Below are 115,343 nucleotides of genomic sequence, written 5' to 3'. Positions count from 1 at the left end.
TGCCGAACAGGCGCTGAAATGGGACCCCTATTGGTCGCAGGTCTTTTTCGACCGGCTGATCCGGCTTTCGACCGGCCCGACAGCGGATGACCGCGCGCCCGACGCGGTGATCTGGCCCGAAACCGCCGTCAACTTCCTGCTTGAACGCGCCGAAACCGCCCCGCAAGAGATCACCCGCATCGCCGGTGCCCCGGTCCTTCTGGGCATCCAGCGCAGCGAAGGCAGCCGCTATTTCAACAGCTTCGCCGAATTCACCGCCGATGGCCGGATCGGCCGGACCTATGACAAATTCCACCTTGTGCCCTTTGGCGAATATACACCCTGGGGCGATCAGCTGGCGCGCTTCGGCATCTCGTCCTTTGCGGCGCAACATGGCGCGGGCTATTCCTCGGGGACCGGGGCGCAGGTGCTGCGCGGTCTTGCCGACCAACTGCCCCCGGTTCAGGTCCTGATCTGTTACGAGGCGATCTTTTCGCGCCACCTGATCACCGGTCCCGACCGCCCCGAATGGATCCTGCAGATCACCAATGACGCATGGTTCGGCACGCTGGCCGGACCGTGGCAGCATCTGGCGCAGGCCCGGCTGCGCGCCAGAGCAAGCGGCCTGCCCGTGATCCGCGTCGCCAATACCGGGGTGACAGCGGTCATCGACGCACGCGGCGCCGTCCGCCAAAGCCTTGGCCTGAATGTCGAGGGTCGTATCGACGCCCGCCTGCCCGGCGCCCTGCCCCCGACGATCTGGAGCCGGACCAGAGACTGGCCGGTTGTCATCGCCACCCTGCTTGCCCTGATCGTGATCGCCACCCGCCGCCGCAAAAGCGTCAGCAGTGTTGACGAAACGCGGCCAGTGGCATAACGCTCGGATTTGACCGCCACAACGGCTTCCTGACGTGGCGGCTACATTTCACCGGAGCAACCCCATGGCCAGACAGAATTACGTGTTCACCTCGGAATCCGTTTCCGAAGGACACCCTGACAAGTTGTGCGACCAGATTTCAGATGCCGTTCTGGATGCGCTGCTGACCGAAGACCCGCGCGCCCGCGTCGCCTGCGAAGCCTTCGCCACCACCGGCATGGTGGTCATCGGCGGAGAAATCGGCTTGGCCGATCAGGACCGGCTCAGCCATTACATGGGCTCGATCGGCCAGATCGCCCGCGATGTCATCCGCGACATCGGCTATGAGCAGGAAAAATTCCACTGGAACACCTGCAAGGTGCTGAACCTGCTGCACGAACAATCGGCCCATATCTGGCAGGGCGTGAAAAACGACGCCGCCGGCGATCAGGGCATCATGTTCGGCTATGCGGTCGATGAAACGCCCGAACTCATGCCCGCGCCCATCCAATACGCGCATGCCATCCTGCGCCGTCTGGCCGAGGCCCGCAAATCCGGCGCCGAACCCGCGCTTGGCCCGGATGCGAAATCGCAACTGACGCTGCGCTATGAAAACGGCAAGCCGGTCGAGGTCACCAGCATCGTCGTTTCGCATCAGCACAAGGACGAAAGCCAGACATCGGACGATATCCGCGCCATTGTCGAACCCTATGTCCGCGAGGTCCTGCCGCAGGGCTGGCTGACCGAAAACACCGAATGGTGGGTGAACCCGACCGGCACCTTCGTGATCGGCGGGCCGGATGGCGACGCGGGCCTGACCGGGCGCAAGATCATCGTCGACACCTATGGCGGCGCAGCCCTCCACGGCGGCGGTGCGTTTTCCGGCAAGGATCCGACCAAGGTCGACCGCTCTGCCGCCTATGCCGCGCGCTATCTGGCGAAAAACGTCGTCGCGGCGGGCCTGGCCCAACGCTGCGTGATCCAGCTCAGCTATGCGATCGGCGTCGCCAAACCGCTGTCGATCTATGCCAATACCTTCGAAACCAATACCGTCCCCGAGGCGGAAATCGAAAAGGCGCTGGCCAGGGTCATGGACCTCACGCCCAAAGGCATCAGCGATCACCTGAACCTGTGCCGCCCGATCTACCGCCGCACGGCCGCCTATGGCCATTTCGGCCGCGCCCCCGAGGACGATGGCGGCTTTTCATGGGAACGCACCGACCTGATCGAGGCGCTGCAAAAAGCGATCTGACCCAAGCCCGCCACAAACGAAAGCCCGGCGGATCGACCTGCCGGGCTTTCTTCATCACCGAAATACCCTCGGGGGAAGCGCCGCAGGCGCGGGGGGCAAAGCCCCCTTCACCTCAATCCTTGAAGCTGCGGCTTTCCTTGATCTGATCCCAGGCCCAGACCACCTCCTGCAACCGATCCTCGTCCGAACGGTCGCCGCCGTTCATGTCGGGGTGCAGATCCTTGACCAGGGATTTGTATTGCTTGCGGATTTCCGCGCGCGTCCAGCTGTCCTTGGCCTCCAGAATATCCAGCGCCTTGCGCTCGGTCGGGGGCAGTTTGCGGGCGGCGCGGACGCGGACCTCGGGGTTGGTGCCGTTGGCGCCCAGGATTTCCAGCGGATCATCGACACCGTGACGCGCCCATTTGCTTTCCTGCGTGGCCCGGCGAAAGGGCTTGGTCGGACGTTCCCACACGGTCGCATTGTCCAGGAATTCCTGGAATTCCGCCTCGGACTGGCCCTGGAAATAATTCCAGTTCAGGTTGTATTCGCGGACGTGATCCTTGCAGAACCAGTAATAATCATCCAGCGCGCGGGGCGATTTCGGCGCGCGATACTGCCCCGGCTGATCGCATCCCGCCTTGTCGCATCTGCGTGTCGAAGTCTCGAACGCCCCCGACATGCCACGCCGTCCCTTGGCCCTGCGCTTCTTGTCCGAAGCCGCTGACATGTCGAAACCGAACGGATCGCTACTACTCATCATACTTGCCCTGTTCTCGGCCCTGTTCTCGTCGGAGGCAGTAGTTTAGGCTATTTCACGTAACAGAAAAGGTAAAAACCGATGATCGTCGATGAGATGCGCGACCGCCTTGCCGCCCTTTCCCCCGAACAGCTTGAAGTACTGGACGAAAGCGAGGGGCACCGGGGCCATTCGGGCTGGCGCGACGGCGGCCAGACGCATTTCCGCATCCGCATGACCAGCGCGCGCTTCAACGATCTGAACCGGCTGGCCCGCCACCGTCTGGTCCATGACACGCTTGGCGATATCGTGCCGCGCATCCATGCGCTGGCGCTGGAACTGTCGGGCACAGACAAGGGCTGAAGCGGCAAAACCGCCGATGCGCGAAACGACCGCCGCCGTTAGCGCCCCCACCCTTGCCCGATTCGGGGCAGGCGCGTAGAAGCGGCCCGAACATGTCATCAAGGATCTGACGATGAACGCCAAAACCGATTTCAACGACCGCATGCTTTCGCTCGGCCTTGCCCGCGTCAGCGAAGCCGCAGCCCATGCCTCGGCCCGGCTGATCGGCCGCGGCGACGAAAAGGCGGCCGATCAGGCGGCGGTCAATGCGATGCGCGAACAGCTGAACATGCTGGACATCAAGGGCGTCGTGGTCATCGGCGAAGGCGAACGCGACGAAGCCCCGATGCTGTATATCGGCGAAGAAGTCGGCTCGGGCAAAGGCCCCGAGGTCGATATCGCGCTCGACCCGCTGGAAGGTACGACCCTGACCGCCAAGGACATGCCGAACGCGCTGACCGTCATCGCCATGGCCCCGCGCGGCACGCTGCTGCATGCCCCCGACGTCTATATGGAAAAGCTGGCCATCGGGCCGGGCTATGCCAAGGATATCGTCAGCCTGGACATGTCGCCCGCCGAACGCGTCACCACGCTGGCCCGCGCGCGCGGCGTCCAGCCCGGCGATATCACCGTCTGCATCCTTGAACGTCCCCGCCACGAAGACCTGATCGCCGAGGTTCGCTCGACCGGGGCCGCGATCCGCCTGATCACCGATGGCGACGTTGCGGGCGTCATCCACTGCGCCGAAGCCGAACTGACCGGAATCGACATGTATATGGGTTCCGGCGGCGCGCCCGAGGGCGTTCTGGCGGCATCGGCCCTGAAATGCATGGGCGGCCAGATGTGGGGCAAGCTCCTGTTCCGCAACGACGACGAAAAGGGCCGTGCGAAAAAGGCCGGGATCACCGACCTGAACCGCATCTATGCGCGCGACGAGCTGGTCACCGCCGATGTGATCTTTGCCGCGACCGGCGTCACCAACGGCTCGATCGTCGCGGGCGTCAAGCGCGAACCGCATTACCTGCAGACCGAAACCATCCTGATGCGCTCGAAAACCGGCTCGGTGCGGCGCATGATCTATCGCAACCCGATCCGCTGATCGCGGTTTTGACCGGATGAAAGGGGGCGGGCCGCAGGACCCGCCCCCGCTGTCGTCTTGCAACCCTGACCGCCCTGCCCCAGAACCATGTCATGACCGCTTTCCTGAATGTGCAGAACTCCCTGACCGGACGGCGCTGGACGGCGCCCGATCCCGCCCTTGAACGCGGGGCCGAGGCCCTCGCGCTGGACAGCGGCCTGCCGCTGGCCGTGGCCCGCATCCTGTCGGCGCGCGGCGTGACCGCCCCCGAGGTGCCGGGCTATCTGGACCCCAAGCTGCGCGACCTGCTGCCCGATCCTCTGACCCTGCGCGACATGGACAAGGCCGCCGCCCGTCTGGTCGCGGCACTGCAGGGGCGCGAAAAGATCGCGATCTTTGCCGATTACGACGTCGATGGCGGCAGTTCCGCCGCGCTGCTGCTGGACTGGCTGCGCCAGCAGGGCCGCGACGCGACGCTGTATATTCCCGACCGCATCGACGAAGGCTATGGTCCGAACGTCCCCGCCATGACCCGGCTTGCCGCCGACCATGACCTGATCGTCTGCGTCGATTGCGGCACCCTCAGCCATGAGGCGCTGGCCGCCGCCGCTGCCGCCGATGTCATCGTGCTGGACCACCATCAGGGCGGCGAAACCCTGCCCCCCGCCGTGGCCGTGGTGAACCCCAACCGCATGGACGAAGACGGCAGTCCAGGCCATCTTTGCGCGGCGGGCGTGGTCTTTCTGACGCTGGTTCAGGCGAATCGTCTGCTGCGGCAGGACGGCCAGCCGCAGCCCGACCTGATCCCGCTGCTGGATCTGGTCGCACTGGCGACGGTGGCCGATGTCGCGCCGCTGGTCGGGGTCAACCGCGCCTTTGTCCGGCAGGGTCTGGCGATCATGGCACGCCGCGAAAGGCCCGGTCTGGTCGCGCTGGCCGATGTCGCGAAACTCGATTCGCGCCCCACGGCCTTTCATCTGGGCTTTCTGATCGGACCCCGCATCAATGCCGGCGGCCGCGTCGGCCGCGCCGATCTGGGCGCGCTGTGCCTGTCCACGACCGATCCGCGTCAGGCCGCAAAGCTGGCGCAGGATCTGGACGACCTGAACCGCGACCGCCGCACCATCGAAGCCGCCGTCCGCACCGAGGCCCTGGCGCAGGCCGCCGCCCATATGGACAGCGAAAGCGCCCAGAATCTGGCCTGGGCCGCGGGGGAAGGCTGGCATCCCGGCGTCGTCGGCATCGTCGCCGCCCGCATGAAAGAGGCGATGAACCTGCCCTCTGTCGTGATCGGGGTCGAGCATGGCATCGGCAAGGGCTCGGCCCGCTCGGTCCCCGGCGTTGATCTGGGCCGCGCCATCCAGCGCCTCGCGGCCGAGGGATTGCTGCTGAAAGGCGGCGGTCACGCCATGGCCGCGGGCCTCACGGTCGCCGAAGATGCCATCCCCGCCGCCATGTCCTGCCTGCAGGCCCTGCTGGCGCGCGAAATGGCCGAACGCAGCGGCGCGGGCGAGCTGCGCATCTCGGGCCTGCTGGACCCACAGGGCGCCACGGTCGAACTGATGCAACTGCTGGAACGCGCCGGCCCCTTTGGTCAGGCCGCCCCCGCCCTCCGCTTTGCCTTTGCCGACCAGCTGATCGACAGCGCCGCGACCATGGGCGACAGCCACCTGCGGCTGCGCTTTCGCAGCGCCGGATCGGCGCCGCTGGACGCGGTCGCATGGGGCGCCATGTCCGGCCCCTCGGCCCCGCCCTGCTCGGCGCCAAGGGCCGCCGGTTCCATCTGGCGGGCAAGCTGGAACTGTCGCACTGGGGCGGAAACGAACGCGTCCGCCTGCGTCTGGACGATGCTGCGGCAACAGGCTGAAGGGGTTTTGGGGCGTGCGAATGAATTTCACCTCGAAAGTGATTTTTCCTCTTGCACCCCCCCGAGTGCTGGCCTAAACACCGCTCCACGCCGCGCAGCCAAGGCCTCGAGCGGAACAAGAATGTGGCCCGTTCGTCTATCGGTTAGGACGTCAGGTTTTCAACCTGAAAAGAGGGGTTCGACTCTCCTACGGGCTGCCACTTCTGTTTTTATCCAAACAAAATCAGAAACATATCAGACGGTTTTGTCCTGCCGTGTCTAACGGGGGCAAAAATGGGACACTTTCGTTCGACCTCTGGGCCCGGTCATCATTGCCAGCACGGTTTCCGTGTGCTGGACAAATGCGGCATCCTGGTTTCGGGGATGCAGGTCACCGATTGGCCCGGGCCATCCCTGAACGACACGACGATCGGCTGCCAATCCCCGCGCCACCAGATAGCGCTGCCCGGCACAGGCCGGACATGTCAGCCGCGCCGCGGCACCGATTAGCGAAACTGATGGCTGGCGGCACAAGGCCCCGTTTCGATCAGAAACAATACACGGATTGAAACGGGTGTGAGAGCAGCGTCACCACAAAATCTCTTAACGCCACTAACTCATTATCCTCGGGGTGGCGATTTGCCCTCACATTGTCAAAGAACCATAAGACGGATTTAAGGGAAAGCCATTTCTGTCCATCCGGTAAAAGGGTCTGTTTTTTAGACCGCAGCCTAGGATTGAATAATCACGACCAGTTTACGCGGAAAAACGATGTGCAAAAACAACTGTTCAATTCTATTGCACTGAAATCATATCATATTTAACAGAACATTCGTTTCAATCCGCCCGACGATCCGAGAAGATCGAATGACCACCAACTCAACCAACAGCAGAAACCCCGCTGCGGAACACACAATAAATCTGTCGGGAGCGCAACAGGAAACCCGTTAAAATTCACAGTGTTAATTATTTTCACATCACCCACTTACGGGGAATGACGCGCCGGAACATTGATGATACCTGAACCGACCGCTCCTTGAGCGCAACGGTCGGCGCGGAATATAAAAGTTAGCGCCCACATTTATCCATATGCCGCAATTTCCGACATCTCAGATCGAAAAACGACAGCATGGCGCCAAAGATCGGATGCCCGATTGATTCGCGACGGGAATTCGCGCCCGGAAAATCCCGCTTAAAGGGTGCGATCAACAGGATGATCCTGCCAAGGCGGACCATCGGCAAAGGCCCGGACCAGATGGTCGACAAAGGCGCGCAGCTTCAGCGGCATGGGGGTGACGGGCGGCCAGACCGCGCAAATCGGAACGGTCTTGCTTGCGATTTCGGGCAGGACACGCACCAGCCGCCCCGAGGCAAGCTCTTTTGCGACGATGAAACCGGGCACGATCGCCAGCCCCAGACCTGCGACGGCGAAATCGCGGATCGCCTCGCCGTTGTTCAGGGAAATTCGGCTGCGCACCGGGGTCAGGACCGGGCGTGTCTCCTGCCCGAATTCCCACAGCCGCGCATTGGCAAGGTGGCTGTAGGCGATGACCTGATGGTTGTGCAGATCGTCCAGATCGCGCGGCGTGCCATGCCGGGCGATGTAATCGGGGCTGGCGCAGGGGACGCTGCGATCCTCGCAGATCTTGCGGGCGATCAGCGCGGAATCGCGGATCGCGCCGATGCGGATCGACACGTCGATCCCGTCCTGCACCAGATCGCGGGCGCGGTCGTCATAGTCGATGCGCAGTTCCAGTTCGGGGTTGGCCGCGGCAAAGCTGGCAAGGATCGGGCCCAGATACATGACGCCAAAGCTCATCGGGGCGGCGATCGACAGGCGGCCGCGCAGCGAGGTTTCGGCGCTGCCCTCCAGCGCGGCCGTTTCGGTCGCGGCGCGCAGTTCGGTCAGCGCCGGGCGCAGGCGTTCGGTCAGGCGCAGCGCCGCCTCGGTCGGGGCGATCCGGCCCGCGTTGCGCCGGAACAGCGCCGTGCCAAGCGTGCATTCCAGATCGCTGATCCGCTTGCTGATCACGGATTTCGACATGTTCAACCGGCTGGCGGCGGCGGTCACCGTGCCCAGTTCCATCACGGTCAGAAAGGCGTCAAGCTCATCCAGCGTATAGCGCATGACCAGACCATAGCATCGCCGCCGCCGTTCGCAATTCCAGAACACCGGTTCCGGCAGGGCCGCTCTGGCGACGGAACGCCGGGGCACCGATATCCATCCCGACACCACAGACAGGAGGATATGATGGACCTCACAGGCATCCACCATTTGACCGCAATCACCGCCGATGCGCCGGGAAACAAGCGGTTCTACACCGATACGCTTGGGCTGCGGCTGGTCAAGAAGACCGTGAACTCAGTGACGACACCAGCGCCTATCACCTGTTCTATGCCGACGGACAGGCGACACCGGGCACCGATATCACCTTTTTCGACTGGCCGGTGGCGCGGGAACGTCGCGGGACGCATTCGATCAGCCGCACGGGCTTGCGCGTGGCCGGGGACAGCCTGGATTTCTGGGCGGCGCGGCTGGCCGATCAGGGGCTGACGCGCGGGCGCATCACCACGCTGGACGGTCGCGCCACGCTGGATTTCGAAGATCCCGAAGGCCAGCGCCTGCGCCTGACCGCCGATCAGCCGGGCGAGGTGCATCCCTGGGACCGCAGCCCGGTCCCGGCGGCGCATCAGATCCGGGGGCTTGGGCCGATCACCATCTCGGTCCCCGATCTGGCCCCGACCGAAGCCGTGCTGTCCCGCGTGCTGAACATGCGCAGGACCCGCGACTATGCCAGCCCCGATGGCGAGGGTCAGGTCCACGTCTTTGAAATGGGCGACGGCGGCCCGGCGGCCGAGCTGCATGTCGCGGTCCAGCCCGGCCTGCCGGTCGCGCGACAAGGCGCGGGCGCGGTCCATCACGTCGCCTTCCGCACCCCGGATGTGCCCGCGATCCATCAATGGGCGCAGCGGCTGGCCGAGTTTCGCATCCCGTCCTCGGGCGAGGTCGAGCGTTACTATTTCCGCTCGCTCTATTTCCGCGAACCGGGCGGCAACCTGTTCGAGATCGCGACCGACGGTCCCGGTTTCGCCGTCGATGAGCCGCTGGAATCCCTGGGCGAACGGCTGTCCCTGCCGCCCTTTCTGGAATCGCGCCGCCAGCAGATCGAGGCGGGCTTGAAACCGCTAGATTAAAGATCAGCCCCCCGAAGACCGTTCTTCGGGGGGCTTTTTCATGCGAGTTTCGGCATTTCATGCGCCAGCCAGTCGCGGGCCAGCGCCTCGTCCTGCGGGGTCGGGCCGTGACCTGCGGTCAATTCATGCGGTTCGACCTGCGCGCCGCTGGCGACCAGCCAGTCCCGCAGACGCGGCGTGCCCTTGGTATAGGGGTCGGTGGCGCCGGTCAGCAGCAACACATCCGTCCCGGACAGATCCACCGCGGGCAGATCATCCAGCGCGGCCAATGCGCGCAGCAGGATCGCGCGGCGGATCAGGCCGGGATGCAGCGCCATCAGCGCGGCGGCGAAATTCGCGCCGTTGGAATAGCCCAGCACCCCCAGCCGGTCTGCGTCCAGCCCATAGGCGCGGATCGCATCTTGCAGGAAATCGGCAAAGGCCGCTGCCTCGGACCGGATATCGGCCTGATCGAATTCCATGTCGGAATAGCGGCGGAACCAGCGCGGATGGCCTTCTTCGGTGGAACGCCCCCGCACCCCCAGCAGGGTCGCGCGGGGCGCGATGTGATGGGCCATCGGCATCATGTCGGCCTCGTTCCGGCCGCTGCCGTGCAGCAGCACGATCACGCTGCCGTCCGGGTCGGCGGGCGTGTGAAAGCGATGGGTGAAATGCAGGTCGCGCTGCGGCATCCGTTCCGCGCCGGGTCGCGAAAACTGGGGCAGCATGACGCGCAGGTCCTGCGCCCTTGCGCTGTTACCGGGCGGGATGAACAGGGTTTCGCCCAGATGGTCCGCGTCTTCGTCCACGGTAAAGCCCGGCCCGTCGGTCGCATATTCGATCAGCGTATTGCCGGGGTCGCGGACGTAAAGCGACAGGAAATATTTGCGGTCATGAACATTGGTGATATCGACCGCGCCCTTCAGCGCGATGCGCATCCGGCGCACCGCCTCGACATCGGGTGCCCGAAACGCCACATGGTCGAAAACGCCCGTGCCGGGGATCGAGGGCACAAACCCCGCGCCATTGCGGACATCGACGATATCAGTGTCCGAGCGCATCCGGCGCGTGTTCCCCTGCACCTCATCGCCCGCATAGCCGAATGTCGCGATGAAATCGGCGGTGCGTTCCGGGGTTTCGGTCAGGATGGTGACGCCCCGGATGCGCGTCGGCGCAATCGGATCGGGCAGCGGCGCGGGGCCGGGCAGATCGACGCCGACCAGCTTGACGATCACCCCGTCCGGATCGCGCAGGCGCAGCACGGTTTCGCCGAATTCATGGGTCGGTCCTTCGACCTTGATGCGGGCGGTCATCGCGCGGGTCAGCCACTCGCCGATGCTGTCCGGGGGCACGGCAAAGGCGACTTCGCTGACCTGACCGTGACCCGTGCGGCCGGGCGCCCCATCCTCCCACACCAGAAAGCTGATGAGCGATCCGGGGCTGCCAAGCCTGTCGCCGTAAAACAGGTGCAACTGTTCGGCGTCCTCATAACCGCCGGTCTGCTTGATCAGGCGCAGGCCCAGAAAGCCCATATAGAAATCGACATTGGCCTGCACCTTGCGGGTAATCAGGGTGACGTGATGGATGCCGGTGGTCATCAGGCGCCTTTCAGGTGCTCTCGCCCATGCGGCTCATGCCAGTCGATCAGGGGGTTGATCGGGATGATGCCACAGGGATTGATGTTGCGGTGGCTGCCGTAATAATGCGTCACGATATGGTCGAAATGCACCGTATCCGCCACGCCCGGCCATTGGAAAAGCTCGCGCGTAAAGGCCCAAAGCGCCGGATATTCGCGCAGCCAGCGGCGGTTGCATTTGAAATGCGTGTGGTAAACCGGGTCAAAGCGCAAAAGCGTGGTGAACAGGCGCCAATCGGCCTCGGTCACGCGCGCGCCGGTCAGGTAGCGCTGGTTTGTCAGCAGGTCGTCCAGCCAGTCCAGACTGTCGAACAGCGGCCCCACAGCCTCGTCATAAGCCGCTTGGGTCGTCGCGAAACCGGCCTTGTAGACTCCGTTGTTGATCGTGTCATAGATGCGGGTGTTCAGCGCCTCGATCTGATCGCGCAGATCCACAGGCCGGTAATCAGCACGGTTGCCGGTCAGCCCGTCAAAGGCCGAATTGAACATGCGGATGATTTCCGCGCTTTCGTTGGACACGATGGTATCGGTCTGCCTGTCCCACAAGACCGGCACCGTCACCCGGCCCGTCGCGTGGGGATCGGCGCGCAGATAGATGTCGCGCAGAAACGGCGCGTCGAACAGCGCATCCCCGGTCGCGCCGGGAAAATCGCGCGCGAAGGTCCAGCCATCCGCCAGCATCAGCGGATGGACGGCGGATACCGTGATCAGATCCTGCAAGCCCTTGATCGCGCGAAAGATCAGCGTGCGATGCGCCCAGGGGCAGGCATGGCTGACATAAAGGTGATAGCGCCCGGCCTCTGCCTTGAAGCCGCCCTGCCCGCTTGGGCCTGCGCTGCCGTCGGGCGTGATCCAGTTGCGCCATGACGACTGGCTGCGTTGAAAACGCCCGCCGGTGCTGTCGGTGTCATACCACTGGTCGCGCCATTGCCCGTCGATCAAAAGTCCCATGACCTGCCTTTCCTTGTCATGCCCCAATGTGGCCGGTCCGGCGCGGGGGTGCAAAGGGCAATGGCGCGGATGCGGTGTTCGCGTTCATGGAACGGGAGCGCACCCGCCCCCGCGCCTTTCAGCTGTCGGATTTCAGCCCAAGCGCCCGCCCGATGCGCGAGGCAAAGAATTCCCCACGATGCCCCGGCGAAACACCAGCACGCAGACCATGAAGACGACGCCCATGATGATCGTCACCGGAAAATCCGAGGTGGCAAGGTTGTTTTGCAGCGCGATGAACACGCCGGAACCCACCACCGGCCCCGCCTGCGTGCCGATGCCGCCGATCAGGGTCATCAGCACGACCTCGCCCGACATCTGCCATGCGACATCGGTCAGCGTCGCCAGTTGAAAGACCAGCGCCTTCAACCCGCCTGCCAGTCCCGACAGCGCCGCCGACATGACGAAGGCGCCCAGCTTGTAGGCCTGCACCGAATAGCCAAGCGAAATCGCCCGCTGTTCGTTGTCCCGGATCGAACGCAGGATCATGCCGAAGGGCGAATTCACGAAACGCCAGATCACGAACATCCCGATCAGCACGACCGCCAGCACGAAGTAATAGAGATTCATCGCCTGGCCCAGGTCGATGACGCCGAACAGATGGCCACGCGGGCCAAGCTGCAGGCCGTCCTCGCCATGCGTGAACGGCGCCTGCAGGCAGAAGAAATAGAACATCTGCGCCAAGGCCAGCGTGATCATGGTGAAATAGATCCCGCTGCGCCGCAAGGCGATGGCGCCGATGACCAGCCCCAGAGCCGCCGCGCCAAGCGTGCCGACGATCAGGCCCAGTTCGGGCGTCAGCCCCCAGATCTTGACGACATGGGCGGTGAAATAGGCCCCGCCCCCGAAAAACGCCGCATGGCCGAAGGACAGCAGACCCGTATAGCCGAGCAGCAGGTTGAAGGCCGCCGCGAACAGCGCAAAGCACAGGAATTTCATCACGAAGATCGGATAGAACCAGAAGGGCGCGATCAGCGCCGCCGCCAGCGCGACCAGCGGGATCGCCATGCGGATCGTGCCGGCGCTGCGGATTTCGCGGATCTGCGGCCCCGCCGCGGGGCCGGATGTGGGATGCGCCATCTCAGGCCTCCTTTCCGAAAAGGCCCGCGGGCCGCAGGATCAGGACAATCGCCATGATGACGAAAATCACGATATTCGAGGCCTCGGGGTAGAACACCTTGGTCAGCCCCTCGGCCAGACCAAGCGCATAGCCGGTGACGATGGCCCCCATGATCGAGCCCATGCCGCCGACGACCACCACCGCGAACACCACGATGATCAGGTTCGACCCCATCAAGGGCGAGACCTGATAGACCGGCGCGGCCAGCACCCCGGCCAGCGCGGCCAGCGCCACGCCGAAACCATAGGTCAGCGTCAGCAGCAGCGGCACGTTCACGCCAAAGGCCTGAACCAGCGTCGGATTTTCGGTCGCCGCACGCAGATAGGCGCCCAGTTTCGTTTTTTCGATCAGCACCCATGTCGCCAGACAGACGATCAGCGATGCCACGATCACCCATGCCCGATAGCGCGGCAGCACCATGAAGCCCAGATTGACCGGCGGCGATTGCAGCGCGGCGGGCGCCGAATAGGGCAGGCCCGAACTGCCGAAGAAATAGCGGAACGTGCCCTCGATCGTCAGGGCAAGGCCAAAGGTGAACAGCAGCCCATACAGGTGGTCCAGCTTGTAAAGCCGCGACAGCATGGTGCGTTCGATGATGACGCCGAACAGCCCGACCAGCAGCGGCACCAGCACCAGCGCGAACCAATAGCCGATGCCCAGATGTTTCGCCAGCAGCAGCGCGGTGAACGCGCCCAGCATGAACTGCGCGCCATGGGCAAAGTTGATGACCCGCAAAAGGCCAAAGATCACCGCCAGCCCAAGGCTGAGCAGCGCATAGAAAGACCCGTTGATCAGCCCCAGCATGAGCTGACCCAGCAGCGCCTGCAACGGGACGCCAAAGATCATGGTCATGTCCTAGACCCCCAGTTGTTCATTGAGCATCGCCATATTCGCCGCCAGTTCGCCCACCGGGAATTCCGCGACCATCTGGCCGTGATCCATCAGGTAGAACCGGTCCGCGACCTTCGAGGCAAAGCGGAAATTCTGTTCGACCAGCACCACGGTCATGCCGCGTTTCTTCAGTTCGGCCAGAACCTCGCCGATGCGCTGGATGATGACCGGGGCCAGCCCTTCGGTCGGTTCGTCCAGCAGCAGGCAACGCGCGCCGGTGCGCAGGATGCGGGCCATCGCCAGCATCTGCTGTTCGCCCCCCGACAGCTTGGTGCCCGCACTGCTGCGGCGCTCCCTGAGGTTGGGGAACAGGTCATAGATTTCATCAAGGCTCATCCCGCCATCGGCGACCTTGGGCGGCAGCAGCAGGTTTTCCTCGACCGACAGCGTCGCGAAAATCCCGCGTTCTTCAGGCACGAAGCCCAGGCCCGCGCGGGCCGTCGCATGCAGCGACATGCGCATCAGGTCGCGCCCGTCAAAGCCGATCCGGCCCTTGCGCTTGCGCAGGATGCCCATGATCGTGCGCAGGGTCGTCGTCTTGCCCATGCCGTTGCGGCCAAGGATGCAGATCGTTTCGCCCTGTTGAACATGCATGTTCACGCCATGCAGGATATGGCTTTCGCCATACCAGGCGTGCAGATCGGATACGTCCAGTAATGCCGCCATCAGTCTTCGGTCCCCATATAGGCCGTGCGCACGCGCGGATCGGCGGCGACCGTGTCGTAATCGCCCTGCGCCAGAATCTCGCCGCGCTGCAGGACGGTGACATGGTCGCAGATATCGGCCACGACGCTGAGATTGTGTTCCACCATCAGAACCGCCCTTTCGCGGGCAACATCGCGGATGATCGCGGCGACCATCTGGACGTCTTCCTGCCCCATCCCGGCCATCGGTTCGTCCAGCAGCAGCACCTTGGGGTCCAGCGCCAGAGTCGTTGCGATTTCCAGCACCCGCTTGCGGCCATAGGACAGATCGCCCGCCCGCGTGTCGCGATATTCCGCCAGCCCCAGCCTGTCGATAAAGCTGTCGGCGTGGTCGTTCAACCGGTCCAGCACCCCCATCGGCAGCCAGAACTGCGTCGCCAGATTGTCGGGGCGCTGCAAGGCCACGCGGACGTTTTCCAGCACCGTCAGATTGGGAAACACGGCCGAGATCTGAAAGCTGCGCACCAGCCCCATCCGCGCCACCGCCTCGGGCTTCATCCGGGTGATATCGGTGCCCAGCAGTTCGATCTGTCCGCGCGTCGGTTGCAGGAACTTGGTCAGCAGGTTGAACACCGTCGTCTTGCCCGCGCCATTCGGCCCGATCAGCGCATGGATCTGCGCGTGGCGCACATCCAGATCGACATTGCTGACGGCGGTAAATCCGTGAAAGTCGCGCCCCAGACCGCGCGCCGTCAGAACGACGGGGGCACCCGCCTGATCAGAGGGCGCGGGCTGTGCCATGACGGGTGACGCGCTCATCCCGTCACCCCCGCGACACATGCGGCGATGCGCCCCTTCGCATGGACAAAGTGGATTGTCATATTATTGACCTGACCTGTTGTTTTCGTTTCTTTTTACCGGCGGAAAGCTGCGCCCTCCGCCGGGTTTTCCAGCGCGTCTGTCGGCGCTTATTGGACCAGCGGGCAACCGCTTTGGGCTGGGTCGGCATAGGCCTGATCGCCCGGAATCGTCGCCAGCAGCTTGTAATAGTCGAACTCGCCCGTGCTTTCGTCCGGGGATTTGACCTCGAACAGATAGACATCCGAAATCAGGCGGCCGTTCGGCCCGACCTTGCCGGTCTGGGTAAAGGCATCGCTGACCGGCAGTTCATGCAGCTTGGCCGCGACGGCTTCGGTCTCATCGGTGCCTGCGGCTTCGATGGCTTTCAGGTAGGACATGACCGCCGAATAGGTGCCCGCATGGTTCATGTTCGGCATCATGCCCGTCCGCTCCTTGAAGCGGGTGGCGAATTCGCGCGATTCGTCGTTGCGATCCCAGTAAAAGCTTTCGGTCAGGGTCAGCCCCTGCGCGACATCAAGACCCAGACCATGCACCTCGGCCAGGGTGAACAGCAGCGCCGCCAGACGCTGGCCGCTTGTCACGATCCCGAATTCCGCCGCCTGCTTGATCGAGTTCTGCGTATCCAGCCCGGCATTCGCCAGACCGATCACCTTCGCCCCCGAGCTTTGCGCCTGCAGCAGAAAGGACGAAAAATCCGTCGTCGCCAGCGGGTGCCGGACCGAGCCCGCGACCGTGCCGCCCTTGGCCGTCACGACTTCCGAGGTCGAACCTTCCAGCGCATAGCCAAAGGCATAGTCCGCAGTCAGGAAAAACCAGCTGTCGCCGCCCTGATCGACGATCGCGCCGCCCGTGCCCACGGCCAGCGCATGGGTGTCATAGGCCCAGTGAAAGCCAAAGGGCGTGCAGGCCGGGCCGGTCAGCTCGGTCGTCGCCGCGCCGGTGTTGATGGTGATCTTCTTCTTTTCCAGGCTCAGCGCCTGCACGGCCAGACCGACCGACGAGGTGGTCAGTTCCATGATCGCATCGACCTGTTCGGTGTCATACCACTGGCGCGCGATATTCGATGCCACGTCGGGCTTGTTCTGGTGGTCTGCGTTGATGACCTGAACCGGCGCATCCAGCACCTTGCCGCCGAAATCCTCGACCGCCATCTCCGCCGCGGCGACCGAATATTTCCCACCGAAATCCGCATAGACCCCTGACTGGTCGTTCAGGATGCCGATCTTGACCACACCATCGGAAACCTCGGCCATAGCCGGGACCGACAGCGCGCCCAGACAGGTCGCGGACATCAGAATCTTGCGCATGATTTTCTCCCTGATCATATCATTCACCGACATGTGGGAGCGGGCTTTCCAGCCCGTCGCTTTCCTGCTCCCAAATGCCGCGCCGGCTCTCCCACCCGGCTGACAGGGGGAATTGGTCCATGGAAAACACCCTATGGCAAGACCCAATACCAAAGGCCGATACAGGTTTCCCAAGGGTGAACGGCCTTTCCGGGCCATTCACACCACGCAAAATCAACCAATTAGACGAATAATGCCGAAAACTTCGGCACGGATGCCGCGCCTTTCCGGGCAAGCGACCCTGCCGGGGCTGGCTGCGACGGCAAATGACGTTGCGTCGCAGCATCCGTCCGGCATCAGGCCGACAGCTTCATCATCACGATCCCCGAAACGATCAGCGCCGCCGCCGCAATGCGCATCGGCCCGACAGGCTCCCCCAGAACGGCAATCCCGATCACAAAGGCGCCAACCGCACCGATTCCCGTCCAGATCGTATAGGCCGTGCCCAGCGGCAGGCTGCGCATCGCGACGGCCAGCAAACCAAAACTGGCCGCCATCGCGACCAATGTGACAACCGTCGGCCCAGGCAGGCTGAAGCCCTGCGATTTCTTCATCGAAAACGCCCAGAGGATTTCCAGCAGACCGGCAATGAACAGATAGACCCAGGCCATGATGTGCTCCGCACAAATGCCGGGCCGTCCCGGACCTTGAACCATGATGGAAAGGTCGTCCTTTACGCGAACCTAACCAGCCACGGCCCGCAGAGCAAGGTCGCGGTCAGATGCGACGCACGGGTGGTTGCCCGCCCGCCACAGCTATTCGGCGGGCGCAACATCCGTGACAGGCACATCCACAGCCGGGCCGTCCTGAACAGGCGTATCCCTTGCCGCCTCACCCTCTGCCATCGGCGGCAGGGTCGACGACCAGACGACATCATCCTGCCCCGCCCCCGAAGGCAGCATCGTCCCCTCTGGGAAATCCTCGGCACGCGGGACATAGGGCTCCGGCGCGGGCAAGGGCTCGTCCGCGATGGAATTGGCCTCTGGCCCCTCGGCGCAATACCACAGCGCCCCCCCGGTCGCCGCCGCACCGACCAGCACCGCCCCAACCCCGACCGGAGAACTGGCAAGACCGCTGACAACAGCCCCCGCCCCCTCGATCTTGCCCGCCATATCGCCGGTTGCGACGCTCAGCAGCGCCGCACCGGGACGCTGCTGCACCGCCTCGAATCCGGCGGCCGTCGCGGCCTTGCCACCCTGCAGGGCGGCGGCCTTGGTGGTATTCACCCGCTCGCAAAAACTCGCGCCGCAAACCGCATTGGCCCGGCGATGGCCGACCTGCGCGCCGACATAGGTGTCGCCCTGCCGATCCCACAACACGCAGTAGCTGCCATCATCCTCCATCCCGTTGCGCCGCAGGATCTCGCGCAGCGTGACATAGCCCGGACAGGACACCTTGCCGAAACGCGAGAAACGATGCTCGATCCGCCCGACATTGGCGAAATAGGCCGCATCCTGAACATAGTTGATCTCGGTGCGCACCCCCTGCAAGGATGTCTCGCAACTGTGCAGCCGCTCATCCTCCGGCCCCTCGGCCAGCGCCGCGCCCGCGCCCCCGCAGACCAGCAATGCCAGAAAACCAACCATCCCGAACCGCGCCCGCATCGCAACCTCCGTGCCTCGCCTGTCTCCGAATGTCCGGATCTGCCCCGGAATTTCAATCCTTGGCCCCGGCTTTCCGCAAATCGTGACCGGCTGCGATTTCTTCATCACCCAAATACCCATGCGGCCGCGCCACCGGCGATACGGGCGATACGGGCGATACGAACGAAAAAGGCCGCACCCGAAGGCGCGGCCCAATTCCGGCAGTCGCGAAGAAAAGGATCAGTTCTTCGCGTAATATTCGACGACCAGGTTCGGCTCCATCACGACGGCATAAGGCACGTCGCCCAGGGCCGGAGTGCGCACGAAGGTCGCGGTCATCTTGTTGTGGTCGGCTTCCAGATAATCCGGAACGTCACGCTCGGCCAGGGCCACGGCTTCCAGCACGATCGCCAGTTGACGCGAACGCTCGCGGACCGAAATCACATCGCCTTCCTTGACGCGATAGGATGCGATGTTGACGCGCTGGCCGTTCACCTCGACATGGCCGTGGTTCACAAACTGGCGTGCGGCAAAGATGGTCGGGACGAATTTCGCACGGTAGACGACGGCGTCCAGACGACGCTCCAGCAGGCCGATCAGGTTTTCACCGGTGTCGCCCTTGACGCGCTCTGCCTCGGCATAGATGCGGCGGAATTGCTTTTCGGTCAGGTCGCCGTAATAGCCCTTCAGCTTCTGCTTGGCGCGCAGCTGCGTGCCGAAGTCGGACAGTTTGCCCTTGCGGCGCTGGCCGTGCTGGCCGGGGCCGTATTCGCGGCGGTTGACCGGGGATTTGGCGCGGCCCCAGATGTTTTCGCCCATGCGGCGGTCGATTTTATACTTGGCAGCGGTGCGTTTGGTCACGGCTGATCTCCTTCGATATGATGACCTTGACGGCAGTTCCGGGAAGGGTAGCGTCACCCCGGACCGTCAAGGCGGCAGAAGGGCGTTGTCCTCTGGCATATAGCCCGACAGGAATCCCCTTGCGGGGGCCACCAACACCAATGAAGCCGCGCTTATAGTGCCTGTCACGCCACTGTCAAGCATGCCCGGCACCCCTGCATGCCCGACGCCCCTGCCACCCATTGACGCCATGCGGGCCTTGCGCAACCTTCGCGCGACCCAGCAGCAGGAACCGGCGATGACACCCCAGATGCCCAGCCACGACCCGACCCCGCGCATCGCCATCGTCACATCCTATGCGCCCGAATGGCAGGCGCTGCGCGCCGAACTGGCCCGGCAGGCCATTCCCGTCGCGATCCGGACCATCAACGGCATCGACTTTGCCACGGCGGATATCGCGGGCCGCGCGGTGGTGATCTATCTGTCGGGCATGTCGATGGTCAATGCGGCGATGAGCGCGCAGCTTGCGCTGGATCGCTTCAACATCTCTGCGATCATCCTGTCGGGGATCGCGGGCAGCGCCGATCCTGCGCTGAATGTCGGCGATGTCATCCTGCCCGCGCGTTGGGGGCAGTATCTGGAATCGGTCATGGCCCGCGAAACCCAAGCGGGCTTTGCCCCGCCCCCTTTTCTGGACGGCTTTCGCGTCGATGCCCCGAATTTCGGCATGATGCACCCCCTTTCAGTGGAAATCGCGCAGGACGGCCAGACCGACCGCCCCCGCCGCTTCTGGTTCAACGCCGCGCCCCGCCTGCTGGAGGCGGCCCGCGCCGCAGCCGGCATCGCGCTGGAAACCGGCACGGATGCGGGGCACCAGTTGTCGCATATCCCGCGCGTCATCATCGGCGGCAATGGCCTGTCGGGACCCGCATTCGTCGATAATGCCGCGCTGCGGATCTGGGCGCATGAGACGTTCGACGCGCAGGTGCTGGATATGGAAAGCGCCGCCGTCGCCCATGTCGCCCGCGCCAATGGCAGGGATTTCATCGCCGTGCGCTCTGTTTCCGACCTTGCGGGCGGCGGGGCGAGCGCCAATGAAATGGCGACCTTCATGGGGCTGGCCGCGACCAATTCGGTGCGGGTGGTGATGGCGCTGATCGCCGCCATCGACCCAACCCCAAGGGGGGCTTGAGCCGCGACCCGCCAGCCCCTATCTTTGGGATTGCAGGAAAAAGGCGCGCAACATGTTCTCGATCCCCGGAAAATCCCCGGTCACCATCACCCCCGCCGCGGAACGGCATATTGCAAGGCTGATGGCCGGGAAATCGGCCCACGGGCTGCGCATCGGCCTGAAAAAGGGCGGCTGCGCGGGCATGGAATATACCATGGAACTGGCCGAGGCGCCGCATGCCAGCGATGAGGTCGTCGAACAGGGCGAGGCCCGCGTGCTGATCGCGCCCACCGCGCAGATGTTCCTGTTCGGCACCGAAATCGACTATGAAACCGGCCTGCTGGAATCCGGCTTCAAGTTCCGCAACCCGAATGTCACCGAAAGCTGCGGCTGCGGCGAATCGGTGCGCTTCGAACCCATCGCAGGCGCCCATCCCCCGGCCTGAGGCGCCGCCCCGGCGGCTATTCGCCCCCCTGCGCTTTTCACAACGGTTAGCGCAAGCACCCCGCGCCCGCGCCGCGCGGCTCTTGATCGTGCGGGCTGCCCGGCCTAAGCCCCTGAACGAAGATCCAACAGGGAGAGGCTCATGGCCCCGCGCAAACTTGCCGCCGGCAACTGGAAAATGAACGGAACCCTGGCCGCGCTGGCCGAAATCGACCAGCTTCTGGCCGATCATCCGCAACCGGATTGCGATGTGCTGATCTGCCCGCCTGCCACGCTGATCCATCCGATGGTCGGGCGCGCGGCAGGTTCGGTGCTGAATGTCGGCGGGCAGGATTGCCATGCCGGGGCGCCCGGCGCGCATACCGGCGATATCGCGGCCGAACAACTGCATGACGCGGGCGCGAGCCATGTCATTCTGGGCCATTCCGAACGGCGCAGCGATCACGGCGATACCGATGCCGATGTCCATGCCAAATCCGTCGCCGCCCATCAGGCGGGTCTGGTCGCGGTGATCTGCGTCGGCGAAACCGAAGGCCAGCGCGACGGCGGCCAGACGCTGGACGTGATCGCCAGCCAGCTTGCCGGTTCGGTCCCCGATTGCGCGACCGCCGCGAATACCGTCATCGCCTATGAGCCGGTCTGGGCCATCGGCACCGGCCGCACCCCCAGCAACGACCAGATCGCCGAGGTCCACGCCCTGATGCGCGACAGGCTGGCCGCCCGTTTCCCCGATGGCGGCGATTTCGCGCTGCTTTACGGCGGCTCGGTCAAGCCGGGCAATGCGGCTGAAATCTTTGCCATCGCCCATGTCGACGGTGCGCTGGTCGGTGGCGCCAGCCTGAAGGCCGCCGATTTCGGCCCGATCATCGCCGCGCTGGCAGCATCCTGACCGAAGCGGCGAAGAATAATCTTCCAAAATTCATGAGATCTCCGTGATAAGGAACGCCGTTCCTGCTTTTCACCCAAAGCAGGAACGGCGTTTTCAGTTGCGTCACGTCGCAGCACTTGCCAAGCACCCGCACCCGCGCATAGCTCTGCGCTGATGAACAGGACGACAGCATGACCGAGGCGGCAATCTCATTTCAGGGCGTCACACGCCTTTTCCCGCAAAAAGGCGGCAGGGATGTCGTGGCGCTGGACGATATCTGGCTGGACGTGCCGCAGGGCGCGATCACCGGGATCATCGGCCGCTCTGGCGCGGGCAAATCGACGCTGCTGCGGCTGGTGAACGGGCTGGAACGCCCCTCATCGGGTCAGGTCATCGTCGCCGACCGCGATGTGACGCAGGCCGAGGGCGCCGACCTGCGCGCGATGCGCCGCGAAGTCGGGATGATCTTTCAGCATTTCAACCTGCTGGCCTCGCGCACGGTCGCGGGCAATATCGCCCTGCCGCTGGAAATCGCGGGCGTGCCGCAGAGCGAAATCGCCCCGCGCGTGGCCCAACTGATCGAACTGGTCGGGCTTGGCGCGCAGGCCGACCGCTACCCCGCCGAACTGTCGGGCGGCCAGAAACAGCGCGTCGGCATCGCCCGCGCGCTGGCCACCCGCCCCCGCGTCCTGCTGTCGGACGAGGCGACCTCGGCCCTTGATCCCGACACCACGCGGCAGGTGCTGGAACTGCTGCAGGACATCAACCGCGAACTGGGCCTGACCATCCTGCTGATCACCCATGAAATGGCCGTGGTGCGCGATATCTGCACCCATGTCGCCGTGATCGAGGGCGGCCGCATCGTCGAGGCGGGCGAAACCTATGCCGTCTTTTCGCGCCCCGAACATCCGACCACCCGCAGTTTTCTGACCGGCGTGACCGGCGTCGCCGTGCCGGGCTTTGTCGCGGGCCAGATGCGCGATGCGCCGCAATCGGATGCGGCGCAGGCGGTCTTGCAGATCACCTTTGTCGGCGATCACGCCACCGACCCGATGCTGTCGCGGCTGGCCGTCGAATGCGGGATCGAGACCAATATCCTGGCCGGCGCCATCGAGGAAATCGGCCCGAACCCCTTCGGCAGCCTGATCGTCAGCCTGCCCGCCCGCCGCCCGGCCGAGGCCCGCGCCTTCCTGGGCGAACATGGAATGATGACAGAGGTGCTTGGCTATGTCGGCTAACCTGATCGCGCTGTTGTGGGATTCGACGCTGCAGACCCTGTATATGGTGGCCATGTCGTCGCTGTTCGGCACGCTGATCGGCGGCCCGCTTGGCGTCTTTCTGGCCACCTCGCGCCGGGGAGAGCTGTTTTCCGCCCCCGCGCTGAACGCCGCGCTTGGGCTGGTGGCCAATGCCGCGCGCTCGACCCCCTTCATCATTCTGGTCGTGGCGATCATCCCGTTCACGCGCTGGATCGCGGGCACATCCATCGGCACGACCGCCGCCATCGTCCCCCTGACCATCGCCGCCGCCCCCTTTATCGCCCGGCTGGTCGAAGCCTCGATCCGCGAGGTCGACGGCGGCCTGATCGAGGCCGCCCGCGCCATGGGCGCCACACCCGGCCAGATCGTGCGCAAGGTTCTGGTCCCCGAGGCGATGCCGGGGATCGTGCTGGGCCTGACGCTCGCCGTGGTCAGCCTGATCGGCTATTCGGCGATGGTCGGCGCGGTCGGCGGCAAGGGTCTGGGCGATCTGGGCATCCGTTACGGCTATCAGCGTTTCATGCCCGAGGTGATGGCCGCCGTCGTCATCATCCTGATCGTCTTGGTCCAGATCGTGCAATCGCTTGGCGAATGGATCGCCGCCCGATTCGACAAACGCGCGCCGCGCAATCGCGGCCGCTGAGCTTTCATCACAGGAGATAAGCAGATGAAAAAGCTTCGCTTTGCAACCCTGACCGCCGCCATCGCTCTGGCTGCCGGCATGGCCTCGGCCGAGGATATCAAGGTCGGCGTCTCGGTTGGTGAACATGCCGAGATCATGGAAAAGGTCGCCCCCATCGCCGCCGAAAAGGGCCTGAACATCGAGGTGATCGAATTCACCGATTACGTCGTGCCCAATCAGGCGCTGAACGACGGCGACCTGAATGCCAACAGCTTCCAGCACCAGCCCTATCTGGACCAGCAGATCGCCGATCGCGGCTTTGAGCTGGTCACGGTGGCGAAAACCATCACCACGCCGATGGGCATCTATGCCGAAACGCTGAAATCGCTGGACGAACTGCCCGATGGCGCCAAGGTCGCGATCCCGAACGACCCGACCAACGGCGGCCGCGCCCTGCTGCTGCTGCAGGCCAAGGGGCTGATCACGCTGAAGGACGGCACCGGTCTGATCCCGACCCCGCTGGATATCACCGAAAACGCCAAAAAGCTGGAATTCCTTGAACTCGAGGCCGCGCAACTGCCGCGTTCGCTGCCCGATGCCGATATCGCGATCATCAACACCAACTACGCGCTGGACGCCGGTCTGAACCCGCAAGAGGACGCCATCGCCATCGAGGATGCCGACAGCCCCTATGCCAACGTCATCGTCGTGCGCAAGGCCGATGAAAACGCCCCCTGGGTCGCCCAACTGGTCGAGGCCTATCATTCCCCCGAGGTGAAATCCTTCATCGAGGAGGAGTACAAAGGCGCCGTCATTCCCGCCTGGTAAGCCCCCGATAACCAACAGCCCCGGCGAAATGACGCGCCGGGGCGACGCGGCCGGATATGCCGTCACATCCGCCCACACCGCGCAGACCCCGATATCCGCATCGCGGTCATGGAAAATGCGCCGGGCCTTGCCCGGTTTGCCCCCTTGGCGCAGGTTGGATATTTGCCTCGCCCCACAATAGCCCGGCAATCCAGCCGATTTCTGCGATACTGGCCGAAGTCGGAGCCGCTTTCGTCCCCAACGCCCTGCCCCTTGGCGTGTTTCCGCGACCAGGGACCCGGAACGGGGGCCTTGATGGCCAAGACGCCACCGGAATCTCGACGCCACCGCAACCTCATTGCGCTGCGCACCGGTCCCATGACATTCGACAGTTCCGAACCCTGTGCCATTTGCCGCACGAACCCGGCCGAAACCCCACGGATCGAACGACAAGGAACTTCGCCCATGAGATAACCCGGCCCCGGCCCGGATGAGGACGTTCAAGGGTTGCGGCGCGCTGGCAAAGGTCGCATCTTCCGGCGGGTCGGATTGAAAGGACTTTGCGATGATACCGGTCTTCGACGGCCACAACGATTTCCTGCAACGCATGGTGGCAGCGGGCAAGGCGCGGGACGCGCTGTGGCTGAGCGGCGACGGGACCGGTCACATGGACCTTCCGCGCCTGAAGGCGGGCGGGATGATGGGCGGTTTTTTCGCCATCTGGACCCCGTCCCCCGAAGGGCCGAACGACGCGGCAGCCGTCGCGCTGATGGAAAATCCGCCCTTTGCCATGGACCTGCCGGACCCGGTCGGCAGCGCCGAATCCCTGCCCCACGCGCTGGCGCAGGCCGCCAATCTGATGGCGATGGAGCGGACCGGAACCCTGAAACTCTGCCATACGGCCGCAGATATCCGCGCGGCAAAGGATGCCGGGCTGATCGCGGCCGTCATGCATATCGAAGGGGCCGAGCCGATTGCCGATCTGGATGCCCTGCATCTGTGGCATGCGATGGGTCTGCGTTCGCTTGGGCCGGTCTGGTCGCGTCCGACGCGCTACGGCCATGGCGTCCCCTTTGCCTTTCCCTCCTCGCCCGATACCGGGCCGGGGCTGACCGATGCCGGCAAGGATCTGGTCCGCGAATGCAACGGGCTGCGGATCATGCTGGACCTGTCCCACCTGAACGAATCCGGGTTCGACGACATCGCCCGGCTTTCCGATGCTCCGCTGGTCGCCAGCCATTCCTGCGCGCATGCCGTTTCGGCCAGTTCGCGCAACCTGACCGACCGGCAGCTTGGGGTCATCGCGGAATCGCACGGGCTGGTGGGGCTGAACTATGCCTCGGGGTTTCTGCGCCCCGATGGCAAGCGTCTGGCCTTTGCAGGCTTTGATATCATGCTGCGTCACCTTGATCATATGCTTGCCATTCTGGGTGAGGACGGTGTGGCCTTGGGGTCGGATTTCGATGGCGCGCTGATGCCGCGCGATCTGGCGGATGCGGCCAGCCTGCAAAACCTGGTCGATGCGATGCTGGCCCATGGCTATGGCACGGAACTTGTCGAAAAGATCGCCTGGCGGAACTGGCTGAATGTGTTGGAGCGGACCTGGGGCGGGTAATCATCGGATCACATCCGGTTTCGCGCCGGTGCAAGGACAGTCCCGAAACAGGACCACGCACCCGCGACCGGCGTTTTTCGCCGCATAAAGCGCCCTATCCGCGTCAAGCAACATCTGCGCCGCATCCGCCCTAGCATAATGGGTGGATTCGGTGATCCCCATACTGACCGAAATCCGGATTTCCCGCCCCATCACCATCATGGGCCGTTCGATGCGCGCGATGATGCGCTCGCCGAATTTGCGCAGCTGTTCCGAACCGCGCGGCGCGGCCAGAATCAGCGTGAACTCATCGCCGCCGATCCGCGACACCGTGTCGGTCGCCCGGGTTTCCTCGCGCAGGATCGCGGCGACGCGCTGCAACACCTCATCGCCCGCGGCGTGTCCCAGCCTGTCATTGACCTCTTTGAAATGATCGAGATCCAGATGCGCTATCGAAAATTTCATCTGTTCCGCCTGCCGCACGGCAATTTCCAAGGCCATCTCGAACCCCCGGCGGTTGTTCACCCCGGTCAGCGAATCAGTATAGGCCTGCATCTCGGCGACGCGGCGGGCGTTTTCCGTGTGCTGGTTGAAATTCGCGAGTTCTTTTTGCACGGCCGTGTTCGCCTCATGCAGAAACAACAGCTCCATCGCGAGATCGGCGGGCGTAAAATCGGTATCGGTCAGCGAAAACTGCCGCACGGCATCGGGCAGCCCCACGCCAAAGCCGAGGTTCAGCACAATCCCCCCGTCCTGCAGGCGGATGCCATGTCCGCGCAGCACCGTGCCGGGATGATCGCGCAGGCGCAGGAAAAACCGGCTGATATCGGGCAGATCCTGCGCCAGCCCGGCGAAACCATCGGTCACGTCGCGCGGCCTGTCGATCATGAAGGCGTGGTTGAAATGGCTTCGCCCCGGGATCAGACGGCGCATCGTCGCCCCCGCGTGATGGATCGCGCCCTCTGGTCCCAGGTGCAGCGCCATCGGCAGCAGGCGCGCGACGCAGTCGAAGCTGATGGAAACCATCCCGCTCATCCCTGCCCCGATATCGTCGCGGGCGCGAAAGCAAAGGGGCGGCCCTGGGTATATTCCTGCATCAGGACGCGCATTTCGACGCCGGCGCCGCCCGCTTCGATCAGGGCAAGCACCCCGTAATCATCGGCCATGCCACGCAGCGCCCCGGAAACGATCCAGAGCAGCCCGCCCCAACCCTCCCCGTAGATACGGTAAACGTCGGGTTCGATCTGGGCGACCATCAGGGGCGGGATTTCAAGGTCGGGCAGCACCAGACGCGCACGCGCCGGCAATTCTTCCAGCGCAAGGACGAATTCAGAGAATTTGCCGCCGCTGAAACGCAGCAGGCGGCGCATCGCCTCGATCTGCACAAGCCAGGCGCCGGTATCTTCCAGAATGTCGCAAGCCGTTTTCCCCAGGGTTGCGCTGGCCGCCTGCAGCATGGCCTGGGTGATGTCATCCGGATATTGACGCATCCCGTTGAAGCCAGCGGCATCAATCCCGCCCGCCTGCGCGATTTCATGCCAGATGGCGTCGCCATAGGTCGCGCGCAGGAAATGCTCGATCGAGCGATTGACCATACCATGCATGAAACTGCCGTTCTTGCTGACCCTTTCGAAAGGAAAGGGATAATCCATTTCCCTTTTATTTCATCAATTTCCTGAAGATGCGGTTAACGCCGCCATCATTCCCGCCGCCAAAGCCCGTCCTGCACCCGGTTGACCGGGTGACCAGTCGCGGCTTCCGCCGCGTTGGGCCGTCGTGGCAACGACCGGGCGCCCCCGGTCGAACCAGATCGCGATCGCGCCGCTTTGCTGCAGGATGGACAGGTCCAGCAGCAGGCATGCGGCATCGCCGGATTGCCCGGCGCGGTCATCCACAATCACGACGGTCGCGGGGCCGCAGGCTGCAGTCGCGGCATCCGGCGCGGATTTCCCTGTGGCGTGGACAAAGCGCAACGCCTGCCCGCCAGCATCGACCATCGCGCTGCGCCGGTTGCGCGGTCCCTGCCATAACGGGTCCGGCCCCGGTCGTGCGGCGGAACGCGCCTGGCTGGCGGCATCCCCGTCATCGGCCAGCCAGTTTTCGGCGTGAAAGGCACCGCCGCTTTCCTTGGACATGGCTCGCCCCGCCGGGGTCATGATGCCCACCGCATCACCCTGCGCCGAGATCAGGACATCGGGACGGCGGGCGCCGATCCAGATCATGAAACCCGCGGCAAGCATCAGAATTCCAACCGAAAACACCGGTGCGGGCAGCCGGCATCCGCGCCAGCGCCACATCCTGCGCGCTGTCAATGTCGTCAGCATCAGGCCGGTGCCGATCAGCGGCAGGACCGGGCCGGGCGGCAGGGGCACCAGCAGGTCCGCGCCATTCCAGCCCGCGATCCATTCGGCGACCCACAGCATCCATGTCGTGCCCAGCCCCATGACCCACAGCGAGATTCCCTCCAGCCCGAAAGGCGCCAGAAACAGGGCGATCACGCCCATGTTCATCACGAAAGCCCCCATCACCGGCACGACCAGCGCATTGGCTAGGAGCCCATAGGGTGCGATCCGCCCGAATTGCGCCGCAGCCAGCGGACCGGTCGCCAGCCCCGCAAAGACAGAGGTCAGGAACAGCAGCAGGATCGCATGGCTCCATCGCGGCAGATGGGCCGAAACCGCGCGCCAGGGATGGGACATCAGGACCAGCACCACGGTCGCGGCAAAGCTCATCTGGAAACCGGGCGTCGTCAGGGCCTCGGGGCCCAGAACAAGGACGATCACGGCGGCGATGGCGACGGTGCGCAGGGAAATCGCCCGCATGTCGACCAGAATCGCGAACAGCATGACCGCAACCATGATGAAGGCGCGTTCCGTCGCGACCCCGCCCCCCGACAGCCACAGATACCCCGCCGAGGCCAGAATCGCGCCCCCCGCCGCGATCTTGTGCAAGGGTGGCGCCATCGGGCCGCCGCGCAGATGCGCCATCACCGCGACCACGCACACCCCAAAAAAACGCAGCGTGCCATAGACGAAAGCCGCGAGCATCGTCATATGCAGCCCGGAAATCGAGATGATGTGGTAGAGGCTGGAAATCCGCATGACCTCATTCGTAGCCTCGGCAATGCCCGAGCGGTCGCCGGTCATCAGCGCCGCAGCCACCGCCCCCGCCTGCCCCCCGATGCGGTCCTGCATGGCCTGCGACAGCTGCATACGCAGCCGGTGCAGCGCCATCGTGCCGCCCCGTTGCGCCGGGCCTGCGCGCAGGATCGGCGTGCGGGTATAGCTCCACCGCCCCAAGGCTTTCGGAACCAGGCATTGCGCCGAAAATCGAAACCGCCCGGTTCGGACGGCCGGGCGGCGGCCCCAGATGCGCGGTCAGCATGACATGCTCGCCCGGTTCCGGCACATCCGGCGCGGGCGCATTCGCTGTTCCCATCAGGGAAATCCGCACCTTTTCCGGCGTGCGCGACGGGGCGGTATGGCGCAAAACCACATGGTCCAGCGTGATTCTCGACCTGGTCGCGGGCCGAGCGGTCGATCATCACCACCCGCCCCTCGACCGGGCCATAATAGCGGTAGGTCATCACCGGGGCGGCAACCATATGCGACCGCAGCCCGGCCAGCAGCGCGCCGCCCGTGACCAGGCAGACCACGAAACAGCCCAGGATGATCTGATCTGAACCCGCCCGGTCGTCAGGCAAAAACCGCACGAAACGGGGCAGAACAGCCCCGGCCAGCGCCAGAAGAAACACCAGCGACACGGCGGCGTAAAAGGCCGGCCCCGGTTCCTGCTGCAGCGAAAACCACAGCCCGATCCCGACCGCCAGCCAGAACGGCACCCAGACCACAAAGCCCGCCCTTGTGATCTGCGACACCCGAGGCACCACCCGCGCAGGCGCCTGCGCCCTGCCACTTTTGGCAGCCGGGATGTGCCCCGTTAACGGTTCGGCAACCGATGTCACGCCTTATCCTTGTCCTTCGCCCACGATATGCGTATTTTTGCGCCGAGTTTGACAGGCAGGAGTTACCAGATGGTTAACGCCCTCTGCGAGATCCCCGCCGCTACCCCACAAGGCCCAAATGACTGCAGACAAGCCCGTCGTCACCCGGTTCGCCCCTTCCCCTACCGGCTATCTTCATATCGGCGGCGCACGCACCGCACTGTTCAACTGGCTTTTCGCACGCGGCCGGGGCGGGAAATTCCTGCTGCGGATCGAGGATACCGACCGCGCCCGTTCCACCCCCGAAGCAACCGAGGCGATTTTGAAGGGTCTGGAATGGCTGGGTCTTGACTGGAACGGCACCCCCGTCAGCCAGTTCGAAGGCCGCGACCGCCATGCCGAAGTCGCGCTGGAGATGCTGGCCAACGGCAGCGCCTATCGCTGCTATTCGACGCCCGAGGAAATCACCTCGTTTCGCGAATCCGCCAAGGCCGAGGGGCGCAGCACCCTGTTCCTGTCGCCCTGGCGCGACGCGGATCCCGCGACCTGGCCCGATGCGCCCCATGTCATCCGGCTGAAGGCGCCGCGCGCAGGCCAGACCATCGTGCGCGATGCGGTGCAGGGCGATGTGACCTTTGCCAATGACCAGCTGGACGACATGGTGCTGCTGCGTTCGGACGGGACACCGACCTATATGCATGCGGTAGTCGTGGACGATCACGACATGGGCGTGACGCATATCATCCGGGGCGACGACCACCTGACCAATGCCGCGCGCCAGATCCAGATCTATCAGGCGATGGGCTGGGATATCCCGGTTTTCGCCCATATTCCCCTGATCCACGGCACCGACGGCAAGAAGCCGTCGAAACGCCACGGCGCGGTCGGGCTGCATGAATATGCGGCGCTTGGCTATCCGGCGGCGGCGATGCGCAACTATCTGGCCCGCCTTGGCTGGAGCCATGGCGATGACGAGCTGTTCACCGACGCGCAGGCCCGCGACTGGTTCGATCTGGACGGAATCGGCAAGGCCCCGGCGCGGCTGGACTTCAAGAAGCTGGAACATGTCAGCGGCTGGCATATCGCGCAGATGGATGACGCCGCGCTGATCGCGGAACTGGGCGCGCTTCTTGCGGAAACCGGCCAGCCCGCGCTGAACGGCACGCAATTGTCACGTTTGCGCCTCGATTCTGCCCCTGCTGAAGGAAAAGGCGAAAACCCTGCCCGCATTGCTGGACCAAGCCCATTTCGCGATGATCGAGCGTCCCGTCGCAATCGAGGAAAAAGCGCTGGCCGCGCTGGATTCGGTATCCCGTGGTATGCTGAAAGAATTGACTGCCGCGCTGCAGAATGCTAACTGGCAGCGGGACGAACTGGAAGCGAATGCCAAGGCGGTGACCGACGCGCAGGGCCTGGGCCTGGGCAAGATCGCCGCACCGCTACGCTCTGCTTTGGCCGGTCGCACATCGACCCCCAGTGTATTCGACATGATGACCGCGCTTGGCCGGGAAGAAACCTTGGCCAGGCTACAGGATCAGTTGGGCTGACCGCCCCATCCACCCACCGGCTTCGGCCGGTTTCAGGCGAAAGGGAACCCCGAATGGCAGATGCTAAATCGGCAAAGGTCAATATCAACGGCCAGGATTACGACCTGCCCGTGCTGTCGCCGACTGTCGGCCCCGATGCGATCGACATCCGCAAACTGGATGGCGAGGCCGATGTCTTCACCTTCGACCCCGGCTTTACCTCGACCGCGTCCTGCGAATCCTCGATCACCTATATCGACGGCGACAAGGGCGAGCTGTGGTATCGCGGCTATCCGATCGAACAGCTGGCCGCGAATTCCAACCATCTGGAAACCAGCTTCCTGCTGCTTTACGGCGAATTGCCGAATGCGGAACAGATGGCCGATTTCGACCGTCGCGTGACCCGTCACACGATGGTGCATGAACAGATGCACAACTTCTTTCGCGGCTTCCGCCGCGATGCGCATCCGATGGCGACCATGGTCGGCGTCGTCGGCGCGATGTCGGCATTCTACCACGATCTGACCGATATTAACGACCCCTGGCAGCGCGAGGTCGCGGCGATCCGCCTGATCGCGAAACTGCCGACCATCGCCGCCATGGCCTACAAGTATCTCCCGGGTCAGCCGATGGTCTATCCGCGCAACGACCTTGATTATGCGTCGAATTTCCTGCGCATGTGCTTTGCCGTCCCGACCGAGGAATATGTCGTCTCGCCGATTCTGGCCAAGGCGATGGACCGCATCATGATGCTGCATGCGGATCATGAACAGAACGCCTCGACCCTCGACCGTGCGTCTGGCGGGCTCGTCGGGCGCCAACCCCTTTGCCTGTATCGCGGCGGGCATCGCCTGCCTGTGGGGCCCGGCACATGGCGGCGCCAACCAGGCCTGTCTGGAAATGCTGCGCCAGATCGGCACCGTCGACCGCATCCCCGAATATATCGCCAAGGCCAAGGACAAGGACGATCCCTTCCGCCTGATGGGTTTCGGCCACCGCGTCTACAAGAACTTCGACCCGCGCGCCAAGGTGATGAAACAGTCCGCGGATGAGGTTCTGGACCTGCTGGGCATCCATGACAACGAAACCCTGAAGGTCGCCAGGGAACTGGAACGGATCGCGCTGGAGGACGAATATTTCGTTTCCAAAAAGCTGTATCCGAACGTCGATTTCTATTCCGGCATCATTCTGGAGGCGATGGGTTTCCCGACCTCGATGTTCACGCCGATCTTTGCGATCTCGCGGACGGTGGGCTGGGTCGCCCAGTGGAAGGAAATGCTGAACGATCCGCAGAACAAGATCGGCCGCCCGCGCCAGTTGTATATGGGTGCTGCGCGTCGCGACTATACCCCCGTGAACCAGCGCTGATCGCCGACTGACAAGATGACAAGGCCCCCATGGCAGCCGCCACGGGGGCCTTTTTGCCATGGGCGCCCTGCCCTGCGCCATGCTGCGACCCTGCGGGGGCTTGCTTGTCCGGGGGAGCGGTGCCAAAGGGCAGATCATGACAGATACGAATCCCGCATCCGAAAAAATCGCGCTGATCACCGGCGCATCGCGCGGTCTTGGCGCCGCGCTGGCCGAGGCGCTGGCGGCGCGCGGCTGGCATATCCTGGCCGTCGCCCGCACCACCGGCGCGCTCGAAGAACTGGACGACCGCATCCGCGCGGCGGGCGGTTCGGCCACGCTGGCGCCGATGGATGTCACCAACCCCGAGGCGATGATCCAGATGGTCAAGGCCGTTATGACCCGTTGGGGGGGCGTCGATTTCTGGGCGCATACCGCGATTCATGCCGCCCCCCTCAGCCCCGCCGCCCATATCGACCCCGGGGATTTCCAGAAATCCGTCGATCTGAACGTCAGCGCGACTCAGGGGCTGATCGCCCTGATCGAGCCGCTGCTGCGCGGGCGTCAGGGACAGGCGCTGTTTCTGGACGACCCGCATGTCGCCACGCGCTTTTTCGGCAGCTATGGCGCGACCAAGGCGGCGCAGATCGCGCTGGCCCGCAGCTGGCAGGCGGAAAACGAAAAGCTTGGCCCCCGCATCCACGTCGAGACGCCCGCCCCGATGCCGACCGCGATCCGTGCCCGCTTTTTCCCCGGCGAGGATCGCGACGCCCTGACCCCCTGCCGGACCGAGGCCATGCGCATCCTCGACCGCATCCTTGACGGCCAATCGCGTCACTGACGCCATGAAACAGGCCTGCGGCGCCGATCACGGATCACGCCGCCTTGCCAAGCCCGCATTGCGCGACTAGATAGACCCGTCGCTGAAAGAAAGGCCCGCCCCCGTGGAAAACATCGTTCTGACCGTGCATCTGCTGTTGGCCGTGGCGCTGATCGCGCTGGTTCTGCTGCAACGGTCCGAAGGTGGCGGCCTTGGCATGGGTGGTGGCGGCGGCGGTGTCATGACCGGCCGTCAGGCCGCGAACGCCCTGACCCGCGGTGACCTGGATCCTCGCCATCGCCTTTCTGGCGACCTCGCTGACGCTGACCGTGATGGCGGCGCGCAATGTTTCGACCGGGTCGGTGATCGACCAGCTGAACATCGGCGGATCGGCACCGGCGACGGATCCGACCATGCCCGCGCTGCCCGGCTATACGCCGCCGCCGCCGGCCGGCTCGCCCATCGTTCCCGGCGCCCCCGCTCCGACGACCTCTGCGCCCGCAGCCGTCGAAACTGCGCCCGCAGAGACACCGGCAGCAGCACCGGCCACACCGGCACCCGCCGATCCCGCACCCGCCGAAACGCCCGCAGCGGACAGCACCCCCGCCGCACCTGCGACCCAGAACTGAACCGACGAAGATAAGGGGCGCTTGCCGCCTCTTTCCAATACCTTGCGGTCCGTTGCGGCCTCGGGAAGAATCGGATATAGCTATTCTCCCGTGATGCCGGTCCAGATGGACCGCTTTCGACTTGATGAATAATCACGGGAGCCCCAATGGCGCGTTATATCTTTATCACCGGCGGCGTGGTTTCCTCACTGGGCAAGGGGCTGGCCTCGGCCGCGCTTGGGGCGCTGTTGCAGGCGCGGGGCTATACCGTCAGGCTGCGCAAGCTGGACCCCTATCTGAACGTCGATCCGGGCACGATGTCGCCCTTTGAACATGGCGAGGTTTTCGTCACCGACGACGGCGCCGAAACCGATCTGGATTTGGGCCATTACGAACGCTTTACCGGCGTGTCGGCGCGCCGCACCGATTCCATTTCATCGGGCCGCATCTATTCCAACGTGCTGGAAAAGGAACGCCGCGGCGCCTATCTGGGCAAGACCATTCAGGTCATCCCCCACGTCACCAATGAAATCAAGGACTTCCTGTCCATCGGCGATGATGAGGTCGATTTCATGCTCTGCGAAATCGGCGGCACCGTCGGCGATATCGAGGGCCTGCCCTTTTTCGAGGCGATCCGCCAGTTCACCCACGAACGCCCGCGTGGCGAATGTATCCTGATGCATCTGACGCTGCTGCCCTATCTGGCCGCCAGCGGAGAGTTGAAGACCAAGCCGACCCAGCACAGCGTCAAGGAATTGCAGTCCATCGGCCTTGCCCCCGACGTGCTGGTCTGCCGGTCCGAACATCCGATCCCGGAAAAGGAACGCGCGAAAATCGCGCTGTTCTGCAACGTTCGCCCCGATGCGGTGATCCCGGCCTATGACCTGAAATCCATCTACGAGGCCCCGATGGCCTATCACCGCGCCGGTCTGGACCGCGCCGTGCTGGACGCCTTTCAGATCAGCCCCGCGCCGCGCCCCGACATGTCGCGTTGGGAAGATGTCATGGACCGGCTGGACAATGCCGAGGGCGAGGTCCGCGTCGCCGTCATCGGCAAATATACCCAGCTGGAGGACGCCTATAAATCCATCGCCGAGGCCCTGACCCATGGCGGCATGGCCAACCGCGTCCGCGTCCGCGCCGAATGGATCGACAGCGAGATCTTCGAGAAGGAAGACCCCGCCCCCTATCTGGAAAACTTCCAGGCGATTCTGGTCCCCGGCGGTTTCGGCGAACGCGGCACCGAAGGCATGATCGCCGCCGCGAAATATGCCCGCGAAAAGCATGTGCCCTATATGGGGATCTGCCTTGGCATGCAGATGGCGGTGATCGAGGCCGCGCGTGATCTGGCCGGGATGCCGGATGCCGGATCCGAGGAATTCGACCACGAATCCGGCAAGACCCGCTTTACCCCGGTCGTCTACCACCTCAAGGAATGGGTGCAGGGCAATCACAAGGTCGAACGCAAGGTCACCGATGACAAGGGCGGCACCATGCGACTTGGCGCCTATACCGCGATCCTCGCGCCGGATTCCAACGTCGCCCGCGTCTATGGCGCGACCGAGATCGAGGAACGCCACCGCCACCGCTACGAGGTCGATGCCAGCTACCGCGAAGAACTGGAAAAGGCCGGGCTGCGCTTTTCCGGCATGTCCCCCGATGGCCGCCTGCCCGAGATCGTCGAGGTCGAAGGCCACCCCTGGTTCATCGGCGTCCAGTTCCACCCGGAACTGAAATCCAAACCCTTCGCGCCCTCGCCGCTGTTTGCCGATTTCATTCGCGCGGCCAAGGATGGCGATCGGCTGGTCTAGGCCGAAGCGGCAGGATCCGCCCTGCGGATCTTGCCTTTCCGGGCGGCTTGGGGCGATCATCGGCCATGCCCCTCCTGCGACCGGATGCTTTCATGCGCAGCCTTTTCCCGTTCCTGCTCTGCCTGACCGGCGCCCCGGCCGCCCCGGCGCTGGCCGATGCGCCGATCTTTGTCATCGACCAGACGCGGCTCGCCTTTGACCTTGGCCCCGGCGCGCCGGCGAATTCCCCCGCGCGACAGGCGAATTCACCGAATGCGGCGGCAAATTCGGCGGCGAGCGCGGCGAATTCATCGGCCTCTTACGCCAATTCGCCGGACAATCCGGCAAACGGGCGGCGCGTGATCTTTACCGGCGATGGCGAGGTCGTGGGCTATTACGTCGAAAACGGCGCGGGCACGCTGAACCTGTTCGACCGCGCGGGCAGGCGGATTGCCTATCGCCCGCGCGGCACCAAAAGCCTGTTTTCGGCATCCGGCCAATGGTGCGGCACGCTGGCCCAGTCACAGGGCCAGGGCTTTGCCTTTGGCGTCACCCGATCCTGCGGTGCGCGGTTTTTCGACTGACCTCGCCCCGGGCGCACCGAACTGTCACAATTCCCGGGATATACAGGCGCGACTCTGGCTCAGGACAAGACAATCATGGACAACCCGCTGCAACCAACCCCGAACCTCTGGCTTGAAAACGAGCTTCAGGACACGCTGGACGAAGATATCGAGATCGAGCTGGAAGATGCCGCCCTGTCCGAAGAAATCTCGCGCATCTATCGCGCCGCCCATCCCGACGCGCTGGACCGCAAGGTCTATTTCCACGAATTGCTGCGCCTGCAGGCCGAACTGATCCGCCTGCAGGACTGGGTCAGCCATTACAAGGAAAAGGTCGTGGTGATCTTTGAAGGCCGCGACAGCGCGGGCAAGGGCGGCGCGATCAAGCGGATCACGCAGCGCCTGAACCCGCGCGTCGCCCGCGTCGTGGCCCTGCCCGCCCCTTCGGACCGCGAAAAAACCCAGTGGTATTTCCAGCGTTACGTTCCCCACCTGCCCGCGGGCGGCGAAATCGTGCTGTTCGACCGCAGCTGGTATAACCGCGCCGGTGTCGAACGCGTCATGGGCTTTGCCAGCGAAGATCAGGTCCAGCAGTTCTTTGACGACGTTCCGGAATTCGAACGGATGCTGGTGCGCTCGGGCATCCGGCTGGTGAAATACTGGTTCTCGGTCACGGATGAAGAACAGCAGATGCGATTCCTGATGCGCATCCACGACCCGCTGAAACAGTGGAAACTGTCGCCGATGGACCTTCAGTCCCGCGTCCGTTGGGAAGATTACACCAAGGCAAAAGAGGAAATGTTCGAACGCACGAACATCCCCGAGGCGCCTTGGTATATCGTCCCCGGCAATGACAAGAAACGCGCCCGGCTGAACTGCATGGCGCATCTGCTCAGCATGATGCCCTATACGGATGTCCCGCACGAGGAAATCCACCTGCCCGACCGCGTCTTCAACCCCGATTACGAACGCGAAGTGCTGCCGCGCGAACTGTATGTGCCGCAAAACTACTGACGCCCGCTGACGGCCGGTTGCCGCGCCGCGATATGTCATCGTGGCGCGGTTTCCAGCGGGGACGGCAGGTGGCGAAAGCCGGTTGGACCCTTGATGTCACCAGCGTCGCAGCCCATGACCGGCGCGCTGCCCGATCCGACAGCTTGCCGCTGCCAGCCATTGCCGTAAACTGCGCCGATGTTTCGAAATATCCTTGGCCGCATGTTCGGCGATGACCCGCAATCCGACCCGCTTGATTCCTCTGATGCAGAGGTGGCGATCGCTGCCCTGATGGTGCGGCTGGCCCGCGCCGATGACCATTACGGCGAGGTCGAAAGAAACCGCATCGACCAGATCATCGCCCGCAGGCACGGCCTGACCACCGCCGAGGCCGCCGAACGCCGCGCGGCCGCCGAGCTGATCGAGGCCGAGGCCCCCGACACCGTCCGCTTTACCCGCCAGATCAAGGATCGCGTCGCGCTGGAGGACCGGCTTGGCATCGTCACCGCGCTGTGGGAAACCGCCTATGCCGATGGCAACCGCGCCGCCGCCGAGGAAACGCTGGTCCGGCTGGTCGCGGGGCTGCTTGGGGTCAGCGACCGCGATTCAGGGCTGGCCCGCAAACAGGTGCTGATCGATCTGGGGATCCGGGATGGCTGACCGGCACGGGGGCGCCCGCCCAAATGACCCTGCGGCAGGCCGCATGAATCCGTTGCAATCGCCCCGCAAATATCGCCTGATCGCAGCATGACACATGATCAGGCCCTTGCCGCATCTTCCCCAGCAGAGCACCCGGTCGCGCCGGACACCGCCGCGCGTCCGGTCATCGAAATCCGCGATCTGTATAAATCCTATGGCAATCACGAAGTCCTGAAAGGCGTCGACCTGATCGCGCCGCGTGGCCATGTCATCGGGCTGATCGGATCGTCGGGTTCGGGGAAATCGACGCTGCTGCGCTGCTGCAACCTTCTGGAAGACAGCCAGAAAGGCGATGTGATCTTTGACGGCGAGCCGGTGAAATGGACCAGCGCCGGGCCGGGGCGCCTGCCCGCCGACCGCGCCCAGGTCCGTCGCCTGCGCACGAATCTGTCGATGGTGTTCCAGCAGTTCAACCTGTGGTCCCATCTGACCATCCTGCAAAACGTGATGGAGGCGCCTGTCACCGTCCTTGGCCGACCCGCAGCCGAGGTCGAGGCACAGGCCCGCGCGCTGCTGGACAAGGTCGGCATCGGCGACAAGGCCGCGTCATGGCCTGCCCAGCTTTCGGGCGGCCAGCAACAGCGTGCCGCCATCGCCCGCGCCCTGTGCATGGGTCCCAGGCGTTGTTGCTGGACGAACCGACCAGCGCGCTGGACCCCGAATTGCAGCAAGAGGTCGTGCGCGTCATCAAGGATCTGGCCGCCGAACATCGCACCATGATCATCGTGACCCATGACATGCGCCTTGCCGCCGATGTCTGCGATCACGTCATCTTTCTGCATCAGGGCCGGATCGAGGAACAAGGTCCGCCCGCGCAGATCTTCGGCGCACCGCAAACCGCGCGGCTGCGTCAATTCCTCAGCGCCACATCGGATTGCTGAGTTCGACCAACAGGAGAGAAAAAGTGAAAAAACTGCTGCTTGCCGCTGCCCTGACCGCCCTGACCGCTGGCCTGACCGCCGGGGCTGGCATGTCCCAGACCGTCCGCATGGGGACCGAGGGCGCCTATCCTCCGTATAACTTCATCGACGACAACGGCCAGGTCGCCGGCTTTGAACGCGAATTGGGCGACGAACTGTGCAAGCGCGCGGCGCTGGAATGCACTCGGGCCAAGAATGACTGGGATTCGATCATTCCGAACCTCGTGTCAGGCAACTACGACACGATCATGGCCGCGATGAGCATCACCGAAGAACGCAAAAAGGCGATCTCGTTCACCCAGAACTACCTGCCGCCCGCCGCCTCGTCCTTTGTCGCGCTGGAGGACGGCGTCGATCTGGAAGGCGGCATCATCGCGGTGCAGACCGGGACGGTTCAGGCCTCCTATATCGCCGAAACCCCGGCCACGATGCTGGAATTCCCGAATATCGACCAGGTTTTCGCGGCCATCCGCAACGGCGAGGCCGATGCCGGCTTTGGCGATCACGAGGTCGTCCGCCCCTATGTCGAAGACAGCGACGATCTGACCTTTGTCGGCGAAGAGGTGTTTCTGGACGAAGGGATCGGCGTCGGCCTGCGTCAGTCCGACAATGAACTGCGCGAGAAACTGGATGCCGCCATCACCGACATGAAAGGCGATGGCAGCCTGAATGCGCTGATCACGAAGCATTTCGGCGACGCTGCCGCGATCCACGAATGATGATCCCGAAATGAACCCGGCGCCGTCGCGGGACATGCCCCGTGACGGCCCGACAGGGCTGACCGATGTTTTCCTACCGTAGCGATCCATCCGCGCTGGAAGGGCTTGTCTGGTTGTCGTGCTATCTGACGACCGGCACCCACATGATGTTCTACACCAGCTTCGGCACGGTCCTGCTGGTCCTTGCCATCACCGCCCCCATCGCGCTGCTGTTCGGCTTTGGCGGCGCCCTGGCGCTGCGTTCGGCCTTTGCGCCCCTGCGATGGTTCGGCAGGATCTATACCTCGATGGTGCGCGGCGTGCCCGACATCATCTTTTTCCTGTTCGTGCCCATCGCGCTGGATCAGGGCTTGGAATATCTGCGCAGCCGGGTCTATTGCGATCCTTCGGTGCCGGTCCGGCAGGGCAATGACTTCGTCGTCTGCGCGGCGGCGAAACTGCCCATGTCCAGCAGCCCGGGCTGGGTGCATGACATCTATGGCATCTTTCTGGCGATCACCGCCTTTGCCATCGTCTTCGGCGCCTTTTCCGCCAATGTCCTTTACGGCGCCATGCAGGCCGTGCCCCGCGCCCAGATGGAAACCGCCGAGGCCTACGGCATGACGCCCCGACAGGCGACACGGCGCATCCTGCTGCCGCAGATGTGGACCTATGCCCTGCCCGGCCTGGCCAATCTGTGGATGGTGCTGATCAAGGCCACGCCCTTGCTGTTCATCCTCGGGGTCGAGGATATCGTCTATTGGGCGCGCGAACTGGGCGGGGCCAAGACATCTTCCTTTGCCTATCCGCACCCCGACTGGCGGCTTTATTATTTCCTTGGCCTGCTGGCGTTCTACCTGCTGATGACATGGGTTTCGGAAAAGCTGCTGGACCGGCTGCGCCGGCGCCTCCGTCGCGGGCGGTCAGGCGACGATGGCGGGCGAAGCCGTGCGCAAGGTGGCGGCATGAGCAGCTGTTTCCAGATCATTCAGGATTACGTGCTGCGCTCGCTTGGCATTGGCCAGCGGGTGCCGCCGCGTTCCGATTTCACCCTCTGCCACGAATTGACGCCGATCGCCTCGGGGCTGATCTGGAACGTCTATTTCGCCTTTTCGCGCTGCCGATCGAAGCTTTTTCATCGCCAATGCCAGCGGCGCTGCGCGCGCCAGCGCCAACCCCCTGCCGCGCAAGCCCGCGGAATGGTTCATCTTTCTGTTCCGGGGCAGCCCCTTGTTCATCCAGTTCTTTCTGGCCTATGAACTCTTGGTGCAACTGCCCCGCGCGGGCATCGACATCCTTGGCCTGACCGTCCAGACAAGCTGGCTGACCAAGCCGCATGGGGCGGGCGCGTGCTGATCGTCCTGACGCTCAACACCGCCGCCTATTCCCGCCGAAATCTTTTACGGCGCGCTGCGCAACGTCCCAAAGGCCGATCTGGAAGCCGCCGATGCCTATGGCTTTTCCGGCTGGAAACGCTATCGCCGGATCGTTCTGGCCGATCACCATGCGCTTTGCATGGCCCGCCTATACGAATGAGGCGATCTTTCTGCTCCATGCCACGACGCTGGTCTATTTCTCGGCCTTTCCGGCGTTCCAGCAGCGCGGCGACAGCCTGTATTACGCCAGCTATCTTGCGGAAAAGACCTTCAACCCCTTTGTCGCCTATCCGATCGTGGCGCTTTTATTTCATCGCGTTGACCCTGGTGCCTGATCCGGCAGCTCGGGGTCGCAAACCGGCGGCTGAACCGCCACCTACCCGGAGCGGTGCCGCGCGCGCGTTACCGCCCCAACCTTTTCAGGTGATCCATGGACTGGCTACTCGACCACCCCGACGTCAAGACGATCCGCGTTGCCGCGGCGGATCTGGTCCGCATGGCGCGGGGCAAACGCATTCCGGCGCGCTTTTCGCACAAGATCCTCAGCGAGGGCACGAAATTCCCCTATTCCGTCCTGAACATGGACATCTGGGGCGAGGATGTCGAAGACAGCCCGCTGGTTTTCCAACCGGGCGACCCAGACGGGCTGCCGTTGCCGACGGAACGCGGCTTCATGCCCATGCCCTGGCTGGACGCGCCGACCGGCCTGTTGCCGCTGTGGATGTTCCACACCGACGGCACGCCCTATGACGGCGATCCGCGGCAGGCGCTGGCCCGCGTCGTCGAACGCTACAAGGCCGCCGGGCTGACGCCGGTCGTCGCGACGGAACTGGAATTTTTCCTGATCGACGATTCCTGGCGGGCAAGTTGCGCGTGCCCCAGCCCGCGCTCGGGCAAGCGCCGCACCGGGGCCGAAACCCTGTCGCTGCGGGCGCTGGATGCCTTCGACCGGTTCTTTACCTCGCTTTACGACGCCTGCGAGGCGATGGATATTCCCGCCGATACTGCGATTTCCGAAGCGGTGCCGGGGCAGTTCGAAATCAACATGATGCATCAGGACGACCCCTTGAAGGCCGCCGACGACGCTTGGCTGTTCAAGATGTTAGTCAAAGGGCTGGCGCGGCAATATGGCTTCGCCGGGTCCTTCATGGCCAAACCCTACGAAGAATGGAACGGTTCGGGGATGCATATGCATTTTTCCGTGCTGGACCGCGACGGCAACAACATTTTCGACAATGGCGGCGAGGAAGGTTCCGACATGCTGCGCCATGCGGTCGCGGGCTGTCTGGCGGCGATGCCCGGCTCGACGCTGGTCTTTGCGCCGCATGAAAACAGCTATGACCGGCTGGTGCCGAATGCCCATGCGCCGACGGGGATTGGCTGGGCCTATGAAAACCGCACCTCGGCCATCCGCATCCCGTCATCGGGGCCAAAGGCGCGGCGGATCGAACATCGCGTGGCGGGGGGCGATGCGAACCCCTATCTGTCGGTCGCCGCCGTTCTGGGCGCGGCCCTGATCGGGATCGAGGACAAGATGCAGGCGCCCGAACCGATCAAGGGCAACGCCTATGATCAGGGGCTGGCGCAACCGCCCGCGACTTGGGGCGCGGCCATCGACGCATTCGCGACCTGCCCGCATATCGCCCGCATTTTCCCCGCCCATCTGATCGAGAATTTCGTCATGACCAAGCGGCAGGAACTGCATTACATGGCGGAACTGTCCGACGACGAAACCGTCGAACTGTATTCTGGACACCGTCCTAGAAAACGCCCCCGCTGCCGTGACGCGCGGGGGCGTTTCGTTACAGAACCTTGTCGACGGCCTCTTGCAGGCGCGCGACGGCGGCATCGACATCCTTGAGCTTGTCCAGACCGAACAACCCGATGCGGAAGGTGCGGAAATCCGCGCCCTCGCCCACCTGCAACGGCACGCCCGCCGCGATCTGCAAGCCCTGCGCCAGAAACTTCGAGCCGTTCTGCACATCCGCATCACCGGTATAGGCGACGACCACGCCCGGCGCGCCGAAACCATCGGCGGCCAGCAGGCGGATGCCCTTGTCGCGCAGCAGCGCGCGCACGGCATTGCCCAGCTTCCATTGCGCATCGCGGGCGGCGTCGAAACCCCATTCGCGGGTTTCGTTCATCGCATCGCGCAGCCCGATCAGCGCATCGGTCGGCATGGTCGCATGATAGGCATGACCGCCGTTTTCATAGGCCGCCATGATCGCGCGCCATTTCTTCAGATCCAGGAAAAAGCTGTCGCCGGTGGTTTCCTCCAGCCGCGCGGCAGCCTTGGCCGACAGCATCACCATCCCGGCCGAGGGCGAGGCCGACCAGCCCTTTTGCGGGGCAGAGATCAGCACATCGACGCCGGTCGCCGCCATATCGACCCAGATCGCGCCGGATGCGATGCAGTCCAGCACCATCAGCGCGCCGACCTCGTGTGCGGCATCCGACAGCGCGCGGATATAATCGTCAGGCAGGATCATCCCGGCGGCGGTTTCGACATGGGGGGCGAAAACCGCATCGGGTTTCACCTCGCGGATTTTCGCCACGACCTCCTCGATCGGCGGGGGCGAAAAGCTGGCCTGCGGTTCGTTTCCGGTGGCGCGGGCCATGACCACGGTGGTTTCGCGGGTGAAGTTGCCGGCGTCGAAGATCTGGCTCCAGCGGAAGCTGAAAAAGCCGTTGCGCACGACCAGCGCATGGCCGCCCCTGGCAAACTGACGCGCCACCGATCCCATCGCGGCAGAGCCGCCGCCGGGCACCAGCGCCACCGCCTCGGCGCCATAAACCTCGCGCAGGGTCGCGGAAATATCGCGCATCGCCTGCTGGAAACGCTTGGACATATGGTTCAGCGAACGGTCGGTAAAGACGACGGAATATTCAAGCAATCCATCGGGATCGACGTCGGGGCGCAAACCGGGCATGGCATTCTCCTGTAACAGTCGGGGTGACGCTAGCACGAAGCCACAGGGCCGTCAGTCAGGACTTTCGGTTCAGGACCGCGCAGGGCTGCGACATTCTGCGGCAGCGCGCGAACATGTCGGGTTTGACGCAAAGGCCCCGCTGCCCGCCCTTGCCGCTGTCACCGCGCGGGATTACCTTGTGGTCAAAGCAACATAGGCCAATTCATGCGTATCGGCATCCTGAAATCCGGTCAGTCGCCCGAAGTCATTCGCGGAGATGTCGGCGACTATGACACCATGTTCGAAAAACTGCTGGCGGGGCGCGGTTTCGATTTCCGCAGCTATCACGTCGAAGCGATGGAGTTTCCGGCCAGCGTCCATGATGCCGATGGCTGGCTGCTGACCGGATCGCGCCACGGCGTTTACGAAACCCATGCCTTCATCCCCCCGCTGGAAGACTTCATCCGCCGCGCCTACGACGCCCATGTGCCGCTGGTCGGCATCTGCTTTGGCCATCAGGCCATCGCGCAGGCGCTTGGCGGCAAGGTCGTCAAAAGCCCCAAGGGCTGGGCTGTCGGCGCGCAGGATTACGATTTCGACGGTCAGAACGTCACGCTGAACGCCTGGCATCAGGATCAGGTCGTCGAACTGCCTGAAGGGGCGCGGATCGTGGGTCGCAACGATTTTTGCGAAAATGCCGCGCTGGTCTATGACGACCGCGCCTATTCGGTGCAGGCCCATCCCGAATTCGGCGATACGATGGTGCAAGGGCTGATCGACCACCGCGCCCGGGGTATCGTGCCCGACGACCTGCTGGCCCGCGCCGAAACCCGCATGGGTCAGGCCGATTCCGCCAGCATCGCCGACCGGATCGAGACATTCTTCAAGGCGCCCCGCGCCAGAGACACCGCCCAGAACAGGGGTGCCGCATGAGACCCGACTGGCTGGACCACACCCTGCAGGCCGCGCAGGATTACGTCGCCGGGCGCCGCATGGATGAGGTGGAATGCATCGTCGCCGATATCGCGGGGGTCGCGCGCGGCAAGGCCATGCCCGCGTCGAAGTTCGCCAAGCAGGAACGGTTCTACCTGCCGAATTCGATCTTTCTTCAGACGATTACCGGCGAATGGGCCGATAACCCCTCGGGCGCGTTCACCGAACCCGACATGATCCTGACGCCGGATTTTTCGACCACAGCCGCCGCGCCCTCGACGGCGGATATGACGCTGATGGTCATCCATGACGTCAGCGACCAGCAGGGCAATCCCGTCCCCGTCGCCCCGCGCAACCTGCTGAAACGCATCGTCGGCCTGTATGAAGCCAAGGGCTGGAGCCCGATCGTCGCGCCGGAAATGGAATTCTTTCTGGTCGCGCGCAACATCGACCCGAACCAGCCGATCATCCCGCCGATGGGCCGCACCGGCCGCCGCGCCGCCGCGAAACAGGCCTATTCCATGTCGGCGGTCGATGAATATGGCAAGGTCATCGACGATATCTATGACTTTGCCGAGGCACAGGGCTTTGAAATCGACGGCATCCTGCAGGAAGGCGGCGCCGGCCAGATCGAAATCAACCTGAACCACGGCGATCCGGTCCATCTGGCCGACCAGATCTTTTACTTCAAGCGCCTGATCCGCGAGGCCGCGCTGCGTCACGATTGCTTTGCCACCTTCATGGCCAAGCCGATCGAGGATGAGCCGGGCAGCGCCATGCACATCCACCATTCGGTCGTCAGCGCGAAAACCGGCAAGAACATCTTTTCCGACAAGCAGGGCCGCGAAACGCCGGAATTCCTGCATTTCATCGCGGGCATGCAGAACCACCTGCCCGCAGCGATTGCCCTGCTGGCGCCTTACGTCAACAGCTATCGCCGCTATGTTCCCGATTTCGCGGCGCCCATCAATCTTGAATGGGGCCGCGACAACCGCACCACCGGCCTGCGCGTCCCGGTTTCCGGCCCCGAGGCGCGGCGGCTGGAAAACCGTCTGGCGGGGATGGATTGCAACCCCTATCTGGGCCTCGCGGCCAGTCTGGCCTGCGGCTATCTGGGGCTGACGGAACAGAAACTGCCCCGCGCCGAATGTCTGGGCGATGCCTATATGTCGGCGGATGAACTGCCCTATAATCTGGGCGATGCGCTGGACCTGATGGACGAAAGCCAGGCCATGCGCGACGTGCTGGGCGCGGAATTCGTCGATGTCTACCAATCGGTGAAAAGAAACGAATTCAAGGAGTTCCTGCAGGTCATCAGCCCATGGGAACGCGAACACCTGCTGCTGAACGTCTGACCGGGACGGCGGCGCGCGGATCGGGCGCTCCTTGCGGCGCCCTTGATGCGGTCGCCGGAATTTTCAGGATGGCGAATGCAGCATTCGCCCACTTGTCGATGTCATGATGGCCGGGTCCTTGCCCACCCCTTGCGCGCCGGGCGATCCGGGCGCGATCCGGCTTTGACGGCGGCCCCGCAGGGCGCCTAGAATGGCCCAAGGCAAGCAAGCCAGGGGAGGCAAGCCATGACCAGGATCGACACCAGTTTTTCCGGCCAGACCGTCATCTGCACCTTCGAGGTGACGCCGGGCAGCGCCCATGACGTGCTGGACGCGCTGCAGGACGCCTATCGCGATGTCATCTCGAAATCGCCGGGCTATGTCTCGGGCGCGGTCCATCTGAACGACGCCCAGACCCGGATCGCGACCTATTCGCAATGGGATGCGCGCGGCGATTATCAGGCCATGCTGCGTTCCCCCGAAATGCGCGACAGAAACCGCGCCATCCATGCCATGTGCCGCAGCTTTGAACCGGTGATGTATGAGGTCGTCTCGACCTGGTGAGAATTTCGTGCTGCAGCCGCGAAAAAGACGTGCATCGACCGGGCGCACCACATAATCTGGTGTGAACAACCGCAAGGAGCGCAGGATGGCGGGACGCATCATCACCGTGGCGCAGCAAAAGGGCGGATCGGGCAAGACCACCGTGGCGGTCAATCTGGCCATCCGGCTGCGCGCCCTGGGCCATTCCGTCGCCCTGATCGACACCGACCCGCAGGGCAGTCTGGGCCGGTGGTTTCTGGAACGGCTGGACCGCGTCGGCGAAGATGACGATCTGGAATTCTCGACCTCTTCGGCATGGGGGGCCAGCTACGAATCCGAAAAGCTGAAAAAGCGTTTCGATTTCGTCATCATCGACACCCCGCCCAAGATCGACAGCGACCTGCGCCCGGCCTTGCGCGTGGCCGATCTGGTCATCGTGCCGGTCGCGGCCAGCCATGTCGATCTGTGGGCGACCGAGGGCGTTCTGGACCTTGCCCGCCGCGAAAAGGCCGAGGCGATGATCGTCCTGAACCGCACCCGCCCCAACACCCGGCTTGGCGCCGAAATCGCCGAAAAGGCGGGCGAGTTGGGCGCCATCGTCGCCACCGCGCAGCTTGCCAACCGGGTGGCCTATGCCGAAACGCTTGGTCAGGGCATGGGTGCCAGCGAAACGGCGCGCAACGGCGCCGCGCGCGACGAAATTCACAATCTGACACAGGAGATCTTGGCATTCTGGCCCTGATCCATACCGCCGCGCTGATGCTGGTCCTGACCGGCGGTGCCGAAGACCCCGCACAGAAAGACCCTGCCTGCGGGCTGGACCGTTTGGGCGATCTTGTCGGCCAGCAGGTCGACCAGATTGAAATCCCCGGCGATATCATGCACCGCATCTTGCGCCCCGGCATGCCGATGACGCGGGACTTTCGCCCGATGCGGCTGAATATTCTGGTCGATGATCAGGGTCTGGTGACCGAAGCCTATTGCGGCTGAGCCCTAGCCCGAACGCTTGCGCGACCGCTTGGTCCCGCCGCGCTGCCCCGCGCGCCCTGCCGTCGACCGCCCCGAGGATTTGACGGCGGCCTCTGCCGCTTCCTCGACGGCGGCTTGCCGGGCAAGCGGGTCGTCGGCAATGGCCAGTTCCACCGCCTCCAGCCGCTTGACCTCGTCGCGCAGGCGGGCGGCTTCCTCGAATTCCAGGTTTTCGGCGGCCTTGCGCATCTGGGCGCGCAAGGCATCCAGATGGGCGGCAAGGTTGGACCCGACCAGCGGCTTGTCGACCTTGGCCGTGATCCGCGATCTGTCGGTATCGCCCTGCCAGAGCCCCGCCAGCACATCGTCGACATTCTTGCGCACGGTCTGGGGGGTGATGCCATGTTCCAGATTATAGGCCATCTGCTTTTGCCGCCGCCTTTCGGTTTCGGCCATGGCGCGTTCCATGCTGCCCGTGATGCGGTCGGCATACATGATCACCCGGCCATCGACATTGCGCGCGGCGCGGCCAATCGTCTGAATCAACGAGGTTTCCGACCGCAGGAACCCTTCCTTATCCGCATCCAGAATGGCGACCAGCCCGCATTCTGGAATATCCAGCCCCTCGCGCAGCAGGTTGATGCCGACCAGCACATCGAAGGCGCCGAGACGCAGATCGCGCAGGATCTCGATCCGTTCGATCGTGTCGATATCGCTGTGCATATAGCGGATGCGGATGCCCTGTTCGTGGAAATATTCGGTCAGATCCTCGGCCATGCGCTTGGTCAGGGTGGTGACCAGCGTGCGCATGCCCGCAGCCGCGACCTTGCGGATTTCGTCCAGCAGGTCATCGACCTGCATCTCGACCGGGCGAATTTCGATCTGCGGGTCCAAGAGGCCGGTGGGGCGGATGACCTGTTCGGTGAACACGCCGCCGGTCTGGTCCAACTCCCATGTGCGCGGGGTGGCGCTGACAAAGACCGATTGCGGGCGCATCGCGTCCCATTCCTCGAACTGCAGGGGGCGGTTGTCCATGCAGCTTGGCAGGCGGAAACCATGTTCCGCCAGCGTCATCTTGCGCCGGAAGTCGCCGCGATACATGCCGCCGATCTGCGGCACGGAAGCATGGGATTCATCCGCAAAAACAATGGCATTGTCGGGGATGAACTCGAACAGCGTGGGCGGCGGCTCGCCCGGTGCGCGGCCGGTCAGGTAACGCGAATAGTTTTCGATGCCGTTGCACATGCCGGTCGCCTCCAGCATCTCCAGGTCGAAATTGGTGCGCTGTTCCAGCCGCTGCGCTTCCAGCAGCTTGCCTTCGTCCTGCAACTGTTTCAGGCGCACGGCCAATTCCGCCCTGATGCTCTTGGTCGCCTGCTGCAACGTCGGGCGCGGCGTGACATAGTGGCTGTTGGCATAGATGCGGATCTGCTTGAAACTGTCGGTCTTGGCCCCGGTCAGCGGGTCGAATTCGGTGATCGTCTCCAGCTCATTGCCAAAGAAATCGAACCGCCATGCCCGGTCTTCGAGGTGGGCGGGCCAGACCTCGACGACATCGCCCCTGACTCGGAAACCGCCGCGCTGGAAGGCCGCGTCAAGGCGGCGATATTGCTGCGCGACAAGCTGGCCCAGAAATTCGCGCTGGTCATAGCTTTCGCCGGTGATCATGTCCTGCGTCATCGCCGAATAGGTCTCGACCGAACCGATACCGTAGATGCAACTGACCGAGGCGACGATGATCACGTCATCGCGTTCCAACAGCGCCCGCGTGGCCGAATGGCGCATGCGGTCGATGGCCTCGTTGATCTGGGATTCCTTTTCGATATAGGTATCGGTGCGCGGGACATAGGCCTCGGGCTGGTAGTAATCGTAATAGCTGACGAAATATTCGACCGCGTTATCGGGAAAGAAGCCTTTGAATTCGCCGTATAATTGCGCGGCAAGCGTCTTGTTCGGGGCAAGGATGATGGCCGGGCGCTGCGTCGCCTCGATCACCTTGGCCATGGTATAGGTCTTGCCGGTGCCGGTGGCGCCCAGCAAGACCCGGATCGCGTTCCCCCTGACCTATGCCCTGCGACAGTTCGGCAATCGCCGTCGGCTGGTCGCCCGCAGGCTGGAATTCGCTTTGCATCACCAGACGCCGCCCGCCTTCCAGCTTGGGGCGAGTCACCTCGGCAAAGCGGGCGACGGGAGCGTTGGTGTTGTTGTGACCCATGGTTTCACCTTTGTTCTCGCCTCTCAATCTGGCGTTTTCGGGCGAGGATGCAAGGTCTGGTCGCTTTATTCCCCGGCAAAGACCCCGCAGGCGATGCGCGCGCCGGAATTGCCGGTGGGGGGCGTGGTATAGTCATCCGGGTCGGCGTGGATGACAATCGCAGACCCGTCGCCGTCCATCAGCAGATCGGCGGTGACGGCAGGCGCGAAATATTCGACCTTGAGCGCGCCGTTTTCCGGCACATGCAGGTTCGGCAGGTCGCCCGGATGCGCGCCGCCCTGCCCCATCACGCCATGTTCGTGCCCACCCGCGATATGCGCCCCGGCCGAGGTGAATTCCGGCCCCTCGCAACTGCCGGTTTCATGCAGATGGACGCCATGCGTGCCGGGCGGCAGACCGGTCAGGTCCAGAACGATCAGCGAACCGCCGGTCAGCAGGGGCGAAACCGTGACCGTGCCACGCGGTTCCGACGCGGCATCCATCACCTGGGCGGTCAGGTCCTGCGCATAGGCCGCCGTGCCCGCCAGGGCAAAGCCCGCAAGCAGCGCAGCAACCCGGCACGACGCCGCCACGCGGTCAAAGGATTTCGTCATCTGTAATACCTTTCAGTCAATGATTGCATTGACCAAACGTCAACCTTTCCCGCCGGTTCCGGCTTGAATGGCAAGCTGCGTTGCGCGATAAGATCTCCGCAGGATTTTCAGAGAGTCACGCCATGCGAGTTCGCATTTACCAGCCGGCGCGCAACGCCATGCAATCGGGAACCGCCAAGACCAAGGATTGGCTGCTGGTCTTTCCGCAGGCCGACGCCCGCGAAATCGACCCGCTGATGGGCTGGACCAGCAGTAACGACACCCAAGCCAGGTCCGTTTGCGTTTCTCCAGCCGCAAGCAGGCCGAGGATTACGCCCGCGAAAACGGTCTGGACTATGAGGTGATCGAAACGCACAAGCGCGCCCCGAACATCCGCCCGCGCGGCTATGGCGAAAACTTTGCCACCGACCGCCGCAGCCCGTGGACGCATTGATTTGGTAAATCGGGCGAAAGTTAGTGCCGGCTCTGGGTAGTTTCCGCCGAGTTTGGGGCATAGTTTTGTCAACCTGTTGATTTTTTGGGGCCGGATTTCCGGCCCTGCCTTATGATTTGCCGGATCGGCCGGACCGGACGATCCGACCGCACCAAGGAATGCCGACCATGACCCCCGCCTATCTCGTCACCCATTCCGGCGGCTTTCATGCGGATGAGGTCTTTTCGACTGTCATGCTGACGCGGCTTTTTCCGCAGGCGGAACTGGTCCGCAGCCGGGGCGCCGAATGGATCACCCCCGGTCCCGACCGCATCATCTATGACGTGGGCGGCGCCTATGATGCCGGTGCGGGGATCTTCGACCACCACCAGCGCGGCGCGCCCCTGCGCGAGGATGGCCAGCCCTTCAGTTCCTTCGGCCTGATCTGGCGCCACTTCGGCCGTGACTATCTGGCTGCCTCTGGCATCCCAGCCGATTATATCGAAACGGTTCACGCATCCTTTGATGCAAGGTTCGTCCTGCCGGTCGACCTGCTGGACAATGGCGCGCTCAACCCGGCCAGCGCCGGGTCGCTGCTCACAGGCATGCTCTTGCCCGAGTTGATCGAGAGCCTGAAGCCGGTCTTCGACGACAGCGCGCCGGGTGCCGAGGACAGCGCCTTTCAGACCGCCCTGACCATCGCCCGCGCCTTCGCCGAGGCCCGCATCGCACGCAGCGCCGCCAAGCTACGCGCTGAAGCCATCGTCCTTGATGCCATCGCCAAGGCAGGCACCAGCCGCATCCTCGAACTGCCCATGGGCATGCCCTTCCGCCCTGCCGTGGTCAGGGCCGGCGCGGATCACCTGTGGTTCGTCATCAACCCGCGCGGCGATGATTGGGTGATCGGCGGCATCCGCAAATCCGAGGATGGTTTCGAACAACGCGCCGACCTGCCCGCCTCATGGGCCGGACTGAGTGGCGCGGCACTGGAGGAAGCCTCCGGCGTGCCGGGGGCGATCTTTTGCCACAATGGCCGCTTCATCGCCGCCGCCGCAACCCGAGACGCCGCAATCGCCATGGCAGAGATCGCCGTGCGGGAAGCCGAGACGGCAGCCTGATACCGGGACAGCCCCGGCAGTGAACAGAGCGGCCTTGGGCGACGGGTGAAATGGGCCAACCGCCTTCGCCGCGCGCAGGGCGGATCAGGTCGCTCCCGCCCGCTCTCTCCTCCAGCGCCATACACTCGGAAAGCTGGTGAAAGCGCGGAAAGACCATGCACGGCAATTCCCGTGCCACCCCGCCGCGCCCTGCCCCCCCGGCATCCCGCCGCCGGTCATCGCCGCGCGCGAATGACCGCCAGCGCGCGTTCTATCGTCGTCGCGTAATGCACCAGCGGCCGTTTCAGGCCATGGGTCACAAAGACCCTGCGGATATCGCGGCTGGCACCGGTCAGCCACAGCGCCACACCGCGGTCATGTGCCTTGTGCGCCAGCCCCTCGATCATATTGGCGCCGGTCAGATCGAGGAAAGGCACGGCCGCGAAATCGACGATCAACGCCTTGTGGCTGTCCTGGATACGGTCCAGCACCGACCCGATCGAGGCCGTCGCACCGAAAAACAGCGCGCCCGTGATGCGATAGACCACGACCTCGGGATCCGCCGCCGCATCCTCGGTATAGGTTCCGCGCGGGTGGGCGCTGTCCGCCTCGTCCCGTCCGACGAAAGGGGTTTGGGTGTCGACGGCGGTGGCCCTGCTCATCCGCTGGATGAAAAGCACCGAACCGAGGGCGAAGCCGACCACGATGGCCTCGGTCAGGTCGCGGAAGATGGTCAGAAAGAAGGTGGCGCCCAGCACCGTCGCCTCGCCCCAACCGGACCGAAGCAGGATGGCGATGGCGGGCTTCTCGATCATGTTCCAGGCGACGACGGCAAGAACACCGGCAAGCGCGGCCAGCGGAATATAGGCGGCCAGCGGCGCGGCAACCAGCATGAACAGCAGCAGAAAGACCGCATGCAACATACCCGCCACGGGGCCGTGCGCGCCCGAACGCACATTGGTCGCCGTCCGCGCGATGGTCCCGGTGACGCAGAAACCGCCAAAGAGGGCCGAGCCGATATTGGCCGCGCCCTGGGCCACCAGTTCGCAGTTCGACCGGTGCCGCCGCCCGGTCATGCCATCGGCGACGACCGCCGAAAGAAGCGATTCGATTGCCCCCAGCAAGGTAAAGGAAACCGCCGCCGGCAGCACCGCCATGATCCTGTCCGGCGACAGGTCTGGCAATCCGGGCGTCAGCAGGGTCGAGGGGATGCCGCCGAACTTCGTGCCGATGGTCTGCACCGGCAGGGCCAGCGCCGCTGTCGCAACCGCCGCCACGGCGACCGCGATCAGCATGCCGGGCCAATGTGGCCGCCACCGGCGCAGGCCAAGGATGATGCCGATGGTGACCGCGGAAACCAGCAGCGCGGCGGGCGTCAGACTGTCCCGCACCGCCCAGAGCGCCGGTATTTTTTCAAAAAGCTCGCCCGGCTCATGTTCCAATGTCAGGCCAAAGAGCTCCTTGATCTGGCTGGCAAAGATGATGACCGCAATCCCGGCGGTGAAGCCGACCGTCACCGGAAAGGGAATGAACTTGATGAAGGTGCCAAGCCGCAGAAAGCCGACCGCTGCCAGCATCAGGCCCGACAGGAAGGTGGCTAGGATCAGCCCCTCCATCCCGTGCTGGGCGACGGTGGCCGCGACCAGCACGATAAAGGCCCCGGCCGGGCCGCCGACCTGAAACCGGGAACCGCCCAGAAGCGAGACGAGGAAACCGCCGACGATGGCCGTATAAAGCCCCTGTGCCGGAGTCGCGCCAGAGGCAATGGCGATGGCCATGGACAAAGGCAGCGCGACGATGGCGACGGTCAGCCCGGCGATGGCATCGGCGCGCAACTGCGTCAGGCCATAGCCCTCGCGCAGGACGGTGACCAGTTTCGGGGTATAAAGCGCGGCAAAGCCGGGTGCCGCGCCATGTCTGCGGGTCTTGTCTTTCATCGGGGCCGCGCCTTGTCTGGCTGTGCGGCGGGATCGTCGGCTTGTCGTCGGCGGTCGCCGTCGCGGAATCTGTCCTCAGGGTTTCGGGGGTGGCGATATCAGGCGGACGCCACGCCCGCCTGCCGTGCTGGTTGTGCCCTCTCCGATCAGTTCGACCCCGGCGCGTTCCAGCGCGGCGACGACCTTGGTCAGGCTGTCGACGACACCGCGAACGACGCCCGTGCTGGCTTCCATGCGCTGGATCGTCGGAACGGACAGGCCGGAAAGCTCGGCCAGGGTTTTCTGGTCGATGCCAAGAAGGGCGCGTGCGGCGCGCATCTGGGGGCCTGTGATCATGGGCTTATCCTAAGGGGCAATACCGATATCAACCCTGCATAGTGATATGTCAAATATCATTATGGCGATGCTGGACATGCAGGCGGGAATCATGCACCTGCCGGATATCCGCCCTGCACGGTTCAGGCGCCGCAACCCTGATCCACAGATACCGCACCTGATCGAACGCCTGCCCGCGCTGCCGTGCCCACGCAACGGGTTGGCGACCAACCTGTTTCTGCGGTCGCGGAGTCCGTCCTTCTGGCGGGCATCATGATCTGGCACGCACCATGGCCCGGGCGCCTTCTACCCGCCAATGCCGCATCATGCGAAGGATTGCGTGTTCCGTCACGGAAATCTGGTGGAGCCGAGGGGAATCGAACCCCTGGCCTCGTCATTGCGAACGACGCGCTCTACCAACTGAGCTACGGCCCCACTGTGGCGGTGTTTTGTAACGGACCGGGCGGCTTGTCAAGAGAAGCTGACACGGGCACGCAAGCATTGTCCGCTGTCCGGGCCGTGTTTCCGATGCTCCCCGCCCGGCCGGGCCTGCCCTGCCCTTGGGAACAGGCGGCGGGCTAGTTCGAACCGGCCTTTCGGACAGCGGCTGAACGGCGCGACCGGCAGGAAACCCGCCGCTCCGCATGGTGGTCGGCGCGCTTATGTATTCGTGCCCTGCACGAAACGCGCGGCTTCTTCGGCGGCGCGGCGCAGAGCGCGGCTTTTGTTTTCGGTTTCCTCGAATTCTGCAACCGGGTCGCTGTCATAGACGACACCGCCGCCGGCCTGGATATACAGCTTGCTGTCCTTGACCACGGCGGTGCGCAGGGCGATGCACATGTCCATTTCACCATTCGCGGCGAAATAGCCCACCCCGCCCGCATAGACCCCGCGCTTTTCGGGTTCCAGCTCGTCGATGATTTCCATCGCGCGGACCTTGGGCGCGCCCGAGACGGTGCCTGCGGGCATCCCGGCCAGCAGGGCCGACAGCGCATCCTCGCCCTCTCGCAATTCGCCGACCACGTTCGAGACGATGTGCATGACGTGGCTATAGCGTTCGATGGTGAATTTCTCGGTCGGGCGGACAGTGCCGATCTGGGCCACGCGACCGACATCGTTGCGGCCCAAATCAAGCAGCATCAGATGTTCGGCCAGTTCCTTTTGATCGGCCAGCAGATCGGCTTCCAGCGCGCGATCCTCGGCCGCGTCGGCGCCGCGTTTGCGGGTGCCGGCGATGGGGCGGACGGTGACCTCGCCGTCGCGCAGACGGACCAGGATTTCGGGGCTGGCACCGACGATCTGAAACCCGCCCATGTTCAGGAAGAACATGAAGGGCGACGGGTTGGTGCGGCGCAGGCTGCGATAGAGCGCAAAGGGCGGCAGCGGGAAATCCATCGACCAGCGTTGGCTGGGCACGACCTGAAAGATATCGCCCGCGCGGATGTATTCCTTGGCCTTTTCGACCGCTGCCAGATAACCCTCGCGGGTGAAATTCGACTGCGGCTGACCGACCTGCATGTCCTGCCCCAGGGTGCGGGGTTCATAGGGCTGGCGATCCAGCGAGCGCAGCGCCTCCATCACGCGCTCGGCGGCCTGGGCATAGGCGGCGCGCGCATTCAGCCCCGAGGATTGCCATGCGGGCGCGCAGAGCGTCACCTCGCCCTTGACGCCGTCCAGAACGGCGACGACGGTCGGGCGCAGCAGCATGGCATCGGGCAGGTTCAGGGGATCGGGGTTCACATCGGGCAGATGTTCGACCAGCCGGATCATGTCATAGCCCAGATAGCCGAACAGACCCGCCGCCGCGGGCGGCACGCCGTCGGGCATCGGGTCGATGCGGCTTTCGGCGATCAGCGCGCGCAGCGCCTCCAGCGGGGTCTGGTCGTCGGGGGTGAATTCCGCGCTGAACCGCGCCTGACGGTTGGTGCGCGAACGGTCGCCGCGACATTCCCAGATCAGGTCCGGTTTCATCCCGACCATCGAATAGCGCCCGCGCAATTCCCCGCCCGTGACGCTTTCCAGCATGAAGCTGAGCGGTTCGGCCTCGGCCAGTTTCAGCATCAGGCTGACCGGCGTATCCAGATCGGCGGCCAGACGCAGCGTCACCAACTGGTTGCGACCCGCAGCCCAGCCTTTTTCAAATTCCGAAAATTCGGGCGCCAGATCCATCGTCACATCCGCGAATTCACCGCCTCGATGGCGGTCTGGTTGACGGTCACGCCGATGCGGGATTGCAGCGCGCGCGTGTAATAGTCGAACAGGTCCTGTTTCAGCGCATCGCCAAGCCGCGAGGACACCGCCTGACGCACCTGCTGCGCCTGATCCGAATCCATGTCCACGGCGTCGATATTGTCCAGCGACACCAGAAAGACGCGGTCGCGGGTATCCACCACCTCGGTTTCGCCAACGGCACCCAGTTCAAAGGCCGTGGCGACCAGTTCCTGCGGCGTGCCTTCGATAAAGCCGTCGCGGGGCAGGTCCTGGGCGTCGTGCCAGCGCACCTCATCCCCGGGACGGCGGCGGCCGGAATGGTGCTGACCTGCGGCCGGGGCGAGGCCGCGCCGGGCACCGGGGCCTGGTTCGGCACGGCGGGCTGCGATTGCGCCGCCACCGAAGGCATCTGCGGCGCAGGGGGATCGGTCAGTTCCGGGTCGGCAATCTCGCGCGCGACGGCGTCAACCTTGCGTTCATCGGCCAGCGCCAGCAACTGGCGTTGGGTTTCGGCGGCGATCCAGTCCTGTTCGACTCGTTCACGCACCTCGTCAAAGGGGATCAGCGCAGGCGGCACCACCTCGTCCAGACGCAGGACAAAGACGCCGCCGTCATCCAGATCGTGCAATTCGGGGAAATCCTGTTCGGTGATCGCGGCGGCCTGTTCGCGGAAGGCCGGATAGCCCGCGATGCTGCCCTGTTCGGGCTGGTCGCCGGCGCGCCATTCGATCTCGCCCAGTTCCATATCGGTGTCATTGGCCAGATCCTCGACCGTGGCGCCCCCGGCCAGCAGATCATCGACCTGGCCGCGCAGATCGGCGATCTGACGGCGGGCGCGGTCCAGCGCGGCTTCGCCCCGCAATTCGGATTTCGCCTGTTCAAAGGACACATCGACGGGTTCCAGAATGGCATTCATCGAAAACAGCGCCGGGCCAAGGTTCGTCGGCAGCGGCCCGACGACGCCGGGCTGTTCCAGCGCAAAGACCGCCGCGCCATTGGCGCCCAGCTGGTCCTGCGTCACTTCGCCCTCGTCGATATCGGCAAGGGTCAGGCCACGTTCGGCGGCCAGACCTTCGAAATCAATGGCACCGCTGTCCAGACGGGATTTGGCATCATTTGCAGCGGCGTCGTCCTGAAAGACCAGCCGTTCCACCATGCGGCGTTCGGGTTTCTGGAATTCGTCGATCCGCGACTGATACAGGTCGCGCAGCGCCTGATCATCGACCTGAACCGCATCCTCGATCATGTCGGGGGTCAGCCAGGCAAAGGACAGCTTGCGCGCCTCGGGTGCGGTGAAGCGGTCGGCATTGGCCTGATGCCAGGCGGTCAGCGTGTCCTGATCGGGCGCGGCGATCGGGGCGGCCAGATCGTCGACGGTCAGCTCATACCAGCGGATATCGCGGGTTTCCAGCAGCCATGCGACCGAACGATCCGTGGTCACGGCAGGCGCACTCGCCCCCGAGGTGACGGCGCGTTGCAGGATCTGGCGCGCCTCGTCCATGCGCAGGGCATGTTCGAATTCGCGCACGCTCATGCCTTCGTCGCGCAGCACCTGCTGATAACGGGCGCTGTCGAATTGGCCATTCAGGCCGCGAAAGGCCGGGGCGTCGACGATCGCCTTGCGCACCGCGTCATCGCCTGCGGACACACCAAGGCGGTTGGCCTGTTCTTCCAGCGTGGCGGACAGGAACAGCCCGGCCAGCACGTTCTGGGGCAGCCCCATCTCGCGAGCTTCGGCGCCGGTCAGGGCGCGACCGGTCATCTGGGAAAAGCCCTGCATTTCCTGACGCATCCCGCGCGCGTAATCGTCTGACGAAATCGAGACATTGCCGACCTTGCCGACATCCGTGCCCCCGCCCGAGAAATTCTCGATCCCGAAGCCGCCAAGTCCAAGGACCAGCATCCCCATCAGAATCCAGACGACGGTCGATTTCCCCTTGGATGCGGTCCTGGTCATGTCAAGCAGCCTGTTTTTGTAACCTTTGCCCGTCTTTAGGGTGCCAGCCCCTTCACGGCAAGGGCGCGCCTTGCCGCATTCCGGCGCAAATGTCCGGTCAGGGCCGAAAGCCGGAAAGCCGCGACATCAATTCTTCGATACGGGGGGCATCGACATTGGCAAAGGCGATGCGGATATGGCGGCCGCCCGCCGGGTCGTCTGCGGGCATGAACATGGTGCCGGGCAGCAGCAGGACGCCCGCCTCGGCCACCAGCCTTGGCGCGATCCGGGCCGAAGATATCTGCCACGGATGTTCCGCCCAGGCAAAATAGGCGCCGCAGCCTTTCAGTTTCCAGCCGGGCAGCGCCGCCATGCCCTGCCGCATCGCCGCGCGGCGGCGCAGGATTTCCATACGTTCCCCCGCCAGCCAACCGCCCAGATTGCGCATCCCCCACAGCGCGCCGATCTGGCCAAGCTGGCTGGTTGAAATCGCGACGGTGTCCAGAAATTTTTCGATCTCGGCCATGCGGGCGGGGCTGGCGATGATGGCACCGACGCGGTGGCCGGTCAGGCGGTAGGATTTGGAAAAGGAATAAAGCTGGATCAGCGTGCCCGGCCAATCGGGATCGGTGAACAGATCATGCGGCGCCATGTTGCGGCTGTCGAAATCGCGGTAGGTTTCATCGACGACCAGCGCCAGCCCGCGCGCCCGCGCCAGTTCGAAAAAGCCGCGCAGGGTTTCCGCCGGATATTCCGCGCCCGAGGGGTTGTTGGGGCTGACCAGCACGATGGCGCGGGTGCGCGGCGTGATCAGGCGCTCTGCCTCTGCCGCGTCGGGGACCATGTCCGCGCCGCAGGTCAGGGGCACGGTGCGCACCCCCTGCATGTCCAGCCACATCTTGTGATTGAAATACCAGGGCACCGGGATGATCACCTCATCCCCCTGCCCGGCCAGCGTCGCCAGGGACGCGCAAAAGGCCTGATTGCAGCCCTGCGTGATCGCCACCTGATCGGCCTGAACCGCGCCGCCGTAAGCCTGCGTCCATTCCGCGGCAACCGCCTCCCGCAGGTCCATGTTGCCCAGAACGGGGCCATAGAGATGCGCCTCGGGGCGGTGCAGGGCGGCATCGGCGATGGCCTGACGCAGCCCTTCGGGCGGGGGATCGACGGGGGCGGCCTGGCTGACATTGATCAGCGGGCGGTCGGGGGGAAAGCTCAGCCCCTGCAACCAGCGCCGCGCCTCCATCACCGGGGGTCTGAAGGTCGAGGCGAAGGCGGGATTGAGCGGCTGCATGGCGACCTGAGCGTGTTTACTGTCCTGCCAGCAAACCACCGATATCCGGCGGCGTCGAGAGATTCATCGCAGGATAGTCCCGCGCGCCGGAACTGGCCCCGCTTTGCGCAGCATTGGGCGATCCGTCGGGCGTATCGGCGGGCGAATCAGCCGCCGCCTGCTGTTGGTCGGCACGGGCTTCGGCGGCGAGGTCGGGCTGCGCATCGGTCACCGCTTGCGGCTGCCCGATACCTTCCAGTTCTCTGACATCGGCTTCAGGAACGGCCTCTGCCGCAGGTTCGGGCCGGTCCGCCCCTCCATCGGCAGCCGCCGCCCGCTCTTCTGCCGTCGCGCCGCTTGCGGCAGATGTGGCGCCCGGCGAGGTCTGATCGGAGAGGGCCTGATCGGTCAAAACCGCTCCTCCCGCTGCCGCATCCGGCGCATCGGCCATGTCATCTGCGGCCCTATCATCCGCAGGTGATCCCGCGAGGGGCGCATCGTCATCACCCAGCCCATCCTCGGGGCGGCCACGGGTCAGGGCGCTCATATCGGCGGGGGCTTCGGCCGCGGGCGGTTCGGGCAGGCCGGGGCGCACCACGGGCAGGTCAGCAATCGACGGCGGCATCCCCGATGACGGCATGGCCGAGGGCGGCGCGTCGTCGCCGGGGGCTTCGGGTTCGGATGCTGCCATCGGCAGCGGCTCGACATCCGGCGCGGGGCTTTCGAAACGCTCGGGCGCGGCGGGGGCGGTGCGGTTGTCGGCTGGCGGCGCGGCCGGGATCTCGGCATCGACCGTCACCGGCGCGATTTCGGGCGGGGCCAGCGGGTCATCGGCCCGCGTCTCGGGACGCTCCGCCGTCAGGGTCGAGGCATCTGTCAGCGGCGCATCGGCCCCGGCGGGCGGCGCATCGACGGATCCCGAACCGCCAAGGGGCGCGGGCGCGGGGCGGGTCAGCGGCGCGGGCAGCAGCGGCTGCGCATCCTCTCCGCGACCGAATTCGGACCCGGCGGGCGTGGCGATGACGGCGGCATCGGGAACCAGCGCATCGCCGCCCGGATCGGGGGCAGGCAACAGCAGCGACAGGGCAGCCAAACCCGCCGCACCCGTCAGGGCGCCATGAAACAAACCTGTCGCAAAGCCTCGTGCCATGCCGCTTTCGTCCAGTTTACTGCCCGTTTTCTTGACCGCCGCCCTTGACCCCGTGCGGCGCTTGGGCACATCTATAGCGGCAGTTTTCCCGGGGTTCACCCCCCAATGCAAGGCGCCTTCATGATCCTGCTTATCGATAACTATGACAGCTTCACCCGGAACCTCGTCCATTACATGGGCGAAGCCGGGGCAGAGGTCGAGGTGCGCCGAAACGATGCCCTGACCGTGGACGAGGCGCTGAACATGGGTGCCGCGGGCATTCTGGTCTCGCCCGGCCCCTGCGATCCGGCGCAGGCGGGAATCATCGTGCCGCTGATCCGCGCCGCCGCCGAACGCGGCCTGCCGCTGTTCGGCGTCTGTCTGGGACATCAGGCGATCGGCGAGGCCTTTGGCGGCAAGGTCATCCGCGCCAGCCGCGTCGTGCATGGCAAGGTCGATGACATCGATCACGACGGCAGCGGCGTTTTCGCGGGCCTGCCCAGCCCCTTCCGCGCGACGCGCTATCATTCGCTGACCATCGACCCGGACAGCCTGCCCGCCGATCTGGCCGTGACCGCGACCAGCCCCGACGGCACGATCATGGGCATCCGCCACCGGACCCTGCCCATCGAGGGCGTGCAGTTCCACCCCGAATCCATTGCATCCGAACATGGCCACCAGATGATCGAGAATTTCCTGCGCTGCACCTCCAGCCACACGGATCGCGCGGCATGAGCGCCCCCCGCGACCTGCGCCCGATCATCGCCATTGCCGCCACCCGGTCGCTGACCGGCCCCGAGGCGGACGAAGCCTTTGCCGCCCTGTTCGAGGGCGCGGCCACCCCCGCCCAGGTCGGCGGGCTGCTGATGGCCCTGCGCGTGCGCGGCGAAACCGTGCAGGAAATCACCGCCGCCACCCGCGCCATGCGCGCCAAGATGAACCGCATCACCGCACCCGAGGGCGCCGTCGACATCGTCGGGACCGGCGGGGATGGCAAGGGGACGCTGAACATCTCGACCGCCTCGGCGCTGGTCGTGGCGGGGGCGGGCGTGCCGGTCGCCAAACACGGCAACCGCAACCTGTCGTCCAAATCGGGCTCGGCCGATGCGCTGACGCAGATGGGCATCAATGTCATGGGCACGCCGGAAATCGCCCAGCAGGCGCTGGATGCGACCGGCATCTGCTTCATGATGGCGCCGGTTCACCACCCCGCGATGCGCCATGTCGGCCCGGCGCGGACGGAACTGGGAACGCGCACGATCTTCAACCTGCTGGGGCCGCTGACCAATCCGGCGGGCGTCACCCGGCAGTTGACCGGCACCTTTGACCGCCGGTGGAACCGGCCCATGGCGGAAACGCTGCAGGCGCTCGGCTCTGACGCGGCATGGCTGGTTCATGGCAGCGACGGCACGGATGAGCTGTCGATCGCCGGCCCCAGCTGGGTCGCGCAACTGCTGGATGGCGAGGTCACGGAATTCGAAATCTCGCCCGAGGATGCGGGCCTGCCCCTCCACCCCTTTGACGAGATCATCGGCGGTGACCCGACCCATAACGCCAAGGCTGCCCGCGCGCTTCTGGCGGGTCAGCAGGGTGCCTATCGCGATGCCGTGCTGCTGAATTCCGCCGCCGCCCTGCTGATCGCGGGCCGCGCCGCGAACCTGCGCGAAGGGGCCGAAATCGCCCGCGAATCCATCGATCCCGGCGCGGCGCTGGCGAAACTGGACGCGCTGGCCGCCCAGACCGGCGCGCCCGAATGACCCGGCGCGGGACGGTCGGGGCATGACGCCGCCCGAGGCTTGGGCGGATCTGCCGTTCTTTGCCGAAAACTGGCCCGAGATCAGCGACCGGCTGGCAGGGCAGGATTGGCTGCCCGGCCCCGCGCGCCTGTTCGCCGCGCTGGAGCTGACGCCCCCCGAACGGGTTCGCGTCGTCATTCTGGGGCAGGACCCCTACCCGACGCCCGGCCATGCGAACGGGCTGGCCTTTTCGGTGTCGCCGACAACCGCCCTGCCCCGGTCGCTTTCCAATATCTACAAGGAATTGCAGGAGGATGTTCAGGCAATTCCCGCAACCGGCGACCTGTCCCATTGGGCGCGTCAGGGCGTGCTGTTGCTGAACACATCCCTTAGCGTGCCGCCGGGTCAGGCGGGGGCTCGTGCGAAATGGGGCTGGGACCGGCTGGCGCGTCAGGCCGTCGCCAAGGCGCAGGAACACGGGCCGCTGGCCTTTCTGCTCTGGGGCAATCACGCGCAAAAGGCGCTGGCCGGCATGCCCCGCGACAGCGACCCGCTGATCGAAACCGCCCACCCCTCGCCTCTGTCGGCGCGGCGCGGTTTTTCGGCTCGCGGCCTTTCAGCCGCATCAATGACTGGCTTGCCGGGCGGGGCGCGCCTGAAATCAACTGGGCGGGGCTTTCCCGCGACAACGCGTAGGGTTGAGCTGAGGCGCATGGATATTCTGGAACGCATCAAGACCTATAAGCTGGACGAAATCGCGGCAGCCAAACAGGCCCGCCCGCTGTCCGATGTCGAGACCGCAGCCCGCGCCGCAGACAGCCCGCGCGGCTTTGCGGCGGCGCTGACGCACCACGCCGAAACCGGCCATGCGCTGATCGCCGAAATCAAAAAGGCCAGCCCCTCCAAAGGGTTGATCCGCCCCGATTTCGACCCGCCCGCGCTGGCGCAGGCCTATCAGGCCGGGGGCGCCGCCTGCCTGTCGGTGCTGACCGACGGCCCCAGCTTTCAGGGCGCGCCGGAGTTCCTGACGCAGGCCCGCGCCGCCTGCGACCTGCCCGCGCTGCGCAAGGATTTTCTTTATGATACCTATCAGGTGGCCGAGGCGCGGGCATGGGGCGCCGATTGCATCCTGATCATCATGGCCTCGGTCGATGACGGTCTGGCGGCGGAACTTGAGGATGCGGCCCTGCATTGGGGCATGGATGCGCTGATCGAGGTCCATGACCGCACCGAACTGGACCGCGCCCTGCGCCTGAAATCGCCGCTGATCGGGATCAACAACCGCAATCTGAAAACCTTCGAGGTCAGTCTGGACGTGACGCTGGAACTGGCGCCGCATGTGCCGCAGGGCCGTGATCTGGTCTGCGAAAGCGGGCTGTTCTCCCCCGCCGACCTGAACCGCATGGGCCATGCCGGGATCAACCGTTTCCTGATCGGCGAAAGCCTGATGCGTCAGGACGACGTGACCGCCGCCACCCGCGAAATCCTCGGTCTGGCCGCATGAGCCTGACGCATTTCGACAGCGCCGGTCAGGCCCATATGGTCGATGTCTCGGACAAACCCGCGACCGCCCGAACCGCCGTCGCCGAAGGGCTGGTGCTGATGTCCCCTGACACGCTGGCGCTGGCCCGGGGGGGCGCGGCCAAGGGCGATGTCATGGGCGTCGCGCGTCTGGCCGGGATCATGGGGGCGAAGCGCACCGCCGATCTGATCCCCCTGTGCCACCCGTTGCCTCTGGACAAGGTCGCGCTGGATCTGGCCGCGGACCCCACCCTGCCCGGCATCCGCATCACCGCCACTGCCCGCACCACCGGCCGCACCGGCGTCGAGATGGAGGCGCTGACCGCCGTGTCCGTCGCCTGCCTGACCGTCTATGACATGCTCAAGGCCGCGCAAAAGGACATGCGGATCGAAGGGATCCGGCTGCTGGAAAAACCGGCGGCAAATCCGGCGATTTTCACGCTACGGAGGGTTAGATGATCACGGTCGAAGGCGCCTCGGCGCTGGTTCTGGCGCTGGCCCGGCCGGTGGACAGCGAAACCGTCGCGATTCAGGATGCGCTGGACCGGGTGCTGGCGAAACCGGTTTTCGCGCGGCTGACGCAGCCACCCTTCGATGCCTCGGCCATGGATGGCTATGCCGTGCGCAGCGCCGATCTGCCGGGGCCCCTGCAGGTCATCGGCACGTCCTCGGCCGGTCACGCATGGGACGGCGCCGCGCGGCCCGGCACTGCTGTCCGCATCTTTACCGGCGCCCCCGTGCCTGCCGGATATGACCGTGTCGTCCTGCAGGAAAATATCCTGCGTGAAGGTGATCGGATCAGCGTCGAAACCTGGACAGACAACCTGAATATCCGCCGCCAAGGCAATGATTTCGCGACCGGAACGGAATTTTTTCTGCGCCGCCCGCTGGCGCCTTCGGATCTGGCCCTGCTGGCCGCGATGAATATTGCCGAGGTCACTGTGACGCGCCGCCCCCGCGTCGCCGTCATGGCGGGGGGCGACGAACTGGTCCGCCCGGGCGCCGATCCGCGCCCGGACCAGATCATCTGTTCGAACGATATCGCGATCGCCGCGATGGCCCGGCAGGCGGGCGCCGAGGCGCAGATCCTGCCCATCGCCCGCGACACCGAAGGCAGCCTGCGCGCGGGCTTTGCGCTGGCGCAGGGTGCGGATCTGATCGGCGACCATCGGCGGGGCCTCGGTCGGGGATCACGATCTGGTCGGCAAGGTCGCCGCCGATCTGGGGCTGGAACGCGCCTTCTACAAACTGGCCATGCGCCCCGGCAAGCCGCTGATGGCCGGAAAACTGGGCGCCAGCGCCATGCTGGGCCTGCCGGGAAACCCCGTTTCCGCAATCGTTTGCGCGACATTGTTCATGCAGCCCATGCTGCGCGCGATGCAGGGGCTGGATGCCGGCATTCCCCTGCATCGCGCCCGCCTCTCCGCAGATCTGCCGCCCGAAGGCGACCGTCAGCATTACCTGCGCGCCCGCCTGACCACAGGCCCGGACCTGCCCCTGATCGCCCCGTTCGAGGATCAGGATTCCGCAAGGCTGGGCATCCTGTCGCAGGCCGATGCGCTGCTGATCCGCCCCGCCCATGACCCCGCGCGCGCAGCGGGCGAACTGGTCGATTTCCTGCATCTGCGCGCCTGATCCGGTCAGGATTAACGCTTTCTTCAGCCGAATCAGCGCATTTCTGTTGACGAGAGAAAAGATCAGGGCTAGAACATATGACGAACATATTTCGCTCTGGCAGATCAGGGGACAGCAGATGCTGACGAAAAAGCAGATCCAGTTGCTTGAATTCATCCAGGCACGCATGGCGCGCGACGGGGTGCCGCCCTCTTTCGATGAAATGAAGCTGGCGCTGGACCTGCGCTCGAAATCCGGCATCCACCGGCTGGTCACGGCGCTGGAAGAACGCGGCTTTATCCGCCGCCTGCCCCACCGTGCCCGTGCGCTGGAAATCGTCCGCCTGCCCGATGCGCTGAACAAGGGTTCGGATTTCAAGCCGCGGGTGATCGACGGCGACAAGCCCGCACCGCACCCGGCGCCCCCGCGCGGCGCGATGGCGGTCAGCGGCGGTTCGGCGGTCGAACTGCCCGTGATGGGCCGCATCGCCGCCGGCGTCCCGATCGAGGCGATTTCCGAAGTCTCGCATCATATCGCCGTGCCGGGCAGCATGCTGTCGGGCCGCGAACATCACTATGCGCTGGAAGTGCGCGGCGATCTGATGATCGAGGCGGGCATCAACGATGGCGATGTCGTGGTCATCCGCGAACAGGATTCCGCGGATAATGGCGATATCGTCGTGGCTCTGGTCGAAGGTCACGAAGCGACGCTGAAACGCTATCGCCGCAAAGGCCGCCTGATCGCGCTGGAAGCCGCCAACCCCGCCTATGAAACCCGCCTGCTGCCCGAAGAAATGGTGCGCGTTCAGGGGCGTCTGGTGGGGCTGATCCGCAGCTACTGAACACATCTGCCGGGTGGCACGCTTCACTTTTGCGCAACTTGCAGCCGCAGCGTTGCGGGCGCCTGTGGCCTGATGTAACCATCACTGGGTCGAGCGTCAGCCATTGAGGATATTCCATGCGGGCTCTTTTCACCGGCATTCTTGCCTTTCTGTCCGTGATCGCGGGACCCGTTGCCGCGTTCGATACCAATGCGCGCGCCGCTTGGGTCTATGATGTGACGACCGGCACGGTGCTGATGGAAAAGAACGCCGCTCAGGCGCTGCCCCCGGCCTCGATGTCCAAACTGATGACGCTCTACATGCTGTTCGAGGCGTTGGACGAAGGCCGTGTGCAACTGGATACGCGCCTGCCCGTTTCGACCAAGGCCCGGCAGATGCAGGGCTCGACCATGTTCCTGAACGAAAACGACCGCCCCACCGTCGAAGAGCTGATCAAGGGCATCATCGTCCTGTCGGGCAATGACGCCTGCGTTGTCGTCGCCGAAGGGCTTTCTGGCACCGAAGACGCCTTTGCCCGGCAGATGACGGAACGTGGCCGCGCGCTCGGCCTGACCGAATCCACCTTTGTCAACGCCTCGGGCTGGCCTGCCGAAGGCCATGTCATGTCGGCCCATGATCTGGGTATTCTGAGCCTGCATCTGGTGCAGGACTTCCCCGAGTATTACACGTTCTTCGCCCTGACCGAGTTCCCCTTTGACAACCGCGCCCCTGCTAACCGCTTCAACCGCAACCCCCTGTTGCAGCTTGGGATTGGCGCGGACGGCCTGAAAACCGGCCACACGCAAGAGGCGGGATATGGCCTTGTCGGTTCGGCCGTTCAGGGTGACCGCCGCGTGATCTTTGTCATCAACGGCCTGCCTTCCGACCGCGCGCGCGCCGAGGAGATCGAGCGGATCGTGAACTGGGCCTTCCGTCAGTTCACCATGCGCACCATCGTCCCCCGGGGCGAAATCGTGGCCGAGGCCCCGGTCTGGCTTGGCACCCGCAGCAAGGTCGGCCTGACCACGGAAAACGGCGTCAGGGTGCTGATCCCCGCCGGTGCGCAGGCAGGCGTCACCGCCGAGGCGGTATTCAACGGCCCGATCGAAGCGCCGGTCAAGGCGGGCACTCGCCTGGGCGATCTGGTCATCCGCATTCCCGATGCGGAAGAATCCCACATGCCCCTGATCGCTGCTTCGGATGTCGAGGCGGCAGGCGTCTTTGGCCGCCTGCAAGGCGCCGCGCAGCGCCTTGGCAGCCGCGCCATCAGCGCCATCACGAACTGAACGGATGTTCATCAGCTTCGAAGGGATCGACGGCTCGGGAAAATCGACCCAGGCCAGGCGGCTTGCCAAGCCGCGCGGGACCGTGGCCGCGATACCGTCCTGACCCGCGAACCCGGCGGCAGCGCCGGGGCCGAAGAAATCCGCAGGCTTCTGGTTCGGGGCGGCCCGGATCGCTGGTCTGCGGAAACCGAATTGCTGCTGTTCACCGCAGCCCGCCGCGACCATGTCGAACGCCGGATCCGTCCCGCTCTGGATCGCGGCGCCACCGTGATCACCGACCGCTTTGCCGATTCGACGCGGGTCTATCAGGGCGCGACGCGCGGCAATCTGCGCCGGATGGTCGATCAGCTGCACGATCTGATGATCGGCCTTGAACCGGATCTGACCTTTGTCATCGACCTCGATCCCGCACTCGCCCTGTCCCGCAGCGCCGCCCGCCAAAGCGGCGAGGATCGCTTCGAAGACATGGGACTTGGCTTCCAGACCCGGCTGCGCGACGGCTTTCGCCAGCTTGCCGCGACCCGGCCTCGCGTGCATCTGATCGACGGCAACGGCAGCGCCGATGACGTCGCCGCGCGCGTTCTGGATGCCCTGCCATGAGCACCGATGAGATCATCGAGGCTGACCGCGTCCCTGGCGCCCCGCATCCGCGTTTTGCCGCCGGGGTGATCGGCCATGACGCGACGATCCGCGATTTTCTGGCCACGGCCGGCGCGGGCCGCCTGCATCACGGCTGGCTGCTCAGCGGCCCGCGCGGCACCGGCAAGGCGACATTGGCCCGGGCGCTGGCGAAATGGCTGCTGGCCGACCAGCCCGCAGCCACCCTCTCCACCGACCCCGACAGCCCGCTGTCGCGCCGCATCCTTGCCCTGTCCGAGCCGCGCCTGCATCTGGTCCGGCGCAGCGTCGATGACAGGACGGGCCGTCTGCGCAGCGAAATCACCGTCGATGACATCCGCAAGCTGCTGTCCTTTTTCCGTCTTTCCGCGGCCGAGGGCGGGCGCCGTGTCGCGATCATCGATCCCGCCGATGAAATGAACCGCAACGCCGCCAATGCCCTGCTGAAAATCCCGGAGGAACCTCCGCATGACGCGGTGATCCTGCTGATCTCGCACCAGCCCGCGCAGCTTTTGCCGACGATCCGGTCGCGCTGCCGCGAATTGCGGCTGGCCCCGGTTTCGGCCACGGATATGGCGCGCATTCTGGATCGGTTGCAGGCCCCCGGCGATCCGGACCGCCTGACCGCGCTGTCCGGCGGTTCGGTGGGCGAGGCCCTGCGCCTGACCGGTCAGGACGGGCTGGAAACCTATCAGGCGATCATCGACCTGTTTGCCACCCTGCCCGGCTTCGACCGTAAGGCCGCGATGAAGCTGGCGGATCTGGCGGGCGGCCGCGCCGGGCCGGACGGCGATCCCTTTGACCTTGTCGTCACGCTGCTCGACCGATTTTTGTCCCGCGCCGCCCGCGCCGGCCTGCTTGGCCCGCCCCTGCCCGAAGCCGCCGATGGCGAGGCTGACCTGCTGCGGCGCCTGTCCCCCGATGACCGCAGCGCGCGGGGCTGGGCCGCCGCGCAGGCGGAACTCTCGGCGCGCGCCCGCAAGGGCCGGGCGGTCAACCTCGACCCCTCGGCTCTGGTGTTGGATATGCTGATCGGGCTTGCGAACCGGCCCGCCACCCTTTGATCCTTCCCGGCAGAGATGACCCAGCCTGACCCCCTTCCCGATCTTGTCGACAGCCATTGCCACCTTGATTTCCCCGATTTCGAGGGGCAGCAGGACGATCTGATTGCCCGTGCCCGCGCCGCAGGCGTGCGCCGGATGGTCACCATCTGCACCCGCATGCACAAGGAACCCGCCGTCCGCGCCCTGGCCGAGACCCATGAGGGCCTGTTCTACGCGGCAGGCGTCCATCCGATGTATGCCGCCGAAGAACCGCTGGTCACAGCCGACACCTTGATCCAAATGGCGCAGCATCCGAAATTCGTCGGCATCGGCGAAACCGGGCTGGATTATCACTACACCGCCGACAGCGCCGCCATTCAGGCCGAAAGCCTGCGCATCCATATCCAGGCCGCGCGCGAAACCGGCCTGCCCCTGATCATCCATGCCCGCGACGCCGATGAGGACATGGCCCGCATCCTGTCCGAGGAACATCGCGCGGGCGCCTATTCCTGCGTCATGCACTGCTTTACCAGCAGCGCCGAACTGGCGCGGGCCGCGCTGGATCTGGGCTTTTACCTGTCGATGTCCGGCATCGCGGCCTTTCCCCGCTCGACCGAGCTGCGGGAAATCTTTGCCGCCGCCCCGCGCGACCGCATTCTGGTCGAAACCGACGCGCCCTATCTGGCGCCACCGCCCCATCGCGGCAAACGCAACGAACCGGCCTTTGTCGCCCATACCGCAAGGGTCGGCGCCGAGACATTCGGCATGTCGCTGAACGAATTCGCGGCCCTGACCACCGCGAATTTCGACCGCCTGTTCTGGAAGGCGAAACCATGATCCGCGCGACCGTCCTTGGCTGCGGCTCTTCGGGTGGCGTGCCTCGGATCGGTGGTCGTTGGGGGGAATGCGACCTCGCCAACCCGCGCAACCGTCGCCGCCGCTGTTCGCTGCTGGTCGAACGGATCGGAGCCGATGGCGTGACGCGGCTGCTGATCGACACCGGCCCCGATCTGGTTGCGCAAATGCTGGATGCGGGCGTGGCCGAACTGGATGCGGTGCTTTATACCCATGCCCATGCCGACCACATCCACGGCATCGATGACCTGCGCCAGATCGTCTACAACATGGCGCGGATCAGGCCGGTCTGGGCCGATGCGCCCACGACCGCCGCGCTGCGCGAGAGGTTCGGCTATATCTTCGACACGCCCGAAGGGTCCTGCTACCCGCCCGTCGCCGCGCTGAACCTGATCGACGGGCCGATGCGTTTTGACGGCGCGGGCGGCACCATCGACGTCACCCTCTTCGAAGTCGATCACGGCGGCATGCCCGCGCTAGGGTTCCGGCTGTCGGCCGGGGCGGGCGCGCTGGTCTATCTGCCCGATGTCCACCAGATCCCCGATGCCGCCTGGCCGGTCATCAGCGACTGCGACATCTTCATCTGCGACGCCCTGCGCCGCACGCCCCACCCCAGCCATGCCCATCTGGAGCTGACGCTGGAATGGATCGCGCAATCCTGCGCCCGGCGCGGCGTCATCACCAATATGCACATTGATCTGGACTACGCAGACGTCATGGCGGAAACCCCCGACCATGTCATCCCCGCCCATGACGGGCTGGTGCTGGAACTGCCATGACCGTTCTTTTCGATGTCATCCTGCCCGTCTTTCTGATCCTGGGCTTTGGCTATGTCGTCGCCTGGCGCGGCTGGTTTTCGGATGGGGCGGTCGACGGGCTGATGCGCTACGCCCAGAATTTCGCCGTGCCGCTGCTGTTGTTTGCCAATATCGCGCGGCTGAACCTGACCGAGAATTTCAACGGCTGGATGTGGCTGGCCTTTTACACCGGCGCCTTCGGGTCCTATTTTACCGGCTGGTTCATCTCGCGCCGCTTTCTGGGGCGCAGTCCCGAAGATGCGGTCGCCATCGGCTTCGTCTGCCTGTTCTCGAATTCGCTGCTGCTTGGCATCCCGATCATGGAGCGCGCCTATGGGGCGCAGGCGATTGCGGGAAACCTCGCGATCATCTCGATCCATTCGCCGCTGCTCTATACCTTCGGCATCACCATGATGGAGTTCACCAAGACGCGCGGCCAGAACCTGTCCATCGGCCGCGTCGCCGGGCGCGCGCTGTCGGGGGTGCTGCATACGCCGCTGGTCATCGGCATCCTGTGCGGGCTGGTGATGAACCTGCTGATGGGCGCGGGGCTGGTGCTGCCGGAAGGCTTCTGGGCGGCGGCCGACATGATCGCCGCATCCGCCCTGCCCGCCGCGCTGTTCGGTCCGGGGCGCGTGCTGTCGCCGCTACCGCCCCCGAAGGCGACATGACCGCGATTGTCATGTGCTGCGCCTGTTCGCTGATCCTGCATCCGGCGATCACCTTTGGCCTGGGCTGGCTGTTCGCGCTGCCCGATGCGGCGATGCGTTCGGCCGTCATCACCGCGTCGATGCCGCCGGGGGTGAATGCCTATCTGTTCGCCTCGATCTATGGCGCGGCAGAGAGCGGGTTGCGGCGTCGACCGTGCTGGTATCGACCGGGCTGTCGATCCTGACGATCTGGCCCTGGATCGCGGTCCTGCCCTGATCCGCGCCACGAAAAAGGGGCGCCGCAGCGCCCCGGTTTTTCCCTGGCTGGGGGTGATCCCCCGCATCCGTTCCGACCGCCTGCGCAGGATCTCGATCGTGGTCAGCAGCGCGATCGAGAAAATCACCAGCAGCGTCGCCACCGCAAGGATCGAGGGCGAGATCTGTTCGCAGATCCCGTTCCACATCTGGAAGGGGATGGTCTGCTGTTCGTTCCCGGCCAGCAGCAGCACCGCCACCACCTCGTCGAACGACGTCACGAAGGCGAACAAGGCGCTCGAAATCGCCCCCGGCAGGATCAGCGGCATGATGACCCGGAAAAAGGTCGTGCGCGGATTGGCCCCGCTGCTCGCGGCGGCGCGGCCAGCGACTGGTCGAAACCGATCAGCGTCGCCGTCACCGTGATGATGACAAAGGGAATGCCAAGCGTCGCATGGGCCAGAATGATCCCGGTATAGGTCTGGGACAGCCGCCCGCAGGTCGCCTCGATCCCGATCCAGCTCAGCGGTTCGCAGGGTTCGAATAGAAAAAGAACATGCCCGTCGCCGAAATGATGATCGGCACGACCATCGGCGAAATCAGCACCGTCATGATGACGCGGCGATAGGGCATTTCCGGCCGCGACAGGCCAAGCGCGGCCAGCGTCCCCAGCACCGTCGCGATCACGGTCGAGAAAAAGCCGATGATCAGCGAATTCTTGGCCGCATTGATCCAGCGCGAGTTGTTCCAGGCATCGACCCACCAGCTCCAGTCGCGGATGCCGTCGCCGTTCGACATGCCAAGCGTCAGCAGCCGGTCATACCAGCGCAGCGAATAGCCATCCGGGTCCAGCGCCAGCATCTGGTCGGAAAAGGTGAAGGAATTCGAGGGGTTGAAGGACAGCGGAATGATCACGACGATGGGCGCGATCAGAAAGAAAAGATCAGGCCGCAGATCACCAACCGGCAGTAATACCAGATCTTTTCCAGCGGCGAGGCATAGGTCGGAAGCGCCATCACTTACCCCAGTTTCAGATTGTCGACACCGACCATCCGGTCGTAGAGCCAGTAAAGGATCAGCACAGCCGCCAGCAGCAGCCCCGACAGCGCGGCGGCCATCGACCAGTTCAGCGTCTGCGTCATATGCATGGCGATCATGTTGGAAATCAGTTGTCCGGTCGAACCGCCGACCAGCGCGGGCGTGATGTAATAGCCGACGGCCAGGATGAACACCAGCAGCGCCCCCGCCCCCAGCCCCGGCAGAGTCTGCGGGAAATAGACCCGGCGAAAGGCCGTCCAGCTTGTCGCGCCAAGCGAACGCGCCGCACGGACATAGCTGGGGTTGATGGTCCGCATCACCGAATACAGCGGCAGGATCATGAAGGGCAGCAGGATATGCGTCATCGCGACGATGGTGCCGATCTGGTTATACATCATCTGCAGCCGCTGATTGTTCCCGATCAGCCCCGTCCAGACCAGAATGTCATTGACCACGCCCTGCTGCTGCAACAGCACCATCCATGCACTGGTCCGCACCAGCAGCGATGTCCAGAAGGGCAAAAGAACCAATATCATCAACAGGTTCGATTTTCGCGTCGGCAGGGTCGCCAGCAGATGCGCAATCGGAAAGCCCAGGATGAAGGTGGTCAGCGTGATGACCGCCGAAATCACGAAAGTGCGCTGGAACAGCATCAGATAGACGCGCTGTTCCTGCGGCGCGGGGGTGATATTGCCGTCGATGTTGCGGGTGCGGTCAACAGCGGCCAGATAGAAGTTTTCCGTATAGGCGCTGGAGACCTCGCGCATCGCAGCCCAAAGCGCGGGGTTGTTCCATTTCGCGTCGATGTCCAGCATGGCATCGCGATAGGGCGGCTCGACCCCGCCCCGGACCTGACGCCCGGCGGATGTGAACAGCGACCGCGTGCCCGGCATTTCGTAATTGACGCGGGTCGCGACGGTGCCGATGGTGCGCGCCTCGGCGGCGGCGCCCAGATCGGCGGCCAGCGCGGCCCATGCAGCCTCATCGGGTTCGGTGCCGCGCGGATGTTCGGCGAACCATGCGCTGATCTGCGGCATATTCGCGGAAAAGCCGTCATTCTTGACCGAACGCTGCAACATCTGCCCGATCGGCACGATGAAGGTGACCAGAACAAAGGCCAGAAGCGGCAGCACCAGCAGAAAGGCGCGGTGCCGGGCGCGGCGCGAACTGCGCCTCAGGGCACGGCCAAGCGGCTCTCCGTCGGTGGTCAGCAGCGGCCCCCCCGGATCAAGCCCGCCGGCTTCGGTCACGATGGCTGCATGAGGGTCAAGCGCGTGGGACATATGGGCCTTCATTCATCGACGGCCCCGCAACCGGACAAGGTTGCAAGGCCCATTCCGATCAGGAACGACCGCGATGCCGCGATCGCCCCGGTTTTGCGACAGCCTGTTACTGGGCCAGCCAGGCGCTGAAACGCTCGTTCAGCTCACCATCATGGTCGACCCAGAAATCCAGATCCGAGCCAAGCGCATTGGTCATGTTTTCCGCCGTGGTCGGCAGGTTCGGCGCCATCGGAATATCGGTGCCTTCCATATTGCCGACCAGCGCCGCGGCCGACTTTCGCGGGGGACCATAGCTGATGAATTCCGCGGCACGGGCCTGCGGCGCCGACGAGGTCGTATAGGTGATGAATTCCCTGGCGGCATCCAGATTGGTCGCGCCTTTCGGGATCACCCAGCCTTCCATTTCATAGATCTGGCCGTCCCAGACAATGTTGAAGGGCTTGTTTTCTTCCTGCGCCGCGGCAAAGATCCGGCCGTTGAAGCGCCGGAGGCCATGGTGACCCTACGCTCATCGGCCAGCCGTTGCGAGGCTGCGCGCCGGCTTCCCACCAGATCACGTCGTTCTTGATCGTTTCCAGCAGGGCAAAGGCACGGTCAGCGCCATCGGGCGTGCCCAGCAGGTCATAGACTTCGGCTGCCGGAACGCCATCGGCCATCAGCGCGAATTCCAGATTGAACTTGGCGCCCTTGCGCATGGTGCGCTTGCCCGGGAAATCGGCGGTGTTGAAGAAATCGGCCGGTTGCGTCGGCTTGGCATCCGGGAATTTGGCGTCGTCATAGGCGAGAACCATCGAATAGACGTCGGTTGCGACGAAACATTCGGTGATCGCGCCTTCGATGAAGTCATCGGCCGCCGCCACGCCATCCGAACCGTCGGCGAGGATCGAGGCATCGACTTCTTCCAGCAGGCCCTCGTCGCACAGGCGCACCGCATCGGCATATTCGACCGAGGCGATATCGGTGGTGACATTGCCCGCCTCGACCTGCGCCTTGATCGGGGTCGCGGGGTTCGGCGCGTCGGAAACGGTGACCTTGATCCCGGTTTCCGCCTCGAAGGGCTTCACATAGGCTTCGACATGGCTGTTGCCATAGGCCCCGCCCCAGGCCAGCAGGTTCAGCTGGCTTGTCCTGCCGCCTGAGCCGCCGAAAGCGACGCCGACAAGCGCGGTCGTCCAGGGCCAGGTGTCTTTTTCATTTTCGCTCCCTGATTGCGATTATTGGACCGGGTCCGGCGCGCGAGGCAGCCCTGCGTGATGCCAGCCGATCTTGATCTTCTGCCCCGGCTGCAGCCGGGTCTGGCCCAGTGTATTGCGGCTTTTCATCACGAAATCATCGGTTTCCGCGACGCGCAGCCGTGTGCGCAGGATATCCCCCATATAGATCACATCCTGCACTTCGGCATCGATCATATTGCGCCGGGGGGCATCATTTCCGGTTTGAACTCAATGCGTTCCGGCCTGATCGAAACCAGCGTGGCCTGCCCGTTCTCGCGGATGGCGACCGCCGTGGCGCTGATGGTTTCGCCATTGCCAAGACGCACCGTGGCGGTGTCGCCGTCCAGGCTGGTGATCGTGCCCGGCAGCGCGTTGTTTCTGCCGATGAACCCGGCGACAAAGCTGTTTTCGGGCTGTTCATACAGGACCGCAGGCGGTGCAAGCTGCTGGATGCGGCCGTCGTTTGAACACACGGCAACGCGGTCGGACGCGGTCAGCGCCTCGCCCTGATCATGGGTGACATAGACGACCGTAATCCCCAAGACGTTCGTGCAACGCCAGCAGAACACCCAAACTGCGTATGTTCGCGCAACTGTTTGTCCAGCGCGCCGAGCGGTTTCGTCCATCAAGACCAGCTTGGGGTCAAAGACCAGCGCGCGGGCCGGATGCGATCCGCTGTTGCTGGCCACCCGAAAGCTGGGCGGGGCGGCGGTTCGCCGAGACTTGCCCATCTGCACCATGTCCAGCGCGCGGGTGATGCGATCCTCGCGTTCGGCCTTCGCCCATGCCGCGCGCTTCCAGCGGAAAGGACAGGTTTTCCCCGACCGTCATATGCGGAAACAGCGCGTAATTCTGGAACACCGCGCCGATGCCGCGCTTATGGGGCGGCACGTCGTTGATATTGGTCCCGTCCGGGCGGATTTCGCCATGCGTGGCGGTTTCAAGCCCCGCCAGCATCATCAGGCAGGTCGTCTTGCCCGACCCCGAGGGGCCAAGCATGGTCGGGAACTCGCCCTTGGCGATGGTCAGGTTCAGGTCTTTGACAACAAGTGTCTGACCGTCGCAACTTTTGCGAACTTGGTCAAAAACGACGAAACTGTCGTTGGTCGAGGGCGTGGACAACGCGGGCTCCCTGTCAGTCTTTTTATTCCGCCAGAACAGACTATCTGCGATATCCGGCTACGCAACTGGCAACTGCCCAAAATCGTGCATATTCGGGCATGTGTTTTGGCATTGCCCATTTGTCGCAAATCTTCAACGCGGCATCTGCCCGCCGATCAGGCAGATACGCAAGATCATCAGAAAGGATGCGATACAGCCGCAATTCCACCCAAGGGCGAGATTGGATATTCACGACAAACACATGGCAAGAATGCGCAGCCCCGCCCGATCAGACGGCGACTCCCCTGCGGCCCGCCAGATCGGTAAAGAACTGCCATGCCACGCGGCCCGACCGGCGACCCGCGGGTGGCCTGCCATTCGATCGCCTCGGCGCGCAATTCCTCGGCCGCGACCTCCAGCCCAGAGGCGTCGCAATAGCCCTGGGATCAGCCGCCCAGATATTCGTCCTGCGAACAGGGGTGGAAGCCCAGCCACAGCCCGAAACGATCCGACAGCGACACCTTTTCCTCGACCGCCTCGCCGGGATGGATCGCGGTCGAGCGCCCGTTGTCGATCATGTCGCGCGGCATCAGATGGCGCCGGTTCGATGTCGCATAGAGAATCACGTTCTCGGGCCGTCCGGCAATGCCACCGTCCAGCACGGCCTTGAGCGATTTATATTGCGTATCGTCATGGCTGAACGACAGATCATCCGAAAACAGGATGAAACGCCGGTCGCGGGCGCGGCCCAGAATCGCCAGCAGTCGTGCGACCGATCCCAGATCTTCGCGCGCGATCTCGACCAGAACCAGCGGCAGGCCCTGACGCACCGCCTCGGCATGGGCGGCCTTGACCAGCGAGGATTTCCCCATCCCGCGCGACCCCAGAGCAGCGCGTTGTTCGCAGCATAACCGCGCGCGAATTGCAGCGTATTGGCCAGCAGCGTGTCGCGCGCGCGGTCGATGCCAATCAACTGGACCAGTTCGACCCGGCTGACCTCGGGGACCGGAATCAGGCGGTCAGGATCGGGCTGCCAGACATAGGCGGTCGCCTCGGCAAAGCTGGGTTCGGGCGCGGGTCCGGGCGCCATCCGCTCCAGCGCCTCGGCGATGCGGTTCAGGGTTTTCTTAGACATCGGCCTGCTGTTCCTCGCGGTCGCGCTTGCGTTCGATCCGTTTCACCAACTGGATCGAGATTTCATAAAGCCCGTAAATCACGGCAAACAGCACGAGCTGGCTGATGACATCGGGCGGCGTAACCATGGCGGCCAGAACCAGAATCGCGACAACGGCATAGCGGCGCACGCTGGTCAGCCCCTCGGACGAGACCAGCCCGCCTTGCCCATCAGCGTCAGCGCGACCGGCAACTGGAAGGACAGGCCAAAGGCCAGAATGAATTTCGTGGTCAGCCGCAGATATTCCTCGACCGAGCCCTGAAAGACGATACCCGCCCAGGGGTCTTCGACCTTGACGCCATAGGCGGCGACGGATTCCGGGGCGGCAGGCGCCGTCGCGGCCCCTTCGCCGCCGATCACCGGCCCCTGCTGAAACGCCAGAAAGAAATCAAAGGCCCAGGGCAGGATGACGTAATAGGCAAACCCCGCGCCGATCAGGAACATCACGGGCGATGCAATAAGAAACGGCAGCAAGGCATTCTTTTCGCTGCGATAAAGCCCCGGCGCAATGAACCGCCAAAGCTGAAAGCCGACAATCGGAAAGGCGAGGATGAAGCCGCCGAAAAAGGCGATGCGCATCGCCACGAAAAAGCCTTCCTGCAGTTTCAGCAGGATCAGTTCGCAGGCCTGCCCGCGTTTTTCCAGCGCGCCGCAGATCGGTCGGGTCAGGAAATCAAAGATCGGGTTCCAGACGAAATAACAGGCAATCATCGCGATGACGAAGGCCAGCACCGACCAGATCAGCCGCGTGCGCAATTCCGCCAGATGTTCGATCAGCGGCGCAGAGCTTTCGTCGATATCATCCGGGCGCGAGGTGGGTTTCGTCGCCAACTCAGTCGCCTTTCCTGTCTTTTGCGCTGTCGCGCGCGGGGTCGCTGTCGCTGCGGCGCAGGGCATGCAGGCGGCGCGGGGTCGTCACTTCGGCGGCGGGCGGCGTCACATCTGCGGGGGCGGCTGCGGGAAACGGCGCGGGCACATCCGCCACAACCGGCTTCGCAGGAACGGGCGCGGGCGCATCGGGATCGCGTTGCAGCCCCGTCGCAGTTTTTTTGTCCTGCGGGTTCAGCGGATCCCATTTTTCGAAACGATCCGCGGCCCGGTCCAGCGCATCCAGCCCAAGCGAACGCTTGGAGGTCAGGTTGCCGACATCCTTCAAGGTCTTTGATGCCTCATCCGGACCCGAGGATCGCGCGGCATCATCCATCGCATTGGAAAATTCGCGCGCCATGGATCTGGCGCGGCCGCTGATGCGGCCAAGCGTTCGGAACAGTTTCGGCAGATCCTCGGGGCCGATCACGATCAACGCGACGACCCCGATCAGCAGAAGCTCGCTCCAGCCGATGTCAAACATGGCTGTCCCCGGTCAGGTGTCAGATCTTGTCCGTGTCGCGCGGCGTCACATCGCGCAGGGCGGAATCGGTGGCGACGCGGGCGCGTTCGGCGTCCAGTCTGGCACGTTCGGCGGCCAGTTCGGCGCGGGCCTGTTCGATATCCTCGGGGGTGTTCAGTTCCTTGGTTTCAACCTTGGAATCGCCCTCTTCGGATCCCTCCTTGACGCCTTTCTTGAAGGCGGTGATGCCCTTGCCGACCTCGCCCATCAGGGACGACACCTTGCCTCGGCCGAACAGCACCAGCACCGCAGTTGCGATCAGCAGTAGCGCCATGGGTGAAGGTGCGTGCGCATGTCTTTCCTCCTTGAAGGGGCCACCTGTCACGGCGGGGGCTGCCCTTGCGATGGCCTGGATGCACTAGCATATGGGTGGTTGCGCCGGAGTATCGAAACCCCCAAACGCGTGATTGCCGCCCGCAGGGACGGCGCGCAGCCGGGTTCGGGTGCCGCTGTCCCCATTCCGGCGGCCTACGGCCCGAACCGAACCGCCAACCCGCAGACCGACGAGGGGGACCCGCATGACCGAAGAATGGCCGAGGCTGCTCTACCTTGGATTGCTGTTGCTGGCGATCGGCGGCTTTCTGTTCGTCGAATTCCGCGCCCGCCCCGGCAAGGCGGTGCGGCAAGCCGCCGCATGGGGAGCTGATGCTTTCTGGGCGCCATCGCCGTCGCCGGGCTGTGGGAGGATTTCCGGCACCGCCGCCCCGCGCCAGCAGGTGCTGGAAGGGGGACGAGGATCGAAAATCCCGATGGGCAGCGAGCGGCCATTTCCACCTGCGGGCCGAGAACTGAACGGTCCGGCGCGGTGCGCTTTGTCGTCGATACCGGCGCGACCTCGATCGCGCTGACCCGCAGGGATGCCGGGCGAGATCGGCATCGACACGAACGGAGCTGGCCTTTACCGGGCGAGGCCCGCACGGCGAATGGCGTGGTGCGCACCGCGCCGGTTCTGATCGACAGTTTCGGCATCGGCGAAATCCATGACGAACGCATCATGGCGGTGGTGATCGACGGCGATCTGGACCAGTCCCTGCTGGGGATGAACTACCTGAGCCGCTATGCCCGCGTCAGCATGCAGGGCAGGCTGCTGGTGCTGGAACGCTAAAAGCTATTGCCTGCCGTTCCCGATTTGCCCGAGGCCTCGCTCCAGTATTCCGCGGCCACGCGCTGTTTCGTCAGCAGCCCGCCACTGGCCGCGCGCATGGTCCAGCGCGGCGGAGTCGTTGCCGTCGAACAGGATCAGGGTGCGTTCCAGCGGCTGGCATTCGTCGGGCGTGACGGCCGCGCCCTGCACCGAGATCAGGCAATCCGGGCGATTTGTCGCGGGCACCTCGCCCCCTGCCACGGTCAGCAGCACCGGCTGGCGTGCATCATGCGGCCCGCCTGCCAGCCCATGCGGCAGGAAACCGTCGCCCTGCACAGCCTTGCATCCAGCGCCTGCTGGCTTGCGGCGGATATGCCGCGCAATTCCACCGCCAGTTCGCCGCCAGGCTTTTGCCGATCAGCACCGGCAAAAGCGTTTCGGGCGCCGAGCGGGTCAGGTGATAGAACAGCGCGGCGCCCAAGGCTCGGTCGCTCATTCATGGTCGCGCACCAGCCGATCCAGCGTCATCACGCCCCAGCCCGTCGCCCCTTTCGGCGCGAGTTTGGTGGCCGAGGGCGGCATGGCGACGCCCGCGATGTCGATATGGACCCAGGGCTGCCCCTTGCGGACAAAGCGTTGCAGGAACTGCGCCGCCGTGATCGAGCCTGCCGAACGCCCGCCGGTGTTCTTCATATCCGCCAGCCGCGACTCGATCAGGCCGTCGTAGGACGGGCCGAGCGGCAGGCGCCATGCGCCCTCGCCTTCGGCCTTGGCGGCTTTCAGCAGGCTGTCGGCGAGCGCGTCGTCATTGGCAAAGATCCCGGCATGGTCATGACCAAGCGCGATGATGATCGCCCCGGTCAGCGTTGCGAGGTCGATCACCGCCTTGAGGGCAAAGCGTTCCTGCGCATACCAAAGCACATCGGCCAGAACCAGACGGCCCTCGGCATCGGTGTTGATGATTTCGATGGTGTCGCCCTTCATGGATTTCACGATATCGCCGGGGCGATAGGCGCGGCCATCGGGCATGTTTTCGACCAGACCGACCAGACCCACGACATTGGCCTTGGCCCGGCGCAGTGCCAGCGTGCGCATGACGCCCGCGACGACGCCCGCGCCGCCCATGTCCATGGTCATCTCCTCCATCCCGGCGCCGGGCTTGATGGAAATGCCGCCGGTGTCAAAGACGACGCCCTTGCCGACCAGCGCCAGCGGGGCCTCGTCGCCTTCGCCACCGTTCCAGCGCATCACGACGACCTTGGAGGGGCTTTCCGACCCCTGCCCCACGGCCAGCAGCGCGCGCATGCCCAGCTTGGCCAGTTCGTCTTCGTCCAAGACCTCGACCTCAAGACCCAGTTCGCGCATCGCCAGCAGGCGGTCGGCGAAGTCGCTGGTGGTCAGGACGTTCGCCGGTTCGCTGATCAGGTCGCGGGTGAAAAACACGCCTTCGGCGACGGCGGCGCCGAGGGCCGCGGCACGGGCCAGCGCCTCGGGGTCGTCGGACGTGAAGGTCACGCGACCGCGCGGGGGTTCGCCCGTGCTTTCATCTGCGGCGGCAGCCGCCGACCTGGACTTGCCGCGCGACTTGCCCGACGTTTTCGCGGGCTCGGACGCGGCTTCGGCGTCCCCGGCCCCTTCACCTTCGCCGTCGCCTTCGCCCCGGCTTTTGTAGACGTCGAAATCATAGGCGCGCAGCGCAAGGCCAAGCGCCACATCGGCCAGACGGACATGGCGATAGGACAGAACCGTCACATCCGTCTTGCCCAGCTTGGCGCCGATCGCGGCCCCCGCCTCGCGCGCCTCATCGACCGAGGCGCGGCGCGGCAGCGCGACCAGTTGCAGCGCATCCGCCGCCATCCCCGCCGGAAATGACAGCTCCAGCGCGCCGCCCGGTTTCACCTTTTTCCAGGCATCCGATTCCAATGCGCGAAGAACCGCCTCGCGCGCCGCGCGCGGCAGTCCGGGCAAGGGGCGCGCGTTTTCATTGATCAGCATGGCGATCCGCCCGCCGCGTGTTGCAAGATCGGTCACATCGGTCGCGACTGAGGAAATTTCGGCAGGTCTCGCCATGGTGCAGCTTCTCCCTGGATATCATCCGGCATGAAATCGGTCTGGCCGGGACCCTAGCCCCGCGACGCGCGCTTGACCAGTGCCGGGGCTTTCCCAAAGCGCGGCGAGCGGTTAATGCAGACCCATCCGTTCCCCGCAGGACCATATGCCACGCATCGACCGATATATCCTGTCGCAGCTTCTGACCCTGTTCGGGTTCTTTGCGCTGGTCCTGGTGTCGATCTGTTGGATCAACCGGGCGGTTTCGCTGTTCGAACAACTGATTTCCGACGGCCAGACCGCGCTGGTGGTGCTGGAATTCACCGCGCTGACGCTGCCCCTGGTCATTTCCATCGTCCTGCCCATCGCGGCCTTTGCGGCCTCGGCCTATGGCACGAACCGGCTGGCGGGCGAATCGGAACTGGTGGCGATGCAGGCGGCGGGCATGTCGCCCTGGCGGCTGGCGCGGCCCGTGCTGGTCTTTGGGCTGATCATCGCGATGATGTCGGCGGCGCTGGTGCATGGGCTGGTCCCTTCGGCGCAGGCGCGCATGGCCGACCGGCAGGCGGAACTGGCCGAAAACATCACCGCGCAATTCCTGCGCCCCGGCAGTTTTCAGTTTCCGACCGACGGGCTGACCCTGTATATCCGCGAAATCGCCGCCGATGGCCGGATGCGCGACCTGTTCGTCGAGGACAGCCGCGATCCCGACAAGCAGATGACCTATTCCGCGAATGAGGCGCTGCTGGTCCGCTCGGATTCCGGGCCGATTCTGGTGATGATGCAAGGCTCGATGCAGACGCTGGAACGCCGGAACGGCGAACAGCGCCTGTCGCTGCTGCGGTTTTCAGACATGTCATTCGACATCGGCGCGGCCATCGGCCCCGGCAAGGCCCGCCGCCGCGACCTGCGCGCCTATTCGACCACCGAACTGCTGGACCCCGATCAGGCGCTGCTGGACGCGACCGGCGCCACCCGTGACAAGGCCCGGGCCGAGGCGTTCGAGCGTCTGGCCAAGCCCCTGCTGTCGCCGGTCGCGGCGATGCTGGGCTTTGTCATGCTGATGCTTGGCGGCTACAGCCGTTTCGGGGTCTGGCGGCAGGTGATCTGGGCGGTGCTGGCGCTGATTCTGGTGCAGTTTCTGGATACCGCCGCGACCAATCAGGTCGCCCGCGATTCCGCGCGCTGGCCGCTGACCTATCTGCCCTCTGCCATAGGCGGGCTGATCTGCGTCGCGGCGCTGTGGCTGGCCGCGCGCCCGCGCAGGCTGCGCGACAAGGGGGGTGAGACATGATCCTGTCGGCCTATGTCGCGCGCCGTTTCGCGCGCTATTTCATCATCATCTCGCTGATCTTCGTCGCGATCCTGTTTCTGATCGAGATGGTCGAACAGATCCGCCGCTTTGCCGATGACGGGGTCGGGCTGACCGGCGCGGCGGGGCTGGCCGCGCTGAACATCACCGCCAGTTTCTATTCGATCCTGCCCCTGCTGACGGTTCTGGCCGGAATCGCGCTGTTTTTGTCGCTGTCGCGGTCGTCGGAACTGATCGCGATCCGCGCCTCGGGGCGGTCGGGGATGCGGATCGTGACCTCTCCGGCGATTGCGGCGGTGATCTTCGGCATCCTGTCGGTCGCGATCCTGAACCCGCTGGTCGCCGCCACGACCAAGAAATACGACGACATGGTCGCCCGGATCGAGGCGCATGGCGGCGACACCATCGGCCTTGGCGATTCCGAGGTCTGGCTGCGTCAGGGCCTGCGCTATACCGACCCGCAGGGCAAGGATGTGACCGGGCAGGTGGTGATCCGCGCCAATCGCGCCAGCCCGGATGCGACGACGCTGTATGACGCGACCTTCATGCTGTCCACCCCGGAATCCGGCGTCACCGGCCGCGCCGACGCGCGCGTGGCCCGGCTGAGCGATGGCAAATGGCATCTGGACGACGTGAAGCTGTGGCCGCTGGACACCGAAAACCCCGAAACGCAGGCGCAATCCGTCGCCACATTCGAGGTGCCGACCGAACTGACCGCCGAACGCATCCGCGACGGCTTCGGCCGGCCTGACGCGGTGCCCTTCTGGCAGTTGCCGGGCTATATCGACGGGCTGGAGCGTGCCGGTTTTTCGGCGCAGCGCCACAGGGTCTGGTTCCAGATGGAACTGGCCCGCCCCCTGCTGATGGCCGCGATGGTGGTGATCGCGGCGGTGTTCACCATGCGTCACATGCGCGGGCGGCAGATGGGGGTTCTGGTGCTGTCGGCCTTCGCCTGCGGGATCGTGCTGTTCTTCTTGCGCAATATGGCGCAGGTGCTGGGGGATAATGGCGATATTCCCCCCTCGCTTGCCGGATGGGCGCCGCCGCTGGTCGCGGTGCTGTTCGCGATCGGGGCACTTTTGCAACTGGAGGATGGCTGAATGGCGCGACGGTCCATGACGCATAAAGCCCGAGGGCGGCTCTCGCGGTGCCTGCGCGCGCAAGACCGCGCGGGTTGCGGTTCAGGCTGCGGCGCTGTCGCTGGCGCTGATCGCCCCTGCCGCTGGCGGCGCAGGACAGTCTGGTCACCGATTCCGGCCCGCATCCGCAGCCCGTCGCGCGGCTTGGCCCGAACCGGTGGCCGCAGCGCCGATCGTCGGCAGCCTCTGTCTCCCGCGCCTCTGCCCCCGGTGCCCCGCCCCGGCGGCCCGGCGCTGGCCCCGACCGAAACCTCGGACGTGGGCGAGCGTGTCGGCGACGGCACCAGCGCATCGACCCTGCCGCGCGTGGTGCGCCGCGATGTGACGATCAGCCGCCCCACCCCGGACGAAGGCGCGGCGGCGACCCTGCTGGCCGACCGCATCACGCTGGACGGGGAACGCAGCATGACCGCCTCGGGCGGGGTGGTGATCTGGTATCAGGGCACCCGGCTTGTCGCCTCGGAAATCAGCTATGACGGCCAGACCGGCGGCGTCACGCTGCGCGGCCCGATCCACATGACCGAACCCGCGCGGGCGGGCACCTCGGATGAAACCATCCTGATCGCCGATTCCGCCCAGCTGGACCCGAACATGCAGGACGGCATCCTGCGCGGCACAAGGCTGGTTCTGGCCCGCGAGATGCAACTGGCCGCGACCGAGGCCCGGCGGTCCGAAAGCGGCCGCTTTACCGTGCTGGATCAGGTCGTCGCCTCAAGCTGCCATATCTGCGCCAGCGACCCGACGCCGCTGTGGGAAATCCGCGCCAAGCGGGTCACCCATGACGCGGTAAAGCGCAACTGCATTTCGACAATCCGAAGTTCCGCGCCTTTGGCATTCCGGTCGGCGCGCTGCCTGCGATGACCGCCCCGGACCCGACCGTCGACCGCATGACCGGCTTTCTGCGCCCGACCTTCCGCACGACATCGCGGCTCGGGTTCGGGATCAAGCTGCCATATTTCATCACGCTTGGCGACCATTCCGACCTGACGGTGACGCCCTATGTCTCGACCAGCCGGACCCGCACGGTCGAACTGCGCTATCGTCAGGCCTTTGAAAACGGCGTCATGGAATGGAGCGGGGCGCTGTCGCGCGACGATATCGAACCGGGTGACACGCGCGGCTATCTGTTCGGCGCGGCCCGGTTCGAACTGCCGCGTCGCTATCGCCTGACCATGCAGGTGCAAAGCGCCAGCGACCGCCAGTATCTGCTGGATTACGACATCACCGACGCCGACCGGCTGTGGAGCGGCGTGATGGTCGACCGCGTCCGCCGCGACCGCTTTTTCTTTGCCCGCGTCGGGCGCTACGAATCGCTGCGCGACGACGAAGACAACGCGACCGCGCCAAGCCGCGTCGCCGATGTCATGTGGCACCGCCGCTGGCGCCCGTCCCTGATCGGCGGCGAGGCGGGGCTGGAGCTGGTCGACTGCATGGCCACGAAGCGGCCCTCCAGCGTCGATGTGCTGGGGCGCGACGCGATCCGCGGCTCGCTGTCGGTCGACTGGCAGCGCAGCGAGATCCTGCCCCATGGCTTTGTCGGTGCCCTGCAGGCCCGCGCCGATGCCGATGTCTACCACATCCGGCAGGGCAGCAGTTTCGACGACTGGTTCACCCGCATCGACCCGGTGCTGGCCGCCGAACTGCGCTGGCCGCTGATCCGTGCTGGCGAGGGCGGTGACCGCATTATTCTGGAACCCGTGCTGCCGATCGTCTGGTCGCCGAAACATGACTGGTCGGACGATCGGCCGAACGAAGCCATGCCCAGTCAGGCCGAATCCGACGAAGGCAGCCTGTTTTTCGCTGGACCGCTTTCCGGGGTGGGATGCGCGCGAATCCGGTCTGCGCGCCAATCTGGGCCTGACCTGGACGCGGCTGGACCCCAGTGGCTGGTCGCTCGCGCTGACGGCGGGACGGGTGCTGCGCAGCCGCGTCGACCCGGCCTTCATGGGGTCGTCACCGCTTGGCGGGCGCCGCTCTGACTGGCTGGTGTCGGCGCAATGCTCGCATCCCGACGGGCTGGCCATCGCCAACCGCGCGCTGTTCGACGATTCCCTGCATATCAGCCGCAACGATTTCCGGCTTGGCTGGCTGCGGCCGGACCTGCAACTGTCGGCGGGCTATCTGTGGATGGATTCGGACGCGCTGGAAAACCGCGACGACGATGTGTCGGAACTGACCGCCAATGCCGATTGGCAGATTGCCAACAACTGGTGGGGCGCGGCCGAACTGCGCTATGATTTTTCGGCCGACCGGGCGCAAAAGGAGCTGGTCGGTCTGGAATATCGCAATGAATGCCTGACGGTGGACATGTCGGTCAAACGCCGCTTTTCATCGTCGGGGGATCTGAAACCGGAAACATCGCTGGATCTGGGCATCGGCTCAGCGGCTTCGGTTCTGAGAAAGATGGTCGCGGAACGGTGGCGCGCAATACATGCCTGCGCTAAGGTCGCCGCAAACAAGGCTGCGAGGGAAGTTGATGCGGCAAGTTATCCTGGGGGCGGCGATTGCCGTGATGCTGACCGGCGGCCAGCCTGCGCTGGCGCAGTCAGATCCGTTCCGGCCGGTTGTCTATGTAGACGATTTCGTCGTCACGGAATTCGACATCCAGCAACGCCAGCGTTTCCTGCAACTGCTTAGCGCGCCCGACACCGACCGCGCCGCCGCCGAAAAGGCGGTGATCGAGGATCGGCTGCGCATGGATGCCGGCAAGAAACTGGACATCCGCCCCAAGGACGAGGATGTCGAGGCCGCCATCACCGAATTCGCCGGGCGCGGCGGGCTGTCCATCGAACAATTCGGCCAGTTGCTGTCGCAGAACGGCATCGACGCACAGATCTTTCGCGATTTCATCGTCTCGGGCGTGGTCTGGCGCGAAGTCGTGCGCGCCCGCGTCGTCCCCACGGTTCAGATCAATGATGCCGAGGTCGAGCAGGAATTCCAGCGCATCGCCGCAACCCCGCGCGTGACCGGGGTGCTGCTGTCCGAACTGATCATCCCCGCCCCTCCGGGCCAGGAACAGCAGGCGCTGCAACTGGGCGAACAGATCGCCGCGAATACCCGCAACGAATCCGATTTCGCCGCCGCCGCCCGCCAGTATTCGGCCACCCAAAGCCGCGAACAGGGCGGCCGCCTGCCCTGGGCATCGCTGGACAACCTGCCGCCCTCGCTGCGCCCGATCCTGCTGTCGATGCAGCCGGGTCAGGTCAGCCAACCGCTCACCGTCGAAGGCGCGGTCGTCCTGTTCATGCTGCGCGACACGCGCGGCACGGTGCGCCCCGGCGCGCGCGATCAGGTGCTGGAATTCATCCGCCTGCGCCTTGGCAGCGCCGAACAGGCCGCGCAGATCGCCTCGGTCACGCGCAATTGCGAGGATCTCTTCGTGCAGGCGCGCAACCTGCCCGAACAGCAGCTGATCCACGACACCCTGCCGCAAAGCGCCATCCCGTCGGATATCGCGGTCTACCTGTCCTCGCTGGACGCGGATGAAACCTCGGTCGTCAATACGGGCGTGGGCGCCGATATCGTGATGCTGTGCAAACGCACCCCGGCCCTTCTGGCCGAACCGGACGAACCGGTGACCCAGCTTCCCGCAGCCCCCGGCCAGACCGAGCCCGCCGCGACACCCGATCCCGACGCCCTGCCCGCGCGCGATCAGGTCCGTGACATGCTGTTCAACCGCAAGATCAACAACGCGGCCGAGGCCTATCTGGCCGAACTCCGCGCCAATGCGATCCTGCGGCGCTAGGCCCAACGGCGATGCGGCGCCCGATCATCCTCACCTGCGGCGAACCTGCGGGCATCGGTCCGGAACTGGCACCCAGGGCACTGGCCTCGGGTGTCGATTTCGTCTTTCTGGGCGATCCCGCCCATCTGCCAACCGGCACCGACTGGCAGGAAATCACCACGCTGACCGATGCGACGCGCCCCGGCGCGCTGCCCGTCCTCAGGCATGACTTCGCGGCCCCGCGCAAACCCGGCCAACCCGATCCGGCCAATGCGCAGGGCGTCATCGAGGTGATCGCCCGCGCCACGGCACTGGCCATGTCGGGTCAGGCCGCAGGCATCTGCACCCTGCCGATCAACAAGGAGGCGCTGAAATCCGGCGCCGATTTCCCCTTTCCCGGCCATACCGAATACCTCGCCCATCTGGCGGGCGGGGTGGATGTCGCGATGATGCTGGCCTCGACCACCGTGGAACCGCCCTGCCGCGTCGTCCCCGCCACCATCCATATCGCGCTGTCGCAGGTCCCCGCAAACTTCACCCCCGCCCTGCTGCGCAACATGATCCGCATCACCGATGCCGCGCTGCGCCGCGATTTCGGCATCGTACAGCCGCGCATCGCCATCGCCGGGCTGAACCCCCATGCCGGCGAAAACGGCGTCATGGGGACCGAGGAAACCAGCTGGATCGCGGCGCTCATCGCCGACCTCCGCGCACAGGGCTTCGACCTCAAAGGCCCGCTGCCCGCGGATACGATGTTCCACGCCCCCGCGCGCCGCAACTACGACGCGGCAATCTGCGCCTATCACGATCAGGCCCTGATCCCGATCAAGACGCTGGACTTCGCCGGCGGCGTCAATGTCACGCTCGGCCTGCCCTTCATCCGCACGTCGCCCGACCACGGCACCGCCTTCGACATCGCGGGCCAGGGCATCGCCGATCCCGCCTCGACCATCGCCGCGCTGCGCATGGCGCAAGACATGGCGAACAGACGCGCCCAAACCACAAGCACCGCCCCATGACCTTTCTTCATCATGAAAATACCCTCGGGGTCCGGGGGCAGACAGCCCCCGGCAACCACGCGCATGAGCACGATCGACGGCCTGCCGCCCCTGCGCGACGTCATCGCCCGCCATGACCTGCGCGCCAGAAAACAGCTTGGCCAGAACTTCCTGCTGGACCTGAACCTGACCGCCAAGATCGCGCGGGCGGCGGGCGACCTCAGCCAAAGCGACGTGATCGAGATCGGCCCCGGTCCCGGCGGCCTGACCCGTGGCCTGCTGGCCGAAGGTGCGCGCCATGTCCTCGCCATCGAAAAGGACGCCCGCGCCCTGCCCGCGCTGGCTGAAATCGCTCGGGCCTGTCCCGGCCGCCTGACCGTGCTGAACGGCGACGCGCTGGAGATCGACCCGCTGGCCCATGTCACCCCGCCGATCCGCATCGTCGCGAACCTGCCTTATAATGTCGGCACGGAACTGCTGATCCGCTGGCTGACATCCGCGATCTGGCCGCCCTTCTGGCAGACCCTGACGCTGATGTTCCAGAAAGAGGTCGCGCAGCGCATCACCGCGCAACCGGGCAGCAAGGCCTATGGCCGGCTGGCGGTTCTGGCGCAATGGCGTGCGGATGCGCGCATCGTCATGACCCTGCCGCCCGAGGCATTCACCCCCGCGCCCAAGGTCCATTCCTCGGTCGTGCATCTGACCGCGCTGCCTGAACCGCGCTATCCGGCCGATGCGAAAATCCTGTCGCGGGTGGTTGCCGCAGGCTTCAACCAAAGACGCAAGATGCTGCGCGCCTCATTGAAGGGCGTGCATCCGGATATCGAAAACCTGCTGGAAGATGTCGGGATCGCGCCGACCGCGCGGGCCGAGGAAATCGGGCTCGAACAATTCTGCGCCCTGGCCCGCGCGGTCGAAAACGCCCCGCGCGGATCCTGATCGAAAACCGGCTTACTTGCCCGAAGATCCTTCGCCGAGCTGCTCTTTCGGCGTCTCGCCAGCGGCTTTCTTGCGCGTGCGCGGGGCGGCGGGTGCGGCCGGGGCGGCGCCGGCGGCAGCCGTGCTGCGCGGGGCGCGACGACGGACAGCGGGGCGCGCGCCCTCTTTGACCCCGTCTTTGGCAGCATCTTTTGCCGCGCTTCTGGCCGTCTCTTTTTTCGCGGGCGCGGGTTCGGCCACGGTTTCCGGCGTTTCGACCGGACCGGCCGCATCATCGGTCGAGATGACCGGGGGCAGCCCCTGCGCATCGTCGCGCATCACGACCGTTTCAGCAACGGGGGCGGTTTCGGGCCGAGGCGCAGCTTCCGCGACGACATCGGCCGCCGCTGGCGCGCTCACCTCGAAAATCCGGGGCTGGGACGCTTCGGACTGTTCGCGATCACGCGAATGACCGTGGCCGTTTCCATTGCCGCCATTCCCGTTGTTGCGGTTGCTGCCATGCTGCTGGCCGCCATGGCCCTGCGCGCCATGGCCCTGCGCATTGCGGCTGTCGCCGTCCTGATCATCGCGCGCGTCATCGTCGCGGTGATTGTTGAACTGTTGCTGGCGCTCTGCCTGCTCGCGCTGCGCCTCGCCCAGCAGGCGGGTGTAATGCTCGGCATGTTGCAGAAAACTTTGTTCGGCCACACGGTCGTTCGACAACTGGGCGTCACGGGCCAGCGTCAGATATTTTTCGATAATCTGTTGCGGCGTCCCGCGCACCTTGCCCTCGGGTCCCGAGGAATCAAAGACGCGGTTGACGATATTGCCCAACGAACGTTGGCGGTTCGACTTGTTGCGCGAACGTGATTTGGATGATCTCATCAGCTTTGTTTGTCAGGTTTCACGGCATATGGCCGGATCAGGTTGGGGTCTGCGGCCACCCGCCCCTGGGGGTAAGGCGCGCCCGAAAGCTCATAAACGATAAAGCTGATACGGCTGACCCGTGCGTGGGCCTTGGCCCCCGTCACAAGAATCGAATAAACATGCCGCAGCCCGCCTTACAAGGGTGAATTTGCAAAAATCTTGCCTGTTTATGCGTTTTTGGCGGCTTATTGCTTTCTCTGGGCCACAATCACACGATTCCTGCCGTCCAGATCGCGGTGAACCCGGGTCTGCGCGAAACCGGCGGCCTGAAAGATCGCGCAGACGGCATCAGCCTGCGTCAGGCCGATTTCGACGATGATGCGCCCCTCTGGCGCCAGATGCGCCCCGGCCCCGGCGGCGATGGCGCGATAGGCGGACAGCCCGTCGCCCTCATCGGTCAGGGCGCCGCGCGGTTCCCAGTCCCGGACCTCTGGCGACAGACCGGCCATTTCATCCAGCGCGATATAGGGCGGGTTGGACAGGATCAGGTCGAACCGGCCCGCCACATCCGAAAACCAGTCCGAGCGGATGAAATCCGCCCGCACCCCGATCCGTTCGGCATTGCCCCGCGCCACCTGCAGGGCCGCATCCGAAATATCGGTGCCGACACCCGTCGCGCCGGGCCGTTCGGCCAGCACCGAAATCAGGATCGCCCCGGTTCCGGTGCCAAGGTCCAGCACCCGCCGAAAAGGCGCCGACAGCGCGCATTCGACCAGCGTTTCCGTATCGGGCCGCGGGTCCAGCGTGTCGCGCGTCACGCGGAAACGGTGATTCCAGAAATCGCGCCAGCCGGTTATCTGGCTGACCGGCTGGCGGGCTTCGCGGGCGGAAATCGCGGCTTCGAACGCCTGTGCCACCCCATCGGGCACCGGCGCCATCAGATGCCGGGACAGGTGGTGCCGCCCGACGGTGACGCCGGGCTGGCCGTTCAGCACATGCCAAAACAACAGGGTCGCGTCACGGTAGCCGTCCTGAATGCCTGCCGCCTCCAGCCGCTGCTGCGCCGCCAGACAAAGCTGCGTTCCGGTCGGCGGCATATCTGCTGGCGTCGATTCGGTTGGCGGAGTCATTCCGCCTCGGCCAGTCGGGTGGCCTGATCATGGGCGGCCAGCGCCGCGACGGTTTCGGTCAGATCGCCCTGCATGATCCGGTCCAGCGCATAGATCGTCAGGTTGATGCGGTGATCCGTCATCCGGCCCTGCGGGAAGTTATAGGTGCGGATGCGTTCGCTGCGATCACCCGAGCCGACCTGATTCTTGCGGTCGGCGGCGCGTTCGGCATCGGCGCGCGAGCGTTCCATGTCATACAGCCGGGCGCGCAGCACGGCCATCGCATTGGCGCGGTTCTGGTGCTGCGATTTCTCGCTGCTGGTGACGACGATTCCGGTCGGGATATGGGTGATGCGCACGGCGGAATCGGTGGTGTTGACATGCTGGCCACCCGCGCCGCTGGCGCGCATCGTGTCGATGCGGATGTCGGATGCGGGAATGTCGATATCGACCTCCTGCGCCTCGGGCAGGACGGCCACCGTCGCGGCAGAGGTATGGATGCGTCCGCCCGATTCCGTTTCCGGCACGCGCTGGACGCGGTGGACGCCCGATTCGTATTTCAGCCGGGCAAAGACGCCCTCGCCCTCGATCCGGGCCATTGCCTCCTTGACGCCGCCCAGTTCGGATTCGGCCAGTTCCAGCAGCTGAAAGCTCCAGCCCTGCGATTCGGCGAAACGCTGATACATGCGCAGCAGGTCGCCCGCGAACAGCGCGGCTTCGTCGCCGCCGGTGCCGGGGCGGATTTCGACGATGGCGGGGCGGGCATCGGCGGCATCGCGCGGCAACAGCGCGATGCGCAGCTCATGTTCCAGATCGGGCAGAAGCTGGCGCAGGCGGGACAGTTCGTCCTCGGCCAGTTCGCGCATCTCGGGGTCGGCCAGCATGGCCTGCGCCTCGGTCAGTTCGGCCTGCGCCGCGCGCCACAGATGGATCTGCTGCACCACGGGCTTGAGTTCGGCATATTCGCGGCTGATCGCGGCGATCTGATCTGCCGACGGGCCTGCGTTCAACTGCGCTTCGAGATATTCGAAACGCCGGAAGATCTGGTCGAGTTTGTCCTGTGGCAGCATGACTGCGTGATTACCCCCCGCGCCCGCCCCCGGCAAGGCGGATTTCCCCGCCGCAGCCGCCTGTTTTCGCCCGGAATGGCGCCCCGGCTGATCCAGATCAACGCGCAATGCGCGGAAATATCGTAAAAATCCCCAACGCGCGAGCCTAGCCAATGGAGAGCCAATGAAACTCGCACCGATCCTGACCGCGATCCTTGCCGCATGGGCGGCCCTGCCCGCCTTTGCGCTGGACGACGCCGAACTGCGGGACGAGGCAAATGCCGTCTTTGCCCCGATTCCGCAGCAGATGACCGCGATCAAACAGACCCCGGAAAATCCCGAAGGCGTGGCACTGACGCCGGAAAAGATCGATCTGGGCCGGTCGCTGTTCTTTGACCCGCGCATGTCGCGTTCGGGCCTGATTTCATGCCAGACCTGCCACAATGTCGGCATCGGCGGCGTCGATGGCCTGCCGGTTTCGGTCGGTCACGGCTGGCAGCAGGGGCCGCGCAATGCGCCGACCATGCTGAACGCGATCTTCAACATCGCGCAATTCTGGGACGGCCGCGCCCCCGATCTGGCCGAACAGGCGAAAGGTCCGGTTCAGGCCAGCGTCGAGATGAGCAATACCCCGGACGAACTGGTCAGGACCATCATGTCGATGCCCGAATATGTCGAAAGCTTCCGCGCCGCCTTTCCCGGCGACAACGACCCGGTGAGCTTCGACAATTTCGCCGCTGCGGTCGAACAATTCGAAGCGACTCTGATCACCCCTGACAGCGCCTTTGACAAATTCCTGCGCGGCGACGATGCCGCGATGAACGATCAGGAAAAGCGCGGGCTGAAGGCCTTCATGGATACCGGCTGCACGGCCTGCCATGCGGGCGTCAATATTGGCGGTCAGGATTACTATCCCTTTGGGCTGGTCGAGCGTCCGGCAGACGAAGTCCTGCCCGAAGGCGACACGGGCCGTTTCGCGATCACGGAAACGCAGGATGACGAATATGTTTTCCGCGCGGCGCCGCTGCGCAATATCGCGCTGACCGCCCCCTATTTCCATTCGGGCGTGGTCTGGGATCTGCGCGAGGCGGTGCAGATCATGTCCTCGTCGCAACTGGGAACGGAACTGACGGATACAGAGGTCGATGATATCGTGGCCTTCCTGCACACGCTGACGGGCGAGCAGCCGCAGATCACCCATCCGATCCTGCCCGCGCGCACGGATGCCACGCCCCTGCCGCAACCGATGTGACCGCCGGGGGCCTTCGGGCCCCTGATCCTGCCCGCTCACGAAAAAAGGGGCCGCAACGGGCCCCTTTCCATCAGCCTTAGCAGGGCGGATCACTCGGCCAGAACGGCCTCGACCGAGATATTGATCTCGACCTCGTCACCGACCGCCGGGGCGAACTGGCCCAGGTTGAATTCGGAACGCAGGATCTTGGTTTCCGCGTCGAAACCGACCGTCGGCTTGTTGGTCATCGGATGCGGGCCGGCTTTTTCCAGATCGACATCCAGCACGACCGATTTGGTCACGCCGTTCAGCGTCAGATCGCCGGTGACCTTGGCTTCATCGCCGTCATCGTCAATTTCGACAGCGGTCGATTTGAAGGTGATCAGCGACGACCCATCGGGCGAATTGAAAAAATTCTCGCCGCGCAGATGGCCGTCCATTTCGGCGGCAACCGACACCAGATTGCTCATCGGAAAGCTGGCCTCGACCGAGGAATTGGCCGGATTGGCCGGATCCAGCGTCACGGCGCCGGTCACACCCCGCACCAGACCATGACTGGTCGAAAAGCCGAGGTGATCGTATTCAAAGGCAATCGAGCTGTGGGCAGGGTCGAAGTTATAGGTGCCCGCAGCGATATCCTGAGCCGTGGCGACCGACAGCGAAGCGACAAGCGCGCCAGCCGAAACAAGGGCGAGAAGATTGGTTTTCATCTGATCACTTTCCTGAGCGGTTGAATTGATGATTTCAGTATGACCGCCAACGCCATAATCCAAGTGACAGTTCCTGACTTTGCCGTGAACTTGACTGCATTCTGCGGTTCCCCTTGCTTATCCGGGGCGGATCGCTATAAGGCACCATCCTTCCGCAATCACGAAACCGGCGCAGCCTCTCGTGGCGGGGCGCGGAAGGTCTGGCCCGCCTATGAAGCACGCCCGATACGAAAAGGGTCAAGCATGTCGCTTTACGAGCATGTGCTGATCGCCCGTCAGGACCTGTCGAACGCACAGGCCGAAGGGCTGATCGAACATTTTTCGACCGTTCTTGCCGACAATGGCGGCAAGGTGATCGAACATGAATACTGGGGTGTCCGCACCCTCGCCTACAAGATCAACAAGAACCGCAAGGGTCATTACGCCTTCCTGCGTTCGGACGCGCCTTCGGCCGCCGTGCAGGAAATGGAGCGTCTGGCCCGCCTGCATGACGATGTCATGCGCGTCCTGACCATCAAGGTCGACGCCCATCAGGAAGGCCCCTCGATCCAGATGCAAAAGCGTGACGAACGCGAGCGTGGGGATCGTGGCGACCGCGGTGATCGGGGCGAACGTCGCGATCGCGATGGCGACCGTGGTGGTGATCGGGGCGGCGAACGCCGCGAGCGTCGCGACCGCGACGACCGGAACTGAGGGAAGGAACCAGAACCATGGCAAACAAACCCTTCTTCCGTCGCCGCAAGGTCTGCCCGTTCTCGGGCGAGAACGCGCCTGCGATCGACTACAAGGACACCCGCCTGCTGCAACGCTACATCAGCGAACGCGGCAAGATCGTGCCTTCGCGCATCACCGCAGTTTCGGCCAAGAAACAGCGTGAACTGGCCCGCGCCATCAAGCGCGCCCGTTTCCTCGCGCTGCTTCCCTATGCCGTGAAGTAAGGAGAGACGGATATGCAAGTCATCCTGCTGGAACGCGTGGCCAAGCTGGGCCAGATGGGCGAAGTCGTCGAAGTCAAGGACGGCTACGCGCGCAACTTCCTGCTGCCGCAGGGCAAGGCGCTGCGGGCATCCGACGCCAATATCGCCGCCTTCGAAGAGCGCAAGGCCGATCTGGCCGCGCGCAACGACGAAACCCGTGCGGAAGCCCAGGCCCTGGCTGAAAAGCTGGACGGTCAGGTCTTTGTCATCATCCGTTCGGCGTCGGACGCCGGCGCGCTGTATGGCTCGGTCACCCCGCGTGACGCCACCGATGTCGCCAATGCCGAAGGTTTCGCGGTCGAGCGTCGTCAGGTCGTGCTGAACGCGCCGATCAAGGATCTGGGCCTGCACAAGGTCAATGTCCACCTGCACCCCGAAGTCGATGCGACGATCGTTCTGAACGTCGCCCGCTCGGTCGAAGAAGCAGAACTGCAAGCCTCGGGCAAATCGATTCAAGAACTGGCCGCCGAAGCCGAAGCCGCCGCTGAATTCGAAATCTCGAAACTGTTCGACGATATCGGCGCAGCCGGTCGCGACGACGACGAAGGCGTGGCGAACGAAGGCTGATCGCCTTTCGTTTCAACCGAAAATCAGAACGCGCCGGGTTGTTCCGGCGCGTTTTTCTTTGCCGTCTTTCCATTTCCGGCACCGCTGCGCATGGTAAGGCGCTGATGCGGGAACATTCTGCCCGGCCCGTGGGTTTGTCCGACGAAACTATCCTGCATCCGTGCAGGGCATCGAAAGGTCAGGATATGCAAGACGACGACGATACGCCCCCCCTTACCGAAGCGGAGCGGATCAGCCAGACCCGATTCGGCGCCCGTCCCATCCCGAAGGGGCATCGCAGGCCCAAGATCGACAGATCGGACGATTACCGGCGCATTCCGCCGCATGGCGATGTCTCGCCCGACGGGCAACGGATCTGGCCGCACCCCTCGACTGCGGCAAAGCTGCTGGTCTGGGGCGGCACGGCGGCGGCCGCCGTCGCGGTCACGGCCGGAACGGCGCTGGCGCTGCGCCGGATCGGTGATGCGCTGTCCGGCGACAAGCCGCACCGCACCGCGCGTCCTGTCAGGCCCGCGCGATATGGTGCCGACGATTTCGGAGCGCAGGATCCCGGCCTTCGCAGGGCCGAGCGGCGCCAACCGAAGGCGCAGGCGGATCCTGACCACCCGGTTCGGGAACGGTCGCAGGCTTTCGCCGCACGGCCCCAGCCTCGGCGCGCGCAAGACGACCGTTTCGCGGACCAGCCGCTGAGGGGGCAACGACTAGGGCAACGACAGGGCGCACCCTTGCGGGATCGCCATGACGTCGAGCCTGCGGACAGATACCGCGACCAACCACGCCATGATGACGACGAATTCCGCCCACGTCGCCGCAAGCCGCGCAACCTGATCGCCGAATTCGAAGACAACAGCCGCCGCGTGACCCATAGCGTTGACGGGCTGTTCGGATCGCTTGGCACGGCGATGGCGGGCTTTCTGTCGGTCGCGCGTCAGGCGGGCACGATCATGCGCGAATTCGGCGATGCCGCCGATCTGGTCCGCGCCGTCATGGACAGCACCCGCAAACCCGGCGACGAAGAACCCCGGCCCAGGGCCGACGCGGACAAGGATCGCCGCACCCACAACCTTTAAGACGGCGGCTTCAAGACGTTGGCCACGCGGCCAAGGAAAAGGGCCGCCCACAGGGGCGGCCCAAATCATTCAGCGACAGGCGGACGGGATCAGACCTCGTCCAGCGCCTCGATGGCTTTTTCCAGTTCTTCCTTGGTGACTTCCTTGTCGGACACCTTGGCGCCTTCGACGATGTGGTCGACGACCTTGTCTTCAAAGATCGGGGCGCGCAGCTGTTGCTGGGCCTGCGGGTTCTGCTGGATGAATTCAAAGAAGGCGCGTTCCTGACCGGGGAACTGACGGGCCTGACGCAGAACGGCCTGGGTCATTTCCTGATCCGAAACCGTCACCTCGGCCTTCTGGCCGATATCGGCCAGCAGCAGGCCCAGACGGACGCGGCGTTCGGCCAGCTTGTTGTGTTCGTCGGTCGGTTCGATGCTGCCGTGGTTGTGGTCGTGAACCTCGGGGTTTTCCTCGTGCCACAGCTGATGGGCGATCTGCTGGGCCTCGGCCTCGACCAGCGATTCGGGCAGGTCGAATTTCACCGCATCATCCAGCTTGTCCAGCAGGGCGCGTTTCAGGATCTGGCGCGAAGCACCCTGATATTCGGATTCCAGACGCTCGCGGATCTGCGCTTTCAGCGCGTCCAGATCGTCGGCACCGAATTTCTTGGCCAGTTCGTCGTCCAGTTCGGCCTTCTTGGCGGCCTTGACGGCTTTCACGGTGCATTCAAAGATCGCATCCTTGCCGGCCAGGTTCGGCGCGCCATATTCCTCGGGGAATTTGACCTCGACCTTGACCTCGTCGCCGACCTTGGCGCCGATCAACTGGTCCTCGAAACCGGGGATGAAGCTGCCGGAACCCAGGACCAGCGGATAGTCCTCGGCCTCGCCACCTTCGAAGGCTTCGCCGTCGACAAAGCCCTTGAAGTCGATCACGACCTGATCGTCCTTGGCGGCTTTCGAGTTCTTTTTCTTGTCTTCATAGGATTTGGCGTTGTCGGCCAGATTGGCCAGCGCCTCATCGACGGCCGGAGATCCTCGGCCTTGACGACCAGACGCTCCAGCTCGATGGCCGACAGATCGGCGGCCGGGATCTCGGGCAGCGCCTCGTAGGACACGTTGACGACGACGTCGTCGCCCTCTTTCCAGGTCTCGCCGTTTTCCATTTCGATCTTGGGCTGAACGGCGGGACGGTCACCCGTTTTTTCAAGGTGCTCGCGCATGGCGCCGTCGATGGCCTCTTGCATGGCGTCGCCCAGGATGCGCTGGCCGAACTGCTTTTTCAGCAGCGCCATCGGCACCTTGCCCTTGCGGAAGCCCTTCATCTCGACCTCGGGCTGAGCTTCCTTCAGTTTCGCGTCGACCTTCGCGGCCAGTTCGTCGGCCGCCAAGGTGAACTTGTAGCCGCGCTTCAGCCCTTCGTTCTGGGTTTCCGTGACCTGCATCTGTTTTCCTTCATCCAACCATGGTGCGGGTAGAGGACTTGAACCCCCACGCCTTGCGGCGCCAGAACCTAAATCTGGTGCGTCTGCCAATTTCGCCATACCCGCAATATCAACCGACCGGGGCATGCCCCGACCGGTAATTCCGCGCCGTATTATCAAAGCAACAACGAAGGTGCGAGAGGAAATCGTTACCTTGCCGTCGTCTTGCGCCATCAGGCGGAACGGTCCCGGCAAGGGACGGCCGCCCGCGCCTTACGCCATGTTCAGCGCCTGTTTGTACAGTTCCAGCACGGCCTCTTCCTCGGCCACCTGATCCTTGTCCTTCTTGCGCAGGGACACGATCGCGCGCAGCGCCTTGGTGTCGTAGCCGCGCCCCTTGCTTTCGGCATAGACCTCCTTGATCTGCTCGGCGATGTCCTTCTTTTCCTGCTCCAGATGCTCGATGCGCTCGATGAACTGGCGCAGCTCGTCGGCGGTGACCTGATAGGGGTCCATGTTATCCATCCTGCTTTGCGTTTTTCAGATCGACCGGGCAGCGCCCGCCCCGCCCGCCGTCACGCGGGCGATTTTGGCCCATGGTCTAAGCGGTCTTGCGCAGGGGTGCAATCGCCGCTAGGCCGCGCCCGAGATGCAGACGCAAGGGGGCGGCGATGACGATCTGGGACATTCTGATCTGGGGTGGTGCGGCGCTGACCGTCGCGGGCCTGCTGACCCTGTGCTGGTGCATCGTGACCGTGCTGCGCGCCCGCAGGTCCGGCGCGGGCGAGGACGCCCTGCGCGCCGTGATGCAGCGTGTGATGATCGTGAACATGGCCGCGCTTGGCGCATCGGTCTTTGGGCTGATGTTCGTCGTGCTTGGCATCATGCTGCGCTGATCCGATGCGCGCCCTGATCCAGCGTGTGACCCGGGCCGAGGTCACGGTCGCGGACCGCCTGATCGGCCGCATCGACGCGGGCCTGCTGGTGCTGGTCTGCGCCATGCAGGGCGACAGTGACGACGCGCCGGCCAAACTGGCCGCCCGCATCGCCGGGCTGCGGATCTTTCGCGATGATGCGGGCAAGATGAACCGCTCGGTCGCCGATATCGGGGGCGCCGTGCTGGTCGTCAGCCAGTTCACCCTGGCCGCCGACACCCGCACGGGCAATCGCCCGGGCTTTTCCCAGGCCGAGGCGCCCGCGCGGGGCAAGGCCCTGTATCTGGACTTCGCCGACAGCCTGCGCGCGCTTGGCCTGCCGGTGCAGACCGGCGAATTCGGGGCAGACATGCAGGTGTCGCTGGTCAATGACGGGCCGGTCACCATCTGGATGGACAGCGCAGATCGCAACTGATCTCGGCGCAAATGGGTCAGACCCCTTGACTTTTCTGCGCCGCCGCGCCATCTGGGTGCAGTCGCCGCCGCTGCCGCGTGAGCAGCCGTAAGCTAGGTGCTTCCAAGGCCCGACACGGAAATACGCATCCCATGTCACGCAGGGGTTCGGTGGGCGTCGTATCTTGCCCACTCCTTTGCAATGCGGGCGGCCTGCCCGCCTGACGGCCGTTCCCGGGTACGCGGGCACGGAATGAAAGACATGAGAGAATGAACGATTTCAACCGCCGCCCGCGGCGCAACACCAACCCCAAACCGCGCTTCCAGCGTCCCGGCGATGACGCAACCGCACATGACCGCCGCAGCGCCGTTGTGCGCGAGCCGCTGGAATCCGGCCCGTTTTTCGACATGGGCATCGACGCGCGCATCAACGCGAACCTGCCGCCCCTTGGCCTGACCCAACCGACGCCGATTCAGGCGCAAGCAATCCCGCAGATCGTGGCAGGCCGCGACCTGCTGGAGTCTCGCACAGACCGGCACCGGCAAGACGGCGGCCTTTGGCCTGCCGATGATGACGCGCCTGCTGAAATTCGGCAAACGCCCCGAACCGAAAACCTGTCGCGCCCTGATCCTTGCGCCGACGCGCGAACTGGCCACCCAGATCGCCCAGAATATCGAAGCTTATGCCGAAGGCACGCCGATCCGCAGCTTCCGCGTCGTCGGCGGTGCCTCGATCAACACCCAGACCGAACGCCTGTCGCGCGGCGTCGACGTGCTGATCGCGACGCCGGGCCGCCTGATCGACCTGCTGGAACGTCAGGCCATCGACCTGCGCCAGACCACCTATCTGGTGCTGGACGAAGCCGACCAGATGCTGGACATCGGCTTCATCCACGCCCTGCGCCGCATCGCGCGCCACCTGCACAAGGATCGCCAGACCCTGCTGTTCTCGGCCACCATGCCGAAACTGATGGAGGAACTGGCCGACAGCTACCTGACCGATCCGGTCCGCGTCGCCGTCAACCCTCCGGGCAAGGCTGCGGAAAAGATCGAACAGGGCGTGCATTTCGTCAATCAGGGCGACAAGGCGACGCTGCTGGCGGAATATCTCTCCAAGCACCGCGATGAGCTGGCCATCGTCTTCGGCCGCACCAAATACGGCTGCGAAAAACTGTCGACCCTGCTGGAAAAATGGGGCTACGCGGTCGCCGCGATCCATGGCAACGAAAGCCGGGAGCCAGCGGGAACGGGCGCTGGCCTCCTTCCGCAAGGGCGAAACCAAGGTGCTGGTCGCGACCGATGTCGCCGCCCGTGGTCTGGACATCCCCGAAGTCGCGCATGTCTATAACTACGACCTGCCCAATGTCCCGGAAAACTACGTCCACCGCATCGGCCGCACCGCGCGCGCCGGTCGCGACGGGCGCGCCGTGGCCTTCTGCGCCCCGGCGGAACTGGGCGAACTCCGCGCCATCGAAAAGGCGATGAAGGCCCAGATCCCGGTCATCGGCGGCGAAGCCCCGGCGGAGGCCGCCCCGCGCCCGGGGTCGCGGCCCCCGCCGCCCCCAACAGGGCGGCAACCGCCCGCCTGATGGCAAAAGGCGCAGGGGCGAAAGGCACAGGGACCAAAGGCACAGGGCCTGACGCCCGCAAACGCCCGGCCGGTCGCCCCTCCCGCGCGCCGAAATCGCAGCAGCGCCACAGCAACAAAGGCGTCGACGCCACGATCACGAAAGGGGGCGCGAACCGCCCCCTTTTTGACACCGATCCCGTCCGGCCTGCCCCGCCTTCGCGAAACCGCCCGGCAAGATGGACCAACCCCGCCTCTTGGCAACAGAAGTCCCAAGCCAAGCGGGGCAACCCGGACAGCAGGCCACGACTTGCCCCCCTCCCGGCGCGCTGACGCGGGAACTGCCTGTCCGCCACCCGCATCAGCCCAGTTCCCCCTTCGCGCGTGACAGCCCCCGGATCGTCAGAACAGGCAATCGGATCGCCCAACACCGCATGCACACCATGAGCGGATGCGATTTCTTCATCACCCAAATACCCATGCGACCGCGCAACCATCGCAGGACCCGGCCATGGTCATGCCATCCCGGCAATCCGCCCGCGCCGCAGGTTCAGCCCTGCACCACCGGCCCGACATCCAGCGCTGCGGCAAGCGAGCGGAAGCGGGCCACCGCGACCTCGCCCATCAGGGCCTGACCGGTCTTGCTCAGCTTCAGCTCCAGAACCTTCTTCTTGGCATCCAGCTTCAACTCGCCCGCTTCGGTCGGGTCCTTGACCGAAAACATCGCGCCGAAACGCATCGCCTTGCCAAGGATCTCGGCATCCTTGATGTCCTGTTCGCGCAGCAGATCGAACAGCGGCGCCATCTGGGAATTGGTGCGGTTGTTCTTGTAGCGGTGCAGCAGCGCCAGCCCCAGAAAGACCCGCTCGGGATGGGACAGCGCAGCCATGTTCGCGCGGGTGACATTGTCGAAACAGGCATCGGCGCGGTAATCGGGATGGGTGCGCCATGCGGTGTCATGCAACAGACAGGCGGCGCGGATCAGGCGGTCGCGCTGCGGCCCGGCATCGCCGAACAGGGGCATCAGGAACTGATACAGTTTCTTGCCGAAACCCGGCATCCGCGCCATCTGGCGTTCGCTGAACCGCGCCGCCTCGATCAGCGGATCGCGGGCGCGCAGCCCGTCGGGCATCTGCTCATAGAGCAAGCCTTCGCGGATGCCATAGGATGACACGGCCAGCGATTTCGGCTGGAAGATCTGGACAAGCTGCCGCAGCACCTGACTGGCCAGCGGCACCAGTTCCATCCGGCTGGACGAAATGCCGGTGCGGGCACGCAGGGTCGCCAGGTCATTGTCGCCGATGAACTTGCAGGTCTGCAGGATCGCTTCGGGGGTCATGCGATATTCGTGCAGGACCGTCATCGGATAGCCCACGCGTTCCATGTCCAGCCGCGCGATGGCCCGCCACGATCCCCCCACCAGATAGATCTGGTCGTGATCCTTGCCGATCTTGCCGGCCAGCCCCTCGATCACCTTCTTGATATAGGATTTCAGCCCGTCCTTGCCGCCCTCGACCTGCTGCAACCGGAACGGTCCCAGACCCGAGGTTTCGCGCTGCCCGACCTTGCCATCGCCGACCACGGCCAGCTCCATCGAGTTGCCGCCGATGTCGCAGACCAGCCCGCGCGCGTCCGGCCAGCCCAGCAACACACCCTGGGCCGACAGCCGCGCCTCTTCCTGACCGTCGATGACCCACAGTTTCAGCCCGGTTTGCTTTTCCACGGCCTTGCGAAAGGCGGGGCCATTGCTGGCCTCGCGCACGGCGGCGGTGGCGACGCAGGTCAGGGGCTTGATCCCCATCCCTTCCGCCAGCGCGGCAAAGCGTTTCAGCGAGGCCATGGCGCGTTCGACCCCTTCGGGGTTCAGCATGCCCGTGCTGGCCAGCCCCTGCCCCAGACCGGCCATGACCTTTTCATTGTAGAAATAGGCCGGGCTGCGCGCCGCGCCGTCGAACACCACCATCCGGATCGAGTTCGAGCCGACATCGACGACCCCCACCCGGCTCAGCGCGCGTTCGGATGCGCGCTCGAAAAGCGACTTGCCGAATGGGTCGATGGTCTGTCCTCCGACGGTCACAACGCCATTCATCGCACACCTCTCGATTCGGGTCCGTTAAGATCTTACCCCTCGTGGATGGTTCAATCCGTCGAATGCGTCAACGCCGGAACGTCGCGGGACCCGGCCTTTCCACGACCGGACAAGGATGGGTTTTCCATGAAGAATTTGTGACACGAGAACAGATCATCACGCCCCGCAGGCAGGTGGCGCAGGTAGCGGCCATCGGGTTGCAGGATCCAGCTTTGCGCCTCATCGGCAAGGTTCGCGGCCATGATCTGGCTGGTGATCTGGTCCTTGACCGTCTCGTTCAGGCATTCGACCAGCGTTTCCACGCGGCGGTTCAGGTTGCGGCCCATCCAGTCGGCCGAACTGATGAACACCCGCGCCCGTTTCGACGGCAGCGCCTGACCATTGGCGAAACAGACGATGCGCGAATGTTCCAGAAAACGCCCGACGATGGATTTCACGCGGATATTGTCCGACAGCCCGGCGATGCCCGGACGCAGGCCGCAGATGCCGCGAATGCTCAGCGTGATCTTGACCCCGGCCTGACTGGCCTCATACAGGGCCTCGATCACTTCCTTGTCGATCAGGCTGTTCATCTTGGCCCAGATTTCCGCCGGGCGGCCAAGCCGGGCGAATTCCATCTCGCGCCGGATCAGTTCGATCAGCCGGTCCTTGAGGCTGAGGGGCGAGATCGCCAGATTTTCCAGCCCCGAGGGCTGCACATAGCCGGTCAGGTAGTTGAACACCTTGGTCGCATCGCGGCCAAGCGCCGGGTCGCAGGTGAACAGCGACAGGTCGGTATAGATGCGCGCGGTGATCGGGTGATAGTTGCCGGTGCCGTAATGGGTATAGGTCACCAACTGCCCGCCTTCGCGCCGCACCACGGTCGAGATCTTGGCGTGGGTCTTGTATTGCGTGAACCCATAGACGACCTGCGCGCCCGCGCGTTCCAGACGGCGCGACTGGCGGATGTTCGCGGCCTCGTCAAAGCGGGCCTTCAGCTCGACCAGCGCGGTGACGGATTTCCCGGCCTCGGCCGCTTCGCACAGGGCATCGACGATCGGGCTGTCGCGCGAGGTGCGATACAGCGTCTGCTTGATCGCCAGCACATTCGGGTCGGCCGCCGCCTGCGCGACAAAGCGCACCACCATGTCGAAGGTTTCATAGGGGTGATGCAGCAGCATGTCTTTTTGCCGGATCGCCGCGAACATGTCGCCCTGATGATCCTGCACCCGTTCGGGCACGCGCGGAGTGAATGACGGCCATTGCAGGTCGCGGCGGCTGTCCAGCACCAGCGCGCCCAGATCGGCCATGCCCAGCAGGCCCTCGACCTCGACGACCTCCTCGGGGCGGACCTCCAGTTCCTGCATGATCATGCGGCGCAGCCGGTCGGGGGCGCCTGCCGTGATCTTGAGCCGGATGACGGACCCGCGACGGCGCCGTTTCAGCGCGGTTTCGAATTCGCGGACCAGATCTTCGGCCTCTTCCTCGACCTCCAGATCGCTGTCGCGCAGGACGCGGAACGCGCAATGGCCGATGTCGCGATAGCCCGGGAACAGGCTGGGCAGATGCATCAGCAGCAGGTCCTCCAGCCGCAGGAAACGCGAGCCGCCGGGCATCGCGATGAACCGCCCGACCTGCTGCGGCACCGGCAGCAGCGCCTGCATCTGCCGCCCGTCGCTTTCGCGCGCCAGTTCCAGCGCCAGCGAAAAGCCGGTATTCGCGATGAAGGGGAACGGATGCGCGGGGTCGATGGCCAGCGGCGCCAGCACCGGAAAGACGTTTTCGCTGAAATAGCGGCGCAGATAGGATTCTTCGGCGCGGGTCAGGCGCGAGCGCGACAGGATGGTGATGTCCGCCTGCTCCATCTCGCGGCGCAGGCGGTTCCAGACGGTCTGCTGCGCGGCCATCAGGCGGCGGGCATCGTTGTTGATCAGTTGCAGCTGTTCGGCGGGCGTCAGCCCATCGTCGGACAGGGTCGAGTTCCCCTCTCGCACCAGTTCACGCAGACCGGCGACGCGGACGGTATAGAATTCATCCAGATTGGCGGCGGAAATCGACAGAAAGCGCAGCCGTTCCAGCAGCGGCACGCGCGGATTGCGCGCCTCGTCCAGAACCCGCCAGTTGAAGCTGAGCCAGCTGATTTCACGGTTGAAGAAACGGTCCGGCCCCTCGGGGGTGCCAGAGGGCAGGTCGCGGGGAACGGGAATGGGGGAACGTAGGAAATCGGCCTGCGTCATCTTTGAGATCGCTGGTAAGGGGCTGGGTAACGGAACGACGGACTATGCGTCCTGTTCCAGCAATTTGTCCAGCCATTCCGATGCCAGGCGGCGGGTCACGGGTCGGTGATCGGACAGCGCCGCCTGGTCGATGGCCAGCACCAGCCGACGCGCCAGACCAAGATCGCGTTCCATCCGCCGGGTCAGGAATTCGATCACATCCGGGGCGACCGGGATGCCGCGATCCGCGAACAGCTTGACCAGAACGGCGGGCAGCAGCGCGTCATCAGGGGGGCCGAGTTCGGCAACCGTCAGCGCCATCATCCGCGAGCGCAGATCGGGCAGCACCATGCCCCAGTCACGGGGCGGCGTGCGCGCGGTCAGCAGCAGCAGGCAACCGCGTTCCGCCGCAAGGTTCCAGATGTGGAACATCGCCTGTTCGGCACCGGCGGCGGCGCCGATGCGATGGGCGTCCTCGATCACCAGCGCGCCGTCGGTGTGGACCAGATGGTCGGCCATATCGGCGCGCAGCGCATGGGCCGACTGGCGCAGCGCCCCGTTTTCCGCCGCCCAGAACCGCGCGACATGGGTCTTGCCCGCCCCCGGCCCGCCGATCAGCAGCAGGCGGCCCTGCGGCCACAGTTCTGGGCGGTCCAGCAGGTCCAGCGCATCGCGATTGGCCGAGGTGACCAGAAAATCCGCACGGGACGAGGCCGGAGGCCCCGCCAGGTCGAAAGTCAGCTGACGTGCCACCTGTCAGCTGTCCTTTTTCGCGGGGCCGGGTTTCTCGGGGTCGGGGTGCGGCCCGATATCGTCGATACCCGGATCGCCGATGTCGCCGTTGATCGTTTCCTCGCGCCGGATTTCGGCGATCCGCACCTCGCGAGAGACAAGGGCGATATCGCGCTGGCGTTCGGTGGTGCCGCGCGGGACCAGTTCGACCAGTTGCGGAACGGCGGGGGGCGGGGGCGCCTCGGTCCCGGTATAGATCGCGCTGACCTTGTATTGCGCGGCGGCAAAGCGCACCAGCACGCCAAGCGACGCCGCCAGAGGCACCGCGACCAGCAGCCCGACAAAACCGAACAGCGTGCCGAACACCGACAGGGCCAGCATCAGCCAGACCGGATGCAGCCCGACATGGCCGCCGACGATCTTGGGTTGCAGATAGTTCCCTTCGACGATCTGGCCGATGGCAAAGACCGCCACGACCGCGCCGATCATCAGGGGCTGGCCCCAGAACGAAAACAGCGCGACCCCGATGGCCGTCGCCCCGCCGACCAGCACGCCGACATAGGGGATAAAGGACAAGGTCGCGGCCAGCGCCCCGATCGCCACGCCGAAAGGCAGCCCGATGACACCTAGCGAAATCGCATAGAAGGTGCCCAGAATCAGGATCACCACGCCCTGCCCGCGGATGAACCCGGACAGGACATGGTCGATTTCGCTCGCGATCCGGCGAATGGTCGGCGCATGTTCACGCGGCAGCAGCTCGTCCACGCGGGCGACCATGTGGTCCCAGTCCAGCAGCAGGTAAAAGGCCACGACCGGCGCGATGACCAGCAGCGCGATGACGCCGACGATGCCCATCACCGACCCCAGAACGGTGGTGATCAACTCGCCGCCGCGTTCGCTGATCGTGCTGCCAAGCTGGGACAGGGCATCGGCGGCGGTGCTTTGGGGCGACAGGATGTCGGGGAAACGCGCGGCCAGAAAGCCCTTGAGCTTTTCGAACATCTGCGGCGCGGTTTCGATCAGCGCCGCAGTCTGGCTGACCAGAACCGGAACGACCACCAGAAAGCTGATGACGACGATCATCAACATGACCAGCGAGATCACGACCACCGCCAGCGTCCGCGACAGCCCCTTGCGTTCCAGCCAGTCGGCGACAGGGTCCAGCAGATAGGCGATCCCCGCCCCCAGCAGGAAGGGCATCACCGCATTGCCCAGCTTCCATAGCACCAAAAGCAGCACGAGCGTTGCGCCGCCCCAGATCATGACCTGCTTATAGACCGGCAAACGCATCGCGATGTCTCCAGAATTCACGCGCAATGTGCAGCCATGTCACGCCATATGCAAGCAAGCCCGTTGCCCGTGCCGCCAGCCTGCGCTAACCCTTGCCAACACAATTCGAGGTTCCGCCCATGCGTCTTTCGCGTTATTTCCTGCCCGTCCTGAAAGAGGACCCGAAAGAGGCGCAGATCGTCAGCCATCGCCTGATGCTGCGCGCGGGCATGATCAAGCAGCAATCCGCCGGGATCTATTCCTGGCTGCCGCTTGGCCTGCGGGTTCTGCGCCGCATCGAACAGATCGTGCATCAGGAACAGCAGCGCGCCGGCCATATCCCGGTCCTGATGCCGACGATCCAGTCGGCCGACCTGTGGCGCGAATCGGGCCGCTATGACGCCTATGGCGAGGAAATGCTGCGCATCACCGACCGCCACAAGCGCGAGATGCTGTATGGCCCGACCAACGAAGAGGTCATCACCGACATCTTCCGCGCCCATGTCAGCAGCTACAAGGACCTGCCCCTGACGCTGTATCAGATCCAGTGGAAATTCCGCGACGAAATCCGCCCGCGTTTCGGCGTGATGCGCGGTCGCGAATTCCTGATGAAGGACGGCTACAACTTCGACCTGACCAAGGAAGACGCGCTGCACGCCTACAACCGCCATCTGGTCAGCTACCTGCGCACCTATGAACGCATGGGCCTGCAAGCGATCCCGATGCGCGCCGACGGCGGCCTGATCGGCGGCGATTACACGCATGAATTCCTCGTCCTGGCCGAAACCGGCGAATCCGAGGTGTTTTATGACAGCGAAATCACCGATCTGAAATTCGGCGACCGCGACATCGACTATGACAGCGCCGAAGAATGCCAGAGCGTGCTGGAGGAATTCACCAGCCGCTACGCCCGCACCGACGAAACCCATGATCCGGCGCTGTTCGACGCCATCCCCGAGGACCGCCGCCGCACCGCGCGCGGCATCGAGGTCGGGCAAGATCTTTTATTTCGGCACGAAATATTCCGAATCGATGGGCGCCACCGTCGTCGGCCCCGACGGCAGCCGCACCCCCGTCCACATGGGCAGCCACGGCATCGGCGTCAGCCGCCTGCTGGGCGCGATCATCGAAGCCAGCCATGACGACAAGGGCATCATCTGGCCCGAAGGCGTGACCCCCTATCACGTCGGCATCGTCAACCTGAAACAGGGCGACAGTTCGACCGACAGCGCCTGCGAGGCGTTGTATAAAGAACTCAGGTCGAGCGGATTTGATCCCCTTTATGACGATCGGGACGAGCGCGCGGGCGCGAAATTCGCTACAATGGACCTGATCGGCCTGCCTTGGCGGATCACCGTCGGGCCGCGCGGGCTTGCCCAGAACAAGGTCGAGCTGACCAGCCGCCGGACCGGCGAATCAGAAGAGCTATCGCCGCAGGACGCCGTTCTTCGCCTGAAAGCCATTTACGAACCGGTTCTTGCCGCAAACAATCGTTGATGACGCCGATGACCCCATTTCGCTTGATCCTTGCCCTGATTTTCGCCTCGCTGCTGTCGCAGTTCCCGTCCTTTTCCGACCAATATGTCGAAAGGCTGGGGGCCGAGGCGGCGGTGCTGGCCGATCAGGTCAAGGATTTCGACAAGGGCATCCGCACGGCCAGCGCCTCGGATGACACGGCGATCATCGACCGGATGCGCGCCCATATGAAACAGGAAACCGCGCGGCTGGAAACCACCCGCGACGATCTGGAGGCGCTGAGCCAATCGGGACCTGTCGCGCGCATTCTGGACATCGACCACATGGCCGATCTGGCGCTGCTGCGCGAAAACCGGCTGCGGTTCGAACCCAGGCTGCCGGTGTCGAATGCCGGTCTGGTGCTGGCCGGATTGGGCTTTGTTCTGGGCTGGCTGCTGGCCACGCTGATCGGCTCGCCCTTTCGCCGCCGCACGCTGGCCTGAGGACAGGGTCGCAGGCTGAAACCGGAAAGGCTGCGGATGACGCAGCCTTTTTCAGCTCCGGCCCCAGATATGACCTGCCTTGCCCCGCCTCTGCCGCCTGACACAGCCAGCGCAGCCCCTGATCCACGCCGAAGCGTAAGGATGACAGGAAATCGCCCCGGATCGACACCCCGCACGGCCCAGCCCTGCATCGCACGCCCCTGCGGCCGCCCGGCTCAGGCCTCATCGCCAATAGATGACGGTTGCCGCGTGGGCGATGGCTGAGGGACAGACCTTATGAGCAGCTGACCGTCCGACACCGAGCGAGGCCGACCAGCGCGTTATCCGTCGCCCCGCCTCAATCCAGCCCTTCACGAAACGTCCGCGCCGATTGCCGACAGGATGCGCCTGCACATGCGCCGTTGCCGGCTTGGCGGCACCTTTATCAAACTGGTCATCCCTGCCGTTGTCCTGCTGTGCGTTCTGATCCTCATCATTGCAGGATTCAGCACCGTTGCCGAACCTCGGCGTCGCGGCGCCTGATCGGTTTTCTTTTGCGCAAGGGTCAGACCGCAAAACTGCGGGGCACCTGCATCACCACCCATTGATCTGCACAGCGCCGCATTACACGAATGCGGGACACCACTTCGTTGATATCGTTCAGTTTTCAGTGGAAGTGGTGGGCGACCCCGGAATCGAACCAGGCATGGGTCTCCCCGGCGGAGTTACAGTCCGCTGCCGCGCCTTACAGCACGTCGCCCGACGCTCGGGCGTGATTAGCCCCCCTGCCGCGCCGGTCAAGAGCGAAATCGAATTCGGTTGCGAAGACAGGCGTCAACGCGCAGGAAGAAAGAGCGCCACGACGACGCGCGGCGGAAAACGGGCAGATGGGGAATGACAGGATGAGCCAGCCGGATCGCAAGACCAAGAAACCGACCTGGGTCGTGGACAAGGAACGCGCCAAGCGCGCGGCTGCGGCTGAAACCGTCTGGCTGTTCGGGCTGCATGCCGTTCGCGATGCGCTGAACAACCCCGCACGGGAAAAGCTGCGGCTGGTGGTCACGCGCAACGCGCTGGACCGGCACGGCGATCTGCCCGCAGGGATCGAGCCGGAAATCACCGATGCCCGCGTCTTTGACCGCTCGGTTCCGCTGGCCGCCGAAAGCGTCCATCAGGGCGCCGCGCTGGAGGTCCGGCCGCTGAAATGGGGCCGGCTGGAGGATGTCGCCCTGAACGGCCCCTATCCTTTGATGGTCGCCCTGGACCGCGTCACCGATCCCCATAACGTCGGTGCCATCCTGCGTTCTGCCGAAGTGTTCGGCGCGGCGGCCGTCATCGCGCCGACCCGGCATTCCGCGCCCGAAACCGGCGCCCTGGCCAAGACGGCCTCGGGGGCGCTGGAACGCCAGCCCTATCTGCGCGTCACCAATCTGGCCGATTCGCTGATCGAGCTGCAGCGCATGGGTTATACCGTCATCGGTCTGGACGGCACCGCGACCGAGGATCTGCCCGATGTGCTGGCCGAACTGCCCGGCCGCGCCATCTGTCTGGTCCCGGGCGCCGAAGGCCCCGGCCTGCGCGACCGCACGCTGGAAACCTGCGACCGGCTGGCCCGGATTCCCTTTGCAGCGGATTTCGGCTCATTGAATGTGTCGAATGCGGCGGCTGTGGCGCTTTATGCGGCCTCACGCTGTCGCGCGTGATCCTCACATCGCGGATAGAATCACGTCCCCCCGGTTGAGAATCCTCTTTTGAACTGCCAGATCGGTTTGACACGAAACTGCCATTTCGATTCTGACAGATGATTCGCACCGCGCTGACCCGACTGCTTTATATGGCGCCCCTGGCCATCCTGCCGCTTGCTGCGGCGGCCCAGGACTGGGCGCTGCAAGGAATTGACCCTGTCGGCTATGCCGCCGACGGGGCCGCCCTGCCCGGCCGGTCCGATATCGCGACGACCTGGCGCGGCAAAAGCTGGCATTTCGTGACCGAGGAAAACCGCGACACCTTTGAATCCAACCCCCGCGCCTATGCGCCGGGTCTGGACGGGCTTTGCGTCGTCGCGCTGTCCGAAGGCCGCAGCGAGCCGGGCAATCCGCGTTACTTCGTGGTGATCGGCCAGCGCACCTATTTCGTCCGCTCGCAGCGCGCGCGCGACATGCTGATCCGCGATCCGCAAAGGATCCTGATGGAGGCCAAGGCGCGTTGGGCGCAGATGAACCCCTGACCGCCAGCCTGCCGCGCACCCCGGCGCAACCACTGCGCGATTCAGGGCACAACACGATCCAGGAAAATTTTCACGTTGGCGTGATTGTCATGGAACTTTTTGGCCACAGTTCCCATTTTATTCATGAGCAGGGCCACGGAACGGCCTTGTTCTGATCACTGTCCCTCGTTCCGCGACTTGCGCCCGGCCAGAATACTGGACCGGGCGCTTTTTCTGTGCAAAGTCGATGGCGCGCATGAGGGGGAGCCAAATGAGCGATGATGAGATCGAACGCGCATTGCGCGACTGCAAAACCATTGCAATCGTTGGAATGTCGCCCAAGGAAGAGCGGCCCAGCTGGGGGGTGGCGCGTTTCCTGAAATCGCAGGGCTATCGGATCGTGCCGGTCAATCCCGGCCATGCGGGCGAAACCATGCTGGACGAAACGGTCTATGGCGATCTGGCCTCGATCCCCGATTCGATCCGGATCGACATGGTCGATATCTTTCGCCGCTCGGACGCGGTGCCGGAAATCGTGGACGAGGCCCTGGCCAACCTGCCCGGCCTCTCGATCGTCTGGATGCAACTGGGGGTCGAACATGCGCAGGCCGCGAACAAGGCGCGCAAGGCCGGCCTGACCGTGATCGAGAACCGCTGCCCCAAGATCGAGATCCCACGCCTTGGCATCCGGCCCAAGGCCGCCTGAATCGAAAAGGGGCGCGTCACACGCGCCCCGCTCACAGACCGCTCCGGCCCCCGTCAATCCGGTCCCCATCAATCCGGTCCCCGTCAATCGGTCTGATACAGACCTTCATAAATCGGCCCGAGCGTGTCCAGTTCGAACAGCGAACTGACCGAAGTGCCATTCCAGATGTTCAGGATCGCCTGCGCAAACATCGGCGCGGTCGGCACCAGACGGATGTTCGAGGCCTTTTTCACCGCCTCGCTCGGTTCGATGGAATCGGTGATGACCAGCGATTTCATCACAGATTTTTCGACCCGCTCGATCGCCGGGCCGGACAGGACGCCGTGGGTGATATAGGCGTGAACCTCGGTCGCGCCATTGTCGGTCAGGACCTGCGCCGCCTTGCACAGCGTCCCCGCCGTGTCGCAGATGTCGTCCACGATGATGCAGGTCTTGCCCGACACATCGCCGATCACTGTCATTTCCGCGACCTCACCGGCCTTTTCGCGGCGCTTGTCCACAATGGCCAGAGGCGCGCCGATGCGCTGCGCCAGTTCGCGCGCGCGTGCCACGCCACCGACGTCAGGCGAAATCACCATCAGATCGGACATGCGGTCGCGGAAGTGATGCTTGATATCCAGCGAAAACACCGGCGCGGCATAGAGGTTGTCGACCGGGATATCGAAAAAGCCCTGAATCTGCGCGGCATGCAGGTCCAGCGTCAGCACGCGGTCCACGCCCGCCTCGGTCAGCAGGTTGGCGACCAGCTTTGCGGAAATCGGCGTGCGGGCCTTGGCGCGGCGGTCCTGACGGGCATAGCCGAAATAGGGGATCACCGCCGTGATCCGCGCGGCCGAGGACCGGCGCAACGCGTCGGTCATGATCAGCAGCTCCATCAGGTTGTCATTGGCCGGGTTCGAGGTGGATTGGATGATATACATGTCCTCGCCACGGACATTTTCGAACACTTCGACAAAGATTTCCTGATCGTTGAAACGCTCGACCCGTGCATCGACAGGGGCGACATTCATGCCGCGGTGCATGGACATGCGTCGCGCTATGGCATTGGCAAGCAGTCTGTTCGCATTCCCTGCGATCAGCTTGGGTTCGGTCATGGCCGGCATGGCATGCTCCTGAGGATTCGCGAGATTGCACCCCGCTTAACACCCGGCTAGCCTGCCCGCAAACCCGGAGGGCGGTGAATGACGCAGATCGACTATTATCTCTCGACGATGAGCCCGTGGTGCTATCTCGCGGGTCACAGGTTGGAAGACATTGCCGCAAGACACGGTGCGACGATCCGCTATCGCCCGCTGGACGCGCTGCAACTGTTCGACCGCACCGGCGGCAAGCGCCCGGCCGAACGCCACCCGAACCGCATGGCCCTGCGGATGCAGGAACTGCTGCGCTGGCGCGACCATCTGCAGATGCCGCTGAACCCGCAGCCGACCCTGCCCATGGTCAATGCCGCGCCTTCGTCCTATGCGGTGATCGCGGCGCAGGAAAGCGGGGCGGGCGATATCGGGGCGCTGGTGCGGGGCTTTCTGGCGGCGCGCTGGCGCGATGACCGCGACATTTCGGATGATGCGGTGATCCGCGACGTGCTGGAAACGGCCGGTTTCGATCCGGATCTGGCCAATAGCGGGCTGTTCATCGGCGCCGAGATCTATGGCCGCAATCTCGATGAAGCCGTCGATGCGGGCGTCTTCGGCCTGCCCTTT

Annotated in this window: 95 protein-coding genes, 4 tRNA genes, 24 pseudogenes and 1 riboswitch (1 of these 124 running past the window's edge); of the genes and pseudogenes, 71 read left to right on the top strand and 52 right to left on the bottom strand. The window is 64.7% G+C overall.

The annotated features are described in order from the left end of the window. On the top strand, positions 1–856 hold the 3' portion of the coding sequence (gene lnt, locus PE067_RS07415) for an apolipoprotein N-acyltransferase (protein WP_276188540.1). It extends 704 nt beyond the left edge of the window; 856 of the gene's 1,560 nt are visible here — the last part of the coding sequence; the start codon falls outside the window, past its left edge; the stop codon is at positions 854–856. A gap of 10 nt (positions 857–866) precedes the next feature. Next, positions 867–915, top strand: a riboswitch (SAM-SAH riboswitch). A gap of 5 nt (positions 916–920) precedes the next feature. Next, positions 921–2,087: a methionine adenosyltransferase gene (gene metK, locus PE067_RS07410; protein WP_276188539.1), complete on the top strand. Its 1,167-nt coding sequence runs from the start codon at positions 921–923 to the stop codon at positions 2,085–2,087. A 112-nt stretch (positions 2,088–2,199) separates the two neighbouring features. Here metK and PE067_RS07405 read toward each other — a convergent pair whose 3' ends face one another. Further along, a complete protein-coding gene (locus PE067_RS07405; protein WP_276188538.1) occupies positions 2,200–2,826 on the bottom strand; it encodes a DnaJ domain-containing protein in 627 nt (208 codons plus the stop codon). A gap of 81 nt (positions 2,827–2,907) precedes the next feature. Here PE067_RS07405 and PE067_RS07400 point away from each other — a divergent pair, with 81 nt between their 5' ends. The 4 genes and pseudogenes from PE067_RS07400 (at position 2,908) to PE067_RS07385 (ending at position 6,292) form a co-directional block, all read left to right on the top strand. Further along, positions 2,908–3,168, top strand: a complete 261-nt coding sequence (locus tag PE067_RS07400) for a BolA family transcriptional regulator (protein ID WP_276188537.1) — start codon at positions 2,908–2,910, stop codon at positions 3,166–3,168. A 112-nt stretch (positions 3,169–3,280) separates the two neighbouring features. Then, positions 3,281–4,246, top strand: coding sequence for a class II fructose-bisphosphatase (gene glpX, locus PE067_RS07395; RefSeq protein WP_276188536.1), 966 nt, complete (start codon positions 3,281–3,283; stop codon positions 4,244–4,246). 92 nt (positions 4,247–4,338) lie between these two features. Continuing rightward, positions 4,339–6,092, top strand: a pseudogene (gene recJ / locus PE067_RS07390) (single-stranded-DNA-specific exonuclease RecJ). Between the two features lie 125 nt (positions 6,093–6,217). Next, positions 6,218–6,292, top strand: a tRNA-Glu gene (locus tag PE067_RS07385). Between the two features lie 971 nt (positions 6,293–7,263). Here the strand turns inward: PE067_RS07385 and PE067_RS07380 are convergent. Continuing rightward, complete coding sequence (locus PE067_RS07380) at positions 7,264–8,286, bottom strand: LysR family transcriptional regulator (protein ID WP_346429666.1); 1,023 nt, start codon at positions 8,284–8,286, stop codon at positions 7,264–7,266. A gap of 284 nt (positions 8,287–8,570) precedes the next feature. Here PE067_RS07380 and PE067_RS07370 point away from each other — a divergent pair, with 284 nt between their 5' ends. Further along, positions 8,571–9,266 carry a ring-cleaving dioxygenase gene (locus tag PE067_RS07370; protein WP_276188534.1) on the top strand — a complete coding sequence of 232 codons (696 nt, stop codon included), beginning with the start codon at positions 8,571–8,573 and terminating at the stop codon, positions 9,264–9,266. Positions 9,267–9,304: 38 nt separating this feature from the next. Here PE067_RS07370 and PE067_RS07365 read toward each other — a convergent pair whose 3' ends face one another. The 10 genes and pseudogenes from PE067_RS07365 to rpsD form a co-directional block, all read right to left on the bottom strand. After that, positions 9,305–10,843: a VOC family protein gene (locus PE067_RS07365; RefSeq protein ID WP_276188533.1), complete on the bottom strand. Its 1,539-nt coding sequence runs from the start codon at positions 10,841–10,843 to the stop codon at positions 9,305–9,307. After that, a complete protein-coding gene (locus tag PE067_RS07360; RefSeq protein ID WP_276188532.1) occupies positions 10,843–11,832 on the bottom strand; it encodes a glutathione S-transferase family protein in 990 nt (329 codons plus the stop codon). The genes PE067_RS07365 and PE067_RS07360 overlap by 1 nt, the downstream gene beginning before the upstream one ends. Before the next feature lie 118 nt (positions 11,833–11,950). Next, a pseudogene (locus PE067_RS07355) lies at positions 11,951–12,951 on the bottom strand (branched-chain amino acid ABC transporter permease). A 1-nt stretch (position 12,952) separates the two neighbouring features. After that, complete coding sequence (locus tag PE067_RS07350; RefSeq protein ID WP_276188530.1) at positions 12,953–13,843, bottom strand: branched-chain amino acid ABC transporter permease; 891 nt, start codon at positions 13,841–13,843, stop codon at positions 12,953–12,955. Positions 13,844–13,846: 3 nt separating this feature from the next. Continuing rightward, a complete protein-coding gene (locus PE067_RS07345; RefSeq protein ID WP_276188529.1) occupies positions 13,847–14,548 on the bottom strand; it encodes an ABC transporter ATP-binding protein in 702 nt (233 codons plus the stop codon). After that, on the bottom strand, positions 14,548–15,345 hold the full coding sequence (locus PE067_RS07340; protein WP_276188528.1) for an ABC transporter ATP-binding protein: 798 nt from the start codon (positions 15,343–15,345) through the stop codon (positions 14,548–14,550). Before PE067_RS07340 ends, PE067_RS07345 begins: the two co-directional genes overlap by 1 nt. A 149-nt stretch (positions 15,346–15,494) precedes the next feature. Further along, entirely contained in the window at positions 15,495–16,694 is a 1,200-nt protein-coding gene (locus PE067_RS07335) for an ABC transporter substrate-binding protein (protein ID WP_276188527.1), read from the bottom strand. A 335-nt stretch (positions 16,695–17,029) separates the two neighbouring features. Continuing rightward, positions 17,030–17,344: a multidrug efflux SMR transporter gene (locus PE067_RS07330; RefSeq protein ID WP_276188526.1), complete on the bottom strand. Its 315-nt coding sequence runs from the start codon at positions 17,342–17,344 to the stop codon at positions 17,030–17,032. A 144-nt stretch (positions 17,345–17,488) separates the two neighbouring features. Further along, positions 17,489–18,337 carry a hypothetical protein gene (locus tag PE067_RS07325; protein WP_276188525.1) on the bottom strand — a complete coding sequence of 283 codons (849 nt, stop codon included), beginning with the start codon at positions 18,335–18,337 and terminating at the stop codon, positions 17,489–17,491. A 219-nt stretch (positions 18,338–18,556) separates the two neighbouring features. After that, positions 18,557–19,177 carry a 30S ribosomal protein S4 gene (gene rpsD / locus PE067_RS07320; protein WP_276188524.1) on the bottom strand — a complete coding sequence of 207 codons (621 nt, stop codon included), beginning with the start codon at positions 19,175–19,177 and terminating at the stop codon, positions 18,557–18,559. Between the two features lie 277 nt (positions 19,178–19,454). Between rpsD and PE067_RS07315 the strand changes: the two genes are divergently transcribed. The 7 genes from PE067_RS07315 to PE067_RS07285 all read left to right on the top strand — a co-directional run bounded on the left by PE067_RS07315 (position 19,455) and on the right by PE067_RS07285 (position 25,942). Next, entirely contained in the window at positions 19,455–20,348 is an 894-nt protein-coding gene (locus PE067_RS07315) for a 5'-methylthioadenosine/S-adenosylhomocysteine nucleosidase (RefSeq protein WP_276188522.1), read from the top strand. Between the two features lie 52 nt (positions 20,349–20,400). Then, entirely contained in the window at positions 20,401–20,772 is a 372-nt protein-coding gene (locus PE067_RS07310; RefSeq protein ID WP_276188521.1) for an iron-sulfur cluster assembly accessory protein, read from the top strand. Between the two features lie 141 nt (positions 20,773–20,913). Next, positions 20,914–21,660: a triose-phosphate isomerase gene (gene tpiA, locus PE067_RS07305; protein ID WP_276188520.1), complete on the top strand. Its 747-nt coding sequence runs from the start codon at positions 20,914–20,916 to the stop codon at positions 21,658–21,660. A gap of 170 nt (positions 21,661–21,830) precedes the next feature. After that, a complete protein-coding gene (locus PE067_RS07300; RefSeq protein ID WP_276188519.1) occupies positions 21,831–22,877 on the top strand; it encodes a methionine ABC transporter ATP-binding protein in 1,047 nt (348 codons plus the stop codon). Next, the gene (locus PE067_RS07295; protein ID WP_276188518.1) at positions 22,867–23,541 is read left to right on the top strand and encodes an ABC transporter permease; all 675 of its coding nucleotides are present in this window, start codon (positions 22,867–22,869) and stop codon (positions 23,539–23,541) included. The genes PE067_RS07300 and PE067_RS07295 overlap by 11 nt, the downstream gene beginning before the upstream one ends. Before the next feature lie 24 nt (positions 23,542–23,565). Beyond that, positions 23,566–24,348, top strand: a complete 783-nt coding sequence (locus tag PE067_RS07290; RefSeq protein WP_276188517.1) for a MetQ/NlpA family ABC transporter substrate-binding protein — start codon at positions 23,566–23,568, stop codon at positions 24,346–24,348. Between the two features lie 544 nt (positions 24,349–24,892). Beyond that, positions 24,893–25,942: a dipeptidase gene (locus PE067_RS07285; protein WP_276188516.1), complete on the top strand. Its 1,050-nt coding sequence runs from the start codon at positions 24,893–24,895 to the stop codon at positions 25,940–25,942. Here the strand turns inward: PE067_RS07285 and PE067_RS07280 are convergent, their stop codons facing one another. From PE067_RS07280 to PE067_RS07265, 4 genes are read right to left on the bottom strand one after another with little or no spacing between them, the layout of a single operon-like run. After that, positions 25,943–26,947, bottom strand: coding sequence for a GGDEF domain-containing protein (locus PE067_RS07280; protein ID WP_276188515.1), 1,005 nt, complete (start codon positions 26,945–26,947; stop codon positions 25,943–25,945). Positions 26,948–26,952: 5 nt separating this feature from the next. After that, the gene (locus PE067_RS07275) at positions 26,953–27,573 is read right to left on the bottom strand and encodes a heme NO-binding domain-containing protein (protein ID WP_276188514.1); all 621 of its coding nucleotides are present in this window, start codon (positions 27,571–27,573) and stop codon (positions 26,953–26,955) included. Between the two features lie 15 nt (positions 27,574–27,588). Beyond that, entirely contained in the window at positions 27,589–29,154 is a 1,566-nt protein-coding gene (locus tag PE067_RS07270; protein ID WP_276188513.1) for a ComEC/Rec2 family competence protein, read from the bottom strand. Further along, entirely contained in the window at positions 29,067–29,798 is a 732-nt protein-coding gene (locus PE067_RS07265; protein WP_276188512.1) for a hypothetical protein, read from the bottom strand. Before PE067_RS07265 ends, PE067_RS07270 begins: the two co-directional genes overlap by 88 nt. A gap of 205 nt (positions 29,799–30,003) precedes the next feature. Between PE067_RS07265 and gltX the strand changes: the two are divergent. The 13 genes and pseudogenes from gltX (at position 30,004) to PE067_RS07200 (ending at position 43,065) form a co-directional block, all read left to right on the top strand. After that, positions 30,004–31,411 (top strand): annotated as a pseudogene (gene gltX, locus PE067_RS07260) (glutamate--tRNA ligase). A 53-nt stretch (positions 31,412–31,464) separates the two neighbouring features. Then, positions 31,465–32,758: pseudogene (locus PE067_RS07255) on the top strand (citrate synthase). Between the two features lie 136 nt (positions 32,759–32,894). Beyond that, positions 32,895–33,578, top strand: coding sequence for an SDR family NAD(P)-dependent oxidoreductase (locus PE067_RS07250; RefSeq protein ID WP_276188511.1), 684 nt, complete (start codon positions 32,895–32,897; stop codon positions 33,576–33,578). Positions 33,579–33,681: 103 nt separating this feature from the next. Continuing rightward, a pseudogene (gene secG, locus PE067_RS07245) lies at positions 33,682–34,033 on the top strand (preprotein translocase subunit SecG); the annotation flags it as partial. Between the two features lie 299 nt (positions 34,034–34,332). Next, a complete protein-coding gene (locus tag PE067_RS07240; RefSeq protein WP_276188510.1) occupies positions 34,333–35,976 on the top strand; it encodes a CTP synthase in 1,644 nt (547 codons plus the stop codon). 92 nt (positions 35,977–36,068) lie between these two features. After that, positions 36,069–36,539: a hypothetical protein gene (locus PE067_RS07235; RefSeq protein ID WP_276188509.1), complete on the top strand. Its 471-nt coding sequence runs from the start codon at positions 36,069–36,071 to the stop codon at positions 36,537–36,539. 75 nt (positions 36,540–36,614) lie between these two features. Continuing rightward, positions 36,615–37,532, top strand: coding sequence for a polyphosphate kinase 2 (ppk2, locus tag PE067_RS07230; protein ID WP_276188508.1), 918 nt, complete (start codon positions 36,615–36,617; stop codon positions 37,530–37,532). Positions 37,533–37,709: 177 nt separating this feature from the next. Beyond that, complete coding sequence (locus tag PE067_RS07225) at positions 37,710–38,171, top strand: TerB family tellurite resistance protein (RefSeq protein WP_276188507.1); 462 nt, start codon at positions 37,710–37,712, stop codon at positions 38,169–38,171. A gap of 87 nt (positions 38,172–38,258) precedes the next feature. Beyond that, a pseudogene (locus PE067_RS07220) lies at positions 38,259–39,091 on the top strand (amino acid ABC transporter ATP-binding protein). Positions 39,092–39,114: 23 nt separating this feature from the next. Further along, positions 39,115–39,849: a transporter substrate-binding domain-containing protein gene (locus tag PE067_RS07215; RefSeq protein ID WP_276188506.1), complete on the top strand. Its 735-nt coding sequence runs from the start codon at positions 39,115–39,117 to the stop codon at positions 39,847–39,849. A gap of 65 nt (positions 39,850–39,914) precedes the next feature. Beyond that, a pseudogene (locus PE067_RS07210) lies at positions 39,915–40,797 on the top strand (ABC transporter permease subunit). Beyond that, positions 40,794–41,631 (top strand): annotated as a pseudogene (locus PE067_RS07205) (ABC transporter permease subunit). The pseudogenes PE067_RS07210 and PE067_RS07205 overlap by 4 nt, the downstream one beginning before the upstream one ends. Positions 41,632–41,634: 3 nt before the next feature. Continuing rightward, entirely contained in the window at positions 41,635–43,065 is a 1,431-nt protein-coding gene (locus PE067_RS07200) for a glutamine synthetase family protein (protein WP_276188505.1), read from the top strand. Here the strand turns inward: PE067_RS07200 and PE067_RS07195 are convergent. Then, entirely contained in the window at positions 43,007–44,134 is a 1,128-nt protein-coding gene (locus PE067_RS07195) for an aminotransferase class V-fold PLP-dependent enzyme (protein ID WP_276188503.1), read from the bottom strand. The two genes, PE067_RS07200 and PE067_RS07195, sit on opposite strands and share 59 nt — an antisense overlap. A gap of 204 nt (positions 44,135–44,338) precedes the next feature. Between PE067_RS07195 and PE067_RS07190 the strand changes: the two genes are divergently transcribed. The 5 genes from PE067_RS07190 to PE067_RS07170 all read left to right on the top strand — a co-directional run bounded on the left by PE067_RS07190 (position 44,339) and on the right by PE067_RS07170 (position 47,913). Continuing rightward, complete coding sequence (locus tag PE067_RS07190) at positions 44,339–45,046, top strand: type 1 glutamine amidotransferase (protein WP_276188502.1); 708 nt, start codon at positions 44,339–44,341, stop codon at positions 45,044–45,046. Beyond that, the gene (locus PE067_RS07185) at positions 45,043–46,401 is read left to right on the top strand and encodes a glutamine synthetase family protein (RefSeq protein ID WP_276188501.1); all 1,359 of its coding nucleotides are present in this window, start codon (positions 45,043–45,045) and stop codon (positions 46,399–46,401) included. Before PE067_RS07190 ends, PE067_RS07185 begins: the two co-directional genes overlap by 4 nt. A 225-nt stretch (positions 46,402–46,626) precedes the next feature. Beyond that, complete coding sequence (locus PE067_RS07180; RefSeq protein ID WP_276188500.1) at positions 46,627–46,944, top strand: antibiotic biosynthesis monooxygenase; 318 nt, start codon at positions 46,627–46,629, stop codon at positions 46,942–46,944. Positions 46,945–47,029: 85 nt separating this feature from the next. Then, positions 47,030–47,665, top strand: a complete 636-nt coding sequence (gene parA / locus PE067_RS07175; RefSeq protein ID WP_276188499.1) for a ParA family partition ATPase — start codon at positions 47,030–47,032, stop codon at positions 47,663–47,665. 17 nt (positions 47,666–47,682) lie between these two features. Next, the gene (locus PE067_RS07170; RefSeq protein ID WP_276188498.1) at positions 47,683–47,913 is read left to right on the top strand and encodes an I78 family peptidase inhibitor; all 231 of its coding nucleotides are present in this window, start codon (positions 47,683–47,685) and stop codon (positions 47,911–47,913) included. Positions 47,914–47,916: 3 nt separating this feature from the next. Here the strand turns inward: PE067_RS07170 and uvrB are convergent. Together uvrB and PE067_RS07160 are read right to left on the bottom strand one after the other, a co-directional pair. Further along, positions 47,917–50,107 (bottom strand): annotated as a pseudogene (uvrB, locus tag PE067_RS07165) (excinuclease ABC subunit UvrB). A gap of 65 nt (positions 50,108–50,172) precedes the next feature. Next, complete coding sequence (locus tag PE067_RS07160; protein WP_276188497.1) at positions 50,173–50,700, bottom strand: superoxide dismutase family protein; 528 nt, start codon at positions 50,698–50,700, stop codon at positions 50,173–50,175. Between the two features lie 122 nt (positions 50,701–50,822). Here PE067_RS07160 and PE067_RS07155 point away from each other — a divergent pair. After that, positions 50,823–51,133: pseudogene (locus PE067_RS07155) on the top strand (ETC complex I subunit). Positions 51,134–51,300: 167 nt separating this feature from the next. Then, entirely contained in the window at positions 51,301–52,230 is a 930-nt protein-coding gene (locus PE067_RS07150) for an MYG1 family protein (protein ID WP_276188496.1), read from the top strand. 215 nt (positions 52,231–52,445) lie between these two features. On the opposite strand, the gene PE067_RS07145 is transcribed toward PE067_RS07150, so the two are convergent. The 8 genes from PE067_RS07145 to PE067_RS07110 form a co-directional block, all read right to left on the bottom strand. Then, the gene (locus PE067_RS07145; protein WP_276188495.1) at positions 52,446–54,146 is read right to left on the bottom strand and encodes a SulP family inorganic anion transporter; all 1,701 of its coding nucleotides are present in this window, start codon (positions 54,144–54,146) and stop codon (positions 52,446–52,448) included. Between the two features lie 75 nt (positions 54,147–54,221). Continuing rightward, positions 54,222–54,482 carry a helix-turn-helix domain-containing protein gene (locus PE067_RS07140; protein ID WP_276188494.1) on the bottom strand — a complete coding sequence of 87 codons (261 nt, stop codon included), beginning with the start codon at positions 54,480–54,482 and terminating at the stop codon, positions 54,222–54,224. Positions 54,483–54,820: 338 nt separating this feature from the next. Next, positions 54,821–54,896: transfer RNA gene (locus PE067_RS07135), tRNA-Ala, on the bottom strand. 225 nt (positions 54,897–55,121) lie between these two features. Continuing rightward, positions 55,122–56,630: an anthranilate synthase component I gene (gene trpE / locus PE067_RS07130; RefSeq protein WP_276188493.1), complete on the bottom strand. Its 1,509-nt coding sequence runs from the start codon at positions 56,628–56,630 to the stop codon at positions 55,122–55,124. Between the two features lie 2 nt (positions 56,631–56,632). Beyond that, positions 56,633–56,770 (bottom strand): hypothetical protein, encoded by a 138-nt coding sequence (locus PE067_RS07125; RefSeq protein WP_276188492.1) that lies wholly within the window; start codon positions 56,768–56,770, stop codon positions 56,633–56,635. After that, positions 56,731–58,629: a SurA N-terminal domain-containing protein gene (locus PE067_RS07120; protein WP_276188491.1), complete on the bottom strand. Its 1,899-nt coding sequence runs from the start codon at positions 58,627–58,629 to the stop codon at positions 56,731–56,733. Before PE067_RS07120 ends, PE067_RS07125 begins: the two co-directional genes overlap by 40 nt. Positions 58,630–58,726: 97 nt before the next feature. After that, positions 58,727–59,902 carry an aminotransferase gene (locus PE067_RS07115; RefSeq protein WP_276188490.1) on the bottom strand — a complete coding sequence of 392 codons (1,176 nt, stop codon included), beginning with the start codon at positions 59,900–59,902 and terminating at the stop codon, positions 58,727–58,729. 16 nt (positions 59,903–59,918) lie between these two features. Next, positions 59,919–61,031, bottom strand: a complete 1,113-nt coding sequence (locus PE067_RS07110; RefSeq protein ID WP_276188489.1) for a hypothetical protein — start codon at positions 61,029–61,031, stop codon at positions 59,919–59,921. A gap of 120 nt (positions 61,032–61,151) precedes the next feature. On the opposite strand from PE067_RS07110, the gene PE067_RS07105 reads away from it, so the two are divergent. The 13 genes and pseudogenes from PE067_RS07105 to PE067_RS07045 all read left to right on the top strand — a co-directional run bounded on the left by PE067_RS07105 (position 61,152) and on the right by PE067_RS07045 (position 72,227). Beyond that, positions 61,152–61,745: an aminodeoxychorismate/anthranilate synthase component II gene (locus tag PE067_RS07105; protein WP_276188488.1), complete on the top strand. Its 594-nt coding sequence runs from the start codon at positions 61,152–61,154 to the stop codon at positions 61,743–61,745. After that, on the top strand, positions 61,742–62,767 hold the full coding sequence (trpD, locus tag PE067_RS07100) for an anthranilate phosphoribosyltransferase (RefSeq protein ID WP_276188487.1): 1,026 nt from the start codon (positions 61,742–61,744) through the stop codon (positions 62,765–62,767). The genes PE067_RS07105 and trpD overlap by 4 nt, the downstream gene beginning before the upstream one ends. Positions 62,768–62,789: 22 nt before the next feature. Continuing rightward, positions 62,790–63,290: pseudogene (locus tag PE067_RS07095) on the top strand (uracil-DNA glycosylase); the annotation flags it as partial. A gap of 168 nt (positions 63,291–63,458) precedes the next feature. Beyond that, positions 63,459–64,250 (top strand): indole-3-glycerol phosphate synthase TrpC, encoded by a 792-nt coding sequence (gene trpC / locus PE067_RS07090; RefSeq protein WP_276188486.1) that lies wholly within the window; start codon positions 63,459–63,461, stop codon positions 64,248–64,250. After that, positions 64,247–64,722, top strand: a pseudogene (gene moaC, locus PE067_RS07085) (cyclic pyranopterin monophosphate synthase MoaC). The gene trpC and the pseudogene moaC overlap by 4 nt, the downstream one beginning before the upstream one ends. Continuing rightward, positions 64,723–65,902, top strand: a pseudogene (gene glp / locus PE067_RS07080) (gephyrin-like molybdotransferase Glp). A 118-nt stretch (positions 65,903–66,020) separates the two neighbouring features. Beyond that, entirely contained in the window at positions 66,021–66,722 is a 702-nt protein-coding gene (gene lexA / locus PE067_RS07075) for a transcriptional repressor LexA (RefSeq protein ID WP_276188485.1), read from the top strand. 116 nt (positions 66,723–66,838) lie between these two features. Continuing rightward, complete coding sequence (locus PE067_RS07070) at positions 66,839–67,987, top strand: D-alanyl-D-alanine carboxypeptidase (protein WP_276188484.1); 1,149 nt, start codon at positions 66,839–66,841, stop codon at positions 67,985–67,987. A 4-nt stretch (positions 67,988–67,991) separates the two neighbouring features. Further along, a pseudogene (gene tmk, locus PE067_RS07065) lies at positions 67,992–68,587 on the top strand (dTMP kinase). Then, positions 68,584–69,669: a DNA polymerase III subunit delta' gene (locus PE067_RS07060; protein ID WP_276188483.1), complete on the top strand. Its 1,086-nt coding sequence runs from the start codon at positions 68,584–68,586 to the stop codon at positions 69,667–69,669. The pseudogene tmk and the gene PE067_RS07060 overlap by 4 nt, the downstream one beginning before the upstream one ends. 15 nt (positions 69,670–69,684) lie before the next feature. Beyond that, entirely contained in the window at positions 69,685–70,485 is an 801-nt protein-coding gene (locus PE067_RS07055) for a TatD family hydrolase (RefSeq protein WP_276188482.1), read from the top strand. Further along, positions 70,482–71,282, top strand: a complete 801-nt coding sequence (locus tag PE067_RS07050) for an MBL fold metallo-hydrolase (protein ID WP_276188481.1) — start codon at positions 70,482–70,484, stop codon at positions 71,280–71,282. The genes PE067_RS07055 and PE067_RS07050 overlap by 4 nt, the downstream gene beginning before the upstream one ends. Next, positions 71,279–72,227, top strand: a pseudogene (locus PE067_RS07045) (AEC family transporter). The gene PE067_RS07050 and the pseudogene PE067_RS07045 overlap by 4 nt, the downstream one beginning before the upstream one ends. Before the next feature lie 49 nt (positions 72,228–72,276). Here the strand turns inward: PE067_RS07045 and PE067_RS07040 are convergent. From PE067_RS07040 to PE067_RS06995, 10 genes and pseudogenes are all read right to left on the bottom strand, one after another. Further along, a pseudogene (locus PE067_RS07040) lies at positions 72,277–73,221 on the bottom strand (ABC transporter permease); the annotation flags it as partial. A 3-nt stretch (positions 73,222–73,224) separates the two neighbouring features. Beyond that, positions 73,225–74,526 (bottom strand): ABC transporter permease, encoded by a 1,302-nt coding sequence (locus tag PE067_RS07035; RefSeq protein ID WP_276188480.1) that lies wholly within the window; start codon positions 74,524–74,526, stop codon positions 73,225–73,227. 106 nt (positions 74,527–74,632) lie between these two features. Further along, positions 74,633–75,647, bottom strand: a pseudogene (locus PE067_RS07030) (ABC transporter substrate-binding protein); the annotation flags it as partial. Positions 75,648–75,740: 93 nt separating this feature from the next. Continuing rightward, the gene (locus tag PE067_RS07025; protein ID WP_276188479.1) at positions 75,741–75,935 is read right to left on the bottom strand and encodes a TOBE domain-containing protein; all 195 of its coding nucleotides are present in this window, start codon (positions 75,933–75,935) and stop codon (positions 75,741–75,743) included. Continuing rightward, on the bottom strand, positions 75,932–76,282 hold the full coding sequence (locus tag PE067_RS07020; RefSeq protein ID WP_276188478.1) for a hypothetical protein: 351 nt from the start codon (positions 76,280–76,282) through the stop codon (positions 75,932–75,934). The genes PE067_RS07025 and PE067_RS07020 overlap by 4 nt, the downstream gene beginning before the upstream one ends. 100 nt (positions 76,283–76,382) lie before the next feature. Continuing rightward, positions 76,383–76,862, bottom strand: a complete 480-nt coding sequence (locus PE067_RS07015) for an ABC transporter ATP-binding protein (protein ID WP_276188477.1) — start codon at positions 76,860–76,862, stop codon at positions 76,383–76,385. A gap of 268 nt (positions 76,863–77,130) precedes the next feature. Next, a pseudogene (locus tag PE067_RS07010) lies at positions 77,131–77,976 on the bottom strand (ATP-binding protein). Continuing rightward, positions 77,969–78,846 (bottom strand): annotated as a pseudogene (gene tatC, locus PE067_RS07005) (twin-arginine translocase subunit TatC). The pseudogenes PE067_RS07010 and tatC overlap by 8 nt, the downstream one beginning before the upstream one ends. 1 nt (position 78,847) lies before the next feature. Further along, positions 78,848–79,366, bottom strand: coding sequence for a Sec-independent protein translocase protein TatB (gene tatB / locus PE067_RS07000; RefSeq protein WP_276188476.1), 519 nt, complete (start codon positions 79,364–79,366; stop codon positions 78,848–78,850). A 19-nt stretch (positions 79,367–79,385) separates the two neighbouring features. Further along, entirely contained in the window at positions 79,386–79,679 is a 294-nt protein-coding gene (locus PE067_RS06995; RefSeq protein WP_276188475.1) for a twin-arginine translocase TatA/TatE family subunit, read from the bottom strand. A gap of 531 nt (positions 79,680–80,210) precedes the next feature. On the opposite strand from PE067_RS06995, the gene PE067_RS06990 reads away from it, so the two are divergent. Then, a complete protein-coding gene (locus tag PE067_RS06990) occupies positions 80,211–80,510 on the top strand; it encodes a retropepsin-like aspartic protease (protein ID WP_276188474.1) in 300 nt (99 codons plus the stop codon). Here the strand turns inward: PE067_RS06990 and PE067_RS06985 are convergent. Both PE067_RS06985 and PE067_RS06980 read right to left on the bottom strand, forming a co-directional pair. Further along, positions 80,507–80,970 (bottom strand): annotated as a pseudogene (locus tag PE067_RS06985) (DNA polymerase III subunit chi). The gene PE067_RS06990 and the pseudogene PE067_RS06985 sit on opposite strands and share 4 nt — an antisense overlap. A gap of 11 nt (positions 80,971–80,981) precedes the next feature. Next, on the bottom strand, positions 80,982–82,559 hold the full coding sequence (locus PE067_RS06980; protein ID WP_276188473.1) for a leucyl aminopeptidase: 1,578 nt from the start codon (positions 82,557–82,559) through the stop codon (positions 80,982–80,984). A 145-nt stretch (positions 82,560–82,704) separates the two neighbouring features. Between PE067_RS06980 and lptF the strand changes: the two genes are divergently transcribed. From lptF to rsmA, 8 genes and pseudogenes are all read left to right on the top strand, one after another. Then, on the top strand, positions 82,705–83,832 hold the full coding sequence (gene lptF, locus PE067_RS06975) for an LPS export ABC transporter permease LptF (protein WP_276188472.1): 1,128 nt from the start codon (positions 82,705–82,707) through the stop codon (positions 83,830–83,832). Beyond that, positions 83,829–84,950, top strand: coding sequence for an LPS export ABC transporter permease LptG (gene lptG / locus PE067_RS06970; protein ID WP_276188471.1), 1,122 nt, complete (start codon positions 83,829–83,831; stop codon positions 84,948–84,950). The genes lptF and lptG overlap by 4 nt, the downstream gene beginning before the upstream one ends. A 249-nt stretch (positions 84,951–85,199) precedes the next feature. Next, entirely contained in the window at positions 85,200–85,850 is a 651-nt protein-coding gene (locus PE067_RS06965; RefSeq protein ID WP_276188470.1) for a hypothetical protein, read from the top strand. Then, positions 85,847–86,746: pseudogene (lptD, locus tag PE067_RS06960) on the top strand (LPS assembly protein LptD); the annotation flags it as partial. The gene PE067_RS06965 and the pseudogene lptD (PE067_RS06960), both read left to right, overlap by 4 nt. Continuing rightward, positions 86,715–87,626, top strand: a complete 912-nt coding sequence (lptD, locus tag PE067_RS06955) for an LPS assembly protein LptD (protein WP_276188469.1) — start codon at positions 86,715–86,717, stop codon at positions 87,624–87,626. The pseudogene lptD (PE067_RS06960) and the gene lptD (PE067_RS06955), both read left to right, overlap by 32 nt. Beyond that, positions 87,526–88,734 carry a peptidylprolyl isomerase gene (locus PE067_RS06950; RefSeq protein WP_276189498.1) on the top strand — a complete coding sequence of 403 codons (1,209 nt, stop codon included), beginning with the start codon at positions 87,526–87,528 and terminating at the stop codon, positions 88,732–88,734. Before lptD (PE067_RS06955) ends, PE067_RS06950 begins: the two co-directional genes overlap by 101 nt. An 11-nt stretch (positions 88,735–88,745) precedes the next feature. Then, positions 88,746–89,732 carry a 4-hydroxythreonine-4-phosphate dehydrogenase PdxA gene (pdxA, locus tag PE067_RS06945; protein ID WP_276188468.1) on the top strand — a complete coding sequence of 329 codons (987 nt, stop codon included), beginning with the start codon at positions 88,746–88,748 and terminating at the stop codon, positions 89,730–89,732. Between the two features lie 63 nt (positions 89,733–89,795). Beyond that, on the top strand, positions 89,796–90,650 hold the full coding sequence (rsmA, locus tag PE067_RS06940) for a 16S rRNA (adenine(1518)-N(6)/adenine(1519)-N(6))-dimethyltransferase RsmA (RefSeq protein WP_276188467.1): 855 nt from the start codon (positions 89,796–89,798) through the stop codon (positions 90,648–90,650). A gap of 12 nt (positions 90,651–90,662) precedes the next feature. Here rsmA and PE067_RS06935 read toward each other — a convergent pair whose 3' ends face one another. From PE067_RS06935 to prfA, 3 genes are all read right to left on the bottom strand, one after another. After that, positions 90,663–91,514 carry a DUF4167 domain-containing protein gene (locus PE067_RS06935; RefSeq protein ID WP_276188466.1) on the bottom strand — a complete coding sequence of 284 codons (852 nt, stop codon included), beginning with the start codon at positions 91,512–91,514 and terminating at the stop codon, positions 90,663–90,665. Between the two features lie 227 nt (positions 91,515–91,741). Beyond that, complete coding sequence (prmC, locus tag PE067_RS06930; RefSeq protein WP_276189497.1) at positions 91,742–92,593, bottom strand: peptide chain release factor N(5)-glutamine methyltransferase; 852 nt, start codon at positions 92,591–92,593, stop codon at positions 91,742–91,744. Positions 92,594–92,622: 29 nt separating this feature from the next. Next, positions 92,623–93,675, bottom strand: a complete 1,053-nt coding sequence (gene prfA / locus PE067_RS06925) for a peptide chain release factor 1 (RefSeq protein WP_276188465.1) — start codon at positions 93,673–93,675, stop codon at positions 92,623–92,625. Positions 93,676–93,838: 163 nt separating this feature from the next. Here prfA and PE067_RS06920 point away from each other — a divergent pair, with 163 nt between their 5' ends. Next, entirely contained in the window at positions 93,839–94,906 is a 1,068-nt protein-coding gene (locus PE067_RS06920; protein ID WP_276188464.1) for a cytochrome-c peroxidase, read from the top strand. An 89-nt stretch (positions 94,907–94,995) separates the two neighbouring features. Here PE067_RS06920 and PE067_RS06915 read toward each other — a convergent pair whose 3' ends face one another. Further along, positions 94,996–95,595 carry a YceI family protein gene (locus PE067_RS06915; RefSeq protein ID WP_276188463.1) on the bottom strand — a complete coding sequence of 200 codons (600 nt, stop codon included), beginning with the start codon at positions 95,593–95,595 and terminating at the stop codon, positions 94,996–94,998. A gap of 243 nt (positions 95,596–95,838) precedes the next feature. On the opposite strand from PE067_RS06915, the gene rpsF reads away from it, so the two are divergent. The 4 genes from rpsF (at position 95,839) to PE067_RS06895 (ending at position 98,209) form a co-directional block, all read left to right on the top strand. After that, a complete protein-coding gene (gene rpsF / locus PE067_RS06910) occupies positions 95,839–96,288 on the top strand; it encodes a 30S ribosomal protein S6 (RefSeq protein ID WP_276188462.1) in 450 nt (149 codons plus the stop codon). Between the two features lie 17 nt (positions 96,289–96,305). Beyond that, complete coding sequence (gene rpsR / locus PE067_RS06905) at positions 96,306–96,533, top strand: 30S ribosomal protein S18 (protein WP_020949472.1); 228 nt, start codon at positions 96,306–96,308, stop codon at positions 96,531–96,533. Positions 96,534–96,545: 12 nt separating this feature from the next. Continuing rightward, positions 96,546–97,139 (top strand): 50S ribosomal protein L9, encoded by a 594-nt coding sequence (gene rplI / locus PE067_RS06900; RefSeq protein ID WP_276188461.1) that lies wholly within the window; start codon positions 96,546–96,548, stop codon positions 97,137–97,139. 185 nt (positions 97,140–97,324) lie between these two features. After that, complete coding sequence (locus PE067_RS06895; protein ID WP_276188460.1) at positions 97,325–98,209, top strand: hypothetical protein; 885 nt, start codon at positions 97,325–97,327, stop codon at positions 98,207–98,209. A gap of 89 nt (positions 98,210–98,298) precedes the next feature. On the opposite strand, the pseudogene tig reads toward PE067_RS06895, so the two are convergent. From tig to PE067_RS06880, 3 genes and pseudogenes are all read right to left on the bottom strand, one after another. Next, positions 98,299–99,635, bottom strand: a pseudogene (gene tig, locus PE067_RS06890) (trigger factor). Positions 99,636–99,656: 21 nt separating this feature from the next. Next, a tRNA-Leu gene (locus tag PE067_RS06885) sits at positions 99,657–99,740 on the bottom strand. A gap of 147 nt (positions 99,741–99,887) precedes the next feature. Further along, positions 99,888–100,139: a DUF2312 domain-containing protein gene (locus PE067_RS06880; protein ID WP_276188459.1), complete on the bottom strand. Its 252-nt coding sequence runs from the start codon at positions 100,137–100,139 to the stop codon at positions 99,888–99,890. Between the two features lie 146 nt (positions 100,140–100,285). Here PE067_RS06880 and PE067_RS06875 point away from each other — a divergent pair, with 146 nt between their 5' ends. The 3 genes and pseudogenes from PE067_RS06875 to PE067_RS06865 all read left to right on the top strand — a co-directional run bounded on the left by PE067_RS06875 (position 100,286) and on the right by PE067_RS06865 (position 102,531). Next, positions 100,286–100,510 (top strand): hypothetical protein, encoded by a 225-nt coding sequence (locus PE067_RS06875; RefSeq protein WP_276188458.1) that lies wholly within the window; start codon positions 100,286–100,288, stop codon positions 100,508–100,510. A gap of 4 nt (positions 100,511–100,514) precedes the next feature. Next, positions 100,515–100,964 carry a D-aminoacyl-tRNA deacylase gene (dtd, locus tag PE067_RS06870; RefSeq protein WP_276188457.1) on the top strand — a complete coding sequence of 150 codons (450 nt, stop codon included), beginning with the start codon at positions 100,515–100,517 and terminating at the stop codon, positions 100,962–100,964. 386 nt (positions 100,965–101,350) lie between these two features. Next, positions 101,351–102,531, top strand: a pseudogene (locus PE067_RS06865) (DEAD/DEAH box helicase). A 528-nt stretch (positions 102,532–103,059) separates the two neighbouring features. On the opposite strand, the gene PE067_RS06860 reads toward PE067_RS06865, so the two are convergent. Genes PE067_RS06860 through PE067_RS06845 form a run of 4 tightly spaced genes read right to left on the bottom strand, consistent with a single transcriptional unit; the run spans position 103,060 to position 108,815 of the window. Beyond that, positions 103,060–104,598, bottom strand: coding sequence for a Ppx/GppA family phosphatase (locus tag PE067_RS06860; protein ID WP_276188456.1), 1,539 nt, complete (start codon positions 104,596–104,598; stop codon positions 103,060–103,062). A 50-nt stretch (positions 104,599–104,648) separates the two neighbouring features. Further along, positions 104,649–106,814 carry an RNA degradosome polyphosphate kinase gene (locus tag PE067_RS06855; protein WP_276188455.1) on the bottom strand — a complete coding sequence of 722 codons (2,166 nt, stop codon included), beginning with the start codon at positions 106,812–106,814 and terminating at the stop codon, positions 104,649–104,651. 42 nt (positions 106,815–106,856) lie between these two features. After that, complete coding sequence (locus PE067_RS06850) at positions 106,857–107,546, bottom strand: DnaA/Hda family protein (RefSeq protein ID WP_276188454.1); 690 nt, start codon at positions 107,544–107,546, stop codon at positions 106,857–106,859. 3 nt (positions 107,547–107,549) lie between these two features. After that, on the bottom strand, positions 107,550–108,815 hold the full coding sequence (locus PE067_RS06845) for an AI-2E family transporter (protein ID WP_276188453.1): 1,266 nt from the start codon (positions 108,813–108,815) through the stop codon (positions 107,550–107,552). Between the two features lie 119 nt (positions 108,816–108,934). Between PE067_RS06845 and proS the strand changes: the two are divergent. Both proS and PE067_RS06835 read left to right on the top strand, forming a co-directional pair. Then, positions 108,935–110,291: pseudogene (proS, locus tag PE067_RS06840) on the top strand (proline--tRNA ligase). A gap of 8 nt (positions 110,292–110,299) precedes the next feature. After that, positions 110,300–110,752: a DUF2937 family protein gene (locus tag PE067_RS06835; protein ID WP_276188452.1), complete on the top strand. Its 453-nt coding sequence runs from the start codon at positions 110,300–110,302 to the stop codon at positions 110,750–110,752. 656 nt (positions 110,753–111,408) lie between these two features. Here the strand turns inward: PE067_RS06835 and PE067_RS06830 are convergent. After that, positions 111,409–111,492 (bottom strand) — tRNA-Tyr (locus tag PE067_RS06830). A 141-nt stretch (positions 111,493–111,633) separates the two neighbouring features. Here PE067_RS06830 and PE067_RS06825 point away from each other — a divergent pair. The 4 genes from PE067_RS06825 to PE067_RS06810 all read left to right on the top strand — a co-directional run bounded on the left by PE067_RS06825 (position 111,634) and on the right by PE067_RS06810 (position 113,643). Continuing rightward, positions 111,634–112,434 (top strand): RNA methyltransferase, encoded by an 801-nt coding sequence (locus PE067_RS06825; protein WP_276188451.1) that lies wholly within the window; start codon positions 111,634–111,636, stop codon positions 112,432–112,434. A gap of 131 nt (positions 112,435–112,565) precedes the next feature. Further along, a complete protein-coding gene (locus PE067_RS06820) occupies positions 112,566–112,958 on the top strand; it encodes a YHS domain-containing (seleno)protein (protein ID WP_276188450.1) in 393 nt (130 codons plus the stop codon). Next, positions 112,937–113,113, top strand: a complete 177-nt coding sequence (locus tag PE067_RS06815; RefSeq protein WP_276188449.1) for a hypothetical protein — start codon at positions 112,937–112,939, stop codon at positions 113,111–113,113. The genes PE067_RS06820 and PE067_RS06815 overlap by 22 nt, the downstream gene beginning before the upstream one ends. 95 nt (positions 113,114–113,208) lie before the next feature. Next, the gene (locus tag PE067_RS06810; RefSeq protein ID WP_276188448.1) at positions 113,209–113,643 is read left to right on the top strand and encodes a CoA-binding protein; all 435 of its coding nucleotides are present in this window, start codon (positions 113,209–113,211) and stop codon (positions 113,641–113,643) included. Between the two features lie 83 nt (positions 113,644–113,726). On the opposite strand, the gene PE067_RS06805 is transcribed toward PE067_RS06810, so the two are convergent. Beyond that, a complete protein-coding gene (locus PE067_RS06805) occupies positions 113,727–114,746 on the bottom strand; it encodes a ribose-phosphate pyrophosphokinase (RefSeq protein ID WP_276188447.1) in 1,020 nt (339 codons plus the stop codon). Between the two features lie 78 nt (positions 114,747–114,824). Between PE067_RS06805 and PE067_RS06800 the strand changes: the two genes are divergently transcribed. Next, on the top strand, positions 114,825–115,343 hold a 519-nt coding region (locus PE067_RS06800; RefSeq protein ID WP_276188446.1), incomplete at its 3' end, for a DsbA family protein.

Source organism: Paracoccus sp. DMF-8 (genome assembly GCF_029309835.1).
GTDB lineage: Bacteria > Pseudomonadota > Alphaproteobacteria > Rhodobacterales > Rhodobacteraceae > Paracoccus.
Note: the sequence above shows the minus strand (reverse complement) of the source record. Positions and strands in the feature narration are given on the sequence as shown.

Coding starts and splice junctions, on each gene's coding strand:
- PE067_RS07310 (WP_276188521.1), top strand. CDS start 20,401: ATGTTCTCGATCCCCGGAAAATCCCCGGTCACCATCACCCCCGCCGCG.
- PE067_RS06810 (WP_276188448.1), top strand. CDS start 113,209: ATGAGCGATGATGAGATCGAACGCGCATTGCGCGACTGCAAAACCATT.
- pdxA (WP_276188468.1), top strand. CDS start 88,746: ATGCGGCGCCCGATCATCCTCACCTGCGGCGAACCTGCGGGCATCGGT.
- PE067_RS06915 (WP_276188463.1), bottom strand. CDS start 95,595: ATGAAAACCAATCTTCTCGCCCTTGTTTCGGCTGGCGCGCTTGTCGCT.
- PE067_RS07300 (WP_276188519.1), top strand. CDS start 21,831: ATGACCGAGGCGGCAATCTCATTTCAGGGCGTCACACGCCTTTTCCCG.
- PE067_RS07240 (WP_276188510.1), top strand. CDS start 34,333: ATGGCGCGTTATATCTTTATCACCGGCGGCGTGGTTTCCTCACTGGGC.
- PE067_RS07110 (WP_276188489.1), bottom strand. CDS start 61,031: ATGGCACGAGGCTTTGCGACAGGTTTGTTTCATGGCGCCCTGACGGGT.
- PE067_RS07060 (WP_276188483.1), top strand. CDS start 68,584: ATGAGCACCGATGAGATCATCGAGGCTGACCGCGTCCCTGGCGCCCCG.
- PE067_RS07290 (WP_276188517.1), top strand. CDS start 23,566: ATGAAAAAGCTTCGCTTTGCAACCCTGACCGCCGCCATCGCTCTGGCT.
- PE067_RS06935 (WP_276188466.1), bottom strand. CDS start 91,514: ATGAGATCATCCAAATCACGTTCGCGCAACAAGTCGAACCGCCAACGT.
- PE067_RS06880 (WP_276188459.1), bottom strand. CDS start 100,139: ATGGATAACATGGACCCCTATCAGGTCACCGCCGACGAGCTGCGCCAG.
- glpX (WP_276188536.1), top strand. CDS start 3,281: ATGAACGCCAAAACCGATTTCAACGACCGCATGCTTTCGCTCGGCCTT.
- rpsF (WP_276188462.1), top strand. CDS start 95,839: ATGTCGCTTTACGAGCATGTGCTGATCGCCCGTCAGGACCTGTCGAAC.
- PE067_RS07035 (WP_276188480.1), bottom strand. CDS start 74,526: ATGTCCCACGCGCTTGACCCTCATGCAGCCATCGTGACCGAAGCCGGC.
- PE067_RS06825 (WP_276188451.1), top strand. CDS start 111,634: ATGAGCCAGCCGGATCGCAAGACCAAGAAACCGACCTGGGTCGTGGAC.
- rplI (WP_276188461.1), top strand. CDS start 96,546: ATGCAAGTCATCCTGCTGGAACGCGTGGCCAAGCTGGGCCAGATGGGC.
- rsmA (WP_276188467.1), top strand. CDS start 89,796: ATGAGCACGATCGACGGCCTGCCGCCCCTGCGCGACGTCATCGCCCGC.
- PE067_RS06855 (WP_276188455.1), bottom strand. CDS start 106,814: ATGACGCAGGCCGATTTCCTACGTTCCCCCATTCCCGTTCCCCGCGAC.
- PE067_RS07195 (WP_276188503.1), bottom strand. CDS start 44,134: ATGCCCGGTTTGCGCCCCGACGTCGATCCCGATGGATTGCTTGAATAT.
- PE067_RS07365 (WP_276188533.1), bottom strand. CDS start 10,843: ATGACCACCGGCATCCATCACGTCACCCTGATTACCCGCAAGGTGCAG.
- PE067_RS07295 (WP_276188518.1), top strand. CDS start 22,867: ATGTCGGCTAACCTGATCGCGCTGTTGTGGGATTCGACGCTGCAGACC.
- PE067_RS06805 (WP_276188447.1), bottom strand. CDS start 114,746: ATGCCGGCCATGACCGAACCCAAGCTGATCGCAGGGAATGCGAACAGA.
- prmC (WP_276189497.1), bottom strand. CDS start 92,593: ATGCCGCCGACCGGAACGCAGCTTTGTCTGGCGGCGCAGCAGCGGCTG.
- PE067_RS07400 (WP_276188537.1), top strand. CDS start 2,908: ATGATCGTCGATGAGATGCGCGACCGCCTTGCCGCCCTTTCCCCCGAA.
- PE067_RS07275 (WP_276188514.1), bottom strand. CDS start 27,573: ATGGATTATCCCTTTCCTTTCGAAAGGGTCAGCAAGAACGGCAGTTTC.
- PE067_RS07055 (WP_276188482.1), top strand. CDS start 69,685: ATGACCCAGCCTGACCCCCTTCCCGATCTTGTCGACAGCCATTGCCAC.
- PE067_RS06920 (WP_276188464.1), top strand. CDS start 93,839: ATGAAACTCGCACCGATCCTGACCGCGATCCTTGCCGCATGGGCGGCC.
- PE067_RS07185 (WP_276188501.1), top strand. CDS start 45,043: ATGAGACCCGACTGGCTGGACCACACCCTGCAGGCCGCGCAGGATTAC.
- PE067_RS06895 (WP_276188460.1), top strand. CDS start 97,325: ATGCAAGACGACGACGATACGCCCCCCCTTACCGAAGCGGAGCGGATC.
- PE067_RS07315 (WP_276188522.1), top strand. CDS start 19,455: ATGACACCCCAGATGCCCAGCCACGACCCGACCCCGCGCATCGCCATC.
- PE067_RS07120 (WP_276188491.1), bottom strand. CDS start 58,629: ATGACCAGGACCGCATCCAAGGGGAAATCGACCGTCGTCTGGATTCTG.
- PE067_RS06835 (WP_276188452.1), top strand. CDS start 110,300: ATGACCCCATTTCGCTTGATCCTTGCCCTGATTTTCGCCTCGCTGCTG.
- PE067_RS07405 (WP_276188538.1), bottom strand. CDS start 2,826: ATGAGTAGTAGCGATCCGTTCGGTTTCGACATGTCAGCGGCTTCGGAC.
- PE067_RS07105 (WP_276188488.1), top strand. CDS start 61,152: ATGATCCTGCTTATCGATAACTATGACAGCTTCACCCGGAACCTCGTC.
- lptD (WP_276188469.1), top strand. CDS start 86,715: ATGACTGGTCGGACGATCGGCCGAACGAAGCCATGCCCAGTCAGGCCG.
- PE067_RS07225 (WP_276188507.1), top strand. CDS start 37,710: ATGTTTCGAAATATCCTTGGCCGCATGTTCGGCGATGACCCGCAATCC.
- PE067_RS07270 (WP_276188513.1), bottom strand. CDS start 29,154: ATGGCGCTGCACCGGCTGCGTATGCAGCTGTCGCAGGCCATGCAGGAC.
- PE067_RS07170 (WP_276188498.1), top strand. CDS start 47,683: ATGCTGGTCCTGACCGGCGGTGCCGAAGACCCCGCACAGAAAGACCCT.
- PE067_RS07280 (WP_276188515.1), bottom strand. CDS start 26,947: ATGGTTTCCATCAGCTTCGACTGCGTCGCGCGCCTGCTGCCGATGGCG.
- PE067_RS07160 (WP_276188497.1), bottom strand. CDS start 50,700: ATGACGAAATCCTTTGACCGCGTGGCGGCGTCGTGCCGGGTTGCTGCG.
- PE067_RS07335 (WP_276188527.1), bottom strand. CDS start 16,694: ATGCGCAAGATTCTGATGTCCGCGACCTGTCTGGGCGCGCTGTCGGTC.
- PE067_RS07200 (WP_276188505.1), top strand. CDS start 41,635: ATGGACTGGCTACTCGACCACCCCGACGTCAAGACGATCCGCGTTGCC.
- PE067_RS07330 (WP_276188526.1), bottom strand. CDS start 17,344: ATGGCCTGGGTCTATCTGTTCATTGCCGGTCTGCTGGAAATCCTCTGG.
- lptG (WP_276188471.1), top strand. CDS start 83,829: ATGATCCTGTCGGCCTATGTCGCGCGCCGTTTCGCGCGCTATTTCATC.
- PE067_RS07050 (WP_276188481.1), top strand. CDS start 70,482: ATGATCCGCGCGACCGTCCTTGGCTGCGGCTCTTCGGGTGGCGTGCCT.
- PE067_RS07115 (WP_276188490.1), bottom strand. CDS start 59,902: ATGCAGCCGCTCAATCCCGCCTTCGCCTCGACCTTCAGACCCCCGGTG.
- PE067_RS07350 (WP_276188530.1), bottom strand. CDS start 13,843: ATGACCATGATCTTTGGCGTCCCGTTGCAGGCGCTGCTGGGTCAGCTC.
- parA (WP_276188499.1), top strand. CDS start 47,030: ATGGCGGGACGCATCATCACCGTGGCGCAGCAAAAGGGCGGATCGGGC.
- PE067_RS07345 (WP_276188529.1), bottom strand. CDS start 14,548: ATGGCGGCATTACTGGACGTATCCGATCTGCACGCCTGGTATGGCGAA.
- trpD (WP_276188487.1), top strand. CDS start 61,742: ATGAGCGCCCCCCGCGACCTGCGCCCGATCATCGCCATTGCCGCCACC.
- prfA (WP_276188465.1), bottom strand. CDS start 93,675: ATGCTGCCACAGGACAAACTCGACCAGATCTTCCGGCGTTTCGAATAT.
- PE067_RS06875 (WP_276188458.1), top strand. CDS start 100,286: ATGACGATCTGGGACATTCTGATCTGGGGTGGTGCGGCGCTGACCGTC.
- trpC (WP_276188486.1), top strand. CDS start 63,459: ATGGATATTCTGGAACGCATCAAGACCTATAAGCTGGACGAAATCGCG.
- PE067_RS06820 (WP_276188450.1), top strand. CDS start 112,566: ATGGCGCCCCTGGCCATCCTGCCGCTTGCTGCGGCGGCCCAGGACTGG.
- PE067_RS07140 (WP_276188494.1), bottom strand. CDS start 54,482: ATGATCACAGGCCCCCAGATGCGCGCCGCACGCGCCCTTCTTGGCATC.
- dtd (WP_276188457.1), top strand. CDS start 100,515: ATGCGCGCCCTGATCCAGCGTGTGACCCGGGCCGAGGTCACGGTCGCG.
- PE067_RS07340 (WP_276188528.1), bottom strand. CDS start 15,345: ATGAGCGCGTCACCCGTCATGGCACAGCCCGCGCCCTCTGATCAGGCG.
- PE067_RS07180 (WP_276188500.1), top strand. CDS start 46,627: ATGACCAGGATCGACACCAGTTTTTCCGGCCAGACCGTCATCTGCACC.
- trpE (WP_276188493.1), bottom strand. CDS start 56,630: ATGGATCTGGCGCCCGAATTTTCGGAATTTGAAAAAGGCTGGGCTGCG.
- PE067_RS06860 (WP_276188456.1), bottom strand. CDS start 104,598: ATGAATGGCGTTGTGACCGTCGGAGGACAGACCATCGACCCATTCGGC.
- lexA (WP_276188485.1), top strand. CDS start 66,021: ATGCTGACGAAAAAGCAGATCCAGTTGCTTGAATTCATCCAGGCACGC.
- PE067_RS07285 (WP_276188516.1), top strand. CDS start 24,893: ATGATACCGGTCTTCGACGGCCACAACGATTTCCTGCAACGCATGGTG.
- lptF (WP_276188472.1), top strand. CDS start 82,705: ATGCCACGCATCGACCGATATATCCTGTCGCAGCTTCTGACCCTGTTC.
- rpsR (WP_020949472.1), top strand. CDS start 96,306: ATGGCAAACAAACCCTTCTTCCGTCGCCGCAAGGTCTGCCCGTTCTCG.
- PE067_RS07145 (WP_276188495.1), bottom strand. CDS start 54,146: ATGAAAGACAAGACCCGCAGACATGGCGCGGCACCCGGCTTTGCCGCG.
- ppk2 (WP_276188508.1), top strand. CDS start 36,615: ATGGACAACCCGCTGCAACCAACCCCGAACCTCTGGCTTGAAAACGAG.
- metK (WP_276188539.1), top strand. CDS start 921: ATGGCCAGACAGAATTACGTGTTCACCTCGGAATCCGTTTCCGAAGGA.
- PE067_RS07360 (WP_276188532.1), bottom strand. CDS start 11,832: ATGGGACTTTTGATCGACGGGCAATGGCGCGACCAGTGGTATGACACC.
- PE067_RS07235 (WP_276188509.1), top strand. CDS start 36,069: ATGCGCAGCCTTTTCCCGTTCCTGCTCTGCCTGACCGGCGCCCCGGCC.
- PE067_RS07250 (WP_276188511.1), top strand. CDS start 32,895: ATGACAGATACGAATCCCGCATCCGAAAAAATCGCGCTGATCACCGGC.
- PE067_RS06845 (WP_276188453.1), bottom strand. CDS start 108,815: ATGCGTTTGCCGGTCTATAAGCAGGTCATGATCTGGGGCGGCGCAACG.
- PE067_RS07150 (WP_276188496.1), top strand. CDS start 51,301: ATGACCCCCGCCTATCTCGTCACCCATTCCGGCGGCTTTCATGCGGAT.
- PE067_RS06980 (WP_276188473.1), bottom strand. CDS start 82,559: ATGGCGAGACCTGCCGAAATTTCCTCAGTCGCGACCGATGTGACCGAT.
- PE067_RS07025 (WP_276188479.1), bottom strand. CDS start 75,935: ATGATCGATGCCGAAGTGCAGGATGTGATCTATATGGGGGATATCCTG.
- PE067_RS07070 (WP_276188484.1), top strand. CDS start 66,839: ATGCGGGCTCTTTTCACCGGCATTCTTGCCTTTCTGTCCGTGATCGCG.
- PE067_RS06995 (WP_276188475.1), bottom strand. CDS start 79,679: ATGGCGCTACTGCTGATCGCAACTGCGGTGCTGGTGCTGTTCGGCCGA.
- tatB (WP_276188476.1), bottom strand. CDS start 79,366: ATGTTTGACATCGGCTGGAGCGAGCTTCTGCTGATCGGGGTCGTCGCG.
- PE067_RS07325 (WP_276188525.1), bottom strand. CDS start 18,337: ATGCGGGCGCGGTTCGGGATGGTTGGTTTTCTGGCATTGCTGGTCTGC.
- PE067_RS07190 (WP_276188502.1), top strand. CDS start 44,339: ATGCGTATCGGCATCCTGAAATCCGGTCAGTCGCCCGAAGTCATTCGC.
- tpiA (WP_276188520.1), top strand. CDS start 20,914: ATGGCCCCGCGCAAACTTGCCGCCGGCAACTGGAAAATGAACGGAACC.